Here is a 114,293-nt window from a genome sequence, read left to right as displayed (position 1 = left end):
TTCCGTGCGTTGGCGGTCTCGGTCACCTTGTGACGGTACGGCCACTCGGCGGCAGGCGGGGTCCCTGGCACGCCGTTGTCACGTGAACGTGACGGCCGGCTCGGATTTGCGGCGAACGATCCAGTGCGGCTTCTGAGGGGTGTCACCTGGGCAGAATAGATGACCATTGGTGGTGCCGTAAGCGGACGAAAAGCTGATACTGTCACGCTCATGGGACAACCTACGGTGTGTCACGTGCCTGAGACGATTGGTGCTCACATGCGTCACGCCCCCGGTGCGAGGGGGGTGTGGTGACCGAACTCGCGACGCGTGCCCAGGCCTTCGGTCTGATCGCCGAGGGCGTCGCCGCCGGCCTGAGCGCCCCCTGGCGCCTCTACCTCGCCCGGGGCTGCCGTTACCTGTCGCTGAGCGTCGGTGACCGGGCCGAGTGGAACGCCTGGCGTACCCATCTCGGCTGCCCGGAGCTGAGCGTACGGGTCTACGACGCCGGCGGGGAGATCCGCCGGTCGTCGGTGGCGGAGGTGGTCCTGGACGGCTGCCGGGTCAGCGTCGAGCTGGTCGAGGAGGTCAGCACCGGCGACCTGGACCAGCTGCTGGTCGCCGATCCCACCTCGGTCGATCCGGAGGAGCGATGACGCGGCCCCGGCGGCACCCGGGAGCCGCCCGATGAGTCCCTTCCTCGCGATCTTCCTCGTGCTGGTGCTCGGCGCTGCCAGCTACGCCGCCGGCCGGCTGCACGGGCAGCTGAGCTACCGCATCGGCTACCGGTTCGGCTATCGGCAGGGCTACTTCGACGGCGACCGCGGCGCCTGGAACCGGCGCCGCCGGGACGCGCAGGCCGCCATCGCGTCGGCGCTGTCCACGCCCCCGCCGCCCAGCACCATCCGGGTGAGCGGGACGGTGGCCCGTCCCGGCACCACCTACACCGGCTCGTCGTTCTCGGCGCCGGCTGCCCCGGTCACCGGGCGGCACCCGACCGGCACCCTGGTCAGACGAACTGGTTGAGACGGTCGACCGGGCGCCCCGCCCGGTCGACCGGTCGAAGGCGCGGTGCGTCGTCCGCGGCGGACACGCACCGTCGGGGCCACGTCAGACCGGTGACGGTGGTCCCACCGGCCGGGATGCGCGCAGGGGGCATGCATCCCGGCCGGCTCCGCCGCCCTCGGCTCGGCAGCCGGCGTGCCCGATCGCGCCGGCTGCCGCGGGGTCGGCCGCGCCGCCGGCGTACGTGCTGGGTACCCCGATCGGGGACCTGCGCGTGGCTGTGCCGGTGACGGCCCGTTCAGGTACCGGTCGGCGGAGAGCAACCTTCAACCTCTAGCCGGGATGCCCGTACCGGGCTAGCGTCTAGGCATGGCACGGGGTTCCCCCGGCCAACCGGCAAGCCCGGACCTGCGACCCTCGCGCATGGGGCCCGCATCCGACCCCGTGTCCCCGGGCACCGGCGGAGGCGGAACGCGGGTGGCCGGGTGCCCATCCGCCGGAGCAGGCCTGTGACGACTCGCCGTACCACTGCCGGTGCCGATCAGACCCCGGCCGCGACTGCCGTGACCCGCCGAGCCACCCGGAGCCGCCGCACGGCGGCCACCGCGCCGGCCGACGCCAAGGAGCCCCCACCAGCCGGCCAGTCCTTCGTTTTGGACACCTCGGTGCTGCTCTCCGACCCGGCAGCGTTCCACCGATTCTCCGAGCACGAGGTGGTCCTGCCACTCGTGGTGATCTCCGAATTGGAGGGCAAACGGCATCATCCGGAGCTGGGCTGGTTCGCCCGGCAGTCGCTGCGCATGCTCGACGAGCTGCGCGTACAGCACGGGCGGCTGGACCGTCCGGTGCCCGCTAACGACGCCGGCGGCACGTTGCGCGTGGAGCTCAACCACACCGACGACGGAGTGCTGCCGCCCGGGTTCCGGAATGAGAGCAACGACGCCCGCATCCTCTCCGTGGCGTTGAACCTCGCCGCCGAAGGGCGGGCGGTCACGCTGGTCAGCAAGGACATGCCGCTGCGGGTCAAGGCCGCTTCGGTGGGTCTGCGTGCCGACGAGTACCGGCATGGTCAGGCCAGCGACCCGACCTGGACGGGCATGGCCGAGCTGGAGCTCAGTGAGGAGCAGATCGGTCAGCTGTACGCCGGTGAGACGCTCGACCTGGACGAGGCGGCGGGGATGCCCTGCCACACCGGTCTGGTGCTGCACTCCGGGCGCGGGTCCGCCCTCGGCCGGGTGCTGCCGGACAAGACGGTACGGCTGGTCCGCGGTGACCGGGAGGCGTTCGGCGTGCACGGTCGCTCGGCGGAGCAGCGGATCGCCCTGGACCTCCTGCTGGACGAGTCGGTCGGCATCGTGTCGCTGGGCGGCCGGGCGGGTACCGGTAAGTCCGCCCTCGCCCTGTGCGCGGGGTTGGAGGCGGTGATGGAGCGCCGCCGGCACAAGAAGGTTGTCGTCTTCCGTCCGCTCTACGCCGTCGGCGGCCAGGAGTTGGGTTACCTGCCCGGCACCGAGTCGGAGAAGATGTCGCCTTGGGCGCAGGCGGTCTTCGACACCCTCGGGGCCGTGGTGCACGAGAACGTGCTGGAGGAGGTCACCTCCCGGGGCCTGCTCGAGGTGCTGCCGTTGACCCACATCCGTGGCCGCAGCCTGCACGACGCGTTCGTGATCGTGGACGAGGCGCAGTCCCTGGAGCGTGGCGTCCTGCTCACCGTGCTGTCCAGGATCGGGCAGGGTTCCCGGGTGGTGCTGACCCACGACGTGGCGCAGCGGGACAATCTCCGGGTCGGCCGGCACGACGGGGTGACCGCGGTGATCGAGGCGTTGAAGGGCCACTCGCTCTTCGCCCATGTGACGCTCAGCCGTTCGGAACGCTCGCCCATCGCGGCGATGGTGACCGACCTGCTGGAGGACATCCCGACCTGATGACGTTTTGATAGCGATTCGTCCGCATTCCAAGTGTGGTCCAAGTCACAAATCCGTCGCTTGGTTTCCCATCAGCCTCACCGTGCGCAATCGTGTCCCACGAGCGCCCACACACCGAAGAGATCGTCAGGGGTCATTCGTCACACCCGCCACGACACCGGTGCGTCGGCTGCGGCCGGCGACGGTCGGGGCGCTCACGGCGTGGGCCCGGCCCTCGACGGCCCGGGACCCCGCCGTGTCCTTGCCCCCGACGAAGGGACCACTTCGTGAGTCGGCTGTGGAGCCGGTTGGGCGCCCGCACGGCCGCCGTCGCGCTGCTCTCCGTGGGTGTTGCCGGCGGCGTCTATCTGGGCGATGACCGGGAAGCCCAGCAGGATGGCCTGGCGGCGCAGGTCAGCGCGGAGGTCGACCAGGCGGAGCACGAGTACCTGCGCGAGCGCCAGGCGGCCCACCAGATGCAGTACGCGCAACAGCGCGCCGCCGAGTACCAGGCGAAGCTGAGGGCCGCCGAAGCCGCCAAGGCCGCCGCCGAGCGGGCCAAGCGGGCCGAGGAGGCGGCGGCGTCCCGCAAGCGCGAGCGCGAGAAGGCCGAAGAGGCCGAGAACGCGGCCGCGAAGCCGTACGCCGGGCCGATCCCCGCCTCGTGCGAGGAGTACAGCGGCAACCGGAAGATCGGTTGCGCAGAGATGATCAAGGCAGGCTTCCCGATCAAGGAGTTCCCCTGCCTCGACAAGCTCTGGACCAAGGAGAGCGGGTGGAACCACAAGGCCAGCAACTCCTCGTCCGGGGCGTACGGCATTCCCCAAGCGCTGCCGGGCAGCAAGATGGGCTCGGTCGCGGACGACTGGAAGACCAACCCGGCCACGCAGGTCGAGTGGGGGCTGGGCTACATCGAGGGGCGGTACGACACCCCCTGCGGCGCCTGGGCGCACTCCCAGAGCACCGGCTGGTACTGAGCCGGAAACGCGCGAAAACGGGGCGGGTGGCGTACACCCGCCCCGTTTCCCGTGTGTCGGCGCGGGACGCGAGTGGCGGTCGGGCGAGATTACTGATAGCAGTGGTGGGGTGACCCTGCTCCCCGGAAGCAACGACCCCCACCGGTTCGGCACCGAGGCGTTCTACGCCGCACTCGGCCGGGCCTTCGTCGCGATGTGCGCGGTGGTGCCGTTCCTCTTCCTCATCGAGGTCGTCGATCAGGGTCTCGCGTTCGGCCTGGACGCCTCCGCCGGCATCATCCCCAAGCGGATCGACGGCCTGGACGGCGTCTTCTTCTCACCGTTCCTGCACCACGGCTTCGACCACCTCTACAGCAACAGCATCCCGCTGATCCTGCTCGGCACGTTCGTGCTCGCGGCCGGCGCCCGCCGCTTCCTCTGGTCCACCCTGTTGATCATCTTGGTGAGCGGGCTCGGAGTGTGGTTCACCGGCTCACCCAACTCGGTGGTGGTCGGCGCGAGCGGGGTGATCTTCGGCTACCTGGGGATCCTGTTCACCCGCGGCATCTTCGAACGCAGCTGGTGGAACTTCGCGGTCTTCCTGCTGGTCGGGCTCCTCTACGGCTGGCAGCTGGTGGGCGTCCTGCCCACCGACGAGCGGATCTCCTGGCAGGGGCACCTGTTCGGACTGCTCGGCGGGGTGGTCGCCGCCATCCTGTTCCGGCGCCGCCGGCACGACCCGAGCCGCTCGGAGTCCACGTTCTCGATGCCGTGAGCGGGCCGGCCCGGCCTGTGGGCCTCGTTCTCCCGCACCGCCCCACCCGGCCCGCGTACTCGTCATGACCTGCCCGTGCGCCGCCGACGCGACACGCTTGCCCCGAGCCGCGCCAGGGCCATACGGTCGACATCAGCACGCGTTGATCCGCGAGCGGGAAGCGACGGTACGCCATGCGCGAGGTCGATGTCGCCGTGATCGGAGCCGGTCCGACCGGTTTGTTCGCCGCGTACTACGCCGGTTTCCGAGGGCTCTCGGTGGCGGTGATCGACGCACTGCCGGAGCCCGGCGGCCAGGTCGCCGCGATGTACCCGGAGAAACTCATCCTCGACGTGGCCGGTTTCCCGTCCATCAAGGGGCGGGATCTGGTGGCGAACCTGGTCGCCCAGGCTGCGCCCTTCAGCCCGCGATACCTGCTGGGCACCCGTGCGGAGAAGCTGACGTACGCCGACGAACGCCCGGTGCTCGGCCTCGCCGGGGGCGAGCGGCTCCACTGCGGCGCGGTGGTCGTCACCGGCGGTCTGGGCAGTTTCACCCCGCGCCCGTTGCCGGTCGCCGAACACTTCGTCGGCGCCGGGATCGTCTACTTCGTGCCGCAGCCGGCCGAGCTGGCCGGTCGGGACGTGTTGATCGTCGGCGGTGGCGACTCCGCCTTCGACTGGGCGCTCACGCTGCACCCGCTGGCCCGCTCCGTGACGCTGGTGCACCGGCGGGAGAAGTTCCGGGCGCACGCCGCCACCGTCTCCCGGGTGCTGGGGCTGCCGATCCGGATACTGGTCAACGCCGAGGTCACCCGGCTGCACGGCGATGACACGGTCACCGGTGCGGAGATCACCGTACGGGGTGGCACCGCGGAGATCCTGCCGGTCGACACCGTGGTGGCGGCGCTCGGTTTCACCGCCGACCTCGGCCCGCTCGCCGAGTGGGGCCTCCGGCTGGACCGCCGGCACATCGTCGTGGACAGCACGATGGCCACGAACCTGCCCCGCGTCTTCGCGGCCGGGGACATCACCGAGTACCCGGGCAAGGTTCGGCTGATCGCCACCGGGTTCGGCGAGGCCGCCACGGCGGTGAACAACGCGGCGGTGGCCATCGACCCGGGTGCTCACCTCTTCCCGGGCCACTCCTCGGACGGCACCTGACCGCACACCGGTACCCGATGCTGTTCAAGGCGTGGCCGGATCGAGACGCACCGCTGCCAGCCTGGGCGCATGGCCGAACCGCGTCCGCAGCCACGGGACAGCGCTCCCGCCGTGCTGGCCTGGCTGGGGCACCCGGTCTCGGTGGCTGCCCTCGTCCTGCTCCTGGTCAACGACCGGCTGCTCAAGGTGGAGTTCCCGGGACCGGTGACCGGCAAGCTCAGCGATGTGGCGGGTCTGGTGGTCGCGCCACCGTTGACCGCCGTCCTGCTCACACTGCTGGCGCCACGACTGCCGGCCCGTACGGCGGTCGGGCTCGGGCTCACTCTGGTCGGCGCCGTCTTCACGGTGGTCAAGTCCGACACCGGAGCCGCTGCCGCGGCCTCGGCGATCTGGAGCATCGTGAGCGGGCCGTCGGTGATCCGGGCGGACCTCACCGATCTGCTGGCCCTGCCCGCGCTGGCCGTGGCCGCCTTGAGCTGGATCGGCGCCCGGCGTGAGCGGGTACGGCTACGTACGGCACGGATGGTCCGGCTACTGGTACTGCTGCCGGCGGCGACGTTCGCGGCTGCGGCCACCAGCGCGATCCACTACCCGGACGCGGTGCGGGTCGCGGTCGTCGACGATCGTCTCGTGGCCGCCATCGGCAGCGGTTACGGCGACTACGCGACCGAAGCCGACTCATGGCGGATCAGCGAGGACGACGGAGCGACCTGGCGGGACGCCACCGAGACGGAACAGGAGGCGCTGGGAAGCCGGATCGGCGCGGCGGGCGAGCCGGCCCGGCATGCCTGTTCGCCGACGAACCCCGCGCGGTGCTACCGGCTGGTGACCGGACGGCTCCGGGTCGACGAGAGCGACGACGCGGGCCGGACGTGGCGGACAGCCTGGGAGGTGACCGAGAAGCAGCGGTCGGTGCTGATCCGGCAGTACGAGGAGTCCGGCCTCAGGGGTCCGCGGGTGAGCGGGCAGGAACTGGTCGTCCGGGACACGACGGACGGCCGGCACCTGGTGCTGGTCGCCAACGGCCGCGACGGCTTCGCACTCCGGAGCGCCGACGGTGGCTGGGCGCGGATCGGCTTCGCCGGCGCGACAGTGGGCAACCATCCGTACGACGGGCGGGCACCGACGCTGGGCGAGAGCAGCCCCGACTCCCGGGGTCAGGATCCGCTACGGGTGGTGCTGCTGCTGTCCGGGTTGGCGGTGCTCGTCCTGGCCGTGTCCGGTGCCCGGGCCGGGAAGCGAACCGGTGCGGCTCACTGGCTGCCCGTCACTCTGGGGCTTCTCGGGGCGCTGGTGGTGGGGATGCTGCTGGTGCTCTGGCTCGATTCCGCCGTGCTCGGCGCAGTGGCGCCCGTCGGGCTCGTACCGCTGCTGATCGGGGTGGCCGCGCTGGCACTGACCCCGGTCCGAGCCCCGAACGTCGCGCGCCGGTGGGCGCTGGAGGTCTCGCTGGCCGCCGCGCTGACCGGGGCGATGGCCGCCCTGCCATTGGTCGGGTGGCTCTACGGCCGGCCCGCGTACCTGTGGACGGCGCTGGTGCTGGCGCTCCTGGCCGGCGTGCCGGGGCTGCTCCTGGGATGGCGCGCGGTCCGTCTCGTCGCGCCACCCACCCGCTGGGTCGACCCGGCGTACCCGTGGGCGCCGATCAGGCCACCGGCCTGACGGGCGGGCCCGCCGCTCAGGCCGTCACTGCCGCGCCGACCGTTGCGGGGCCACTGCGGCGATGAGCACGGCGACCAGCGTGAGAGCGGCCCCGCCCAGGGTGGTGAGGGTGGGGTGCGACGCGGCCGTCGGCACGACCAGGTCCACCAGGACGGCACCGACGACCTGGCCGGCGATGGTGGCCAGGCCGAGCAGCAGCACGCCGGTGAAGCGGACGATCGCCGCGGCGACCGCGATGAAGACGATGCCGATCGGACCGCCCAGGTAGAGCCAGGGCTCGGCGGGCAGGCTCCCGGTGGGCCAGCCCCGTACCGCCACGTCGATGGCGAACGCCACGAGCAGGGCCACTGTGCCGACGGTGAAGTTCACCAGGGTGGCGGTCAACGCGCTGCCCGAGGCACCCCGCACCCGCCCGTTGACCGCCTGTTGCCAGGCGATGCCGACGCCGGCGAGCAGCGGCAGCACGGCGAGCACCAGCGTGTCCGGCTGGTCGAACCGGTCGCTGACGGACAGGAGCACCGCGACCACCGCGAGGGCGGCGCCGGCCAGCCGTTGGCCGGTGATCGGATGTGCGCCGGCAGGGCCGATGCCGGCCCGGTCGACCGCCAGGCTGCTGCCGGACTGACCGGCCACCACGGCCACGGTGAAGACCGCCACGCCGAGCGTGCCGATGGTGAGTCCCTGGGTGGCCACCAGGAAGGCACCGAACACGCCGCCCAGACACTGCCAGGGCCGCAACGCGCCACTACCCAGTGCCGTGCGCAGGGTGACCAGGCCACGCCGCCCGGCCGGAGAGGTGGGAACCAGCACCAGCAGCACCAGCAGACCGATGCCGAAGGAGATCACCGCGGCGCCGAAACCGTCGCCGAGGCGTACGCCCAACTCGCCGTTGATCCTCGACTGCACGGCGACGGCGACGCCGGAGACGGTCGCCAGACCCACCCCGGCGATCCGCTGGGTCGCCGGCAGGACGGGCCGGTCGGTGGTGGCGGCGCTCACTCCTGCTCGGCCAGGGGGCGGCCGTCGAAGTCGACGGCCGAGTAGAGCGCGAGCTTCTCCAGGCGGTGGTACGAGTCGATCACGCGGATCGTGCCGCTCTTCGAGCGCATCACGATCGACTGGGTGTACGCCCCGCCCGCGCGGTAGCGCACTCCCCGCAGCAGGTCCCCGGAGGTGACGCCGGTGGCCACGAAGAAGCAGTTGTCGCCGGTCACCAGGTCGTCGGTGAAGAGCACCCGGTCCAGGTCGTGGCCGGCGGCCACGGCCTTGTCCCGCTCCTCGTCGTCCTTCGGCCAGAGCTTCGCCTGCATCATCCCGCCCATGCACTTGAGCGCGCAGGCGGAGGTGATCCCCTCAGGGGTGCCGCCGATGCCCATCAGCACGTCGACGTCCGACTCACCCCGGGCGGCCGCGATGGCGCCGGCGATGTCTCCGTCGGAGATGAACCGGATGCCCGCGCCGGCCCGCCGGATCTGCTCGACCAGGTCCTTGTGCCGGGGGCGGTCCAGCACGCAGACCGTCACCTCGGAGACGTCGGTGCCCTTGACCCGTGCGATGCGGCGCAGGTTGTCGGCCACGCCCGCGTTGATGTCCACCACGTCGGCGTAGGCCGGGCCGACGGCGAGCTTCTCCATGTAGAAGACGGCGCTGGGGTCGAACATCGCACCCCGCTCGGCGACCGCCAGCACCGCGAGGGCGTTCGGCATCCCCTTGCTCATCAGCGTGGTGCCGTCGATCGGATCGACCGCGACGTCCACCGCCGGGCCGGTCCCGTCGCCGACCTCCTCACCGTTGAAGAGCATCGGGGCGTTGTCCTTCTCGCCCTCGCCGATCACCACCACGCCGCGCATCGGGATCGAGTTGATCAGCTTGCGCATGGCGTCGACGGCGGCCCCGTCCCCGCCTTCCTTGTCGCCACGGCCGACCCACCGGCCGGCGGCCATCGCCGCGGCCTCGGTGACCCGGACCAGGTCGAGGGCGAGGTTGCGGTCCAGATTCTGCGGGACCCGGGTCCTGGTGTTCGTCATGACGGCTCCTCCTCGCGACGGTGCGGGGTGGTTCGGCGTCGCGGGTGTCCTCCGCTGCCGGCTATGTCGCTGATCCTCACACGATCGCGGATGCGGCGCTGGGGCGGGGCGGTGATGGCCTGGATACCGCCCGTCGGGGCGGTGCGAGAATGGCAGGGTGGAACCCGCACAGCCTGCCGACCGCGTACCCGCCGACCGGACCCCGACCGACGGCCTGACCCCGGCGACCGCAGCGGCGGCCGAGGCCGACGGGCAACCGGCCGGCGAACCGGCTCTGGTCGCTCCGGTAGGCGCCGCACGGCAGGACCGGCCCGAGTTGTCCGCCGCGCCGCTGGCACCGTCCGCGCCGCCGGCCCCGGCAGAGGTACGCCGCTCCGACCGGTCACCGAAGGACATGGCGATCTCACTGCTGGTGCTGCTGATTCCGATCGCGCTGCTGCTGGCGTTCTACCGGGGGTTCCTCGGCGGCGACCAGCCGACCCCGGTCGACCCGTCGCCCGCCATCGAGCAGGCTCAGGGCGCGAGGGCCTTCCCGGTGAGCCAACCGGCTGGTCTGGGCGAGGACTGGCGCCCGATCAACGCTCGCTACCAGACGGCGGAGAGCGGCTCGACGCTGCGGATCGGGTACGTGACGCCGGATGGGAAGGGCGCCCAGCTGCTGCAGAGCAACGTGCCCGCCGAGCAGTTCATCCCGACGGAGCTGACCGACCGGGCCCAGCCGCAGGGGCAGATCGAACTGAACGGGCGGAACTGGCAGCGGTACACCGCCCGCGAGAACGAGCAGGCGCTGGTGCTGTTGGAGCCGGACCGCACGGTGATCGTGGTGGGCGACGCCCGGGAGAACGAGCTGCGCGAGCTCGGCGGCGCGCTGCGCTGAATCGTCCCCCAAGCGAGCATTGGATCGGCTAGTCTGCGTCGGCTCCCGCCCGGCGACGCGATGTCGACCGGGCGACACACTCCTGCGAAGAGAGACGACGTGAACATTCGACGGTGGGGTCTCGGCCTTCTCGCCGCCACGCTGTTCGTCCCGGGCCTGACCGCCTGCAACTCGGACGCCGGCAAGTCCGCCGACTCCGGTGCTTCGGCCGACGCATCCGCTGCGGCCATCCCGTCGGACCCGAAGGAGGCGCTGGTCGCCTCCACCAAGGAGCTCGAGAACGGCAACTTCACCTTCACCCTCGGCGCTGACGGCGTGACCGGCAAGGGCCTGGTGCACAAGCCGAGCAACAGCGCCCAGCTCACCATGACGATCGACGACGGCTCCGGCACGACGATGGGCCTGGACATGATCTACGTCGAGTCGGAGAGCTGGGTGAAGCTCGACCTCGGTGAGCTCGGCGACATGATCCCCGGCGCGGCCGCGCTGAAGGACAAGTACCAGCACCTGGACAAGTCCAAGATCGAGGACAGCTCGCTCTCGCTCGACCTGACGAAGCCCGACCCGGGCAACAGCGCCACGATCATCAAGGCGATCACCGAGGTGCAGAAGACCGGTGAGGGCGCGTACAGCGGCAAGCTCGACGCCTCCGGCGTGACCGACTCCGACGCCCTGGACCAGGACCTGATCAAGGCGCTCGGCGATCAGGCCAAGTCCCTGCCCTTCACCGCGAAGCTGGACGCGCAGGGTCGGCTCACCGAGCTGGTGCTCTCGATCCCGGCCGTGAGTGAGACCAAGGCGCACGAGATCAAGGTCAGCTACGCCGACTACGGCACTGCCGCCGCCGCGCAGAAGCCGGCCGCGGACAAGGTCGTGGAGGCCTCCGAGCAGACCTACGAGATGCTCAAGTAATCGCCGTACGTTGCGGGACGGGGGCGGCGGACGCCCCCGTTCTCGTGTCCTGAGGGCATCGCCGTTCGGTCCTGCCGGGAAACCGGACAGTCGGGCGATTGCCCGGCCCGGCGGCAGGGAACAGAGGAGGGGCGGGCCGGTCGGGTCGGCCTTCCGGCCGGAGCGGCTCGCGCGGCGCGGCAGTGGATCGCCGCGTCGTCCGGTTCCGGCGCACCAGCCCGCGTCGGGTGACCCTCTCGGGAGACACGGATGACTGTTCGACGACGACTCGGCGCCGGTCTGGTGGCCGCCGCGCTGTTCACCCCGGGCCTCGCCGCGTGCAACGCCACCGCCCCGGGCGGCACCGCCGCGCCGACCGCTTCCGGCACGGCGGCCGCGACCGGGACGGCGTCGCCGGCGACCGGTGACGCGAAGCAGGCGTTGCTCGCCTCCACGGCGGCGATCCGCGACGGGAACTTCCGGTTCACCATGACCGGCGGCGGGAGCAGCGCCGAGGGGCAGGTGCACGAGCCGAGCCAGAGCGCGCGGATGAAGGTGTCGATCGGTGACTCGTCGTCCGACCTGTCGATGACGCTCGACGTGATCCACTACCGGCCGGACAGCTGGGTGAAGGTGGACCTCGGTGGCCGAGCGGCGGGCAGCGTACCGGGGTCGGAGAAGCTGAACCTCGGCAAGTACCAGCACCTCGACCAGACCCGGATCAAGGGGAACCGCAACCTCGGCTTCGACTTCGATCGGCTCGACCCGGCCGGCAGCGAGGTGCTCACCCAGGGCGTCACGGAGGTCCGGCGGACCGGCGACGGCGCGTACGCCGGCACCCTCGACGTGTCGAAGGCGGCCGAGGCCGGCTCGCTCGACGCCAACATGATCACCGCGCTCGGGACGCAGGCGAAGACGGTGCCGTTCACCGCCCGGGTGGACGCCCAGGGCCGGCTCAGCGAGCTGGTGGTCCAGGTCCCGGCGGCCGGCCAACAGCAGGCCCAGGACGTACGGATCACCTACTCGGACTACGGCAACGCCACGGCCGCCCAGAAGCCCCCGGCCGACCAGGTCGTCGAGGCCCCGGCCGAGCTGTACAACCTGTTCAACTGACCCAACCCGTCCCGCGCCGCCGATCTCGTGGTTGTCGGCAGCCTGTTCCGGATGCCTCGACCGCCTGGTCGGCGGGGCGCGGGTGGGATGCGAGTCAGGAGGTCTGGGACTCCCGGGCGGCTTCGATGCGTGCCCGGGCGCCGTCCAGCCAGCGCTGGCAGATCACCGCCAGCGCCTCGCCGCGCTCCCAGAGCGCCAGCGACTCCTCCAGCGACGTGCCGCCGGCCTCCAGGCGTTCCACCACCGACGCCAGTTCCGCGCGGGCCTGCTCGTAGCTGAGCCGTTCGTCCGGCCCAGCCTTCGTCTCCTCAGTCATCGGCTCCATCCCAGCACACGGCCGCCCCGCGGCGCGGGGGGCTCAACTCTCGTTCGCACGCGGCGCAGCTCAGCCGGGCACCGGTCCACTCACCCGTCCACCGTCGCCGCCAGCTCGCCGTCGGCGAGGCGTACCCGCAGCGGGTCGCCCTTGCCCACCTCGGCCGCGGCCCGGACCACGTGCCCGTCGGCGCGCTGGACGATCGCGTACCCGCGCTCCAGCGTGGCCGCCGGGGACAGCGCGCGGAGCCGGGCCAGGGTGTGCCGCAGCTCGTCGTCGGCGGCGGCGAGCCGGTGGTGCAGGCAACGCCCGGCCCGCTGGCGGAGCAGGGTCAACTCGGTGCTCCGCTGGTCGATCATGACCTGGGGGCGGGCCAGTACCGGCCGGGAGCGCAGCGCGTCCAGCCGGTGCTGCTCCCGGTCGACCAGGTTGCGGACCGCCCGCTCCAGTCGTGATCGGGCCTGCCCGATGAGGCGTACCTCCTCGGTCAGGTCCGGTACGACCCGCTTGGCCGCGTCGGTGGGCGTCGAGGCGCGCAGGTCGGCGACGTAGTCGAGCAGCGGCGCGTCCGTCTCATGACCGATCGCGCTCACGACTGGCGTGCGGCAGGCGAAGACCGCCCGGCAGAGTGCCTCGTCGGAGAAGGGGAGCAGGTCCTCGAGGCTGCCGCCGCCCCGGGCGATGATGATCACGTCGATGGTCGGGTCGGTGTCGAGCACCTTGAGCGCGTCGACGATCTGCGGCACGGCGCTCGGCCCCTGTACCGCCACGTTGACCGTGCGGAACTCCACCGCCGGCCAGCGCCGGCGGGCGTTGGTGAGCACGTCCCGCTCGGCCGCTGAGGCGCGGCCGGTGATCAGGCCGATCCGGTTGGGCAGGAAGGGCGGGCGGCGTTTGCGGGCCCGGTCGAAGAGCCCTTCGGCGGCGAGCAGCTTCTTGAGCTTCTCCAGCCGGGCCAGCAGCTCGCCGAGGCCCACCTGGCGGATCTCGTCGGCGCGCAGGCTCAGCGTGCCCCGGGCCGCGTAGAACTCGGGCTTGGCGTGCAGCACCACGCGGGCGCCCTCGCGCAGCTCGGGCGTGCCGATGTCGAGGACGTCGCGGTTGGTGGTGACGGTCAGGCTCAGGTCGGCCGACGGGTCCCGCAGGGTGAGGAAGACGGTGCTGGCGCCCGGCCGGCGGCTGATCTGCGCCACCTGCCCGTCGACCCAGACCCAGCCGAGCCGTCCGATCCAGGCGCCGATCTTCTGGCTGACCACCCGGACCGGCCAGGGCTCCTCGGACGTGCTCCGATCCACCTCACCCGTACTCACCCGCCCACCCTACGGCCCACCCCCGCTCAGGCTGGTTGATCATGAAGTTGTTGCCCTCCCAACGGCGTGTCGGGAGCAATAACTTCATGATCAACGGCGCGTCGGGGGCGGGGGCAGGGGGCGGGGTGGGGGCCGGGGCGACGGTTGCAGCGGATGTCTGGTCCGGGGCGGGCACGTACGATGGGCGGGTGACTCAGGATGAAGCGACTCCCCGGACCGGTAAGCGCGTGCTCCTGGCCAAGCCCCGCGGCTACTGCGCGGGAGTCGACCGCGCGGTGCAGACCGTGCAGGAGGCGCTGAAGCTCTACGGCGCCCCGATCTACGTCCGCAAGCAGATCGTGCACAACAAGCACGTGGTGCAGACGCTCGAAGCGCAGGGCGCGATCTTCGTGGAGGAGAACGAGGAGGTCCCGGCGGGTGCCACCGTCATCTTCTCCGCGCACGGTGTCGCCCCCGAGGTGTACGAGCAGGCGAAGGCGCGTTCGTTGAAGGCGATCGACGCGACCTGCCCGCTGGTCACCAAGGTCCACCACGAGGCGAAGCGGTTCGCCGCCGAGGACTACGACATCCTGCTGATCGGCCACGAGGGGCACGAGGAGGTCATCGGGACCTCCGGCGAGGCGCCCGAGCACATCCAGCTCGTCGACGGCCCGGACGCCGCCGACCGGATCACCGTTCGGGATCCGAACAAGGTCGTGTGGCTGTCCCAGACCACCCTCTCGGTGGACGAGACGCTGGAGACGGTCGCCCGGCTGAAGAAGCGGCTGCCGATGCTCCAGTCGCCGCCCAGTGACGACATCTGCTACGCCACCTCGAACCGGCAGCACGTGGTCAAGCAGATCGCGCCGGACTGCGACGTCGTGATCGTCGTCGGCTCACGCAACTCGTCGAACTCGGTGCGGCTGGTCGAGGTCGCGCTGGACGCGGGCGCCCGCGCCGGTCACCTGATCGACTTCGCGCACGAGATCGAAGACGCCTGGCTCGCCGACGCCCGTACGGTCGGCGTGACCTCCGGGGCGAGCGTTCCGGAGGACCTGGTGCAGGAGGTTCTCGCGCACCTCGCCGCCCGTGGCTTCGGCGACGTCGAGGAGATCACCACCGCCGACGAGCGGCTCACCTTCTCGCTGCCGCAGGAGCTCAAGCGGGACATGCGGGCCGCCGCCGCGGCTCGTGGCTGACCGGCACGGAACGCCTGGCCGTCCCGACACGTCCGATACCGGTATGAGGAACCTTCGGCTCGCCGCCGTTGCCCTGGCCGCCGTCGCCGCGTTGAGCGCCTGCGGTGGTCAGGACGGCACCGGCACTCCGACCACCCTGCCCACCTCCACGGGAGCGTCTCCGGTGACCGACCAGCCTCCGACCCCGTCGACGTCGCCGACCGATCCGGCTACGCCGACCCCGCCGAGCGTCTCCACCCCGCCCCGCGGGACGACGAAGCCGGGCGGGCCGACCCTTCCGCCGCCGGTCGCCGGCACCGAGCTGACCGGCACGATCGTCGCCGGCGTCGAGGCGAACTGCCTGCTTCTCGACGGCTATCTCCTGATCGGTGGCCCGCGTGACGTCCTCGCCGTGGGTGCCCGGGTGACCGTCACCGGTCGTGTGCAGCGCGGCATGATGACCACCTGCCAGCAGGGCACGCCGTTCGTCGTGGAGGCGGCGCGGCGGTCCTGAGCCGCGCGGCCGGTCCGGCGCGACCGAGTGCGCCGGGTCAGCGGGACGGGACGTCGTTGTCGGCCGCCTCGAGCAGCTCCGGCGCCTGCGGCTGCCGGGGCGCCAGCTCGACCTGCGCCGGGGCTTCCAGGTCCCGGTCCGAGACGCCCAGCTCGGCGAGCTTGCGCGCGCTGACCAGCACCCGGGCCTCCAAGGACCCGACCGCCCGGTTGTACGCGGTCACCGCGCTGCCCAGCGCCGTGCCGAGCTTGCCGACGTGGTCGCCGAGCGTGGCGAGCCGGCCGTGCAGCTCGCGGGCCAGCGAGTGCACGGCCGCCGCGTTGCGGGCCAACGCCTCCTGCCGCCAGGAGTAGGCGACGGTACGCAGCAGCGCGACCAGGGTGGCCGGGGTGGCCAGCACCACGTTCCGGGCGAAGGCGTGCTCCAGCAGCGTCGGGTCGCGCTGGAGTGCCACGTCGAGGAAGGGATCCGCCGGGACGAAGAGCACCACGAACTCCGGGGTGCTGTCGAACGCGGCCCAGTAGGTCTTCGCGGCCAACGCGTCGACGTGCGCCCGCAGGTGCCGGGCGTGTGCGTCGAGGTGGGTGTCCCGGCTGCGTTCGTCGCGTGCCTCCATCGCGGTGAGGTACGCGTCGAACGGCGCCTTGGCGTCGACCACCACCGAACGACCACCGTGCAGCCGTACGACCAGGTCGGGACGGACGCCCTGCTGGTCGGTGGCGGCCGTGACCTGCTCGGCGAAGTCGCAGTGCTCCAGCATGCCGGCCGCCTCGACGATCCGGCGCAGCTGGTGCTCGCCCCAGCGCCCGCGGACCTGGGGGGCGCGCAGCGCCGCCACGAGCTGCTTCGTCTCGGTGCGGAGTTCACCCGAGACCACGCTCATCGAGCGGACCTGTTCGCGTAGCTCCGCGTACGCGTCGACCCGGTCGCGCTCCAGGTCGGCCACGCGCTGTTCGTAGCGGCGCAGGGTCTCGTGCAGCGGTGCGACGGCCCGGGACACCGCCTCCTGGGACTGTGCGGTCGCCTCGTAGCTCAGTGCCCGCAGGGACTGCTCCAGCCGGCCCTCGCCCTCCCGCGTCGCCCGCAGCGTGGCGTCCAACCGGGCGATCTCGGCAGCGGAGCGGGACCGGGCGGCGAGCCATCCCACCGCGCCACCGGCACCGAGACACACCACCACCACGGCCAGCGTCGGGAAGTCCATCACCGCAGCTTGCCAAACGCGTACGACTTTGCCGGCCTGGGTACCGTCGTGCCATGAGAATTCTGCTCGTGGTCGTCGTCGTGGCGCTGGTCGTGGGCGTGTTGGTCTGGTGGCGGCGTGAAGCCGCGGCCCGGGCGGCCCGCGAGCTGGCCGACGTGCGGGCGGACGCCCAGCGCTGGTACGAACGTCTCGGCGGACAGGTGATGAACCTGCACGGCGACGATCCGGCGGTGCGGCAGGCGCTGGTGGACGCGGCCGAGCGGTACAACGCCGCGGGCAGCCAGCTCGAACAGGCCGGTACGGTGCACCAGTACCGGCTGGCCCGGGAGACGGCGCTGGAGGGGCTGGCGTACGTGCGGGCGGCCCGCGTCGCGCTCGGCATCGATCCCGGCCCTGATCTGCCGCCGCTGGCCGCCGCCGCCGGCACCGGCGAGTTGACCCGGGCACGCGAGGTCGAGGTGCAGGGGCAGACGTTCAAGGCGGGTCCCCAGCCGGGGCGGGAGACGCCGTACTACTACCCGGGCGGCCGGTTCCAGGGCCGCCCGGTACCGGCCGGCTGGTACTCGACGCCCTGGTGGAAGACCGCGCTCGGGGCCGGAGCGGGTGTGCTCGGCGGCATGCTCATCGCCGACGCTCTCTTCTCGCCCGCCTTCGCCGATCCCGGCTACGGCTACGAGGCCGGTTACCAGGAGGGCTTCGCCGACGGCAACGACTTCGGCGACCAGGGCGGCGACCAGGGCGGCGACTTCGGGGGCGGCGACTTCGGCGGGGGTGACTTCGGCGGCGGGGGTTTCGGCGGGGGCGACTTCGGGGGCGGCGACTTCGGGGGCGGCGGCGACTGATCCCGATCCGCGGACCGGCGCCGGCCCCGACCAACCCGAAAGAGCCTGATACCTCCGAGGCATATTTATGACTCAGAGGTATCAGGCTCTCGTTGGTCGGTGCGGCGTATCCGGGGCTTCTCCGTCGGTGGGGCCACCGGTGTTCGGCCCGAGCGACACCGCCGCCGGCACGCCCACGACACGTTGCCGCCCGGCGTTCTCAGCCCGTGTTGCGCATCCCGGCCGCGATGCCGTTGACCGTGGTGAGCAGGGCCCGTTCCAGAGCCGTACCGTCGCTGGGAGCGCGGCGGCCGCCCGGCGCGGTGGCCACCGCCCGGCCGGCGGCGCCCGAGTCCCGGTACTGACGCAGCAGCGCCACCTGGAGGTGGTGCAGCGGCTCCAGGTAGGTGTCCCGCACCGCGAGGGTCCGCTGGAGCACCGGGGAGCTGTCGAGCAGAGCGGGAGACCCGGTCACGGCCAGCACCTCCCGCCTGGTCAGCTCGTACTCCTGCTCGATCTTGTTGAAGATCGGGTGCAACTGCTCGGGTACGAGCGTCTCGACGTACCGCCGGGCGATGTCGAGGTCGGTCTTGCTCAGCATCATCTCCACGTTGGACAGGAACGTCCCGAAGAAGTGCCAGTTGCGACGCATCTCGGCCAGTACGTCGGCCAGTCCGGCCTCGCGGGCCGCCGCGAGCCCCGAGCCGACGCCGAACCAGCCCGGGACGATCTGCCGGGTCTGCGTCCAGCCGAACACCCACGGGATGGCCCGCAGACCGGCAAGGCCGGCTCCCGTGTTCGGTCGCTTCGCCGGGCGGGAGCCGATGTTGAGCGCCCCCAGCAGCTCCGTCGGCGTGGACGCCCAGAAGTACGCCGGCAGCTCCGGGTCCTCCACCAGCGACCGGTACGACCGGTACGCCGACTCCGAGACCACGTCCATCGCGGCGTCCCACCGCTCCAGCATCTCGGCGGGCTGCCGGGGTGCGGTGTGCAGGAGGGTGGCCTGGAGCACCGCGGCCAGCGTCAGCTCCAGGTTCTCCCGGGCCAGCGACGGCAGGCTGTACTTGTCGGAGATGACCTCGCCCTGCTCGGTCACCTTGATCGCGCCGTCGAGGGTGCCGTACGGCTGGGCCAGGATCGCCTCGTGCGTCGGCCCGCCGCCGCGCCCCACCGTGCCGCCGCGACCGTGGAAGAGTCGCAGGTGCACGCCGTGCCGGGCGGCAACGTCACGCAGTGCCCGCTGCGCCCGGTGGATCGACCACTGGCTGGTGGTGATACCCGCCTCCTTGTTGGAGTCGGAGTAGCCGAGCATGACCTCCTGCACGTCGCCCCGCGCCGCGACCAGCGCCCGGTACGCCGGTAGGGACAGCAGTTCGTCGAGGAGTTCGCCACCGGCGTTGAGTTCCGCCGGGGTCTCCAGCAGCGGCACGAAACCGATCCGGGCCCGCCCGCTGTGCACGTCCACCAGGCCGGCCTCGCGGGCGAGCACCACTGCGGCGAGAACGTCGTCCACGCCGAGGGTCATCGAGATGATGTACGACTCGATGACCTCGTTGCCGAACCGGTCCTGTGCCTCGCGAACCGTGCTGAAGACGTCGAACGTCTTGCGGGCCGTCTCGGTGAGCGGGGTGTCCAGGGTGGACAACGGTCGGCGCCCGCTCAGCTCGTCGGCGAGCAGCTTCGTCCGCTCCAGGCGGCTGAGGCCCGGGTAGTCCGACACCTCGCCGACCGCGGCGTACAGCTGTGCCAGCACGGCGTGGTGCGCCTCGGCGTGCTCGCGGACGTCCAACGTGGCCAGGTGCAGCCCGAACGCGGAAACGGTACGGATGGTCGAGGCGAGCCGCCCGACGGCGGTGAGCTGGCCCGAGTTGCGGGCCAGCGAGGCGCGCAACAGCTCCAGGTCGGAGATCAGCTCGGCCGAGCCCCGGTAGTCCCGGCCCGGCACGTGCGGAGTGCCCTGCCGTAGCCGTTCGCGGGTGTTGGCCAGCTTGGCCTTCACGCAGCGCGCCTTGAGCCGGTACGGCTCCTCGGCGTTGACCCGCCGGAACCGGGGCGCCACCTCGGGCAGCGCGTCCAGATCCGCGGCGAGGCTGGCGGAGAGGTCAAGCGACACCCCGCGCAGCCGCCGGGAGACGGAGACCTCGTTGATCAGGTCCTCCATCGCCGCCTCGGTGGCCTGGATGCCGTGCTCGTGCTGGATCCGCAGGACCTCGCGGGTCACCGCCGGGGTGACGAACGGGTTGCCGTCCCGGTCGCCCCCGATCCAGGTGCCGAAGCTCAACGGCCGGGCGGTCGGCGACGTCTCCACGCCCAGGGCGCGCAGCGTCTCGGCGAGGTCGTCGAGGACCTGCGGGGCGGCCTCGGCGTACAGGTCGCGCAGGTAGTAGATGGCGTTGCGGGCCTCGTCGGTCGGGTCCGGCCGGTCCAGCCGAAGCTCGTCGGTCTGCCACATGAGGTCCAGCAGTTCGGCCAGCCGCCGGTTCGCCGGCCCCTCGTCGCTCGCTCCGTAGAGGATCGCGTTGGCCGTCTCGGCGTCCAACTCGTCGGCGATCGCGCGCAGCTTCGACAGGATCGACCGGCGGGCCGCCTCGGTCGGGTGCGCGGTGAAGACCGGCCGGACGGCGAGCCGGCGGGCCACCGCGGCGACCTCCTCGGCAGGTACCCCACGCTCGGCGATCATCTTGGCCGCCTGGTCCAGCCACCCGCCGTGCGTCGCCCGACGGCGGCGCAGGTCACGGGCCCGGTGCACCTGCTCGGTGATGTTGGCGAGGTGGAAGTAGGTGGAGAAGGCCCGCGCCAGTTTGGTGCCGGTGGTCACGTCGAGCGTGGCGAGCCGCTGTGCGGCGGTTGGGGCGTCGGAGCGAACCAGCGCGCGGATCTCCTCGACGAGGTCGAGCAGCGGGCGACCTTCCTGGCGGGCGAGGGTCTGGCCGAGGAGGGTGCCGAGGCGGCGGATGTCGGCTCGCAGGGCGGCGTCGGGGCCGTCGTGGACGTGCTGGTCGGTCACGGGGCGCTCCTTACGTGGCGTACGAAGGACAGCGCTGTCCGACTTACTGGATCGTATCCGCGTGGACGTGGATGTAAGGAGGGGACCCTTGTTATCGCTTGGAAAACGGATTGTCGTGCCCATTAGCGTTTGATCATGCCGCCCTTGCGATACCCACCGAAGCCGAAGCCGGGCGACCGCGTCGCCGTCGTCTCGCCGTCCGCCGGGCTTCCGGCGATCTTCCCGCACGTGTACGAGTTGGGGCTGCGGCGCCTGCGCGAGGAGTTCGGTCTGGAGCCCGTCGAGTACCCGACGACCCGGGTGATGGGTGCCGACCCCCGGGACCGGGCCCGCGACCTCACCGCCGCCTTCGCCGATCCGTCGATCACCGCGGTGCTGGCGACCGTCGGCGGGGACGACCTGATCACCGTCACCCCGCACTTCGACGACGAGGTGCTGCGGGCCAACCCGAAGCCGTACTTCGGGTACTCGGACAACACCAACATCCTCAACCACCTCTACCGGCTCGGGGTGGTCGCTTACCACGGCGGGTCGGTGCTGGTGCACCTCGGCCGCTCCGGCGCGCCGCACCGGCTGACCTTCGACTCGCTGCGTGCCGCTCTCTTCACCTCCGGCTGGTACGAGCTGACCCCGGCGACGGAGTGGGGTGACGAGCCGCGTGACTGGCGCGACCCGGCGACGCTGACCGAGGAGCCGGTGATGTTCGCCGGCGAGGGGTGGCGCTGGCAGGGCCCGGAACGTGTGGTGCAGGGGCCGACCTGGGGTGGCAACCTGGAGATCCTGCATTGGCTGCTGGCGACCGATCGCGTCCCGTCGGCGGCGGAGCTGGCCGGGTCGGTGCTGATCATGGAGACGTCCGAGGAGTTGCCGCCCGACACCGAGGTCTTCCGGATCGTGCGCAACATGGGCGAGCGCGGGCTGCTCGGCGCGTTCCCCGCGATCGTGGTCGGCCGGCCGAAGGCGTGGGAGTTCGACAAGCCGCACACGCTGGAGCAGCGGATCGCCTGGGGCGCGGCGCAGCGGGCGGCGATCACGAAGGCGCTGGCCGCGTACAACCCCGACGCCCTGGTGGTCTTCGACGTCGACCTTGGCCACACCGACCCGCAGCTGATCATCCCGTACGGCGGCGAGATGCGGATCGACGCCGTGCAACGCCGGATCAGCGTGCGCTACTGACGCCCCTTCTGCGCGGCCCGGCCCGGCCCGCGTGCCCCGCGGCCAAGATCCTCGCAGCCACCCCGGAGGTCGCAGCTTCCGTCTCGCCTGAGGCTGCGACCTCCGGGAGGTGCCGTGTCGTGCTCAGGCGTCGATCACTGCGAACGCGCGGACCGGGAAGGTGCCCATGCCGGCCACCCGCGGCGGTGCGGCGGTGAACCGGAAGCCCGCCGCCGGCAGCGAGTCCAGGCCGCTCAGGTGCTCCACGATCGGGATGCCGGCGGCCAGCAGGGTGGTGTGCGCGGGGCGTTCGCCGTTCGCCGCCGGGCTCATGTCGTCGATGTTGATCGAGTCGATGCCGACCAGCGCGGCGCCCGACTCGGCGAGTGCCCGTGCGGCGTCCGCGGTCAGGTGAGGCGCCTCGGGAGCGCCGTACCGTGGCGTGCCGAAGTGCGCGTCCCATCCGGTGTGCAGCAGCACCGCCTTGCCGGTCACGTCGTACGGGGTGAGCATCAGCCGGTCCAGCGCCCGGGCGCCGGTCGGCATCCGGATCACGACTCCGGGAACGTCGGCGAGGCGGTCCAGTGGCACCCCGGTCAGGTCGGCCCCCTCGGCGAAGCGGTGTGCCGGGGTGTCCAGGTACGTGCCGGTGTTGACGATCATGTCTATCCGGCCGACCTGGAACTCGGTGCCCGGCGCGTAGTTCGCCCGGGACGCCTCCCGGGTCAGCCATTCGCTCACCCGCGGCGCCGGCCAGCCCGGCAGGGTGACCATCCCGTCGTGGATCACGTGACTCAGCTCCACGAGCCGGTGACTGCCAGACGCGCCGTTCATCCCGAAACCCGATCATGCCTCCGGCGGCGCGGTCAAGGCCGCGCAACACCCTGGATCCAGTGGCCTGACGGTGTGTCGGAGGCCACTACCTCCAGGATCGAGCACGATCTCGGTGCGGGGACGTCCACCGTTGCGTCGGCTGGGGGCGCGGGATCGGGGTGGGCGTCGGTAGGCGGAGATAGGCTGGTGTTCGTGCACCCCCCGTCCAGCTGGACGCGGGGTCTCTGTCGTGTGCTCCGAGCGCACCACTCGCGTCGACTCCTCTGGAAGTGATCGCAGATGCTCACCGGACTGTTCACCGCCGCCCTGGCCGACCCCGGGCTGGCCCGGGCGCGTGACCTGGCGCGCTCCGGTGCCGCGCAGGTCGACGGGCTCGACATCACCGCCCCGCCGGCACTGCGCCCCTTCGCGGTGGCCGCCGTCGCGGCCGACCCGGGCCAGGGCGGTGCCGGCGACGAGCGGGCCGGCGGGGCCGGCCGGGCGGTGCTCGCGATCACCGCGACCACTCGGGAGGCCGACGACCTGGCCGCCGCGCTGGGCAGCCTGCTCCCGCCGGAGCAGGTGGCGGTCTACCCGTCCTGGGAGACGCTGCCCCACGAGCGGCTCTCGCCCCGCTCCGACACCGTCGGCCGGCGGCTCGCCGTGCTCCGTCGGCTGGCCCACCCGGAGGCGACCGACGCACACGGTCGCACCGGCCCGCTGCGGGTCGTGGTCGCCCCCGTGCGCTCGCTGCTGCAACCCCAGCTCAAGGGGCTCGGCGACCTGGAACCGGTGCAGCTGGCCCCGGGCGCCGAGGCGGACCTGGAGGAGGTCGCGCGCCGGCTCACCGACATGGCGTACGCCCGGGTCGACCTGGTCACCAAGCGCGGCGAGTACGCGGTGCGCGGCGGCATCCTCGACGTCTTCCCCCCGACCGACGAGCACCCGTCCCGCGTCGAGTTCTGGGGCGACGAGGTGGAGGAGATCCGCACCTTCGCCGTCGCCGACCAGCGGACCATCGAGCAGGTCACCCAGCTCTGGGCGCCGCCGTGCCGGGAGCTGCTGCTCACCCCGCAGGTGCGCGAACGGGCCGCGGCGCTGGCCGGGCAGCACCCGGAGCTCGCCGAGATCCTCGACAAGCTCGCCGAGGGCATCCCCGTCGAGGGGATGGAGTCCCTCGTCCCCGCGCTGCTCGGCGACGAGAGCCTGGAGCTGCTGCTGGACGTGATGCCGGCCGGCACCCACGTACTGCTCTGCGACCCGGAGCGGATCCGCACCCGGGCGCACGACCTGGTGCGTACCTCCGAGGAGTTCCTCCAGGCCAGCTGGGCCGCGGCCGCCGTCGGCGGTCAGGCGCCGGTCGACCTCGGCGCGGCCGCCTTCCGCAGCCTGGCCGAGGTCCGCGCGGCCGCCGGGAAGCTCGGCCAGCCGTGGTGGACGCTCTCCCCGTTCGGCTTGATCGAGGGGGAGGCGGCCCCGGCGCGGCAGCCCTGGGAGGACGCGCCGGAGGAGGTCAGCGTCACCCCCGATGACGCCATCGCGGTGACCCTGGCCGCCCAGCCGGCGCCGCTCTACCACGGCGAGACCGCCCGGGTGGTCGACGACCTGAAGCGCTGGGCCGGCGAAGGCTGGTCGATCGCGCTGGTCTTCGAAGGGCACGGTCCCGCCACGCGGGCCGTCGAGGTGCTTCGCGACGCCGGGTTGGGCGCGCGGCTGACCGAGCAGGTGCCGGACGCGCCGGCCGCCGGTGAACTGCTGGTCACCTGCGGATCGCTCAGCGCCGGCTTCGTCGACGAGGCGTCCCGCTTCGTGCTGCTCACCGGCAACGACGTCACCGGCGGTCGGGGTACGTCGACACGCGACATGCGCAAGATGCCGAGCCGGCGGCGTAACACGATCGATCCACTGGAGTTGAAGGCCGGCGACTACGTGGTGCACGAGCAGCACGGCATCGGCCGGTACGTCGAGCTGGTGCAGCGCACCGTCAACGGGGCGAGCCGGGAGTACCTGGTCATCGAGTACGCCGCGAGCAAGCGTGGCCAGCCCGGCGACCGGCTCTTCGTCCCGACCGACCAGCTCGACCAGCTCAGCCGGTACGTGGGCGGGGAGCAGCCGACGCTGCACAAGATGGGCGGCTCGGACTGGCAGAAGTCCAAGGCCCGGGCCCGTAAGGCGGTCCGGGAGATCGCCGCGCAGCTGATCCAGCTCTACGCCGCCCGGAAGGCGTCCAAGGGGCACTCGTTCGGCCCGGACACGCCGTGGCAGCGGGAGCTGGAGGACGCGTTCCCGTGGCAGGAGACGCCGGACCAGCTCGCCGCGATCGAGGAGGTCAAGCGGGACATGGAGCAGACGGTCCCGATGGACCGGCTGATCTGCGGCGACGTCGGCTACGGCAAGACCGAGATCGCCGTACGGGCGGCGTTCAAGGCGGTGCAGGACGGCAAGCAGGTGGCTGTGCTGGTGCCGACCACGCTGCTGGTGCAGCAGCACTACAACACGTTCGCCGAGCGGATGAGCCAGTTCCCGGTGACCATCCGGCAGCTGTCCCGGTTCCAGACGCCGAAGGAGGCCGAGCAGACCCTCGCCATGGCCGCCGACGGCACCGCCGACATCGTCATCGGCACCCACCGGCTGCTCCAGGCGGCGACCCGGTTCAAGTCCCTCGGTCTGGTGATCGTCGACGAGGAGCAGCGCTTCGGCGTCGAGCACAAGGAGCACCTGAAGACCATGCGTGCCTCGGTCGACGTACTGAGCATGTCGGCCACCCCGATCCCGCGCACGCTGGAGATGGCCATCACCGGCATCCGGGAGATGTCCACCATCGCCACTCCGCCCGAGGAGCGCCATCCGGTGCTCACGGCTGTCGGGGCGTACGACGACCGGCAGGTGGCCGCCGCCATCCACCGCGAGCTGCTCCGCGACGGGCAGGTCTTCTACCTGCACAACCGGGTCGAGTCGATCGAGCGTGCGGCGCGGCGCCTCCGGGAACTCGTACCCGAGGCACGGGTCGCGGTGGCGCACGGGCAGATGAGCGAGGAGGCGCTCGAGAAGGTCATGGTCGGCTTCTGGGAGAAGGAGTTCGACGTACTGGTCTGCACCACGATCGTGGAGTCCGGCATCGACATCCCGAACGCCAACACCCTGATCGTCGAGCGCGCCGACCTGCTCGGCCTGGCCCAGCTGCACCAGATCCGGGGGCGCGTCGGCCGCGGCCGGGAGCGGGCGTACGCCTACTTCCTCTACCCGCCGGACAAGCCGCTCACCGAGCACGCGCACGAGCGGTTGGCCACCATCGCCCAGCACACCGAGCTGGGCGCCGGCATGTACGTGGCCATGAAGGACCTCGAGATCCGCGGTGCCGGCAACCTGCTCGGTGGCGAGCAGTCCGGGCACATCGAGGGGGTGGGCTTCGATCTGTACGTGCGGATGGTCGGCGAGGCGGTGCAGGCGTTCAAGGGTGAGGGTCCCGAGGAGGAGACCGACGTCAAGATCGACCTGCCGATCGACGCGCACCTGCCGCACGACTACGTCGGGGTGGAGCGGCTGCGGCTGGAGATGTACCGCAAGCTCGCCGAGGCGCGCGACGAGGAGCGGCTGCGCGAGGTGGTCGCCGAGATGACCGACCGGTACGGCGAGCCGCCCGTCCAGGTGCAGAACCTGGTCGCGGTGGCCCGGTTCCGGCTGCTGGCCCGCCGGTACGGCCTCACCGACGTCTCCATGCAGGGCAAGCACATCCGGTTCGGCCCGCTGCCGTTGCCGGACTCCAAGCAGATGCGGCTCAAGCGCTACCACCCGGACGCGGTCTACAAGGCGGCCGCCGATCAGGTCAGCGTGCCTCGGCCGAGCACCCGCCGGGTCGGCGGCGAGCCGTTGCGCGACCAGGCCCTGCTGGAGTGGTGCGCCCAGCTCCTGAAGGACGTCCTCGGCGAACCCGCCCTGACAACGCCAACCAGCTAACCCCCACCCCCACCCGCGCCTCCTCCCTCCCGCCCTCCCCGCCCCTCCGCGTTGATCATGAAGTTGTTGTCGCGACACGCCGACACGGCGCGCAACAACTTCATGATCACGGGGGTGAGGCCGAGAGTGGGGGCGGGGTGGGGTGGGGTGGGGGCGGGGTGGGGGGCGTCACAGGTGGAGGGTCGGCATGAGAGAGTGATCGTCATGCGTGCTCGCCGTTTGATCGCCGCCAGCGTCGCGGCCCTCGGTCTCTTCGTCCTCACCGCCTGTGGCAACACCGCCCCCGGCGCCGCCGTACTCGTCGGTGACACCACCTACCAGCTGGATCGCGTCGACGCGATCCACGACGAGGGCCAGGCGAGGTACGCCGAGTTCGTCCGGTCGGCGATCCAGCAGCAGAACGGCCCGTCCGCCTCGCCGCAGCCCGAAGAGCTGCGCTGGAGCGTGGATGAGCAGGACGTGCTCAACCTGCTGGTGGGGTTGGATCTGGCCAAGCGGATCGTGGCGGAGAAGCAGATCCGCGTGCAGCCCGAGTTCACTGCCGACCGGCTCGGCCAGGACCTCCATGTGCCCGGCACCGAGTACGCGAAGCTCGCCGCGGACTGGTACAACCACTTCATCGCGCTGCAGGTCTCGACGCCGCCCGCCGAGTTGAGCGACGAGGCGCGGACCGAGATCTACAACAACCTGGTGGAGGCCAAGGTGGCCCCGCCCGGATGGTCGGTGGAGGATCAGCGGATGCAGTTCGCCCAGCCGGAGATCGCCCAGCAGGTGGGCGCGGTGGTGGCGCTGAGCAAGGCGTTCCAGGAGGCGGTGGAGCGCGAGGACGTACGCGTCAACCCGCGCTACTCCTCGCTGGCCATTCCGGCGCTGCTGGTGCTGCCGGGCTCCGGTAGCCACCCGTTCGACCTGCCCTACCTCCACCAGGAGAACAGCACGGTGACCGACATCTCCACCCCGGAGCCGCTCCCGTCGAGCGAGTCGGCCGAGCCGACCGACCCGTCCGCGGTGACCGATCCGGTCAACAACTGAGCATGCCGGCGCGGATCGTCCTGCTGGTCACCTCGCCCCGGCTGCCGGCCGGGCTGCTGACCGCGGCCGCTTGGGACGTCGTACGCACCGCGCCGGTGCTGACCGGCGCGGAGAGCGAGCTGACCACGGCGATCCGCGTCGCCGGTGGTCAGGTCACAGTGGTCGACGGTCCGGCGACGCAGGCCTTGCTCGACGCGGTCCGCGAGCACGGCACCGCCGTCTGGCTGGCCGGGCCGAGCGGTGACGAGCCGCTCGCGCGTGAACTGGGGTTGCGGCTGGCGCGGGAGCCCGGCCTGGCGGAACTGGAGCTGATGTACGGCTCGTGGGACCCGCCGGGGGCCCGGCTGCTCGACGCGGTGGCCGTGATGGACCGGTTGGCCTCCCCGGGTGGTGATCCGTGGAAGCGGGCGCAGACGCACGAGAGCCTGGCCCGGTTCCTGCTGGAGGAGTCCTACGAGGCGTACGACGCGATCGGCGCAGGGGACACCGACGCGCTGCGCGAAGAGTTGGGGGACGTGCTGCTCCAGGTGGTGCTGCACGCCCGGCTCGCCGAGGAACTGCCCGAGGGCGAGCGGTGGAACGTGGATGACGTGGCGGGCGGCCTCGTCGACAAGATGATCCGGCGCAACCCGCACGTCTTCGCCGGGGTCGAGGCGGAGACCCTGGAGGAGATCACCGCCAACTGGGACCGGATCAAGCGGGCCGAGAAGCCGAGTGGTTCGGTTTTGGACGGGGTCGCGCTCAGCCAGCCGGCGCTCGCCCTGGCCGCGAAGGTCCTGGAGCGTGCCGACCGGTTCGGGCTGGCCGCGCCGCCGCCGCTCGCCGAGGGGCAGGTGGACGCGGAGGCCCGGCTGGGGGCCAGCCTGCTGGCCACGGTCGCTGCCGCCCGCGAGGCGGGACTCGACGCGGAGGCCGCCCTGCGCCGCGCCGCCCTGTCCTACGCCGACGCCATCCGCGCCGCTGAACCCCGCGCCCCCGAACCCGACCCTCCCGCCGAGCCTCGTTGATCGTGAGGTTGGCGGGCGGCGAAGGGACCATCCGCCCGGTCGACCTCATCATCAACGGTGGCGGTTGGGGCGGTGGGCGACGGGGGAGTGTCGGGAGAGTCGGTAGGGTCGGCGGGTGGAATCGTTTGCCCCGCTCGCCGAGCGCATCGTCGAGGCGCTGCTGGAGAGTCGACCCGAACTGGCCTCGTCCGCTGGTGACCACCGTTTCGACGACCGGCTGCCCGACTTCTCGCCCGATGGGCGCACGGCCGACCGGGCCATGCTCACCGACGCCGCCAACGCGCTGTCCGAGATCGACCCGGACGCGCTGGAGATCGAGGAACGGGTCGACCACGCTCTGCTCAGTGCCCGGGTCGACCGGGAGCTGTTCGAGCTGACCGAGATCCGGTCGTACGAGTGGGACCCGCTCCGGCACAACCCGGGTCCGCTGCTGCACGCGATCGTCGCTCGTCCGTACGCTCCGGCCGACGTGCGGCTGACGCAGCTCGCCGGGCGGCTCTCCGCCGTACCGGACATGCTGGCCATCGCCCGCGGGACGCTGCGCGACATGCCGCGGATCCACGCGGAGACGGCGGTCGGGCAGTTCACCGGCACGGCGGCGCTGATCCGTGATGAGGTGCCCGCGCTGCTCGCCCAGGCCCCGGAGCTGTACGGCCGGGTCGAGCCGGCTGCGACCGCGGCGATCGCGGCCCTGGAGGAGTTCGTCGCCTGGCTGCGGACCGGACTGGCCGCCGACGCCGGCCCCGGGCGTGACCCGCGGCTGGGTCGGCGTCGCTGGGAGGCGCGGCTCTGGCACACGCTCGACACCGAGCTGGGCGCCCCGCAGATCCTTGAGCGGGCGTGGGCCAACCTGGAGCGGGTCACCGAGCAGATCCGGGAGGCGGCGGTCGAGCTGGTCGGCGGCCCGGCAAACGACGAGACCGTACGCCGCGCGCTGGATCTGCTCGCCGCCGAGCACCCGGACGACGCGACCATCGTGGATCTCGCCTCGATCACCCTCGACGAGGCGACGGACTTCGTCCGCGCCCACGATCTGGTCACGCTCGTCGACGACCCGTGCGTGATCCAGGAGATGCCGGAGTTCGCGCGGGGCGTGGCGGTCGCCTACTGCGACGCGCCCGGGCCGCTGGAGACCGCCGACGTGCCCACCTTCTACTGCATCGCGCCGACCCCGGCGAGCTGGCCCGCCCAGCGGGTGGAGTCGTTCTACCGCGAGTACAACGACCACATGATCCGCAACCTCACGGTGCACGAGGCGATGCCGGGGCACTTCCTCCAGCTCGCGCACGCCCGCCGGTACGCCGGTGGGACCCGGGTGCGGGCGCTGGCCGAGTCCGGTCCCTTCATCGAGGGCTGGGCGGTCTACGCCGAGGAGGTGATGACCGGGCTCGGCTTCGGTGGCCTGCCGGTGCGGTTGCAGCAGCTCAAGATGCAGCTGCGGATGACCATCAATGCGCTGCTGGATCAGCTGGTGCACTGCGAGGAACTGCCCGAGGCCGAGGCGATGGCGCTGATGACCGGGCGAGGGTTCCAGGAGGAGGGCGAGGCGGCCGGCAAGTGGCGGCGGGCGCTGCTCACCTCCACCCAGCTGTCCACGTACTTCGTGGGCTACACCGAGGTCGCCGACATCGCCGCCGCCCGGCCGGACGGCGTGTCGCTGCGGGACTGGCACGACGCGATGCTCGCCCACGACTGCCCCCCACCGCGCCACCTGCGCGCCCTGCTCGGTCTGTAGGACGGCCGTCGCGGCGGTGCGGTGCCTAGCGCCGCACCGCTGACCGGGCCGAGTCGATCAGCCAGCGGGAGAGCGAGTACTCGGGTGGCAGCTCGGCCGGCAACGCGTCCAGTGGGAACCAGCGGGCCGCCACGAGTTCCCGGCCGTCCACCACCGGCTCGGCGGTGGGATCGGCCGAGGTGGCGGTGAAGCCGGTGAGCAGCACGCCCGGGCCGGACATCGCCCACGGCTGGCTACCGAAGTAGGCCGGCTCGGTCAGCGCCAGCCCGACCTCCTCGCCGACCTCGCGGTGCACCGCCGCCTCCAGCGTCTCGCCCGCCTCGACGAAGCCGGCGACCAGGGCCCACAGCTCGGTCGGGCCGTACGAGTGCCGCACCAGCAGTAGCTCGTCGGGGCGGCCAGCCGGGCCGGGGCGGGTGACGGCGACCAGCACGGCGGGGGAGAGCTGCATCGGGACGTACCGGCCGCAGTCGGGGCAGCGGCGGGCGGGCTCGCCCGGCACGTCGGCCAGTTCGGCGCGGCAGGCGCCGCACCAGCGGTGGCTGAGCCGCCAATCAATCACCTGGAGCGCCCGCCCGGCCAGCGCGGCGAGTGGGGCGGAGACCTCGGCGGCGAGGGCCGGCCAGCCCGTCCAGCGACCTGGCTCGTGGTTTCGGAGCCCGGCGGCCGGCGGTTCTTCGTCGGCCATCTGGGCGATGCCCCAGGCCGGTACGCCGTCCAGCGTGCCGAGGGGCACCCAGCCAGAGTGGGCGGGCAGGTCGCCGATCCGGGGAAATTCGCCGTCGGCGCCGAGTAGCAGCCGTCGGTCGGCCACCACCAGCGCGAGATGAGGCGGCTCGGGCGGCCCGGGCACACCCGCACCGGGCAGGTAGACCGGCGCGGTGGCAGTCGCGGGGATCGACCCGCTGGCCGGGGTGGAGATCAGCTGGCCGTCAGGAACGGGCACCGGTTCGTCGGTCAAGATTTCGTCGTTCGGCGGTCGATGACGCCGGCGCCGGGCGGCAGTTCGAACGCCGAGTCGTCGATCGTCTCCGAGTACCGGCTCAACGTCACCTCCACCGGTTTGCCGTCGACCTGACCGGTGAAGCTGCCGAGTACGCCGTCCGTGGTCACGCAGGCGGTGAAGTCGTCGCCGGCCCGGTCGACGTCCACGCAGGTGGCGTGGTACCCGGCCACCGTGGTGTCGTCCTGCTCGATGATCGCCTCGGGGTCGAGCGCGGCCTCGGTCAACATCCCCACCACGACCGGTGGGGTGAGCAGGCCGCGCCGTTTCGCCTCGGCGAAGACGGCCACCGAGGGCTTGCCCCCTGCGGCCGGGGGCGCGGCCAGCGTGCACATCGCACGGCCACCGGTCATCTCGCACTGGGTGGTCGCCTCGTCGGTGACGGTGAGCTTGCCGCCCGGATAGCTGTACGCGGAGCGGGCCGGGTCCTGCGCCTGGGCGATCGAGGCGCTCTGCCCACCGGGTAGCTGGTAGTCGGCCGAGTACGTCAGTTCGAGCGCCCGGTCCAGCCGGGCGGCGAGGTCGTTGACCAGATCGGCTCGCCCGACCACCCGTCCGGCATCGTCCAGGGTCTGGCAGCCGGTTACCGTGAGCGACGCGATGACCGACACGGCGAGCATCCGGAGTTTGGTCGAGGCGGCGGGCATGTGACCCAGCCTTATAGATCGGGTCCACCCTATGCAAACCCGTTGCCGGTTGAGGCCGGAGAATCCGGGAATGTCCGGTCGCGATGCTGCGATGGTCAGGTTTCGGAGCGGTATGCGTACGCCCGGACGGCCCGCGTACAACGGTCGCCCGCTACGCTGCGTTCAACACCTGCCTCAGCCGCACCGTCGCGGCCGCACCCGAACCACACATACGAGGAGCGACTCAGTGGCAACCATCGAGGGAATCGTCGCCCGGGAGATTCTCGACTCGCGGGGTAACCCGACCGTCGAGGTCGAGGTCGGTCTGGACGACGGCACGGTGGCCCGCGCCGCGGTGCCCTCCGGCGCTTCCACCGGCGCCTTCGAGGCGCTCGAGCTGCGCGACGGTGACGCCGACCGGTACCTGGGCAAGGGCGTCGAGAAGGCCGTCTCGAACATCGAGGACCGCATCGTCGACCAGATCATCGGCTACGAGGCCAGCGAGCAGCGCCTCATCGACCAGAAGATGCTCGACATCGACGGCACCGACACCAAGTCGGAGCTGGGCGCCAACGCGATCCTCGGGGTCTCCCTGGCCGTGGCGAAGGCGGCCGCCGGCAGCGCCGAGCTGAGCCTGTTCCGCTACCTCGGTGGCCCGAACGCGCACCTCCTGCCGGTGCCGATGATGAACATCCTCAACGGTGGCGCGCACGCCGACTCCAACGTCGACATCCAGGAGTTCATGATCGCGCCGATCGGCGCGCCCACCTTCCGTGAGGCGCTCCGCTCGGGAGCGGAGGTCTACCAGGCGCTGAAGTCGGTGCTGAAGAAGAAGGGCCTGTCGACCGGTCTCGGCGACGAGGGTGGCTTCGCACCGAACCTGCCGACCAACGCGGCGGCGCTGGACCTGATCGCCGAGGCGGTCGAGAAGGCCGGATACCGGCTCGGCACCGACATCGTGTTCGCGCTCGACGTGGCCGCCACCGAGTTCTTCGACAACGGCACCTACACCTTCGAGGGTGCCGCGAAGTCCGCCGAGGACATGAGCACCTACTACACGAAGCTGGCCGACGAGTACCCGATCGTGTCGATCGAGGACCCGCTGGCGGAGGACGACTGGAGCGGCTGGCAGACGCTGACCGCCTCGATCGGCGACCGGGTGCAGATCGTCGGCGACGACCTGTTCGTCACCAACCCGCAGCGGATCGCGCGCGGTATCGCGGAGAAGGCGGCGAACGCGGTGCTGGTCAAGGTGAACCAGATCGGTTCGCTCACCGAGACCCTCGACGCCGTCGACCTGGCGCACCGGGCCGGCTTCAAGTGCATGATGAGCCACCGCTCCGGCGAGACCGAGGACACCACCATCGCCGACCTCGCCGTGGCCACCGGCTGCGGCCAGATCAAGACCGGCGCGCCGGCCCGTTCGGACCGCGTCGCCAAGTACAACCAGCTGCTCCGGATCGAGGAGGAGCTGGGCGACGCGGCGCGGTACGCCGGCGCGGGCGCGTTCCCGCGCTACCGTTCCGCCTGAGACGCGCGAGGCCTCGGGGGAGGGGTGTGACGATGCAGCAGCGCCGCACACCGGGTGGTCAGCGTCCCGCCCGCCGGCCCGGCCAGTCCGGCCGGCCGGGCGGGGCCCGCGCCCGGGGGTCGCTCCGGGAGGTCGGCGTCCGCGCCGAGCCGAGGGGCGCCGCCGGTCGCGCTCCGGGCGTCGCCCGCGGCGCCGAGGGCGTACGTTCCGCGAACCGGCCCGCCGCCGCCCGGCGGACCGGTGCCGGCGGTCCGGTCAAACGCCTCTCCGCACCCCGTCCCCGACGCCTCACCGGGCGGGCCACCGTGCTGTTCGCGGTGCTCATCGCGCTCGCCCTGGCGTACACCTACCCGGTTCGGGTCTACCTGGACCAGCAGGCCGACATCCAGCGGATGGAGGCCGCCCAGGCGGCGCAGGAGAAGCTGATCGCCGACCTCTCCGAGGAGGCCGCCAAGTGGCAGGACAAGGCCTTCATCGAGGCCGAGGCGCGGGACCGGTTCTTCATGGGCCGGCCTGGCGAGAAGCTGGTGATCGTGCTCAACGACCCGGAGGGCGCGGCCCGGGACGCGGGTAAGGCCGGGCCGGGGGCCCCGGCCACGCCCGACCCCTGGTACGACACGCTCTGGTCGAGCGTGCGGGCGGCGAACGGCGAGCAGCCCGCCAAGTGAGCACCAGCCGCACCGAACGAAAGATGGGGATCGTGACTGTCGTACCACCGCAGCAGCCGGCGGCGGATTCCGTACCCCCGCCGAAGCGGGAACGAGCCACCGAGGCCGACCTGGCGGCGGTGGGCGCCCAGCTCGGACGCCCGCCCCGCGGCACGCGGGCGGTGGCTCACCGCTGCCCGTGCGGCCTGCCCGACGTGGTGGAGACGACACCCCGGCTGGCCGACGGCACCCCGTTTCCGACGCTGTTCTACCTCACCTGCCCCCGGGCGACCGCGGCGTGCAGCCGGCTGGAGTCGGCCGGGCTGATGAAGGAGATGGCCGATCGGCTGGCGGCCGACCCGGAGCTGGCGGCCCGGTACCGGGCCGCGCACGAGGACTATCTGGCCCGGCGTGAGGCGATCGGCCACGTGCCGGAGATCGACGGCATCTCCGCCGGCGGGATGCCGGGGCGGGTGAAGTGCCTGCACGTGCACCTGGGTCATGCGCTCGGCGCGGGGCCCGGGGTGAACCCGTTCGGCGACGAGACGCTGGCGTTGATCGAGCCCTGGTGGACGGCCGGACCCTGCGTGGACGTGCCGGCGGCGGAGTGAGCGCGGTGACCGACGAGATCGTGGTGCGGCGGGCCCGCACCGGGGACGTCCGGGGGATCCGCCGGCTGGTGGACACCTACACCGACGACCGTCGGCTGCTCAGCAAGGCCACTGTCACCCTTTACGAGGACGTGCAGGAGTTCCGCGTCGCCGTACGGGCCGACGACGGCACGGTGGTCGGCTGCGGCGCGCTGCACGTGATGTGGGAGGACCTCGCCGAGATCCGTACCGTGGCGGTCGACCCGTCGTACCGGGGGTTGAAGCTCGGGCATCGGATCGTCGGCGAGCTGATCGACTCGGCCCGCGAGCTGGGCGTCGCCCGGATCTTCGTGCTCACCTTCGAGACCCGTTTCTTCGGCTCGTTCGGCTTCACCGAGATCGACGGTGCTCCGGTGCCGCAGCCGGTCTACGAGCAGCTGCTGCGCTCGTACGACGAGGGTGTCGCGGAGTTCCTCGACCTGGAGCGGGTCAAGCCGAACACCCTCGGCAACACTCGTATGCTGCTGCGGCTCTGACCGCTGAGTGCGCGCCTCGCGCTCAGGACCGGCGCGGGCGCGCCGAGAAGAACTTCCAGATGAGTTCGGTGGCTTTCACCCCGGCGTCGGCGTCGGCGAGTTGCCCGCTGGTCGCTCCGGGCCACGAGTGGCCCATCCCGGGCAGCGTGTAGACGGTGACGTCGCTGCCGTCCGCGCAGCTGGCGTCCGTACGGGTGACTCCCGGCGCTCCGGTCGGGCCGGCCGGCGTCGGCCGGCAATCGAGCCGCCGCTGCCAGGTCTGCACGCCGCTGCGGAAGGCGTCGGCGTACCGGTCCTGACCGCCGATGAAAGTGATCACCGAGACGGGCTGCTTCGGCACGTAGTCGTCCTGCTCCGTCGGGGCACCGATGTAGCCGCCGCTGACCACGCCGATCGCGGCGAAGACACCTGCCGCCTCCACCGCGGCGCGGAAGCTCATGTCGCCGCCGTTCGAGATGCCGGTCAGGTAGACACGGTCGGGGTCGGCGCCCCAGTTGCTCACCAGATGCTCGGTCAGGGCGGTGAGGAAGCCGACGTCGTCGGCGGTGCCGCAGCAGATCAGCGCGTTGAAGCCCCCGGAGAGCCCGTCAGGGTACGCGACCAGGATGTTCTCCCGGGCGGCGATGGCGTCGAGGCCCACCATCTCCCGCATCGCGGCTCCGGTGCCCGGGTAGTGGTGCAGCGCGACGACGAGGGGGCTGGGCTTCGTCCGGTCGTACCCCGGCGGAGCGTGCAGGAGGTAGCTGCGCTCCTTTCCGCCGTGCGCGAGGGTCAGTCGATGTTCCCCGGGCGCCGGCTCCGCTGCCGCGCCGGCAGGCGAGGACTCCGGTGCGGCGGTGCCCCCGTTACACCCGGCCCCGGCCAACACCAGTCCCGCCGCTGCCACCACCGCCAGCAACCGTCGCATACCTGTCCCTTCGTCCCCCGTGTCGCAAACCCTCGGCTACCGACCGTTGGGCGGTCAACCCTTTCGGGCCTGCCCGAAGGCGGGCAGGCTGCTCGCATGCTTCGCCTCCGGCTCCGACCGGCGGACCTGCGCCGGATCCGTTTCGTCGACCGTCTGCATCCGGTCGGTACGGCATTGCTGGCCAGCCAGGCGTTGCGCGGTCCGGCGGTCGTCGGGAACGCCCCCGCGCCGGTGGACCGGGCCGTCGGTGCCGCCGGAGACGAGTTCCGGGCCGCCACTGCCGCGCTGCGGCACCTGCTGCCCGCTCGTGGCCGGCTGCCGGACTTCCTGACTCCGCTCGACGGCCTCGAATCGCTGGAGGCCGGCCTCGACGCGATCCGGTCGGCGCCGATCCAGCGGGTACGGGCGGACGTGAGGGCCGCGTACGCGGACCTGCCGGCCACCCCGCTGCGGCGGCGCTTCGCGGCGGCCGATCCGGAGGTGTTCGACCTGCTCGCCAACGCGACCCGCGCCTGGTTCGACGCGGTGCTCGCGCCGCACTGGGCGCAACTGACGCTCGCCCACCGGCACCAGGTCGACGCGGCCGCGCAGCGGTTCGCAGCCACCGGGCTGGACGGCCTGCTCGGCGGGCTTCATCCACTGATCCGGTGGCGGGCGCCGGTGCTCGACATCGAAACCTGGTGGAGTGGCGATCTGCCCGGTACCGGGAACGGTCTCATCCTGATGCCGTCGTCGCTGGCCGGCGCGCGGCCACGGGTGCTGGTCGAGCCGGACCGCCCGGTCCTGCTGGTCTATCCCGTCCCCACCGGCGCACCGCTGACCGGCGCACCGCTGACCGTCGCGTCGCAGGTTGATCCCCTCGCTCGGCTGCTCGGCCGCACCCGGGCCGCGGTCCTGCGGCGACTGGCCGAGCCGGGCGAACACACGACCACGGCGCTCGCTCAGGCGACCGGGATCAGTCTCGCGTCGGCTTCGGAGCACGCCACCGCCCTGCGGGCCGCGGGCCTGCTCAGCACGGTCCGGGTGGGTGGAACGGTGCGGCACCGGCTGACATCGCTGGGCATGCACCTGCTGGCCGCGTCGCCGGTCGGGTAAGGGCCCGTGACCACGGCCTCGGCGTGGAGGCTGCCGTAGGGTTGCGGGCGTGACGACGCGCGTGGCCGCCATCGACTGCGGAACCAACTCGATCCGGCTCCTGGTGGCCGACCTGCCCGACCCGGCCGCCGGGCCGGAGAGCCCGCTCACCGACCTCAGCCGGCGGATGGAGATCGTACGGCTCGGCCAGGACGTGGACCGCACCGGACGCCTGGCGCCCAAGGCGATCGAGCGGACCCGGGTCGCGTTGGTCGAGTACGCGGCCGAGATCGAGAAGCTCGGGGCCGATCGGGTGCGGATGTGCGCCACCTCGGCGAGCCGGGACGCCGAGAACGCCGACGAGTTCCGCGCCATGGTCGAGCGGACCCTCGGTGTCCTCCCCGAGGTGGTGAGCGGCGACGAGGAGGCACGCCTCTCCTTCACCGGCGCGGTGCGCGGGCTGCCCACCGACGCGAAGGCGCCGTTCCTGGTGGTGGACATCGGCGGCGGCTCCACGGAGTTCGTGGTCGGCACCCGCGAGGGCGGGGTGCAGGCGGCCGTGTCGATGGACATCGGCTGCGTCCGGATGACCGAGCGGCACCTGCACGGCGATCCGCCGAGCGGGGACGAGATCGCCGCCGCGCAGGCCGACATCGCGGTCGCCGTCGATCGGGCGCTGGAGGTCGTGCCCGGCCGCGAGGCGGCCACCCTGGTCGGGCTCGCCGGTTCGGTCACCACCGTGGTCGCGATCGCGCAGGGCCTTCAGGCGTACGACCCGGCCCGTATCCACCATGCCCGGGTGTCGTACGAGCAGGTCGCCGAGGTGACCGCCGACCTGCTCGGCAAGACGCGGGAGCAGCGGCTGGCGATCCCGGTGATGCACCCGGGCCGGGCCGACGTGATCGGTGCCGGCGCACTGGTGCTCAAGGTGATCATGGAGCGGGCCGGGATGCCGTCGGTGGTCGCGTCCGAGCACGACATCCTCGACGGCATCGCCTGGAGCCTCGCGCCGAGCGCCGGCTGACCGGTCGCCGGCGTCAGGTGGGGAAGCCGGTCGAGCGGCTGATCTCGGCCCACTCCTCGGCTTCCGCGTTGCGCTCGGCGCCACTGCGCAGCGCGGCCTCGACGGCGTCCGCGCCGAGCAGCAACCGCCGTGGCGGTGCATCGTGGCCGACGATGTCGACGATCACCGCCGCCGCCCGGGCGGGATCGCCGGGTTGCGCCCCGTCGGTCTCCCGCCGCAGTCGGTGCATCCTGCCGACGGAGTCCTGATAGTCCGCGCCGACGTCGTGCAGCCGCATGGAGGCGCCCTGCCAGTCGGTGCGGAACGCCCCCGGCTCCACGATGATCACCTTGACCCCGAAGGGCGCGGTCTCGTTCGCCAGTACTTCCGAGAAGCCCTCGACGGCGAACTTCGCGGCCTGGTAGGCCCCCAGACCGGGGCTGCCGCCGACCCGGCCGCCAACCGACGAGACCTGCACGAAGGTGCCGCTGCGTTGTTGACGTAGCACCGGCAGCGCCGCCCGCGTCACGTTGACCACGCCGAACAGGTTCGTCTCGATCTGCGCCCGGAAGTCCTCCTCCGGCATCTCCTCGATCGGCGCGCTGTTGGCGTAACCGGCGTTGTTGACCACCACGTCGAGCCGGCCGAACTGTTCGATCGCGAAGTCGACCGCCCGCCGGGCGGCCTCCAGGTTGGTGACGTCCAGCGCGAACGGCCGGACCTGGTCACCGTAGGTCTCGACCAGGCCGTCCAGCTGGGCCGGGGTGCGCGCGGTGGCCACCAGGTGGTCGCCGCTCTCCAACACGGCCCGGGCCAGGTGCAGACCGAGGCCTCGGGCGGCTCCCGTCACCAACCAGGTCCGGCGGGTGTCGCGTGCGTCCATCGTCGTCTCCTCGTCGACCGGGTTGCCCTCGCATCATGCGGAGGGATGCCTCCGATTATATGGAGGCATCCCTCCGGTTGTCCGGGCGGGCGGTGCGGATCACGGGTCGGGAGCGGTTTTCCCAGTTCTCCCGGTTTCGTGCCTACGTACCGGGGTCACGGCTCGCCACTAGTCTTTCGTTGACGGTACTACGTACAGCGAAGTAGTGTCCGAGGCGTGGACACCACGCAGTTGTTGAAGGGCGTGCTGGATCTCGCCGTGCTCGCCGTGCTCCGCCATGAGGACGGCTACGGCTACGACATCCTCCGCCGGCTCCGGGAGGCCGGCCTGGAGGAGGTGGGCGACGCGTCGGTCTACGGCACTCTGCGCCGGCTCTTCGCGGCCGGCCTGCTGACCACGTACGTCGTGCCGAGTGAATCCGGCCCGCACCGCAAGTACTACTCGCTGAACGCTGCCGGGCGCGACCAACTGGCCCGCTCCGGCAAGCTGTGGCGATCGTTCGCCACCACCATGGACGCACTGCTCGACGAACGGGGGGCGGCGGCATGACCGTCACGGAGCAGGAGATCGCGGAGTACGTCGGCCGGGTCCGGGCCGCACTGGCCGATCTGCCACCCACTGTGCGGGAGGAGTTGACCGAGGATCTGCCCGAGCACCTGACCGAGGTGGCCGCGGAGGCCGACGGTTCACTCTTCGACCGGCTCGGCGCGCCCGAGGCGTACGCGGCCGAGCTGCGGGCCGCCGCCGGTGCTCCCGTCCGAAAGGGACGGAACCTGGACCAGCGGGTGGCCGCCGTCGTGCGCCGCATCGGCGGTGGGCTGCACACCGTCGACGCCCGGCTGGGCCCACCGCTGGGATACCCGAGCGCGACTGAGTTCCTGCGACTGCTCCGGCCCGCCTGGTGGGTCCTGCGGGCCTACCTGGCCGCCATGCTGGTGACCGTCGTGACCACCGGCGGCTCGCTCGGACTCCTGCCGCGGTTCGGTGGCGAACTGCTCGCCGGCCTCGTGATGCTCATCGGATTCCTGCTCGCGTCGATCTGGCTGGGCCGCCGCTCCGCGCGGTTGCGTAGTTGGCGCCGCTGGGCCCTGCACGCCAGCAGCCTCGTCCTCGTCGTCTTCGGGCTGGCCGGGCTGGCCGACGCCGAGGAGCGGGCGGGCTACTACTCCTACGACCCGATCGCGGTCAACAACCCGTACGAACAGATCCGGGACGTCTTCGTCTACGACAGCGAGGGGCACCTGGTGCAGAACGCCCGGCTCTTCGACCAGAACGGCAACCCGATCCGGCTCGGCTACCCGGACTGTCTCGACGAGCAGGACCCGTACCACGCCAACCCGCTGCTGCGCCCGTACCCGTACTGCCCGGCGCAGGCGCCCTTCGCGCCACGGGCACCGGTCGGACCCTCGGCGGCACCGGTCCTTCCGCCGCTGTCCGGCCCGTCCGCGACGGCCACCCCGGAGCCGACCGCCACCCCTTCGGCGACGGCCACCCCGGGGCCGACCGCCAGTACCGATCCGGGTGCGACGGCGACCGTGACGCCCACTCCTGGCGCCACCGGTTGAGCCCCGCCGGAACCCCTGGTCACCGCCGACCCGGTGACCAGGAGTTCCGGCGTTTGCCACGAGGCTGTGAATTCGCTGTGAAAGCTGAGAAATAACTGAACGGATGAGGTTCGAGGGGCGACGGACGACGTTCTTGATCGCTAGCGTGTCGTCTGCTCATTCACCCCCCGGAAGGAACCCCCGTGTCAGAGCAGGTCGCACCGCCCCCCTCGGCCAACCCTGAGCAGCCTCACCCGGCGCAGCAGGCCCAGCCGGCCGAGCAGGCGCCACCCCCGGCAGGGCAGGTGCCGCCCTCGGCCGCACCGGAGGCGAAGAAGTCCGGCGGCAAGAAGGCGCTCGGCATCATCGGCGCGATCGTCGTGTTCGTGGTCATCGCAGGGCTCAAGTTCGGCGTCGCCACCGCGATCAGGAACGTCTTCGACAAGGACGCCACGGCCGAGGCGAAGGTCGGCGACTGCATCGCCGAGCTGCCCGAGGTCCTCGGCACGGAGGAGGAGGAGGTCGACGACGCCAAGATCGTCGACTGCACCTCGACCGAGGCCGCGTACAACGTGGTCGGTCGGGTGGACGGGCAGACCGAGGCACAGGCGCAGGCCGGCACCGCCTGCGAGCCGTTCTTCAAGGAGGGTCAGGACGGCTACCTCTTCTACAGCATCGAGCCGGGGAAGAAGGGCTACCTGCTCTGCCTGACCGAGAAGGCCTGATCGCCTCGGGCCTGCCGGGGTCACCCGACGCAGGCCCCCGACGGCGGCGCGAGTGTTCGCGCCGCCGTCGGCGTCTCTCGAGCCGGCGACAGGCGAACAGGAGGTGAATACCACTGTTCCGCCGTCTTCCCGGCGCGGTCGCGGCATGGCAGGCTACCGGCACTGGGCGACCAGCCAACGATGACTGACCGCTAGGAGGACGTCCGATGGGCGAAATGGTGAGGTACCGCAGCCAGGGCGCGGGCGAGGGCTACCTCGCGATACCCTCCGGCGGTGCGGCCAGCCCCGCGGTCATCGTCATCCAGGACTGGTGGGGCCTCGTGCCCCACGTGCGGGCGGTCGTGGACCGGTTCGCCGAGGCCGGATTCGTCGCCCTCGCGCCGGATTTCCGGCACGGGGAGCCGGCCAGCAAGCCCAGTGAGCCGAGGCAGATGTTGAACAGCGTGCAGATGGACGAGGCGGCGGCGGACATCGCGACCGCGGCCGACTACCTCGCCGGTCGTATCGAGGTCACCGGCAAGGTCGGTTGCGCCGGTTTCTGCGCCGGAGCCAGCCTGGCCCTGTGGGCGGCCACCCGATCGGAGCGGATCGTCGCCACGGCGGCCTTCTACCCGCGGCTTCCCTGGGAGGGGATGCGCACCGAGTGGGCCGACTACGCCGGTAAGGCGGCGATCATCCACTGCTCCGAAGCGGACGGCACCTCCGCCGACGAGGGCGTGCGGACCGCGCGCCGGGCCATCGAGACCGCCGGTGGCACCTGCCAGACGTACGACTACCCGGGCACCGCGCACGCGTTCTTCAACGAGGACCGGCCGGAGAACTACGACCAGCGCGCCGCCGCGACCGCCTGGGCCCGCACCCTCGAACTCTTCCGGGGCAAGCTTGGTTGAGCCCCGTACCCGCGAGGAGGTGGTCGGCCGCGCCGCCCGGGCGACCGACCTCGGTGATCTCGACGCGGCCGTGAGTGACTGCTTCGCCTGTCCACGCCTGGTCGACTGGCGCGAGGAGGTGGCCCGCACCCGTCGCGCGGCGTTCCGCGACCAACGGTACTGGGGCCGCCCGGTACCCGGCTTCGGCGCACCCGACGCCCGGATCGCCATTCTCGGCCTCGCCCCCGCCGCGCACGGCGGCAATCGGACCGGTCGGATCTTCACCGGTGACCGCTCCGGAGACGTCCTCTTCGCGGCACTGCACCGTGCGGGACTGGCGAACCAGCCGACCAGCGTCGCCATCGACGACGGGCTCACCCTGCGCGACACGCGGATCTTCTCGGCGGTGCGCTGCGCACCACCGGACAACAAGCCGACCCCGCAGGAGCGGGACAACTGCGCGCCCTGGCTGCATCGCGAGGTGACACTGATCCGCCCCACGCTGCGTGTCGTGGTCGCGCTGGGTGCGTTCGCCTGGGCAGCGTGGTGGCCGACGCTGCGCCAGGTGTACGGCCTCCGTCCGCCCAGCCCGCGACCGGCCTTCACGCATGGGGCACACTGGTCCGGCACGGCCGTACCGGATCTGCTCGGCTGCTACCACGTCAGCCAGCAGAACACCTTCACGGGACGGCTGACACCAGGAATGCTGGACGATGTGTTCGCCCGGGCGAAGCAGCTGGCCGGAGTGGACTGAAACCTGCGTGGGGCGGTGGCGATGACGGACGGCGGGCGTCAGCCCACGTCGTACGCTCCGGGCGACGAGACTCCGGCGCGTACCGGTCTCGACCTGGTGCGTCGTTGGTGGCCGGTGGTCGCGGTGGCCCTGCTGCTGGGCGTGGCCGCGATGGCGGCCGGGCACTCGTCGATCGGAGCGAGCCGGATCCCGCCGGCCGTCGAGGAGATCCCGTTCCTCCCCGAGTACCCGTCGGCACAGCCGTCCATCCCGGTCGAGCCCCGCGACACCGGCCAGGCCGACGGGCGGGAGATCCCGAAGTGGGTCGTCACCGTGGCGATCGTCCTGGGCGGTCTGGCCGTGGCGGCCGCGCTCGGCTACCTGTTCTGGGTGCTGCTCCGCGGGGCACTGCGCCGGCGTACCCGCGCGTTGCCGCAGCAGCGGAACCGACGCACCGCCCAGGGCGCCACCCAGGACGTGGTGGCCGCAGTCGACGCCGGCCTCGTCGAACTCGACGACCAGGCCGTCGACCCGAGGGTCGCGGTGATCGCCTGCTGGGTGCGGCTGGAGGAAGCCGCAGCCGCGGCCGGCGTACCCCGGCTGGCCGGCGACACCTCGACGGATCTGGTGCTGCGCCTGCTGCGCGGTGACCCGTCGGCCGGTGTGCCGGCGATCGCCAGCGCCGACGTGCTGGCCGAGTTCGCCCACGTCTACCGGGAGGCGCGGTACGCGACCCGCCCGGTCGACGAAAGCACCCGCGACCAGGCCCGCGCGGCGCTGCGACGGCTGCGCGGCGAACTCACCACGACCGCGCAGAGCGGTGCCGCCACATGAGCGGTAGCGCGAGCATCGACGACCTGCTCACCTTCGAGGAGGAGCGACCCCGGCAGGACGAGCGGAGCGGGCGTAGCCGTCTGGGTGGGGTGCTGCGCCTGTTGACCGGTGTCGCCTCGGTGGTCGTCGTGGTGATCGTCGGTCTACGCGCGGTCGGCATGCAGGTCTCGCTGCTGATCCTGATCGCGGGCGTGCTCGCCCTCTTCCTCGTACGCCGGATCGTGGCCGCGCTCGCTCCCGGTCCGCTTCCACCCCCGCCCCGGCGCCCGGTGACCCGGGCGGACGACGGCACCTGGAACTGGACCGCCCAGGACGCGCTGCGCAGAGCGATCAACGGCTGGGAGTGGCCGCTGGAGTGGACGAACACCCGGCCCGAGCGGTTCACCGGGGTGATCCTGCCCCGCCTCGGCGAGTTGGCCGACGAGCGGCTACGCCTGCGGCACGGCGTCACCCGCGAGTCGGATCCGGCCCGAGCCCGTGACCTACTGGGTGAGCGGCTCTGGCTGTTCCTGGAGACCTCCCCCCGCCGCACACCGTCGCCGCGCGACGTCGCGGCGATCGTCGCCGAACTGGAGAAGATCTGATGAACGACGTGGACCGGAGCATGCCTGCCGCCGAGGTCGGCCGCCTGGCCAGGGCGGTGCTGGACGCGGTCGGCTCGGTCGTGGTCGGCAAGCGGGACGCGCTGGAGCTGGTCCTCGCGGGGATCCTGGCCGGCGGGCACGTCCTGTTGGAGGACCTGCCCGGGCTCGGCAAGACGCTCACGGCGCGTTCGTTCGCACAGGCGCTCGGGCTGGATTTCCGCCGGCTCCAGTTCACACCGGACCTGCTTCCCGCCGACGTCACCGGGTCGTTCCTCTACGACCAACGCAGCGGTGACTTCTCCTTCCGGGCCGGACCGGTCTTCACCAACCTGCTGCTCGCCGACGAGATCAACCGGACGCCGCCGAAGACCCAGTCGGCGCTGCTCGAGGCGATGCAGGAGAAGCAGGTCTCGGTGGAAGGTGTCACCTACCGGCTGGACGAGCCGTTCCACGTCCTGGCCACCGCCAACCCGGTCGAGTACGAGGGCACCTACCCGCTGCCCGAGGCGCAGCTCGACCGCTTCCTGCTGCGTGTCTCGTTCGGCTATCCCGACCACGAGGAGGAGTGGGAGGTGCTGCGCCGGCGGATGGCCCGCCGCCGGGAGGAGGCCGAGATCAAGCCGGTGGTGGACGCGGCGACGCTGCGGGCCATGCAGTCCGCGCTGGAGGATGTCGTGGTCGAGGACTCGATCGGGCGGTACATCGTGGCGCTCACCGCGGCCACCCGTGAGCACCCGTCGGTCCTGGTCGGCGCGTCACCGCGGGGGTCGCTGGCGCTGTTGCTGCTCTCCCGGGTGCGGGCCGTGTTCGCCGGGCGCGACTACGTGGTACCGGAGGATGTCAAGGAGGTGGCCGCTCCGGCGCTGGCGCACCGGATCACGCTCCGACCGGAGATGTGGCTGCGTCGGGTCGATCCGTCCTTCGTGGTCGGTGAGGTGCTGGAGGGTACCCCCGCACCGGCCAGCGGCGCCCTGCCCAGCTACGCGGCCGGCGGGCCCACGCGCTGATGGCCCGGGCGAGCGTGCCGGACCAGCAGCCGGCGGCGACCGGCTGGGCGCCCACCCGGGCGCTCGGCCGCGCGGTGCTGCTCACCGGCCTGCTGTTGGTGGCCGGGGTGGTGCTCGGCCGGATCGACCTGATCGTGCTGGCCGCTCCCTTCGCTCTCGGCACCGCGTACGCGCTGCGCCGCCGGCCCGCCGCGCTGCCCCAGGTGTGGGTGGAGACCGACGACGGCCACGTGGTCGAGGGCAGCGAACTGGTCGCGGCGGTCACCGTCGGCAACCCCGACCCGGTCGACTACGAGATCGCGGTGATCCGGAGCCGGGTCTCACCCTGGCTGCGGATCGATCGGGCTGGGTTCGCCAGCGGTGCCCGGGCCGAGGGGCGTGCCGTGCTGGACCGTCCGTTCGTCACGGCGGTGCCGACCTTGGCGGCGGTCGACCTGGAGCTGGCCGGCACCGCGCTGCGCTGGGGTCGGCACCCGATCGGTCCGGCGGGGGCGCGCGTCGCCGCGGCCGGCGGGCTGCTCATCTCCCGGGCGGTGGTCACCGAACCGGTGCAGGTGAAGGTCTACCCGAAGACCGAGCCGTTCGAGGCGGTGGAGGCGATGCCCCGGGCCGCGGGTCTGGTCGGCGCGCACCATTCCCGGCGTCCCGGTGAGGGCGGTGAGCTTGCCGGGGTACGGATCTTCGCGCCGGGGGACCGGCTGCGCCGGATCGACTGGCGGGTGTCGCTACGGGCGCGACAGCTGCACGTGGCGGCCACCCTCTCCGACCGGGACGCCGAGGTGGTGGTGCTGCTCGACGTGCTCGCCGAGGCGGGCCGCTCGGGTGGCGTCGACGGCGCGGCGTCCGTACTGGACACCACGGTGCGGGCGTCGGCCGCCATCGCCGAGCACTACCTGCACCGCGGTGACCGGGTGTCCCTGCTGGAGTACGGCCCGGCCGCGCGGCGGCTACGCCCCGCCACCGGTCGCCGCCAGTACCTGACCGTGCTGGAATGGTTGCTCGACGTGCACGTCGACATCGGCGGCGCAGCCGAACCGTACGACCAGGTCTTCGGCCCGCAGTTGCTCTCCGCGGACGCGCTCGTCGTGGTGTTGACTCCGCTGCTGGACGAGCGGTCGGCGCAGATGTTGGCCCGGTTGACCCGTTCCGGCCGGTTCGTGGTGGCGGTGGACACCCTGCCCGCCGACCTGGCGCCGCCGAAGGACCGGGGCTGGGCGGAGGTGGCGTACCGGCTGTGGCGGCTGGACCGGGACACGATGATCGCCCAGCTGCGCGAGCACGGCGTGCCGGTGGTGCGGTGGGCCGGGGCGGGCAGCCTGGATCAGGTGCTGCGCGACGTGGCCCGGCTCGCCACCGCACCTCGGGTGGGCGGCCGGTGAGCGCGGGGCACCGGTCGGTGGACGGAGGTGGGCCGCGATGATCGACGCCCTGACCGAGCGGGTGCGTACGCTCCGGTCGGCAGCCACCCGGGTCAGTCTGGCGCCGCTGATCGTCCGGGCCGGCATCTTCCTCACCGTGCTGGCCGGGTTCGTGCTGGCCTATCCGGCCGAGATGCTCTCCAGCCGGACGCTCGGCCTGCTGGCGATCGCGGCGTTGCTGCCCGCGGTCGGCCCGCGCCGGGTCTGGCCGACCTTCGCCGCGCTCGTCGCGGTGGGCGGGTGGCTGGTCGCCGCCGACGGGTACGACCGGCCCATCGAGCTGTGGCGGCTGCTCGCCCTCGCCGCTCTGCTCTACCTGGCGCACACGCTCTGCGCGCTGGCCGCGTTGCTGCCGTACGACGCCGTGGTGGATCCGGACGTGATCACGCGCTGGCTGCTGCGCGCGGGCGTTGTGGTGCTGGGGGCCTCGGTGCTCGGGGTGCTGATCATGGTGGTCGGCGGTCTGGGCGGAACCGCCGGCCATCAACTGGTCACGGTGAGTGGGCTGCTGGTCGCGGTGGGTGTGGCTGGGTTGCTCGGCTGGCTGCTGAGGCGGCGGTGACACCAGGGGTCTGAAGGAGTTGCGCAGGTCACAGCGGTTGTGCTCCGTCACAGAACGGGGGCGCGATCGGGATTAGCCGAGCGGGCCGGGGAAAGATAGTCGGCGTGAATCCGAAGCGGATCCTTGTGGTGGGTGCTGGTCACGTCGGCCTCTACGCGGCCCTGCGCCTGTCGAAGAAGCTCAGCTCCCTCGAGGCTGAGGTCATCGTGGTGGACCCCCAGCCCCACATGACCTACCAGCCCTTCCTGCCGGAGGCCTCGGCGGGCAACATCTCTCCCCGGCACTCCGTGGTGCCGCTGCGTCGGGAGTTGCGCCGCTGCACGGTCGTGGCTGGTGCGGTCACCCGGCTTGAACACGACCGCAAGGTCGCGACGGTTCAACCGATCGCCGGGCCGACGCGAGAGATCGCGTACGACCACGTGATCGTGGCCCCCGGCTCGGTCTCCCGCACCCTGCCGATCCCGGGCCTGCACGAGAACGGCATCGGGTTCAAGACCATCGGCGAGGCCATCTACCTCCGCAACCACGTGCTGGCTCGGCTCGACCTGGCGGCTGCGACCTCCGACCCGGACGTCCGTCGGCGCGAGCTGACCTTCGTCTTCGTGGGCGGTGGCTACGCCGGCATCGAGGCGCTGGCCGAGATGGAGGACATGGCCCGCGACGCGCTGCGCTACTACCCGGAGCTGAAGCCGGAGGACATGCGCTGGGTGCTCGTCGAGGCCACCCAGCGGGTGCTGCCCGAGGTGGACCGGGACATGGGCGCCTACACGGTGCAGCAGCTGCTCAAGCGGAACATGGACATCCGGCTGGACACCCGGCTCGAGTCCTGCGTCGACGGGGTCGTCAAGCTCTCCGACGGCGACAGCTTCCCCGCCGGCACGATCGTGTGGACCGCCGGTGTGAAGCCGTCCCCGCTGCTCGACAAGACGGACCTTCCGCGGGGCGAGCGGGGGCACATCACCTGCATCCCGACGCTCCAGGTGGTCGACGGTGACAAGGTCGTCGAGGGTGCCTGGAGCGCGGGCGACTGCGCCGCGGTGCCGGACCTGACCAAGCCGGCGGGCGCGTACTGCTCGCCGAGCGCGCAGCACGCGGTGCGTCAGGCGGCCCGGATGGCCGACAACATCGCGAACGTGATCCGCGGGCGCGAACCGGTCGAGTACAAGCACAAGCACGCCGGCAGCGTGGCCAGCCTCGGCCTGCACAAGGGCGTCGGCCAGGTGTACGGCATCAAGGTGAAGGGCCTGCCCGCCTGGGTCATGCACCGGACGTACCACATGAGCCGGATCCCGTCGTTCAACCGGAAGGTCCGGGTTGTGGTCGACTGGACGCTGGCGTTCTTCCTCCGGCGTGAGGCTGTCGCCCTGGGGCAGCTGCACGAGCCGCGCGTCGAGTTCCTCGAGGCGTCGGCGCCGGTGCCCTCCCGCCAGGGCTGACGGACCTGTCGCGAAGCCCCTCCGGCCAACCACCGGAGGGGTTTCGTCGTACCGGGCAGGTGTGGGTCAGACCCGCCAGGTCCAGGCGTCGGCGATGCGGGTGGCCGGGCCGTACAGCTGCTCGAGGGTGATCCGCAGGCTCTCCGCGTGCGGAGTCCCGTCGGCCAGCGCCACGCAGGAGGCGTTCCAGAACTCCATGTCCCGCGCGGCCTGCCGGCGCTCCTCGTTCCCGATCACCGGCCGTTCGCCCCGTCGTGCGACCTCGGCGAGCAGCCGCGACGTCGGCCGCGGGTAGCTGCCGAAGGCGGCGGTGCCGCGGCGGCCGTACGGGCCGATGAAGAACCCTTCCGGCAGTCGGAACGCGGCGTCCGCGGCGGCCGCCCAGCGCATGGGCCAGGGATCCTTCGGGCTGGGCAGCGGCACGGGCACCAGCACGCCTCCCGGCTCGACACACGCCCGCCAGTGGCCGCCGGTGACGAACTCCGGCAGCGGGGGACGTTCGACGGTCGGCAGCGGGGTGGGCACCAGCGGCAGCAGCGCCATGCCGACCGCCGCCGGGACCAGCCGGTGGGCCAGACCGGTGCCACGCAGCGCCCGGTCCACGGCCAGCACCAGCAGCGCCCCGACCAGCGGCAGCACGGCGAGAGCGAACCGCATCGGCAGCGCGCCGTCCACCACCGGCAGCCCGGCCAGCAGGACGTAAGGGCCGGGCAGCCCGGTAGGCGTACCGCCCAGCACCACGGTCGGGCCGAGGGCCAGCGCCGCCATCACCAGCGCGGCGACCGTACAGGCGCGGGCCGCCAGCCGGCGGCGGCCGAGCCAGCCGGCGCAGCCCGCCGTGACGAGCAGGAGGGGCCAGCCGAGGAAGGTGTTGTACTCGGCCGGTCCGGTGGTCAGCGTGGCCGAGCTCTCGTTCCCGGCCACCGAGAGCGGGGAGATCGCCCACCAGCTGAGCAGGTCGGCCGAGAAGTGGCGCGGGTTGAACACCCCGTCGGCGACCCCCTGCGGGCCGGCGAACTGGAACCAGAGCGGGTACGCGAGCACCAGCACGGCGAGCCCGGTGGCGAGCGCCAGGCCACCGGCGAAACCCGGCAGGGCGCGGCGGGCCAGGTCCCGGTCGGCCGCTGCGCAGGTCACGGCCATGACCAGCAGGGTGAGCGCGGCGAGGAAGAGCACCTCCTCGCCGATGAAGACCTGCGCGCTGACCGTCACGGCGAGGCCGACCGCGGAACTCACGATCCGCCGGCGGTCCGCGCCGGTCCGCAGGCCCCGTCCCGGCGGGCCGGCGGCCCGCAGTCGTCGTGGGTCCGCGGCGCGTAGCAGCCGTACCACCAGCCAGACGATCACCGGAACCAGCCACTGTGCCGTCATGTGCAGGTGGCTGTTGGTCTGCGACACCATGCCCGGACCGAAGCCGCACAGGCCGGCCCCGAGCCCGGCGGCGAGCCGGCGGGCCCGCAGGACCCGGATGAAGAACAGGTACCAGGCGACCGCCGTGCCGGCCACATTGGCTGCGGCCAGCAGTGCGAAGGTGACCGGCGCGCCGAGCAGCAGGGTGACCGGGGCGAGCACGACGCCGAGCGCGATGACCGTGGTGTTGGCCATCAGGTTCACCCCCTCCGGCGCGTTGAGCCGGTCGGTGAGCAGGCCGAAGTCACCGAGCAGAGCCCGGGCGTCGACGGTGAGGAACCACTCGTAGAGGGTCTGGTCCGCAGGGTTCAGCGCCAGTGTCCGAGCACCGGGGTCCGGCCACAGCCCGTGGGTGAGCCAGCCGGCGAACGCGGCGAAGAACAGCGCCACCGCGAGGTCGGTGCGGTGCCGGCCGAGGGCGGCCCGGATCCGGACTGGGCGGAGGCGGCGGGCGGTCCGGTCGGCGGGGCCGGGAATCCGCTCGGGTACGGCGTCGGTAGCCGTGGGGGCTGCGGTGCTCACAAACCGGCAACGGCGACGGGGTGCGCCGAGTCGCGGCCGACCGGTTAACGTGGCATTGCACCGCCGCGTGTCGACGCGCCGGTGCCGCCCTGCCCGGGTGGTGGAACGGCAGACACGGCCGCCTTAAAAGCGGCTGCCGCAAGGCGTGCGGGTTCGACCCCCGCCCCGGGCACCGACACTTTCGACTCCCGTATCCGATCGATGATCTCCACGGATGGGTCTGGCGGTTTACTCTTGTGTGTGCGCGTTCACGTGCATGACGACCCCCTGAGGGAGGCCAGACAGTGAAGACCTCGAACCCGGTGCTCGCCCGGCTCGGCCAGGCGGCCGAGCGTGAGCGCTCCGCCGGGTACGCCCCGACCGGGCCGTACGGTGCGCCCGGCGTTCCGCAGCAGTACCCGAGCCAGCCCGGATACCCGGCGGGTTACCCGGCGGCGCCGCCCACCGTGGCGCCCATGTCCATCGACGACGTGGTGGTCAAGACCGTCACCCTCCTCGGCATCCTCGGCGTCGCCGCCGCGGCCGCCTGGGTGCTCGTGCCCGACGCGGTGGTCGGGGTGGCCTGGATCGGCGCCGCGGTCGTAGGCCTGGTCCTCGGCCTGATCATCTCGTTCTCCCGGATGGCGAACCCGGCTCTGGTCGTGGCCTACGCCGTCGTCGAGGGCGTCTTCGTCGGCATGGTCAGCAAGGCCTTCGAGCGGGCGTACGACGGCGTCGTGCTCCAGGCCGTGGTCGCCAGCTTCGGCGTCTTCTTCGTGATGGCCATGCTCTACAAGGCGCGGGTCATCCGGGCCACCCCGGCGTTCGTCAAGGGCATGGTCGCCGTGATGGCCGGCCTCTTCGCCGTGATGCTGATCAACCTGGTGCTGGCGCTCTTCGGTGTCAACACCCACCTGCGTGACGGCAGCAAGCTGGCCATCGGGTTCAGCCTCGTCTGCATCGTGGTGGCCGCGCTGAGCTTCGTGCTCAGCTTCAAGGAGGTCGAGGACGGCGTCCGGATGGGCCTGCCGCAGCGCTACTCCTGGGTCGCCGCCTTCGGCATCCTGGTCAGCCTGGTCTGGCTCTACCTGGAGCTGCTGCGCCTGCTGAGCTACTTCCAGGGCGACGACTGACCGTCCGCGTACCACCGGCGCCCGTCCCGCACTGCGGGGCGGGCGCCGTCGCGTGCGGGCCCGGTGCCGCTGGGCCGTTTTGCCGCCGCCGCCCGGCGCGCCGGGGCAGAGTGACTGCGAGGGAAGCGGCGGCAAAGGCGGTGGCGTGGTGCGCAGCAGCAACCCGGTGCTGAACCGGCTCGACGAGACCACCTGGCGGCGCGACCGGGTGCTCGACGTCGCGGACGAGATGACCGTCGAAGACGTCGTCGTCCGTACGGTCGGGCTGCTCCTGCTCACCGGCATCACGGCGCTGCTCTCCTGGCTGTTCATACCGGCGGCGGTCTGGGTGCCGGGCGCCCTCGGCGGCAGCGCCCTCGCCGCACTCGTGCTGGCACTGGTCATCTCGCTGCGCGGGATCACCAACCCGCTGCCCATGGCCGGGTACGCGGTGATCGAGGGGCTGCTGCTCGGGGTGGCGAGCCGGGCGTTCGAGCTGGTCTACCCGGGCATCGTCGCGCTGGCGGTGGCCGGGACGTTCGGTGTCTTCCTCGGTATGGCGTTGCTCTACCGGGCCCGTCTGATCCGCGCCACGCCCCGGTTGGCCCGCCTGGTCATCGGAACCCTGCTCGGCATCGTCGCGATCAGTCTGGTGAACCTGGTGGTCTACCTGGTCACCGGCCGGCAGGGGCTGGTGGTCTACAGCCTCACCGGCGAGGTCGGCGCATTGCCGTACGTGATCGCCGTCATCGCGATCATCGCGGGTGCGTTCAGCTTCGTCCTCGACTTCGATCTCATCGAGCGCTCCGTCCGCGCCGGCCGACCCCGCCGGTACGCCTGGCTCTGCGCGTTCGGGCTGCTCACCGGCCTGGTCTTCCTCTACTGGCAGTTGCTGCGGTTGCTCAGCTACCTGCGCCGGTGAACGCGATGTCGCCGCCGAACCGGTCTGTTGCAGCGCCCGCGGTCGTGGCCCGGCTCGCTGGCGTTCGGGGCCGGTCACGGGCAGCCGCCGCGTCGCGCGCCGATCCGTAGACTCGGGGGGTGAGCGCAGCAGAACTGGAACGGGCGGTGCAGCTGCTGGTCCGCCAGGTCGGGCACTGGGAGCAGCCTCGGTGGGCGGCGACCGCCGCGACCGGCAACGTGTCCCGGGCGGACGTGGTGCACCGGTTGGTGCAGGAGGTCGCCAATCTCGCGGCCGACGCCGAGGGTGAGCCGCGGCGTACGGTGCCCAGGTTGGCCAACGACCTCGCCCTGACCGATCAGCTCCGGGTGGTCGCGGCGGACCTCGTCGCGGCCGGCGCGGCGCCCGAGGTGCTGGCCGGGGCCGCCACCGAGGTGGCGGCGACCCGCGGCGCCCTCTGACTCCGCCCGGCCCCGACGACCACGCCTGCCCGGCTCAGCTGAGCCGTTCGATCACCATGGCCATACCCTGCCCGCCACCGACACACATCGTCTCGAGGCCGATGGTCTTGTCGTGCCACTCGAGGGCATTGAGGAGGGTGCCGGTGATCCGCGCACCGGTCATGCCGAACGGGTGGCCGACCGCGATCGCGCCGCCCATCACGTTCAGCTTCTCGAGCGGGATGCCCAGCTGCCGGTAAGAGGGGATCACCTGGGCGGCGAACGCTTCGTTGATCTCGACGAGGTCGACGTCGTCGATGGTCATCCCCGCCCGCTTGAGCGCCTGCCGGGACGCCTCCACCGGGCCGAGGCCCATGATCTCCGGGGAGAGTGCGGTGACACCGGTGGAGACGATCCGGGCCAACGGTGTGATGCCCAGGTCCCGAGCGCGCTGAGCGCTCATCACCACGACGGCGGCGGCACCGTCGTTGAGCGGACAGCAGTTGCCGGCCGTGATCCGGCCATCCGGCCGGAACACCGGCTTCAGCCCGGCCACACCCTCCAGGGTCACCCCGGGACGCGGGCCGTCGTCAGTGCTGACCACCGTGCCGTCCGGAGTGGTCATCGGGGTGATCTCGCGGGCCCAGAAGCCGTCCGTGATGGCCTTCTCGGCGAGGTTCTGGCTGCGTACGCCGAACTCGTCCATGTCGGCGCGGGTCACGTCGTACACCTGGGCCAGGTTCTCCGCGGTCTGCCCCATCGCCAGGTAGATGTCGGGCAGTTCACCGGACTCGCGCGGGTCGGTCCACACCTCGGCGTCGCCCTGGGCCCGGGCCTTCGACCGCGCCCGGGCGGCGGCGAAGCGCGGATTCTCCCAGCCGCCGCCGACCAGCGCCTGCGCCTCCGGTGGGAGGCCGTCGGAACTGCCTCGGGCGTACCGGGAGACGGTCTCCACACCGGCGGAGATGAAGACGTCACCCTCACCGGCCCGGATCGCGTGCATCGCCATCCGGGTGGTCTGCAACGACGAGGCGCAGTAGCGGGTCAGGGTCGCGCCGGGCAGGCCGTCCAGGCCCATCAGGGTGGCGACCACGCGGGCCATGTTGAAGCCCTGCTCGCCGCCGGGCAGGCCGCAGCCGAGGTAGAGGTCGTCGATCTCGGCTGTGTCGAGTTGGGGGACCTTGTCGAGAGCGGCTTGGACGATGGTGGCGGCCAGATCGTCCGGGCGTACCTCGCGCAGCGAACCCTTGTGGGCCCGGCCGATGGGGGAGCGGGCGGTGGCGACGATGACGGCGTCGCGGGACGACTCAGTCGACATGGGGCCACGTTAACCGGTCGGTAACTTGGTGTGGAAGTCGCCCACGTAACGAGAAATGTCACTACCGGGCTGCCGGGGACGGACGTCGCACGACGAGCCGCGACCGGCCCCGGCGCGGCGCCCCGGCACGCCGCCGCCGGCGCAGATCAGTGCCGGGAAGCGATGGTGGCCGCCGCGGCGACCGCCGGGAGCAGCGCGTGCGCCCACACCCGGTAACCGTCCGCCGAGGGGTGGTAGCCGTCGAAGCAGAGGGTGCCGGCGTCGGCCCGGAAGACCGGCCCGGTCTCGGTGGCCAGGTCGACCACCGTCCCACCGGCGTTCAGCACGGCTACGGTCTGGGCGCGGGCGACCCGCCGTCCCGACCAGCCGACCACCTGCCGTAGCGGTGGCGCGATCGCACGGACCGCGCCGAGATCCGGGCAGGTGCCGACCACGACCTCCACACCCGCCTCGCGCAGTCGGTGCACGGCCGCAGCAAGGTACGCCGCCGCGTCGCCTGAGCGGCGCAGACCGGTGGCGTCGTTCGCCCCGATGAGGATCAGCGCCACGTCGGGCCGCCTGCCGAGCAGTGCCCGAGCCACCTGGGTGGCGAGGTCGGTCGAGCGGGAGCCGCTGACGCCGACGCTGGAGAGGTGCACCAACCGGCCGGTGGGCCCCTCGGCGAGCAGGTTCGCGAGTTGGCCCCCGATCGTGTCGTCGAGTCGGTCGACGCCGACGCCGAGGGCGGACGAGTCGCCCAGCAGGACCAGCCGCAGCGGCGGCGCGCCGGCCCGGCCGACCGTCGCGCGCAGGGCCAGTCCGAGTTCGGGCTCGGCGTAGCGGCGGTGCCGGGCGACGAACGCCTCACCGGCCAGGACGGCGGCCCCGCCGACCGTGCCGGCGATCAGGGTGAGCAGGGCCGCCCGGCCGAGCCGGCCGGCGAACCTCGTGGCGAGGACACGCTCGCTCATGCCAGTCCCTCCACGGCGGGTGAGTCGGCGGCGGGACCGGATTGTGACACCGCGCCGACCCCGAAGAACGACCGCCGGCGCAACTGCGCCCATCGACCCGTCGGCCCTCGGTCGCGGCCACGAACCTGGGCGCCGCTGACCTCGGTGCCGGCGTGCCGGGCCGCCTCCTGCGCGGCCTCGGGCAGTGACCGTACGCCCCGATCGAGGATCGGCGCTGCCCGGCGTTCCGGCCCGATGCCGAGCGCGGAGAGCACGGTAGGCAACATCGCGGCCGCGGCCACGGCGTAGCCCTCGGCGGAGGGGTGGAACCGGTCCCAGGCGAACATCCGGGCCGGCTCGGCGGCGAACCGGGGGCCGAGCAGGTCGCCGAGGGAGACCGTCCAGCCGCCCGCCTCGACCACGGCCACCGTCTGGGCCGCGGCGAGCTGTCGGCTCCACCGCCGGGCCAACCAACGCAGCGGCGGCTGTATGGGCTGGATCGCCCCGAGATCCGGGCAGGTGCCGACGACCACCTCGCAGCCGGCGGCGCGCAGCATGCGGACCGCCTCGACCAGGTAGCGCACGGCCAGGGCCGGCGGGGTGCGGTTGGTGACGTCGTTGCCACCGATGAAGATCACCGCGATGTCGGGTTGGCACTCCAGGGCGGCGTCCACCTGGTGCTTCAGGCCGGCTGAGATCGCCCCGACCACGGCGAACCGGTGCAACCGCACCTGACGTTGCGCACGGCGGGACAGGCCGGTGGCGAGCAGCGCGCCGGGCGTCTCCCGGCGGCGGTGCACGCCGTAGCCGGCTGCCGAGGAGTCGCCGAGCACCACCATGGTGAGCGGAGGCCCGGGAAACTTGGCACCGTAGACGCCGTCAACGCGTGGTGGCGGCGCCTCGGCCATCGGGATGGTGCGGCGGGCCTGGCGGGCCTGACCGAGCAGCACTCCGACGGTGGCGACCACGGCCGCCGCTGTGGCACCCGTGCCGATCGCCGTGAAGCGGGCGATCTGCCGGGCGCGCTGCCAGCGCGGACCAACCGGTGCGACGGAACCAGCCACCCCCATACCGCGACAGTATCGCGCCACCCCGACAGACCGCTGTCGTCATACCGGGCAGACGGTTACGGGACACACACGACCGTTCCGGGTACTACCTCCTCCGATCGGCTGCGGTCCGGCGCGATTCGTGGTTCCCGGCGCCCGTCCACCACGGCCGATGCGACTCCCGTCCGGCTCCGGCCGGCGGGGCCTGCCCGGCCCGCTTGCGCCGGGACGGCATGCTGCTCGCGGGAAGGAGCACGAGGATGGCGAAGACATTGAGGCGGAGCGCGGCCTTCACGGCGCTGGCCCGGGCGCTGGCCACCGGTGCGCGCGGCGGTCCGTCGCTGGGCGCCCGGCTGGCCGCGCTGCCCCGGATGATCCGGGCGACCGCCCGCCGGGAGTACGACGGCGGGCTCCGACTGGCCCTGATGGCGGCCGCCACGGCGTACATCGCCTCGCCGATCGACCTGATACCGGAGATCCCGTTGATGGTTCTCGGGCTGGCCGACGACGCGGTCCTGGTCGCCTGGCTGGCCGGCAGCGTCCTGGCCGAGACGGAGCGGTTCCTGGAGTGGGAGACGCGTCGTGGCCAGGTCATCCCTGGTCATGCGGTGCCCTGACGGCACGTACCCTGGGCGCTGGGAATCCGCCCAGCTGCCCGGCCGCCCGGCGCCGGCGCCGAGGAGAAGGACACATCGAGTTGCAGTACTACGACAACGTCGTCGACATGATCGGCAACACCCCGCTGGTGCGCCTGCGCAACGTCACCGAGGGCATCCAGGCCACCGTGCTGGCGAAGGTGGAGTACCTCAATCCGGGCGGCTCCGTGAAGGACCGCATCGCGCTGCGGATGGTGGAGGACGCCGAGGCGGCCGGGCTGCTCAAGCCGGGCGGCACGATCGTCGAGCCGACCAGCGGCAACACCGGCGTCGGGCTGGCTCTCGTGGCCCAGCTCAAGGGTTACCGCTGCGTCTTCGTCTGCCCGGACAAGGTGAGCCAGGACAAGCAGGACGTGCTGCGGGCGTACGGCGCCGAGGTCGTGGTCTGCCCCACCGCGGTGGCCCCGGAGGATCCGCGTTCCTACTACAACGTCTCCAACCGGCTGGCCCGCGAGATCCCCGGCGCGTGGAAGCCCGACCAGTACAGCAACCCGGCCAACCCGCGGTCGCACTACGAGACCACCGGCCCGGAGGTGTGGCAGCAGACCGAGGGCGGGATCACCCACTTCGTCGCGGGAGTGGGCACCGGCGGCACCATCTCTGGCATCGGCCGGTACCTGAAGGAGGCCTCCGAGGGGCGGGTGCGGGTGATCGGCGCGGACCCGGAGGGCTCGGTCTACTCCGGCGGCACCGGCCGGCCGTACCTCGTCGAGGGGGTCGGTGAGGACTTCTGGCCGGAGACGTACGACCGGGGCATCGCTGACGAGATCGTCGAGGTCTCCGACAAGGACTCGTTCGAGATGACCCGGCGGCTGGCCCGCGAAGAGGGGCTGCTCGTCGGTGGCTCCTGCGGAATGGCCGTGGTGGCCGCGCTGGAGGTCGCCCGCAAGGCCGGACCGGACGACGTGGTCGTGGTGCTGCTGCCGGACGGCGGCCGCGGCTACCTCTCCAAGATCTTCAACGACTCCTGGATGGCCCGGTACGGCTTCCTGGACAACTCGGGCACCGAGCCGACCGTCGCCGACGCGCTGGCCAGTAAGCCGGGCGGCCTGCCGGAGCTGGTGCACGTGCACCCGACCGAGACGGTCCGGGACGCGATCGACTACATGCGCGAGTACGGCGTCTCCCAGCTGCCGGTACTCAAGGCCGAGCCGCCGGTCGTCACCGGTGAGGTGGCCGGCTCGATCGCGGAGCGGGACCTGCTGGACGCGCTCTTCACCGGCCAGGCACACCTGCACGACACGATCGAGCGGCACATGGCCGCGCCGCTGCCGATGATCGGCGGCGGGCAGCCGGTCAGCGAGGCGGTCGGTCTGCTGGAGAAGTCCGACGCCGCCCTGGTGCTGGTCGACGGCAAGCCCAAGGGTGTGCTCACCCGGCAGGACCTGCTGGCACACCTCGGCGCCCGCTGAACTGACGACCGAACGATCGGGCCACCCCCTGCGTCGGGGTGGCCCGGTCGCCAGCCCGGCCACGCCGCCCGGACCGCACGGCCGGGCGGCGCCTACAACGGGCGGACGTACCGGAGCTGGCCGGTCACCGCAGCACCGATCAGCTCCTCCCGTTCGACTCCGGTCGGCGACCAGCCGCCCCGCTCGTAGAAGCGGCGGGCGGAGGCGTTCTTCGTCAGGACCCACAGCGCCGCTCGCCGCCAGCTCCGCTTCCGCATGCTGGCCAGCGCGTCGATCATCAGCTCCCGGCCCGTCCCGCGGCCCCGCTCGGCCGGGTCGAGGTGGATGGCGTTCAGCAGGCCGGTAGCCGGATCACCCTCGTCGTCCGGGCCCAGGTAGGTGAACCCGACGACTTCGCCGTCCCGCTCGGCGACGGTCATCAGGTGGTCGTCGCGTTCCCAGCCCCACCGCTCGACCCAGTAGCGACCCATCGCATCCGCCGTCGGCTCGACCAACGCCTCCGGGGGCAGGAACGAGGAGTACGCGGCGACCCGGGAACGCTGGTGCAGCGCGCCGATCGCCATCAGGTCGTCGGTGGCGGCCCGGCGGAGCGTGACGGTCACCCGGTCGAGGCTACCCGGCGTGGCGGCACCTGAACGGTGCTGAGGTCCTCGGCGATGATCAGGTCGCCGTCGAAGTGCGCCCGGGCCTCGTCGTGGAAACGGCGTGGATCGGCGTACCGCTGCGAGAAATGGGTGAGCATCAGCCGGCGTACGCCCGACTCGGCCGCCACCCGCGCGGCCTGGCCGGCGGTGAGGTGCCCGACCTCGGCGGCGAGCGCGGCCTCCGACTCCAGGAAGGTCGACTCGATGACGAGCAGGTCGGCGTGCTCGGCCAGGGCGTAGACACCGTCGCACAGGCCGGTGTCCATCACGAAGGCGAACCGCTGTCCCGGCCGGGGCACGCTCACCTCGTCCCGGGTGACGCGCCGTCCGTCCACGTCCAGGTGGCCGACGCGGATCAGCTCACCGACGGCCGGACCGCTGATGCCGTACGCGGCCAGTTCCTCCGGCAGCATCCGCCAGCCGTCCGGCTCGACCAGCCGGTAGCCGTACGTCTCGATGGGGTGGCGTAGCCGGCGGGCCTCCAGCATGCCGCAGTGCAGCTCGATCCGTTCTCCGTCGGCCTCGATCGGTTCGACGCGCAGCTCGGCGGTCTCGTGGAAGCTCGTCGCGTACCGCAGACGCGCGAAGTACTCCGCCCCGCCGGCCGGGAAGTGGACCGCCACCGGATGCGGTACCCGGTCCAGGGAGAGCCGCTGGATGGTGCCGGGCAGGCCGAGGCAGTGATCGCCGTGGAAGTGGGTGACGCAGATACGGGTCAGGTCGGTCGCGGTGACCGTGGTGTGCAGCAGCTGCCGCTGGCTGCCCTCACCCGGGTCGAAGAGGATCACCTCGTCGTCCCAGCGCAGCACGTACCCGTTGTGGTTACGCGCCCGTGTCGGTGCCTGACTGGCCGTCCCGAGCACCACCAGTTCACGCATGGACACGGGGGGCTCCTTCGCCGGATATGAAGCGACCCCCGGGGTGTCCGCGCTCTCGCGCGGGCCGGCTGGACTTTGGCCGGCACCCCGGGGGTCGGGTGGCTGTCGTGGTTTCGCCGCACCGCTGCCACACGGTCTCGACGATCGTGCCTGTGCCCACCTCGCGGCGGACGTGAATCACTGTCGAGGACAGCGGCTAGCGGACAGCCACCTCACGAGTCCGATTGCTATACAAGTCTGGACCACCTCCTTTCCCGTGTACGGCCACGCTATCCAGTCGCCGAGGGGCGCGGCAACGGATTTCGATCACACGCCGAGCGGGAATGCGAGCCGCCCGCGGCGCAGGGCCACGGGCGGCGGGAAGGAAGCGGGCGGTGGGACGGGTCAGCCGGCGGTACGTGCGATGCCCACCGGGCAGCTCAACCCGTTCGGGCCGTGGTTGCAGTAGCCGTTCGGGTTCTTCGTCGGCGCCAGGTACTGCTGGTGGTAGTCCTCGGCCAGGTAGTACGCGCCGAGCCGGTCGATCTCCGTGGTGATCTCACCCTTGCCGGCGCGGGCCACGATCGGCGCGAACGCGTCGCGGGAGGCGATCGCGGTGGCCAGCTGCTCGTCCGTGGTCGCGTAGATCGCCGACCGGTACTGGGTGCCGACGTCGTTGCCCTGGCGCATGCCCTGGGTCGGGTCGTGGTTCTCCCAGAAGACCTTCAGCAGGTCCTCGTAGGTGATCTTCGAGGGGTCGTAGACCACCTCGACGGCCTCCGCGTGCCCGGTCCTGCCCGAACAGACCTCCTCGTACGTCGGGTTCGGCGTGTAGCCGCCCGCGTAGCCGGCGGAGGTGGTGATGACACCGGGCAGAGTCCAGAACAGCCGCTCGGCTCCCCAGAAACACCCCATGCCGAAGACGGCGACCTGGCTGCCCTCGGGGAAGGGGCCCTTCAGCGGAGTGCCGAGGACCTCATGCCGGTCGGCCACCGGCATCGCGATCAGGCGGCCCGGCAGGGCCTGGTCGGCAGAGATCATCTCGGCCTTCATGCGGCGAAGGAACACAGTGGGACTCCTCTCCTGGCTTTCCCAGCCCGTGCAACACCGCCGGGTGCCTCATCCTTACCCGCTGCGCTCCGGCTCACCCGGTGGCCAGCGCGGCGGCGACCCGCCCGGCGTGCTCCTGCGCCTCGGCGTCGTCGGAGTAGCGGGTACGGGGCCAGAAGAAGCCGCGCAGTCCGTCGCCCTTGGTCCGCGGGACGACATGCGTGTGCAGGTGTGGGACGGACTGGGACACCTTGTTGTTGATGGCCACGAAGGTCCCACCCGCGCCCAGACCGGCCTCGACCGCCACCGCGAGTCGTCGCACGAGGGCGAAGTAGCCGGGCAAGGACTCCGGAGACAGGTCGGCGAGCGTCACCAGGTGGGCACGGGGCACCACCAGCACGTGGCCCTTGAACACCGGCCGGGTGTCCAGGAAAGCCACCCCGTCCGGCTCGTCGGTCACCCGGAACGCGGGCACGTCACCCGCCACGATCCCGCAGAACACGCATCCGGCCACCCGGCCAGGCTATGTCGGGTCCACCGGTGGGATCAGGCCGGGTCGAGGTAGGCGTCCCACTCGTCGTCCGGCACACCCACCGGCCCGGTCTCACCGCTCGCGAGGCGCCCCTGAATGTCCGCCTCCCAGGCGACAGCCCAACTCCTCAGCTCGCTTATGTCCGAGTCGCTGAGGCCGTACGACATGAAGGTCTCGTCGTCCAGCTCAATGATCCCGCCGAGCCGATCGGCCAGTTCCAGGAGCGAGAAGTCGACGGTGTGCCGCGCACCCAGGGACTCCAACTCTCGCCAATTCAACCGCCGATGAGCGGCATGAATGTCGATGTAGTCGCGGTGCGCCGCCCGGTCATGCAGTGCTCACACCTTCAGGCCTATCGCATCCTCGAACGCGAGCACCGGACCGACAGCGAGCGATGCAGGCGGGCCGATCGCTTCCTTGAGTAGGTCGACCTCGCACGCCAGCGGTCCGGCCAGCACCATCAGGCGAGCCACACGGGGCGTGGCCTCGATGACGCGTGCGACGAACCCGGCGGATGCGTACGCCTCGGTGAGACGGGCGGCCACGACCGGCAGCGGCAGGACCGTCGCGGTCGCGAAGTCGATGTCCCGCGAGGGGCGGTCGACGAGTTCGTGCGCCGACAGCGCGTAACCACCGGCAAGGACCAGCCCGAGGTCGTCGCCCGCAGCGAAGCCGATCTGCAGCAGCCGCAGATGCAGGTCCTCCATCGTCAGGCGGCGAGCCCGGGCAGCTTGCGCTCCCAGAGAGCCACTGTGCGCCGTGCGGTCAGGCGCTTGATCCGAGGCCAGTCGGAACAGACCAGCGTCGCGTTGACATAACGGACAATGTCCTCGCGCTGGCCGCAGTCCATCAGAGTCCGGTAGAGCGTCAGCCGTTGCCGCGAGTCGCTGACGTCGAAGTTGGTCAGGCCGGACCAGGCCAGTCGTACCGGAAGCTCGACCCGGCCGTGCTCGGGACCGGACAGCTCCGCGAGCGAGGCCGGAATGCGGTCGACCACACCGAGCAGACGGGAGGGGAGAGCGGCCGAGGTCACCGAGCGATTATCGCCGACCGGTGGGATAGCCTGCCGACGCGACGCGCTGGGTTGCGCCCGGCCGGCGGGGATGGCGGACTAACGTCACGGGAATGAGTCACGGCTTCGAGACGCTCGCCATCCACGCCGGTCAGGACCCCGAGGCCCGCACCGGCGCGGTGATCCCTCCCATCTACCAGACCAGCACGTACGCGCAGGACGCCGTCGGCGCGCCGCGCCTCGGTTACGAGTACAGCCGCTCCGGCAACCCGACGCGCGACGCGCTCCAGGAATGCCTGGCGGCGCTGGAGGGCGGCTCGGTCGGGCTCGCCTTCGCCAGCGGCCTGGCGGCCGAGGACACGGTCCTGCGTACCCTCTGCAAGCCCGGTGACCACGTGGTGATCCCCGACGACGCGTACGGCGGCACCTACCGCCTCTTCGCCCGCGTACTGGAGCGCTGGGGCCTGGACTTCACGCCGGCCAAGGTCTCCGACCCGGACGCGGTCCGGGCCGCGATCCGTCCCGGCAGCACGAAGATCGTCTGGGTGGAGACGCCCACCAACCCGCTGCTCGGCATCGCCGACATCGCCACCCTGGCTGCCGTCACGCACGAGGCCGGTGCGCTGCTGGTGGTCGACAACACCTTCGCCTCGCCGTACCTGCAGCAGCCGATCGCGTTCGGCGCCGACGTGGTGGTGCACTCGACGACGAAGTACGTCGGCGGCCACTCCGATGTGGTCGGCGGCGCGCTGATCACGGCCGACGCCGGGCTGGGCGAGGAATTGCGTTACCACCAGAACGCGATGGGCGCTATCAACGGTCCCTTCGACGCGTGGCTCACCCTGCGGGGCATCAAGACCCTGGGGGTACGGATGGACCGGCACTGCGACAACGCCGAGCGGCTGGCCGCCTACCTCGACGGGCACGCGCAGGTCGCGCAGGTGATCTACCCCGGTCTGCCCTCGCACCCCGGTCACGAGATCGCGGCGAAGCAGATGCGCCGGTTCGGCGGCATGATCTCCTTCCGCGCGGCGGGTGGCGAGGAACACGCCGTCGAGATCTGCAACCGGACCAAGCTTTTCGTCCTCGCCGAGTCGCTCGGTGGGGTGGAATCGCTGATCGAGCACCCGGGCCGGATGACACACGCAAGTGCTGCGGGCTCACCGCTTGAAGTTCCCAGCGATCTCGTGCGACTGTCTGTCGGCATCGAGACGGTCGACGACCTGCTCGCCGATCTGGAGCAGGCGCTGGGCTGACCGCTGGCTGGGGAGGGTGGCCGTGCAGGACATCATGCCGACCTGGGTCGGGGCGACCGCCAAGCAGATCGCCCGGGGCGTACGGCGGGGTGACGTCTCCGCCACCCAGGTCGTCGCGGACCACCTCGACCACATCGCCCGGGCCGACGCCGACCTCGCCGCGTTCCGCGCGCTGCGCGGCGGGGAGGCGATCACCGAGGCGGAGAAGGTCGACGAGCAGGAGGACCTGGCCAACCTTCCGCTGGCCGGTGTGCCGGTGGCGGTGAAGGAGAACACCCCGGTCGCCGGGCTGCCCACCTGGAACGGGTCGGCCGCGGTGCGTACCCCGGTGGCCGAGGCCGACCACGAGGTGGTCCGCCGGTTGCGCGGCGCCGGCGCGGTGATCCTCGGCGTGACGCGGATGCCGGAGCTCGGCCTCTGGGCGTTGACCGACGACGAGACCGGGGTGACCCGCAACCCGTGGGACACCCGGCGCACCCCGGGTGGCTCCTCCGGCGGCGCCGCTGCCGCGGTCGCCGCCGGGCTGGTGCCGATGGCGCACGGCAACGACGGTCTCGGCTCCATCCGTATCCCGGCCGCCTGCTGCGGGCTGATCGGGCTCAAGCCGGGCCGGGGCGTGATCCCCTGCGAGCTCGGCGCGGACGACTGGTTCGGCCTCACCGAGCACGGCGTGCTGACCACCACCGTCGCCGACGCGGCAGTGGGTTTCTCGGTGCTCGCCGGGCGGCGCCCGGAGAAGCTGGTGCCGCCACAGCGGCTGCGGGTCGGCGTGTCGCTGCGCTCGCCGGTGCGCGGCGTGTCGCCGGACGAGCCGAACCGGGACGCCGTGGCCGCCGCGGGGCGGTTGCTCGCCGCCGCCGGCCACGACACCGTACCGGCCGACCCGGTCTACCCGACCCGCCTCGGCCTCCAGGGGCTCGCCACCTGGTTCGCGGCGGCCGCCGCGGACGTGCGGGCCACCGGTGTCGACCGGCGCCGCCTGCAGCGGCGCAGCCGCCGGCACATCGCGCTCGGCGAGTGGGCGCAGCGACGTGGGTACGTCCGGGAGGCCGACCGCGCCGCCTGGCGGGTCCGCTCCGTCGGTTTCTTCAGCGACCACTCGGTCGACCTGCTGCTCACCCCGGCGCTGGCGTCCGTGCCGCCGGAGGCGATCAGCTGGTCGTCCCGCTCCTGGCGGGCCAACATGGCGGCCAACATCCGGTACGCCCCGTTCGCCGCGCCGTGGAACATCGCCGGCCTGCCGTCGATCGTGGTGCCCGTGGGGCGGCGTCCGGACGGCCTGCCGGTCGCCGTGCAACTGGTCGGGCCGCCCGGCTCGGAACTGCTGCTGCTCGGGGTCGCCGGCCAGTTCGAGATGGAGTCGCCGTGGCCCCGGCATGCCCCCGGCTACCCCCGGGTCGGTACGGGGTCACCCGCCGTCGCATGATCGTCTGACCCGCGGGGTGGGCGACACTCCGCGGGCGTCGCCGCCGGAGGTCAGACCGGCGGATGGCACGATCGGGGCATGACGGAACTGGTCGGTCTCGCCGACGTACAGGCCGCGCGAGAGCTGCTCGCCGGCGTCACCCGCACCACCCCGCTGGAGCCCTCCCGGCCGCTGAGCGCAGCCCTCGGCGGACCGGCCTGGCTCAAGTGCGAGAACGTGCAGCGGGCCGGGTCGTACAAGGTGCGCGGTGCGTACGTCCGGATCTCCCGGTTGTCGGAGGAGGAGCGCGCCGGAGGTGTGGTGGCGGCGAGCGCCGGCAACCACGCCCAGGGGGTGGCGCTCGCCGCCGGCCTGGTCGGTACGCACGCCACGGTCTTCATGCCGGTGAACGCGCCGCTGCCGAAGGTCGCCGCCACCAAGGGGTACGGCGCACAGGTCGAGCTGATCGGCAACACGGTCGACGAGTCGATGGTGGCGGCGCAGACGTTCGCCGAGCGGACCGGCGCGGTGTTCATCCACCCGTTCGACCATCGGGACGTCATCGCCGGCCAGGGCACGGTGGCGCTGGAGATCCTCGAGCAGTGCCCGGACGTCAAGACGATCATCACCGGGGTCGGCGGAGGTGGTCTGGTCTCCGGGATCGCGGTGGCCGCGAAGGCACTGCGTCCGGAGATCCGGGTGATCGGCGTGCAGGCGACCGGCGCGGCCGCGTACCCGCCCTCCCTGCTCGCGGGGGAGCCGGTGCGGCTGCCGGCGTTCGCCACTATCGCCGACGGGATCGCGGTGGGTCGTCCCGGCGATCTCACCTTCACCCACGTGCGCAAGCTGGTGGACGAGGTGGTCACCGTCTCCGAGGAGGACATCTCCCGGGCGCTGCTGATGCTCCTGGAGCGCGGCAAGCAGGTGGTCGAGCCGGCCGGGGCGGTCGGAGTGGCGGCATTGCTGGCCGGTGTGGTGCAGGTGGAGGCGCCGGTGGTCGCGGTGCTCTCCGGCGGCAACATCGATCCGCTGCTGATGCTGCGGGTGATCGAACACGGGCTGGCCGCCGCCGGCCGCTACCTGCGCTTCACCGTGCGCTGCTCGGACCGCCCCGGTCAGCTCGCCTCGCTGCTGAGTGAGATCGCCGAGCACCGGGCGAACGTGGTGGACGTGGAGCACCAGCGGGTCCACCCGCACCTGCATCTCGGTGAGGTGGAGGTGGCGCTCTCGGTGGAGACGCGCGGCGTGGAGCATTCGGACACTCTGATCAGCGCGCTGCGGGCCAGCGGCTACCAGGTGGTCTTCGCCGGCGAGGGGTGAGCGCTAGGCGGTTCATGCCAGCGAGGCGTGGCACCGGTCGGTGTCACGCCTCGCTGCACGGTGTGCGGGCCGCCCGGCCCGGGGGTCAGCCGCCGAACGGCTCGAACTTGACCACGCTCACCTTGATGTCCGCCCCGCTGGGCGCCGTGTAGGTGCAGGTCTGCCCGGCGCGGCCGCCGAGGATGGCCTTGCCGAGCGCCGACTCGGGACTGTAGACGGTCAGGTCGGTGGTGGACGCGATCTCGCGGGAACCGAGCAGGAACGTCTCGGTGTCGTCCTTGTCGTCGTCGAAGTAGATCGTCACCACCATGCCGGGCGCCACCGCGTCGGCGGACGGTGCCTCGCCGACCTGCGCGGTGCGCAGCAGCTCCTGGAGGTAGCGGATGCGCCCCTCGGCCTTGCCCTGCTCCTCGCGGGCGGCGTGGTATCCGCCGTTCTCGCGCAGGTCGCCCTCCTCGCGCCGGGCATTGATCTCGGCGGCGATGACCGGCCGATTGGCGATCAACTCGTCGAGTTCGGCCTGGAGCCGGTCGTAAGCGTCCTGCGACAGCCAGGTGGCGGGCGCCTCGTTGCCAGTGGACACAGGCGATCTCCTCAGTTGTGCGTGGCTGGCTGACAGGTGAATCTCCAAGTTACCAGTGCGATACGACACGAGGTGGCGACGAACACCACCGGCGGATCGCTCCGCGCCTGTCCGTCGGCACGCCCGTCCGTCCACCTGCGCGCCTACCTGGCGGCCGGGTACGGGCTGGTCAGGTGCGGTCGGATGCCCTGCGGCGTCCCTTGGAGGCGAAGGGCCCGGTGACTTCCGGGGAGCAGCCGGATGCTCCGGCCGCCGGGTCGATGTCGGCGCCGGTCAGTGGCCGCGCGGGGTCGGCGGTGCGGCCCGGGGACGATCGCGGTCGTTCCGACGGCTCGGGCCGGTCACGGAGGTCAGGCTGCCGGGCGGCAGCGCAGCACCTCGCCGATGAAGGCGCGCCCGGTGGTCGACAACCGGTGCTGGACGGTGAGGTGCTTCTCGCCCGGCGGCGCGGTCACGGTGACTTCCTCGCGAGCCACCTCGGTGCCGGCCCGGTCGCGGGCACGCAGCAGGCAGACCGCCGATCCACCGCTCGGCACGGTCACCTGGAAGTCGAGTCGTACCTGAGTATCGGTTATGTCCGTGTAGGTGATGACCTGTGCGTCATAGTTCGGATCGCCGTACTGGCGGTAGAGCCGCACGGAGATCACACTCAGCGCGGCCAGCAGGACGACCAGCGCCAGGACGGCCGGCGCCTTCGAGCGGCGGCGGCCCGGTTCCCGGCGGCGGCCGTACCGCCCGGGCGGAAACACCGGGACTTCCGGTGCAACTGTGGTGTGCGTCTCGCTCACCGGCGGGTATCTCCTGGCGTCGTTGTCAGCGGGATCAGTAAGAATGACTCAGTCCATCCTCCCAGCAAGGCTCCGCGTCAAGCATGGCGGGTCGGTTGTCGGAGGTGACCGCCCGGTGGGCACCGGGCGGAGGATCATGGCAGGTCAACGGCCCAGTCCCGGGCCGGCCGGCCGACCCAGACGAGGAGTGCCGAAGTTGGCAGAACAGCTGCGCCTCATGGCCGTCCACGCGCACCCGGACGACGAGTCCAGCAAGGGTGCCGCCACCATGGCCAAGTACGTCGCCGAGGGCGTCGAGGTCCTCGTCGCGACGTGCACCGGGGGCGAACGCGGTAGCGTGCTCAACCCGAAGCTCGACCGGCCCGACGTGTGGGCGAACATCGCGGAGATCCGCCGCGGTGAGATGGACGCGGCGCGCGCGATCCTCGGCGTCGAGCAGGCCTGGCTCGGCTTCGTCGACTCGGGGCTGCCCGAGGGCGAGCCGCTGCCACCGCTGCCCCAGGGATGCTTCGCGCTCCAGGACGTCGAGCTGGCCGCCGGTCCCCTGGTGCGGCTGATGCGCGAGTTCCGCCCGCACGTGGTCACCACGTACGACGAGCAGGGCGGCTACCCCCACCCCGACCACATCATGTGTCACAAGATCAGCGTCGCGGCCTTCGACGCAGCCGGTGACGCCGAGCGTTATCCCGAGCTCGGTGAGCCCTGGCAGCCGTTGAAGCTCTACTACGACATCGGCTTCTCCAAGCCGAAGATCATGGCGCTGCACGAGGCGGTGCTCGCGGCCGGACTGGAGTCGCCCTACCAGGACTGGCTCAAGCGCTGGGAGGAGAACCCGAACGATCAGCGCCCGCAGATCACCACGCAGGTGCCCTGCGCGCAGTACTTCCCGGTCCGCGACGACGCGCTGCGTGCCCACGCCACCCAGGTCGACCCGGACGGCTTCTTCTTCCGGGTGCCCATGGAGATCCAGCAGAGTGCCTGGCCGACCGAGGACTTCCACCTGGCGCGCTCGCTGGTGGAGAGCTCGATGCCCGAGTCGGATCTCTTCGCCGGTGTACGTGGGACGGCGCATGCCCGCTGATCTGGTGCGGCGTTACGCTGGTGGACAACCGCACATCGGAGGAACGCCATGCTGACCGCTGCCCAGGTGCTCGCGGAGAACAACTTCGGGGACACCCGCACGGGTGGCCTGGCCGGCCCGATGGGTCTTCTCCTCATCCTGGTGCTGGGCACCGCCACCGTCCTGCTGATCCGGAACATGAACTCCCGGCTGCGCCGACTGCCCGATCGGTTCCCACAACAGGGTCCGGCGGGCAACCCGGGCAGAGCGGACGCGGCGGTCGTGGATCCGACGGACGGAAGTGAAGGACAGGATTCATCCTCGAACGCTCCCACCGGGCGCCAGCAGCACCGAAACGGGTAGTCCGAGCGTGAATCACGCCGAACCCGGCGGTCGACCCCTGTTGCGGCCACCGGGTTTGGCTTAGCCTCTCGCCGGGGGGACCACGCGTCCCCGAACCGTGCGCGGGAGGGGGCGCCGATGACCGTCACAGCAGCGGCCGCCCGTCGTACGGCGTGCGCACCGGTCCACGGAGCGGGTCGGTGACCTCCGATCGGGCCGCCGAGCAGGCCGACCGGCTCGGGCTGCGTGGCATCCCGCCCCAGGTCCGGATGCTCACGGCTGCGCTCCTCGTGGCCTCCCTCGCCGCCGCGGTGGTAGGTCTGGTCCTGCCGCACCGCCTGCCCGTCGACGATTCGCTTCCCGCGCCCGCGCGCTACGGCATCGCGGTCGCCGTCTTCGCCTTCGCCCAACTGGCCCGACTGCGGTTCCGTGCGCCCGCCGGCATGGTGAGCATCACCTGGGGCGAGGCAGCTCTGATCATCTGCCTCTACCTGGTGCCCGCCGGCTGGATCCCCTCCGCCACCCTGGTCGGCACCGGGCTCGCCTGGTCGGCGCTCTCGATGTTCGGCGAGCGGCGACCGGTGCTGGAGACCGTCCGGATCGCGGCGTCGCTGTCGGCCGCTTCCGCGCTCGCCGTGGCGGTCACCACCGCTCTCGCGCACCCACTGCTCGCCGCCCCGGCACCGGGGCTCGCCGCCGCCATGGTCGCCGGCGCGGTGACGTACCTGCTCGTCACCGCCTGGCTCAGCGGGGTCACGCTCGGCCTGCGGCACGGTGTCCCGATCGGGCCCCCGCTGCTCGCCGCGCTCCGCGGCAAGCTGCTGATGTTCGTCGGCAACGTGGCGGTCGGCCTGGTCGTGGTGGTGCTCCTCCACCTCGATGCGCGCTGGCTGTTGCTGCTCCCGCCACCGCTCTGGCTTCTTCAGCAGACCTACCGGCACCGGCTCCGGGCCGATCAGGAGCGGCGCACCTGGCGGACGTTCGCCGAGTCCACGGCCGCCCTCAACCAGCTCGACGAGCGGGGTGTGGCGGGCGCGGCGGTCGCCGGTGCGCTCGCCCTGTTCCACGCCGAGCTGGTCGAGGTCGACGTGGTCCGTGCCGACGGGTGCTGGTGGCGGTACCGCGGCGACGCCGCGGGTGGTCTGGTCGACCGCGAGATCACCGAATCCGGCCCAGGGGAGCCCGAGGACCACGAGCTGGTCCGTTCGCTCACCGTCGGCGACCTGCCCGTCGGGCGCCTGCGGGTCCGCTTCCCCCGGTCGGCACCGCCCAGCGGGCGCGAACGGGATGCGGTGGCGGCCTTCGGCGACGCGCTCGCCGCCGCGCTGCACGACGCCGCGACCCACCACGAGCTGCGGCAGGTCACCGCCCGGTCGTCGTACGAGGCGGTGCACGATCCGCTCACCGGCCTGGTCAACCGGGCAGCCATGCTCGGTAGCGGCGACCAGCTGCTGCGGCAGCTCGCACACGATCACCCGGTGGCGCTGCTGCTGCTCGACATCGACCAGTTCAAGGAGGTCAACGACACCCTCGGGCATGTGGCCGGCGACCAGCTGCTGCGGCTGACCGCCAGTCGGCTGGGCGCGCTCGCCCGCTCGGGAGACCTCCTCGGCCGGCTCGGCGGCGACGAGTTCGCGCTGTTGCTGACGTCGGTCCCGGTGCTCGGCGACCGGAACGCCCCGATGGCGTACGCGCTGCGTCAGGCCCGCGAGATCGCCGAGCGGCTGGCCGCACCCACCGAGATCGCCGGGGTGCGGATGTCCGTCGAGGTCTCCGTCGGGGTGGTGGTGGCCGACGCGGGCACCGCCGACCTGACCGAGCTGCTGCGCCGGGCCGACATCGCCATGTACCAGGCCAAGGAGGGTGGCGGCAACGTCGCGGCGTACGACAGCACCCGCGACGCGGCGAGCACGGATCAACTCGCCCTGCTGGCCGAACTGCGCGAGGCGCTGGAGGTGGACGACCAGCTCGTGCTGGCGTTGCAGCCGGCGGTCGATCTGGCCACCGGGGCGCCGACGGGGGTGGAGGCGTTGATCCGCTGGCGGCACCCGCGCCGCGGCTGGCTCAGCCCGGTCGAGTTCATCCGGCCGGTGGAGAACAGCGAGCAGCTCGGCACGTTCACCCGGTACGTGCTGGACAAGGCGCTCGCGGTCGCCGCCGGCTGGGCCCGCGAAGGACTGGACATCCCGATCTCGGTGAACCTCTCCGCGCGGAGTCTGCTGGACCCGCGGCTGCCCGGCGAGATCGCCGACGCGCTGCGTCGCCACCAGGTGCCGGCGCACCGGCTGGTGCTGGAGATCACCGAAACGGTGGTGATGAGTGAGCTGGAGATCATCGACGAGGTGCTGGCGACGCTCCGGTCGATGGGTGTGCAGCTCGCGGTGGACGATTTCGGCACCGGCTTCTCGTCTCTGACGTTCCTCACCCGGATCGCGGTCGACGAACTGAAGGTGGACCGTTCCTTCGTGATCCGGATGGCCGAGTCGCCGGAGGCGGCGGCCATCGTGCGGACCACCGTCGGCCTCGCACACGAGCTCGGGTTGCGGGTGGTGGCCGAGGGGGTGGAGACCGCGGAGCAGCGGCTGGCCCTGGCCGAGCTGGGGTGTACCGCGGCCCAGGGTTACCACTTCTTCAAGCCGATGCCGGCGGACAAGATCGGCGCTGTCCTCGGCACCCTGCTGGACGGGGCCCGCCGCAACGTCTTCCCCCTTCGAGCCGACGGCGCGTCCTGACTCCGCCTCCCGCCTCCCGCCTCCAGGTGGGTCGATCATGAAGTTGTTGCCTCGACACGCCGGTGCCGACGGCGATAACTTCATGATCAACGGAGTCGGTGTGGGCGCGGTGGTTAAGGTCGTCGGGTGAATCGACTTGCCGACGCCACGAGCCCGTACCTGCTCCAGCACGCCGACAACCCGGTCGACTGGTGGCCGTGGTCCGAGGAGGCGTTCGCCGAGGCGCGCCGGCGCGACGTACCCGTGATCATTTCGGTCGGCTACGCCGCCTGCCACTGGTGTCATGTGATGGCGCACGAGTCGTTCGAGGACGAGTCCGTCGCCGCCCTCATGAACGCCGATTTCGTCTCGATCAAGGTGGACCGGGAGGAGCGTCCGGACGTCGACGCGGTCTACATGACGGCCACGCAGGCCATGACCGGTCATGGCGGCTGGCCGATGACCGTGTTCGCCACCCCCGATGGCACCCCGTTCTTCTGCGGCACCTACTTCCCGAAGCCCAACTTCATCCGGCTGCTCCAGTCGGTCACCACCGCCTGGCGTGACCAGCGGGACGACGTGGTGCGCCAGGGCGCCGCGGTGGTCGAGGCGATCGGTGGCGCCCAGGCCGTCGGTGGCCCCACCGCGCCGCTGGAGGCCGACCTGCTCGACGCCGCCGCCGCGCAGCTCGCCGAGGAGTACGACGAGACGCACGGCGGGTTCGGCGGCGCGCCGAAGTTCCCGCCGCACATGAACCTGCTGTTCCTGCTCCGCCACTACCAGCGCACCGGCTCGGCCCGGAGTCTGGAGATCGTCCGGCACACCTGCGAGGCGATGGCCCGCGGCGGCATCTACGACCAGCTGGCCGGTGGTTTCGCCCGGTACTCGGTGGACGCGCACTGGACCGTGCCGCACTTCGAGAAGATGCTCTACGACAACGCGCTCCTGCTCCGGGTGTACACCCAGCTCTGGCGGCTGACCGGAGACCGGCTGGCCCGGCGGGTGGCTCGGGACATCGCCCGGTTCCTCGCCGACGAACTGCACCGGCCCGGCGAGGGGTTCGCCTCCGCGCTGGACGCGGACACCCAGGGCGTCGAGGGCCTCACCTACGTCTGGACGCCGGAGCAGCTCGTCGAGGCGCTCGGCGAGGAGGACGGCCGCTGGGCCGCCGACCTTTTCGGGGTCACCGCCGACGGCACCTTCGAGCACGGCACCAGCGTGCTCAAACTGGCCCGCGACGTGGACGACGCCGACCCTGAGGTCCGCGCCCGCTGGCAGGGTGTCATCGGCCGGCTGCTGGCCGCCCGGGACACCCGGCCGCAGCCGGCCCGGGACGACAAGGTGGTGGCGTCCTGGAACGGGCTGGCGATCACCGCGATCGCCGAGTTCCAGCAGGTGGCCAGGCTCTACGCGAACCCGGACGACGAGGACGCGAACCTGATGGAGGGCGTCGTCATCGTCGCCGACGGCGCGATGCGGGACACCGCCGAGCACCTGGCGACCGCGCACATCGTGGACGGGCGGCTGCGGCGTGTCTCCCGTGGCGGTGTCGTCGGTGCCCCCGCCGGCGTACTCGAGGACTACGGCAGCGTCGCCGAGGCGTTCTGCGCGATGCACCAGCTGACCGGCGAGGGGCGCTGGCTGGAACTGGCCGGTCAGCTGCTCGACGCGGCGCTGGAGCGGTTCGCGGCACCGGGCGGCGGTTTCTACGACACCGCCGACGACGCCGAGCGGCTGGTCACGAGGCCGGCCGACCCGACCGACAACGCCACCCCCTCCGGGCGCTCGGCGATCGTCGCGGCACTCGTGACGTACGCGGCGCTGACCGGCGCCCCTCGGTACCGGGAGGCGGCCGAGGCCGCGCTGGCCACGGTCGCGCCGATCGTCGCGCGGCACGCCCGCTTCACCGGGTACGCGGCGACCGTCGGCGAGGCGCTCGTCTCCGGGCCGTACGAGATCGCCGTGGTGACCGATCAGCCGGCCGACGAGCCGCTGCTCTCGGCCGCGTACCGGCACGCCCCGCCCGGAGCCGTGATCGTGGCGGGTCGCAGCGACCAGCCCGGGGTACCGCTGCTCGCCGACCGGCCGATGGTCGGCGACCGTCCCACCGCGTACGCCTGCCGGGGTTTCGTCTGCGAGCGTCCGGTCAACGAGGTCGACGACCTGGTCGCGCAGCTCGGCCGGCGCTGAGGGGCGGCGGCCCGACCGGCGTGGCCCGTGCTACCAGGCCACGCCAGGCAGTGCGCCGTCACGGCGGCCGAACGTGCGATTCGCCATCCGGGGCCGGCCCTGAAAGGCGGCCCGGATAGGCTTGCGCCGCTATGGATTCCCGTACCGGTCTGCCTGTTGTCGGCATGGTGGGTGGTGGCCAACTGGCCCGGATGACCCACCAGGCCGCGATCGCCCTCGGTCAGTCGCTACACGTCCTCGCGTTGGCCCCGGACGACGGTGCCGCGCTGGTCGCCGCCGACGTGCAGTACGGCGATCACACCGACCTCGCGGCGCTGCGCACCTTCGCCAAGGGCTGTGACGTGGTCACCTTCGACCATGAGCACGTGCCGAACGAGCACATCCGCACCCTCGCGGCCGAAGGGGCGAAGCTCTACCCGCCGGCCGACGCGCTGCGGTACGCCCAGGACAAGCGGGCGATGCGGGAGCGGCTCACCGAGTTGGGCGCTCCGGTACCGGTCTGGCGGCCGGTCGGCGAGCCGGACGACCTGGTGGCCTTCGGCACCGAGGTGGGCTGGCCGGTGGTGCTGAAGGCGGCCCGCGGTGGCTACGACGGCCGGGGCGTCTGGATGGTGACGGACGCGGCGCAGGCGGCCGAGCTGGCCACCACGCTGCTCGCCGGGGGCACCGAGTTGATCGTCGAGGAGCGGGTGCCGCTGCGCCGGGAGCTGGCCGTGCAGGTGGCTCGCTCGCCGTTCGGGCAGGTCGCCGCGTACCCGGTGGTGGAGACCGTTCAGGTCGACGGCATCTGTGTCGAGGTGCTGGCCCCGGCGCCGGACCTGCCGGAGGAGCTGGCTCTCGCCGCCCAGCAGCTCGCCATCGACCTGGCCACCTCGCTCGGCGTGGTGGGCCTGCTCGCGGTCGAGCTGTTCGAGGTGGCCGAGGCTTCGGGGAAGCCCGGCATCGTCGTCAACGAGCTGGCCATGCGGCCGCACAACTCCGGGCACTGGACCATCGAGGGCTCGCGTACGTCGCAGTTCGAGCAGCACCTGCGTGCGGTGCTCGACTATCCGATGGGGGACACCTCGCTCGCCGCGCCGGTGGTGGTCATGGCGAACGTGCTCGGCGGTGAGCCGGGCGGTATCTCCATCGACGAGCGGCTGCACCATCTCTTCGCCGCCGAGCCGGGCGCGAAGGTGCACCTCTACGGCAAGCAGGTCCGCCCGGGTCGCAAGATCGGGCACGTCACGGTGCTCGGCGACGATCTGGCCGATGTGCGGGCGCGGGCCGTGCGAGCAGCGCGCTGGCTGCGCGAGGGGCATGAGTGAACGCGAGGAGCGAGCTCGCGTCCCCGCTGAAATGAACGAGAGGCAGAACAGCGTGACCACCGTCGGGTTGATCATGGGCAGCGACTCGGACTGGCCGACCATGAAGGCCGCCGCCGAGGTCCTCGACGAGTTCGGGGTGTCCTACGAGGTGGGGGTGGTCTCCGCCCATCGCACCCCGGTGAAGATGATCGAGTACGGCCGTGCCGCCGCTGAGCGTGGCCTGAAGGTGATCATTGCGGGGGCCGGTGGTGCCGCCGCGCTGCCCGGCATGGTCGCCTCGGTGACGCCGCTGCCGGTGATCGGCGTTCCGGTGCCCCTCAAGCACCTGGACGGCATGGATTCGCTGCTCTCCATCGTCCAGATGCCGGCCGGCATCCCGGTCGCCACGGTCTCGATCGGCAACGCCCGCAACGCGGGCCTGCTCGCTGTTCGCATCCTCGGCGCCAGCGACCCGGAGCTGCGTACCCGGATGGTCTCCTTCCAGGAGAACCTGGAGCAGATGATCAACGAGAAGGACGCGAAGCTCCAGGCGAGCGTCAACACCCTGGCCTGACCGGCCGCGCCGTCGCGCCCGGTGTGAACCACCGCCCGGCGTGACCCATCGCGCCCAGCGTGGAGCACCGCCCGGTGTGACCCATCGCGCCCAGCGTGAACCATCGTGACCGTCGGTGATTCTCGCGCCCTATCCGGCAACCCCCACCAGCATCCTTCGCTCTGCACTCACATACGCGCCAGACACGGTGCGTGACCATCGCTTTTGCCGGTCGGGCGGTTGGGGGCTTGTGAATGCCCTGCTCAGGTGGGTGGTGCGTATCGGGGTGCAGAGCAAAGGCGTCGAAGTGGATGGCAGCCCGACGGAGCTGCCCGTCACGATTGGTGACCAGCCAGTGGCATCACTGACAGTCATTGCGGGAAGCTTTACACCCGGCTCTGAGTGAAGCTTCCGCCCGGCGCGCCCTCGGCCTCACCGCATGCCGCGCAGGGCGGTCTGCAGGCGCTCCTGGGCGCGGCGGCGGCGCTCGTTGCTCGCTCCCAGGACCAGCAGCAGGATGCCGACGGGGATCAGCGCCAGCCACGGCCCGAAGGCGAAGAGCGCATGGATCGCGGTGATCGCGGTGACGGCGGCCCCGACGATCACGGGTGCCTGCTGCCGGCTCGACGAGCCGAAGATGAGCACCGCGACCGCCCCGAGCAGCAGCAGCACCTGCCGTAGCGTCGTCGAGCCGGTGGCCAGCACGATCGCGAGGCTCGGCACGAACGCGGCGACCAGCGCCGGGCCGTACGCCACCCAGCTGCTCATGTCCGGGCGTTGGCGCAGCTCCAGCACTCCAACGAGAAGGGCCAGCGCGGCGAACGGCAGGGTGTACGCCTCGGGCAGCGCCACGTCGGCGACCCGCATGAGGATCCACCAGGCGGTGATTTCACACACCACCACGGCCCAGAACAGGACTCGGCGCTCGACTGGCCGGCGGTTGGGCCGGCCGGCCGCCACACCGAGCACCGCACCCCAGGCCGCCAGCAGGGCGGCGATGTGCCGAGGTGAGTCGAACGCCAGCGCCAGCGCGATGAGCGCGGCCGCGTGACCGCTCCACTCCACGGTGGCCGCCTCGCGCTGCGCCTCTGGACGACGCAACCGGGGCAGCAAAGCGGCGAAGACCTGCAGTGCGGCGCCGACCGCGAGCACGCCGAACGCCGACCAGACTGCGGCCAGTCCGGCGACGAGGCCGGCGGTCAGCACGAACAGTTGCGCCATCAACGAGGCGAAGAGCCAGCCCAGGATCCGGGCACGCTGCGTGGTGCCGAAGACCGCCGCCACCGTGCCCACGCCGACCGCTCCACCGAGGGTGAAGAGAGTCAGCTCCCGGGTGGCCAGGCTGCCGGCGAGCCCCGCGCCGCCCGCCGCCAGGCCGATGGCGAAGACCAGCACCCGGGCCAGGCGCAGCGAGCGGGCCGGCTCGACCAGCGGCGGAGGCGGAGTCAGGGCGAGCCCCAGCATCGAGATGGTGAAGACCGACAACGCGGCGACGACATTCGCCGGCCAGCCGCCGCCCAGCGCCGTCGGGGCGATGAGCAGCGTGACGGCCGCGCCCGGCAGCACCACCGGCACCGCCCGGGTAGGCCGACCGCCGCTGAACCCGGTGGCCGCGAGAGTCGCGGTCGCGGTGAGCAGGAGCGCGGTGAGCACGTGCGTGGGATCCACCGCGCCGGGCGGCGGGGTGAGCAGCTCCGGCGGTGGCCCCTGCCAGATCCGGGCCAGCGTCCGGTGCGGCTCGACCAGCGCCACCTCCAGAGCCTGCGCGATCGAGGCGAGCGCGAGGGCGGTGGGTAGCGCGGCGGCGGCCAGTGCCCCGGCGGCCGGGCTGACCCGCCAGCGGCGCCGCTCCAGGTCGTCGGGCGATCGGCGTAGCGCGCCGTCCAGCAGCACCGACCACCGTCGTACCGGCTGCGCCGCACCGGCGGGCGGGATGGTGGCCGCGCGAACCAACTCGGCCAGTACACCGAGCAGGGCCGCCGCGGCCGCGTACACGCCGACCGCGAGGCTGGTGGGGAAGGCGGCCAGGGCGCTGATCGTCGCGCCGCCGGCCACGGCCACGCTGGCCCACGGAAGGTACTGCGGGATGCGGCGGCGTGCCACGGCCACCGCTGCGAGCCCGAGGCTGGACGCGGCAAGCGCGGCGGTCAGCACCACCTGCGCCGAGTGGTCGAACTCGGCGGACAGAGCGGCGAGCGCGCCCGGTAGGGCGAGCAACGCCGCGCCTGCGCCCGCGCCCCCGATCTGGGCGAGGTGCGGCGGCATGCCCTCGGTCTCGACGTCCTCGGTCAGCGTGCCGGCGAAATTGCGGGCCAGCACGGCCACCACCACACCGATCAACGCGATGCTGCTTAGCGCCATCGCGGTCGTCCACGGGCGGACCAGTCCCGCCCCGGCGGCGTGCAGGGCCACCACCCCGGCGACCGTCGCGCGGGAGAGGGCGGCCCGCGGATCGAACGACGCGGTGGCGGCCATCCCGAAGACGGCGGCGACCATGCCGCCGACCAGCACCGGTGACCACCACGGCAGGTCGAACGCGGCCGGTGCCCCGATGGTGGCCAGCACCACGGCGACACCGGCGACGTCGTACCTCCAGGGCGGCGGCAGCAGGACGGCGGCCGCGAGGGCGAGCAGCACCAGGGCGACCGGCGCCTGCCAGGTGGACCCCCCGGTGGGCGCGGCCGGCCAGCCGGAGAGATCCCCGTTCCAGATCGGACCAGGGGTGGCCAGCACGCCGACCCCACCGCGCAACGCGATCCAGCCGGCGACCAGGCCGATCAGCAGGCCACCCACGGAGACGCCGAGGATCGGGCCGCGCCGCCACTCCTCGGGCATCGCCCGAGCTGCCACGGCCACGACCAGCACCAGCGCGGCGGCGACCGCGAGCTGACCCCCGGGAGCGAGGACGGCCGTGATCCGGACCAGCGTGGCGATCAGCGCCGCCGTCACCGCGGCGGCCGCGAGGTCCGATCCGTCCAGCGTGAGGTCGGAGCGACGGCCCGCGTCGATCGACGGAGCCAGGAAGAGCAGCACCGCGGCCACCAGCAGCAGCGCGCCGACCCAGGCGTCGGCCACGGTGGCCCCGGGAGCGCCGAACGCGGCGGCGGTCACCAGCAGCGCGCCGAGCCCGGTGCCGACCGCCAGCGGCGCTGGGATGTGCCGCTGCGAGACCTGGACGATCGCCGTGTACCCGAGGGTCACGCACACCGCCAGGAAGGCCGCCGCGAGCACCGGGACGGTCTCCTCGCGCAGGCTCGCCGGGGTCGGCGTCGGGTCCGCCGGTGTGGTGGCGGCGACGAATGCGGCCACCGCGCCCGGCAGGGCGAACGCCGCCCCGCCGGCGGCCCACGCGGAGACGACGTCGGCCGGTGCCGGGGCGATCCGGATCCGGGGTGCCGCCGCGACGAGTACGCCCGCCAGGAAGAGCACCACCAGCACGGCCGCTGTCAGCGTGGGTCGCGCGAGGCCGGCTCCCGCCCCGAACAGGCCCACTGCCGCCGCGCCTACCGCGTGGGCCAGCCCGGCCCGCCTGGTGCGGGCGGATAGGCCGACCACGCCGATGCCGACTGCCGTGAGCACCATCGGCCACGGGGCTGCCGCCCAGCTCAGCCCGAACGACGCCGGTACCGCCAAGGCGGTCAGTGCCGCTCCGGCCACCGCGAACTCGCGCCGGATCTCCGGCGGCAGGGCCAGCACCGCGGCGATCGTGAGCAGGAAGGCGCTCGCGGCCAACTGCCAGTCGGCCGAGCCGACCGCGGCGGCGAGTTCGGCGGGATACCGGTCGAGGTCGGCGGCCCAGGCGGGCAGCGCGGCGCGGAGCGGGGCGACGCCGGCGCGCAGCGCGCTCCCGGCCACCACCAGACCGCTCACCGTGAGCGCCACCGCCGAGGCGAGCTGCGGCCCGCGGCGGGCTGCCTCCGGTACGGCCCGGACGGCCAGGCCGGTGACCGCGATGACACCCGCTATCAGCAGCAGCGCCCGGCCCGGCAGAGCCACCGAGGCGACTCGGCTCAACGCGCCGATGACCGCGAGGGTGAGGACGCCCGCGCCGAGGTCCGGCAAGGGTGGGCGGCGCAGCGCCAGGGTGCCGGCCATCCCCACGATGGCGGCGAGCAGCAGCACCAGCCCGGCGCCGGTGGCGGCCGGCACGGTGGTCGCCCGGAGCAGGGCGGTCACCGCGTACGCCAGCGCGATGGCGACGGCGACTCCGTGCAGCAGCCAGGTCAGCTCGCGCAGGCCGGGCACCGGACGGGGTGGCGCGTCGGTGGCCGTCGGTTCCGGTGGGGCGATGACCTCTCCGGCCTCCTCCGGCGCACCCTCCGGACGGGTGTCGGCGGACCGTTGCCGGGGCGCGGTCGGCTGTGCCGGCGACGCGGGCGGCGATTCTGGCAGGTCGCGCCGGACCGGGCGCTCCACGGCCACTCCGGAACGGGCCAACCAGAGATCCAGCAGAGCGACCGCGGTCAGCGCCAGCGCCCAACCGGCCGGCCCGCTGATCCGGTCGTACGCCAGCAACGGCACCACCGGCTGGGCGGCGAGCACGGTGGTGAACCGGGGTGCGCGCAGCCCCGTCCAGGCGGCGTAGCCGATCGAGACGGCGGTGGTCGCCAGGAAGATCAACCCGGCGAAGATCGCGCCGGATGCGCCGCCGTTGCCGATCCGGTCCACCGCCCAGAGCGCGTACCCGGCGAGGGGCACCAGCAGCAGGCCGACGGTGGCGATCGTCTCGGCGGTGGAGGTGAGCCCACGCCGAGCCAGCACAGGCGGGGCGAGCAGCAGCAGCACGGTCGCGACGAGCAGGATGCCGAGCCGTACGAGCGCGTCCATCGAGCTCGTCGCCACCGCGGCGAAGACCACTGCGGCGACGCCGAGCAGCAGCGCGCCCAGCCCGAGCGGGATGTTCTGAACCTCCCGCGAGGACGCCTCCGGGGGGTGTTCGGGATCGTCGACGTCCAACCAGGTCACCGGCGGTGGTGGCGGTGGCGGCTCGGCGGATCCGGGCGGGGTGCCCTGCCGGGGGACCCGAGGTGGCGCGCCGGTGGTGGCGGTCGGCGGACGTCGGCCGGGGCGGCGGCGGAGCACCCGGCGCGGTCGGGTCGCCTGCTTGGTGCGCTCCTCGCCGGCGTGCGCGAGGATGTCCCGCTGGAAGAGCGCGGCCTGCATCTTCGCGGCGATCTGCCGCTGCTCACGAGCGATGGCGGCTTCGCGCGCCTTCATCTCCGCTATGGAGCGTTCGATCTCCGCCAGGTGTTCGACCCACTGTGGCTGTTCGGCGCCGCAGTGCGGGCACCGGTCGGCCGGTTTGATCTCCCGACCGCACGACGAGCACTGAAAGGTCGCCACGACACCCCTCCACCCGCACTGTGGACCTCCACTGTCGCAGCATGCCCAAGTCCGGCGCGATTTTCGACAGTTGTCGGCGGGTTCAGGACAAACGAGCCTTCCGGCAAAAGGCAACGGCCGGTCGCGGAGGAGCTCCGCGGCCGGCCGTCGTGGCCATCCCGGTCAGGGGCGGCCCATGCCTCGGTACTCCCAGCCGGCCTGCGTCCACATTGCCGCGTCGAGGCAGTTGCGCCCGTCGACGACCTTCCGGCCGGCGACCAGTTCGCCGAGGGCGACCGGGTCGGCGTTGCGGAAGTCGGCCCACTCGGTGAGCACGCAGACCAGGTCCGCGCCGGTCACGGCGTCGGTCATGCTGGCCTCGTAGACCAGCTCGGGCATCGCCCGGCGGGCGTTCTCCGTGCCCTGGGGGTCGAAGACGTGCACGTCCGCGCCGGCCTTGCGCAGCAGCCCGGCCACGGCGAGCGCCGGGGCGTCGCGTACGTCGTCGGTGTTGGGCTTGAAGGTGGCGCCGAGCACGGCGATCCGGGTACCGGAGAGGTCCGGTCCGGCGGGACCGGTCCGGCGGCCGAGAAGGTCCGCGGCGAGCTGGAGAACGCGGGTACGGCGACGAAGGTTGATCAGGTCGACCTCGTGCAGGAAGCGCAACGCCTCACCCGCGCCCAGCTCCTGGGCCCGGGCCTGGAAGGCGCGGATGTCCTTTGGTAGGCACGCGCCACCGAAGCCGAGACCGGCCTGGAGGAACCGGTTGCCGATCCGCGGGTCGAAGCCGATCGCCCGGGCGAGCTGGGTGACGTCACCGCCGGCGACCTCGCACACCTCGGCCATCGCGTTGATGAACGAGATCTTGGTGGCGAGGAAGGCGTTCGCGGCGACCTTGACGAGCTCGGCGGTGGCGAAGTCGGTCACCACCAGCGGCACCTCGCGGTCCTCGGTGGCGGCCAGGTCGAAGACGCCCTTGTGCGCGGCGTAGAGCATCCCGTTTGCCCACTCGCTCTTCACGCCGACCACGATCCGGTTGGGGCGCAGCACGTCGTCGACGGCGAAGCCCTCCTGGAGGAACTCCGGGCTCCACGCGACCTCGACTCCGAGGTCGGCCGGGGTGTGCTTGCCGACGAGCTGCTCCACCCACTCGGCGGTGCCGACCGGCACCGTCGACTTGCCGACGATCAGCGCCTTGCGGGTGAGGTGCTGCGCGAGACCGGTCACCGACGCCTCGACGTACGACAGGTCGGCGCCCATGCCGTCGGCGCGCTGCGGCGTGCCCACGCAGATGAAGTGCACGTCACCGAAGTCGGCGGTCTCGGCGATGTCGGTGCTGAACCGCAGCCGGCCGGCCGCGAGGTTGCGCCGGAGCAGTTCGTCGAGGCCCGGCTCGTGGATCGGCACCTGACCCGCGTTGAGCATCGCGATCTTGTCAGCGTCGACGTCGAAGCCGAGCACCTCGTAGCCCAGCTCGGCGTAGCAGATGGCGTAGGTCGCACCGAGGTAGCCGGTGCCGAGGAAAGTCACTCGGGGCCGGGCTGCACCCGACGGCGGCGCCACCGTGGGAATCGGGGACACCGGCTGGCTGTTTGGGTACGGAATCGTCACGCCTGTTTCTCCGCTCGCACTGGGCGGCGCTTCGTCGCGTCGCTACTGCTGCGGCGCCTGGCCGGGCACCGGAGGGGAACTGCTCGTCTTTATATGTTCGCCGGGCGGCGGCGGTACCCGTCGAGGACGAGCCTACGCCGCGGTAACTTGTAGCTGAACCTTGGTCGCTATCCTTCAGTCTGCGCGGTCCGCGGTCAGAGACGGTACAGACTGCGCATGATAGCGGTGAAGGGGAGGGGCCGACATGGCCGCAGAGGAGTCGTTCGACGTCTACCGATTGCCCGAGGAGCACGAGGCGATCCGTGAGGCGGTCCGGGAGGTCTGCGCGGCGAAGGTGGCACCGAACGCCGCTGAGGCGGACGAGACCGGCGAGTTCCCCAAGGCGTCGTACGACGCGTTGCGCGCCGCGGACTTCCACGCGCCACACATCCCCGTCGAGTACGGCGGGGCCGGCGCGGACGCGCTGGCCACCGCGATCGTGATCGAGGAGGTGGCCCGGGCCTGCGCCGCGTCCTCGTTGATCCCGGCGGTGAACAAGCTCGGCACGATGCCACTGCTGCTCGCCGGTTCCGAGGAGCTCAAGCGCCGCTACCTGACCCCGGTGGCGAGCGGTGACGCGATGTTCTCGTACTGCCTCTCGGAACCGGAGGCCGGTAGCGACGCGGCGTCCATGACCACCCGGGCGGTGCGTGACGGGGATCACTGGGTGCTCAACGGCGTGAAGCGGTGGATCACGAACGCGGGGGAGTCGGAGTACTACACCGTCTTCGCGGTCACCGACCCGTCCGCCCGGTCGAAGGGCATCTCCGCGTTCGTGGTGGAGAAGTCGGACCCGGGCGTGAGCTTCGGCGCGCCGGAGAAGAAGCTCGGCATCAAGGGCTCCCCGACGCGCGAGGTCTACCTCGACAACGTGCGGATCCCGGCCGACCGGATGATCGGCGCCGAGGGGACCGGTTTCGCCACCGCCATGCGCACTCTGGACCACACCCGGGTCACCATCGCCGCCCAGGCGCTCGGCATCGCGCAGGGCGCGCTCGACTACGCCAAGGGGTACATCCAGGAGCGCAAGCAGTTCGGCAAGGCGGTCGCCGAGTTCCAGGGTGTCCAGTTCATGCTCGCCGACATGGGCATGAAGCTGGAGGCGGCCCGGCAGTTGACGTACGCGGCGGCGGGCAAGTCCGAGCGCGGCGACTCGGACCTCACCTACTTCGGCGCGGCGGCCAAGTGCTTCGCCTCGGACGCCGCCATGGAGATCACCACGGATGCGGTGCAGCTGCTCGGCGGCTACGGCTACACCAAGGACTACCCGGTCGAGCGGATGATGCGGGACGCCAAGATCACCCAGATCTACGAGGGCACCAACCAGGTGCAGCGGATCGTGATGGCCCGCCAGCTGCTGCGCGGCTGAGGCGAGGTACGCGTCGGGTCGCCCCCGCCCCCGCGAGCACGGGGTCGGGGGCGGGCCGGGAATGCCGGCCCGCCCACGGTTCAGCGGATGTCGGTGCTGTCCTCCGGCTTGCGGGGCGGGGCCGACCACGGCGACTCCCCGCCCGTACGCCGGGGGAGCGGCTCGGTCGGGGTGGAGTCCGGGTAGGCCAGGGTGATCGGAGCGGCGGTGTCCCGCTCCGGCGAGGCGACCGGCGGCCAGTCGGTCAACGTGACGTCGTTGTCCGTGCTGTTCTTCTCCGTCTCGGCGGGCACCGGCGCGCCTACCGGTGCCGGCCAGCGCCGCCAACGCTGCAGGCTGAACGTGGCCATGATCAACATCATGCCGATCAGGAAGAGCGTGCCGTTCTCCACCGGCAGTCGCAGCGGAAGCGGATCACCCAGCACCTTCCAGCCGTCCGGGATGGTGTCGCGTACCTCGAACGGCGCCACGAACATCCCGATGTACGGGACGACCATCAGCAGCCCGGCCACCAACGGACCGACCGGCGAGATGCGCAGCGTGCCGAGCAGGCCCAGGAGGATGCCACCGACACCGAGGTAGACGGCCGGCTCGATCAGGTTGGCCGTGTTGAACTTTCCGATCTCCACCCAGCGGCCGATCGTGCCGCTCGACCCGTCCTGCCCGAGCGTGACCAGCACCCAGGTGACAGGCGCCACCACCAAACCGGCGAGGAAGCTCCAGAGATGTCGCATCCGCGCACCGTACCGTTTCCGTCATGACCGAGCACCCCTCCACCGCGCCGGCCGGCAAGCCGACGTCGTACTCCCGGGTCACCTTGAGCCGGATCATGACCGCCGTGGACGTCAACCTGTACGGCACCGTCCACGGCGGCGTGCTGATGAAGTTCGTGGACGACGTGGCCGGAGCAGCCGCCGCCCGGCACAGCGGTGGCACGGCGGTGACCGCCGCGATCGACGAGATCGTCTTCTCCGAGCCGGTTCGGGTCGGCGACCTGCTGCACGCGCACGCCCAGGTGAACTGGACCGGTCACAGCTCGATGGAGGTCGGTGTCCGGGTCGTGGCCGAACGGTGGGACTCGGCCGAGGACGAGCCGATCCGGGTCGCCACCGCGTACCTGGTGTTCGTCAGCGTCGACGTGGGCGGCGCGCCGCGACCGGTGCGGCCGGTGCTGCCGGAGACGACCGAGGACGAGCGACGCTTCCGGGAGGCGGAGATCCGACGGGCCCACCGTCTGGCCCGCCGCCGCGCGATCCAGGCCCACCGCGCCGGCTGACCTGCGAGGAGGCAGCCCCTGCTCGACCTTCCCGGCGGGCGGGGGCACTGTCGCAGCCGGTCCTCGACGAGCACCCCCGGTGGGGTCGCTGGACGTGACGAGGTGTCCCTTCCCCGCCCTGGCCCACACAGGGAAGCCTGTTGGCATGTGTGACCGCCACGCCCCTTCGGCGGCGGCGGGTGCGGAGAATGGCGCTTCGACGTAGGGCAAGATGGCGCCACGGCCCATCGCACAGAGTCGTGTCCGGGGCCAGGGGAGGGCAGAGCAGTGGGTGACGTGCTGTGGACGCCGCCGGCGGACGTACGTGAGCGGTCCCGGATCGGGGGCTACCTGCGCTGGCTGCGGGAGCACCGTGGCCTGGACTTCGCCGACTACGACGCGCTGTGGCGCTGGTCGGTCACGGATCTGGAAGCGTTCTGGCGCTCGATCTGGGACCACTTCGAGGTGGTGGCGCACACTCCGCCGACCGCCACGCTGACCGGCCGGAGCATGCCCGGAGCCCGCTGGTTCCCCGGCGCGACGTTGAACTACGCCGAGAACGTGCTGCGCATGCCCGGCCGGGCCGACACCGATCCCGTGGTCATCGCGCACGGCCAGACCCGTACGCCGGTCACCCTGACCGCCGCGGAGCTGCGCGAACAGGTCCGGCGGGTGGCCGCGGGACTGCGCCGGCTGGGGGTCACCGCGGGCGACCGGGTGGCGGCGTACGCGCCGAACATCCCGGAGACGTACGTGCTGCTGCTCGCCACGAGCAGTCTCGGCGCGATCTTCACGTCCTGCGCGCCCGAGTTCGGAACGCGTAGCGTCACCGACCGCTGGCAGCAGATCGAGCCGACGGTGCTGGTCGCGGTCGACGGCTACCGGTACGGCGAGAAGGCGGTGGACCGCCGTGCCGAGGTCGCCGCGATCCGTGCCGCGCTGCCGTCACTGCGGCACACCGTCGGCATCGGCTACCTCGACCCGGCGGCCGTGCCCGAGGGAGCGACGTCCTGGGCGGAGCTGGCGGCGCCGACCGACGAGCCGTCGACCTTCACCCCGGTCGCCTTCGACCACCCGCTCTACGTGCTCTACTCCTCCGGCACGACGGGGCTGCCCAAGCCGATCGTGCACGGGCACGGGGGGATCCTGCTGGAGCACCTGAAGATGCTCGCCCTGCACCACGACCTGGGCTCCGACGACCGGTTCTTCTGGTTCACCACCACCGGCTGGATGATGTGGAACTTCCTGGTCTCCGGACCGGCGGTGGGCGCGGCGATCGTGCTGTTCGACGGCAACCCGGGCCACCCCGACCTCGGGGCGCTGTGGCGGTTGGCGGCGGAGACCGGCACCACGTACTTCGGCACGTCCGCGCCGTTCCTGCTGGCCTGCCGCAAGGCCGGCCTGGTGCCGAAGGAGATCGCCGACCTCTCCGCGCTGCGCGGTCTCGGCTCCACCGGCGCGCCGCTACCGGCCGAGGGCTTCACCTGGGTGTACGAGACGGTCGGCGAACGCCTCCAGCTCCAGTCCCTCTCCGGCGGCACCGACGTCTGCACGGGATTCGTGGGCGGGGTGCCGCTGCTCCCCGTGCACACCGGTGAGATCACCTGCCGGGCCCTCGGCGCGAAGGTCGAGGCGCGCTCGGCCGACGGCACCGCGGTCATCGACGAGCTGGGCGAGCTGGTGATCACCGAGCCGATGCCGAGCATGCCGGTGGGCTTCTGGAACGACGTGGACGGCTCCCGCTACCGGGAGGCGTACTTCGACGTCTATCCGGGAGTCTGGCGGCACGGGGACTGGATCACGATCAACTCGCGGGGCGGCTGTGTGATCACCGGACGCTCCGACGCCACTCTCAACCGGGGCGGCGTACGGCTCGGCACCGCCGAGTTCTACTCCGTCGTGGAGGGGCTGGACGAGGTCGTCGACTCGGTGGTCGTGCACCTGGAGGACGACCAGGGCGGCACCGGCGAGCTGCTGCTCTTCGTGGTGCTCGCCGACGGGTTGGAGCTGGACGACGAACTGCGGAAGAAGATCAGCCGTGAGCTGCGTACCGCGCTGTCGCCGCGGCACGTCCCCGACGAGATCCATCAGGTGCGGGCGGTGCCGCGCACGCTGTCGGCGAAGAAGCTCGAGGTGCCGGTCAAGAAGATCCTCACCGGTACCCCGATCGACCGGGCGGCGGCCAAGGGGGCCCTGGCCAACCCCGAGTCGCTCACTGCCTTCGCGCAGCTCGCCCAACGTCGTGCTCCGCAGGACCACCCCACCCCCGCCTGACGACCGCGCTCCCCGCCCCTCGGCGTGCCGCATCTCCGCAGTCGTCGTACGACGGTGACGCGAGGGGCGGGAGGCGTCAGGTCACGGTTCGGGTGACTTTTTCCGCCGCCAGGCGGTCGGCGACGCGGGTCGGGTCCAGGTTGCCGCAGAGGACGACGCTGGCCCCGACCGTGAGTGGCGCGAGCAACCAGTCCACCGGCTCGGGATGCCGAGCCGCGTCGATCAGTAGCCGGTCGCCCTCGACCAGGCCGAACTCCGTCGCGCGGGCCCGCGCCCGCCCGAGCAGCTCCGCGTCGGCCGCGCCGCCCGAGCCGTGCGAGCTGAAGTGGTCGCCGTGGCCACGCACCTCGACCACGTAGTCGGCGAAACCGGCGGGCACCTCACGCAGCGGCAGGGCGAACGGGTCGAGCGCGAGCGCGTACCGCTCGTCCGCCGGCCAGGCGTCCGCCTCCGTCACCCGGTCCGGGGTGGCGAAGAGCACGTCGACCGCGCCCGGCTTCTCGGCCACGGTGAGCCCGGCGAACCAGCAGCCGAGCAGCACCGCGGCGGTCTGCCAATGCGGCGGTAGGAGCACCCCGGCGGTGTCGCCGGGCCCCACGGCCGCCCCGTCGACCAGCAGGTTGGCCGTCTTGGCCACCCAGTTGGCCAGCGTGGCGCCGGACAGTTCGGTGCGCTCGCCGGACCTGTCGTCGTACCAGGTGAGCAACGGTCGGGTCGGATCGGGTGCGATCGCGTCGGCGAAGACCCGGGCAATGTTCTCGGCCATCGGCGCGAACGATACGCCGCCACGGTACGTACCTGATGACGATGACAAGTACGCATACCGTCGGGTCGCAGTCAGCGTCGGCGGCGGGCTCCGGCGTAGGCTTGCGACCGGAGTGTTGTTCCCCACAGACCCGCCAGCAAGGAGTCGCCCCGTGACCGCCGGTCGCCCGCCCCGCGTGCTCATCGACGCCACGAGTGTCCCCGCCGACCGTGGCGGCGTCGGGAGATACGTCGACGGCCTGCTCGGGGCTCTCGGCAAGGTCTGTGGGTCGGGTGTGGATCTGGCCGTGGTCAGCCTCCGCACCGACCTCGAGCGCTACTCCCGGATGCTGCCGGGCGCCGAGATCGTGCCGGCGCCGGCGGCTGTGGCACACCGGCCGGCCCGGCTCGCCTGGGAGCAGACCGGATTGCCGCTGCTGGCCCAGCAGCTCGGTGTGCAGGTGCTGCACTCTCCCTTCTACACGTGTCCGCTACGTGCGGGCTGTCCCGTCACGGTGACCGTGCACGACGCGACCTTCTTCACCGAGCCTGAGCACTACGACAAGTCCCGCCGCACGTTCTTCCGCAGCGCCATCAAGACGTCGCTGCGGAGGGCAGATCGGGTGATCGTGCCGAGCAAGGCCACCCGGGACGAGTTGATCCGGCTGCTGGACGCCGACCCGACCCGGATCGACGTCGCCTACCACGGGGTCGACCACGCCGCGTTCCATGCGCCCAGCGACGAGGAGAAGGCCCGCGTGCGGGCCCGGCTCGGGCTGGGCAGCAGCAGCTACATCGCGTTCCTCGGTGCCAAGGAGCCGCGCAAGAACGTGCCCAACCTGATCCGGGGCTGGGCGCGGGCGGTCGCCGACCGTCCCAACCCGCCGGCGCTGGTGATCGCCGGCGGCCAGGGGCACGACGACGACATCGACCGGGCGGTCGCCGAGGTGCCGTCGCACCTGCGGTTGTTGCGTCCGGGCTACCTGCGCTACGCGGACCTGCCCGGCTTCCTCGGCGGGGCGTTGGTGGCCGCCTACCCGTCCTACGGGGAGGGTTTCGGGCTGCCGATCCTGGAGGCGATGGCCTGCGCGGCCCCGGTGCTCACCACGCCCCGGCTGTCGTTGCCCGAGGTGGGCGGTGACGCCGTGGCGTACACGAGTGAGAGCCCTGACCAGGTCGCGACCGATCTCGCGGCACTGCTGGACGACGAGCCGCGCCGGTTGTCCCTGGCCAAGGCGGGCTTCGACCGGGCCAAGGAGTTCACCTGGGAGTCCAGCGCCGAGGTGCACATCGCGGCCTGGAGCCGGGCCCGGTCCTGACGTCCATCGAAACCGCCGGTTCGTGTGTGCGCCGTTCGGGCATGATGTGCTGATGTTCTATGCCGTCATCCCGGCGGGAGGCAGTGGCACGAGGTTGTGGCCACTGTCCCGTGCCGGCCACCCCAAATTCCTGCATCCGCTCACCGGAACGTCCGCCTCGTTGCTACAGGCGACGGTGGAGCGGCTGGCCCCGCTGACCACACCTGAACGGACGATGGTGGTCACGGGGGCTGCGCACGTGACGTTGGTGGCACGGCAGTTGGCCGGTCTGCCGGAGGAGAACATCCTCGTCGAGCCGTCGCCACGGGACTCGTGCGCGGCCATCGCGCTGGCCGCGGCCGTCATCGCGCGGCGGGATCCGGACGCGGTGATGGGCTCCTTCGCGGCCGACCATCTGATCGGTGACCCGCTGCGCTGGGCGGAGACGGTGCGGGAGGCGATGCGCGGCGCCGAGCAGGGGCTGTTGATGACGGTCGGGATCACCCCGACCCGCGCGGAGACCGGCTACGGCTACCTGGAGTGCGGCGACCTGCTCGGCGAAGGCCCGCTGCGCATGGTCGCGGAGTTCAAGGAGAAGCCCGCCGCCGACGTGGCCGAGGCATACTTCCGCTCCGGCCGGCACCTCTGGAACGCCAGCATGTTCGTCTGGCGGGTGGACGTGTTCCTCGCCGAACTGGCCCGGCAGCAGCCGGCTCTACACGCCGGCGTGACCGCGATCTCGGCGGCGTGGGGCGCCCCGGAGCAGGACGAAGTGCTGGGTGCGGTCTGGCCGACGCTGCCGAAGATCTCCGTCGACTACGCGGTCATGGAGGGTGCGGCGATGGCCGGCCGGGTGGCGACCGTCCCGGGCGACTTCGGGTGGAACGACGTCGGCGACTTCCACACGCTCGGTGACGTGCTGCCGGCGGACCACACGGGCAATGTGGTGCTCGGTGCCGCCAAGCCGGGCGTACTGCTGCGGGACAGCACCGGTCTCGTGGTGGTGCCGCACTCGGGCCGGTTGGTGGCCGCGATCGGCGTGCACGACCTCGTCGTGGTGGACACCCCCGACGCGGTGCTGGTCTGTCCCCGCGAGCGGGCGCAGGACGTCAAGGCACTGGTGGACGAACTCAAGGAGCGGGGCGAAGAGGACTACGTCTGAGCGTGGCGAGGGCGGGCGCCACGAGCTGGACGGTCCCGTCGGCCAGCGGCTCGGGCAACTGCTCCGGCGAAAACCAGCCGAGCGCGGTGGACTCGTCGCTCACCTGTTCCACCGCGCCGGCCGGAGCGACGACCGCGAACCGGACGTCGTAGTGCAGCGAGCCGCCCTGGCAGGCGACCGGGTGGATGTCCACGTCGATCGGCACCGGGTCGATCCGCAGCCCGGGGATCCCGGACTCCTCGGTGGCCTCGCGCAGCGCGGCGCCGGCGAGCGTCCGGTCGCCGGGCTCGCAGTGCCCACCGAGCTGCACCCATCGGTGGAACTTGCCGTGCAGGCAGAGCAGTACCCGGCTGCCGGTGGCGTCCAGGACCAGCGCGCTCGCCGTGACGTGCCCCGGGCGGTGCGCCCGGCTCATGGCCACCGGTCCGGCCGCGAGCAGGGCCAGCGTGCGTTCCCGCGCGATGGCGGCGGTGGGGCTGGTGGGTGTCCACCCGGTCAGCAGCGCGGCAGCGTCGGCGTGCAACGCCGCGTACGGGCCGTCTCCGGCAGGTGACGCGGGCGTCGTCGGGTGGCTGATCGGGCTGTTCGGTGCGGGTGCGACGTCGGGCATCCCGACACTGTACGAGTCGACCCCGCATCGATCTCGCGAGCCGCTGAGCCTGAGGTGCCCGGCGGGACGGCCGGGCGGCACCCCTGCGGTGCAAGGGCCGCAGACCCTCGTGGCGCCGCCCGGTCGCCGGTCCTCCCCGGCCCCGGTGCCCCGGCGGCGTCACGCAACGGACGCGCCGACACCGGCGGGCACTGGAAGCATGCCCAACCCGCCAGGAGTACGTCGAGGTTTTTCAGCCCACGCTTAAAGATGGAGATAAGTGCCGGCCGGTAGAGTGCAAACGGTCGCCTGACACACCCCGGTCGGGCGAGCGGGAGCGCGCCATGTTGAAGATCTACTTTTCCGGCGAGGACGTCCTGCGGACCCGGGTCGCCCCGGCCGCCGATCCGGTCTGGGAGCTGGTCCTCAGTCTGCACCTCCTGCGTGGCCGCAGCCGGGACCCGATGATGGCCGCCTGGCGGCGTACGGTGGCCGGCGGGCTGCGCCGGGAGAACGCATCCGAGCAGCTACGTCTCCTGCTCGCGTTGAATCCGCCACGGGGATACTTCCCCGACTTCCTCACCCCGTACGCCAGCCTTGGTGGCTTCGAGGCGGGACTGGACGCGGTTCGCCGCACGCCGACCCAGATGCTGCGTCGTGACCTGGCCGTGCTCGCCGGCGAGAATCCGTTGCCGCCGTCGGCATCCGCACTGGCCAGGGGCGAGCCGGAGGCGCTGAGCGCGCTGACCGAGTCGATGGAGCGTTACCGGTCGGTGGCGATCAGCCCGTACTGGGGGCGGATCCAGGCCGCGGTGGAGGCCGACCGGGCGCGCCGGGCCCGGGCGGTGCTGGACGGCGGTGTGGAAGGGCTGCTCGCCAGCCTGCGGCCGACCATGCGCTGGGACTCGGGTGTGTTGGAGGTGCGTGACTACCCGGACAGCCGCGAGTTGCACCTGGACGGTCGGGGGTTGCTGCTCGTGCCGTCGTTCTTCTGCGCGCGTACCCCGGTGGCATTGCTGGACCCGGCGCTGCCGCCCGTCCTCGCGTATCCGGTGGACCGGCTGGGCGGGCTGCTGCCCTCCGGCGGCGAGGCCGGGCCCGTAGCCGGTCGGGAGGCGCTCGCCGCGCTGATCGGCCGGACGCGGGCCGCGGTGCTGGAGGCCAGCGACGACGGCTGCACCACCGGTGAGGTGGCCCGGCGGTTGCACATCTCGCCCGCGGCGGCCAGTCAGCACACGGCCGTGTTGCGCAACGCCGGACTGCTCGTCAGCCAGCGGGACCGCAACACGGTGCTGCACACCCTCACCCCGCTCGGTCGCGCTGTCCTCGACGCATGACCAGGACCGTCCGGCCGAACAGCTCGCCTGGCTGCACCGGGTGCTCGACAGGGAGCAGGACGCGGCGACCCGGCCGGTGAGCTGGCGGCGGAACCGGCCGGGACCGGTCAGACGGCCAGTGCGGCGCTCGCGGTGCTCGCCGCCGGGGGCGGCAGGAGCAGGGACGGGATGCCCTCGACGGCCAGCGCGATACGCAGCCGGTGCAGGTCGGCGCCGAAGCGGACCAGGTCCAGACTGTTCACCGGAGTCGGCGGCGAACCGAGGATCAGCCGGGTCGCCCGCGACGGCCAGCCGGCCACCGCGGCGGCCAGCCCGGAATGTACGTCGTCGTCCACGAGGGTGAACACCGTGCCGGGTGCGACCGTGTGTGCGATCCCGTCGATCGCCCGCCGGATGGCGTCCGGGTCGGCCGGCGTCTCACCCGGGCCGTCCGTGAGGGTGGCCCCGGCGGCGAGGCCGGCGGCCCTGGCCTCGGCCGTGCCGAGCGAGAAGAGGTCCTGCGCGGCGTCGCGGACCAGCACCGCGGCGCCGGCGCCGTCGTCGTCCCGGCTGGTGCCGAGGTAGCCGCGGATGACGGCGACCGGCACCTGGTCGATCTTGCCCTTGATCAGCTCACCGGCGCCGGCCAGCTCGTCCACCACCGCCATCTCGGTCAGATTGAGCTCGTTGCCGTACGGGTCGGTCTCGCCGCGGTGGTCGCGGATCGCGTCCATCCCGGCCACCCCGAGCGCCACGTCGGTGAGCCCGTTGCGCCACGGCCGGCCCATGGTGTCGCTGACGATCACCGCGACGTCCCGGTCGTAGCGCTCACGCAGCGCGGCGCGTAGCGCCCGGGCCGAGGCGTCCGGGTCCTTCGGCAGCAGCACGAGCCGGGTCTTGTCGACGTTCGAGGCGTCGATGCCGGCGGCGGCCATCACGAAACCGTGGTGGGTCTGCACGATCCGGGTCGCGCCCCGGCTGGCCACCACCCGGGCGGTCTCCGCGGCCAGCACCTCGTCGCGGGCGGCCTGCCGTTCGGGCCCGTCGGCCGGAACGTCCACCAGCCTGCCCTCCGCCTTGGAGACGATCTTGCTGGTGACCACCAGCACGTCGCCGTCGCGCAGCCAGGGTGCCGCGGTCGCGATCAGCGTCGCCAGGTCGTCGCCCTCGGACACGTGGCCGATGCCCAGCACCGGCAGGATCTCCAGCTTCACTGCATCTCCACCGCGGCGCGGACCATCGCCGCCGTCGCCGCCTCGTCGGTCATCCGCAGCGGTACCGCGCGGACCGTCACGTCCGGGACCATCGTGCCTTCGTCCTCCTCGGCGACCAGCCAGCCGTCCAGCAGGCCACCCGTCGACCGCCCGCCGTAGAGGCCGCCCACCCCGGCCGCGCTGCACTCGACCCCGAGCACCGCGAGGCAGCGGTCGGCCATCCCGCGCACAGGCGCGCCGCCGATGATCGGCGAGACACCCACCACCCGGGCCGGCCCGTCGATGACCGCCTCCCGCAGCCCGGGTACGGCCAGGATCGGCGCGATGCTCACCACCGGGTTGCTCGGCGCGACCAGCACGATGTCGGCCGACCCGACGGCTTCCAACACACCGGGCGCCGGCTTGGCCGTCTCCGCGCCGACGAAGACGAACCGGTGGGTCGGCACCTCGGCCCGGTGGCGTACCCACCACTCCTGGAAGTGGATCGCCCGCTGGGCACCGTCGAGGTCGACCACCGCGTGCGTCTCCAGCCGGTCGTCCGTCGCCGGCAGCAGCCGTACGCCCGGCTGCCAGCGAGTGGCCAGCGCCTCTGTGACGGCGGAGAGCGGGTAGCCGGCGGTGGTCATCGTGGTGCGCACCAGATGCGTGGCGATGTCCTTGTCGCCCAGGCCGAACCAGGTCGGCTCCGCCCCGTACGCGGCCAGCTCCGACTTGACCGTCCAGCTCTCGCCGACCCGCCCCCAGCCCCGCTCCGGGTCGGCGCCGCCACCGAGGGTGTACATGACGCTGTCCAGGTCGGGGCAGATCTTCAGCCCGTGCAGGTAGAGATCGTCGCCGACGTTGACCACCGCGGTCACCTCGGCACCGACCTGGCGGGCGTACGCCCGTACGCCGACCAGGAACCGGGCGCCTCCGATGCCACCCGCGAGAACCACGATGCGCATGCCGACCATCCTCCCGCACGCCACGCCTGCGGTCCTCCGGTGGCCCGGGAGACTAGGCTCACGTCCGGCAAACTGTCCGCCTCGCCCCTGGGAGAGCTAGTGACCAGCCCCGCCGAGCCCGCGTCCGCCGACGCGAACCGGGCCCGCCAGCTGACCAAGCCGCTACGCGAACTGGCTGCGTTCGCGCTGCTCGGCGCGAACGCCGTGTTCTTGTTCGTCGGCCTGATCCGGATGTTGACCGGCACCGACTACGGCAACTTCAGCGACCGTGCGGGCGGCTCGTTCTTCACCTTCGTCGGCTTCGAGGCGGCGGCGTTGCCGCTGTTGGCCGTGCTGCTCGCCACGCACATCGAGCCGATCCTGTCGAAGGCGAAGACGATCACCCAGGTGGCGCTGGTCGAATACGCTGTCGGCGCCCTGTTCGGCGCCCTGGCGTTCCTGATCGCGACGGTCGGACGGCTGGCCGAGGGAGAGGTGCTGGACTCCCTGCTCGCCCTGCTCACCAGGCTTGCCCAGTTGGCGCTCTTCGCGGTGGCCGTGTACGTCGTCTACACGATCTGGCGGGCCTTCTACTACGTGCCGAAGCCCAAGCCGCAGCCCGGCGTCTACGGTTCGCCGCAGCCCGGCTGGCCGCCGCAGCCCGGTGGCTGGCCCGGCGCGGGCCAGCCCGGCGGTTACCCGGTCCCCGGCCAGCCCGGCGCGTACCCGGCGCCCGGCCAGCCGACTGGCTACCCGTACGCCGGACAGCCCGGCCAGTACGGGCAGTACGGCCAGCCGACGCCGCCGTTCACGCCGGCGCCGCAGTCGGCTCCGCCGGCCAACGCCGCGCCGCAGTCCGCCCCGCCGGCGAACCCGGCCCCGCCGTCGGCGCCGCCGTTCGGGCAGCCGCCGTCGGCGGAGCCGACCCAGACGATTCCGCGTCAGCCGGCCGAGCCCACCCAGGCCATCCCGCGCCCCGGCGACGGTGAGAGCGACCGGACCCAGCCGATCAACCCGGGCGACGACTCACTGAACCCCGGCGACGCACGACCCTGACCGTACGCACGAATTCACTGAAAGAGTGGCCTTCCGACATCGGAAGGCCACTCTTTCGGTGAACGTGTCTCCCGCCGCGCAGGGGCGGGTGTGGCGCGTGTCGGGGTGTGGTTGCCCACGAGGGCGGTAGGGCGCTGCCGATCACCGCTTAGGCTGGGCGGATGGTTGATCGCACCGACTCCGCGCCGACCGAGGCGAGTGTGCGCCGGGCGTTGCGCCGCGCCGCCACCGGCCGGGCGCTGGACGTCGACGAGGCGACCGCGCTGCTCGGTGCGCGCGGCGACGCCCTCGACGAGCTGCTCGGCGTTGCCGCCGGGATTCGTGACGCCGGGCTCCGTGACGCCGGCCGGCCCGGGGTCGTCACATACTCCAAGAAGGTCTTCATCCCACTCACCCGGCTGTGCCGGGACCGCTGCCACTACTGCACCTTCGCCACCGTGCCGCACCGCCTCCCGGCGCCCTTCCTCGACCGGGACGAGGTGCTGGCGATCGCCCGGGAGGGCGCGGCGCAGGGCTGCAAGGAGGCGCTGTTCACTCTCGGTGACCGGCCGGAGGAGCGCTGGCCGGCGGCCCGTCGCTGGCTGGACGAGCGCGGCTACGACTCCACATTGGACTACCTGCGCGCCTGCGCGGTGGCGGTGCTGGAGGAGACCGGGCTGTTGCCGCACCTGAACCCGGGTGTGCTCTCCTGGTCCGAGCTGCAACGACTCAAGCCGGTCGCGCCCAGCATGGGCATGATGCTGGAGACGACGGCGACGCGGCTCTGGTCCGAGCCGGGCGGCCCGCACTTCGGGTCGCCGGACAAGGAACCGGCGGTACGGCTGCGGGTGCTCGACGACGCCGGCCGCGTCGGCGTCCCGTTCACGACCGGGATTCTCATCGGTATCGGGGAGACCCACGCCGAACGCGTCGACGCGCTCTTCGCGATCCGCCGCGCCCACCGGGAGTACGGCCACCTCCAGGAGGTGATCGTGCAGAACTTCCGCGCCAAGCCGGACACCGCGATGCGCGGTATGCCGGACGCGGAACTGCACGACCTGGCGGCCACTGTGGCGGTGGCCCGGCTGTTGCTCGGCCCGCGGATGCGCATCCAGGCGCCGCCGAACCTGATCGAGGGCGAGTACGACCTGCTGCTGCGCGCCGGCATCGACGACTGGGGTGGGGTCTCCCCGGTGACCCCGGACCACGTCAACCCGGAGCGTCCCTGGCCGCAGTTGGACGAGTTGGCCCGGCGTACGGCCGACGGCGGGTTCACCCTGCGGGAGCGGCTGACCATCTATCCGGAGTACGTCCGCGCCGGTGATCCGTGGCTGGACCCTCGCGTCCTGGCGCACGTCACCGCGCTGGCCGACGGGGAGACCGGGTTGGCCGTCGAGGACGCCCGCCCGGTCGGCCGGCCGTGGCAGGAGCCGGAGGAGGTCTTCGGCGGGCGCACCGACCTGCACGTCACGATCGACACGACCGGCCGCACCGGCGACCGTCGGGGCGACTTCGACAACGTCTACGGCGACTGGGCCGAGGTCGCCACGAAGGTGACCGCCGCGCCGGTGCCGGCCGGTGCGGGCGACCACGATCTGCGGGCCGGTCTGCGGCTGGCGGCCGACGATCCGGCGGCCCTGCTGGAGCCGCGACACACCGACGCCGCGCTGGCGCTGTTCGGCGCCGACGGCCCGGCCCTGGACGAACTGTGCCGGATCGCCGACGACGTGCGCCGCTCGGCGGTCGGCGACGACGTCACGTACGTGGTCAACCGCAACATAAACTTCTCCAACGTCTGCTACGTGGGCTGCCGGTTCTGCGCGTTCGCCCAGCGCGAGCGGGACGCGGACGCGTACCGCCTCTCGGTCGACCAGGTCGCCGACCGGGCCGAGGAGGCGTGGGCGGCCGGCGCGACCGAGGTCTGCCTGCAGGGTGGTATCGACCCGAAGATGCCCGTGACCGGATACGCCGACATCGTCCGGGCGATCAAGTCGCGGGTGCCGGAGATGCACGTGCACGCCTTCTCGCCCATGGAGATCGTCACCGCGGCCGCGAAGGCCGGCGTGCCGGTGCGGGAGTGGCTGACGCAACTGCGGGAGGCCGGGCTGGACACCATTCCGGGTACGGCCGCCGAGATCCTCGACGACGATGTCCGCTGGGTGCTGACCAAGGGCAAGTTGCCGGCGGCCGCCTGGGTCGAGGTGGTCTCCACCGCACACGAGCTGGGCATCCGGTCCAGTTCGACCATGATGTACGGACATGTCGACCACCCGGGGCAGTGGCTCGCCCACTTCCGGGTACTCGCCGGGGTGCAGGACCGTACCGGCGGGTTCACCGAGTTCGTGGCGCTGCCGTTCGTGCACACCAACGCCCCGATCTACCTGGCCGGGATCGCCCGGCCGGGGCCGACGTGGCGGGAGAACCGGGTGGTGCACGCCATGGCGCGGTTGCTGCTGCACGGCCGGATCGACAACATCCAGTGTTCCTGGGTGAAGCTCGGCGACGCCGGGACGGTCGCCATGCTCCAGGGCGGCTGCAACGACCTGGGCGGCACCCTCATGGAGGAGACCATCTCCCGGATGGCCGGTTCGGCGAACGGGTCGGCCCGGACGGAGGAGCAGCTGCGGGCGATCGCGGCGGCGGCCGGACGTCCGGCGCGTCGGCGGAGCACCGCGTACGGCACCGTGGGGTCCTGAGGCCGGAACCTTCCGCGCGTTGTCGGCCGTGTGCAACCGGGGCCGGCGGCGATGACCGTGAGATCCGTCGCCGGCGTCCCGGGTGGCGCCGGCGACGGCTCGCTAGCTCACCGCCGGGAACCGTCGGCCGGCGTGGCCCGTGCGAGCGCGGCTACTGCCCCTGCCGAATGGTCGCCGAGGTAAGTCGTGCGATTCCGTGGACCCCGTACAGCTCGCCGCGGCCGGTGCCCTTAGTTGATCGACAATTGGGTTCCGGTGCGAATTCGGCTGGGCGGGGTCGGGCAACCAGTTGTTCAAGATGCCGAGTGCGGTCGACGTTCGTCGCTGGTCGGGATCGTCTCGCCGGACCGGGCGGCCGCACCCCGCGCGGGCACGGTCGCGTCGGTGCGCGCCAGCACTGCGCCGTGCCTCACGTACGGTCGTGCGCCGGAGGCCCGTACCGTCTGTTGGGAACTTCTCGACGCGATCCGTCGTCGGAGCGCACTGGCGGGATGACCGCTTCGAGCTGCCTGCGTCCGGCTCGTACGCATCTTCGTCCACTCTCGTCCGTGGTGCCTCGTCCACGATGTGGGCGAGCCGCGATCGTCGGCGGTCGCTCGACGGGCGGTCTGCTGCGAGTCGCGTTAACCTGGTGCCCCACCAAGATCAGCAGGACTGTCCGGGTGCGCCCCTGTGGCGTTTCGCGACCGCTCCGGCGTGGCCGGCGCCGGTACGCCACGGGGAAAAACTCTGGCAACTCGCCGGAGAGGGCGTTACTCGGCCGGGGTCTGAATCGATAGGGCAGGTTGCGAGGCCGGGTGGTCGGATGGCCGTCCGGGTCATGTCGGGAGGACGACTCCATTATCAAGTTTGGCTTGACGGCGCACGTATTACACACGTGTAATTTGAATGGGGTTGTTCGCACGGAACGCAATCAAAACCGGACCGGACGGACACGCACGCCTTTCGCGTGGGGGGTTGCAGCGGCGATGACGCCGGTGCGCGACAAGGAGGCATTTGATGGACGGCCAGCTTGAGGTGGCCGACCTGCTCGGAAACGCGCCGGAGTGGCAGGAGCGGGCGCTCTGCTCGCAGACCGACCCGGAGGCGTTCTTTCCCGAGAAGGGCGGCTCGACCCGTGAGGCGAAGCGGATCTGCTCGCGTTGCGAGGTCAAGACGGAATGCCTCGAATACGCTCTCGGCCACGACGAGCGGTTCGGGATCTGGGGCGGTCTCTCCGAGCGGGAGCGGCGGAAGCTGAAGCGGCGGGCCGCCTGATCGACGCGGAGCCCGGGCGGTGGGGGCCGCCCGGGTCAGGCGTGTGACCAGAGGTCCCCGCGAGCGGGCTGGTCGTGACCGGGTCCCGGTGGGGGCCGGACCGGTCAGGCCAGCTCGTCCGGATCGACTCCGAGCAGATTCGCCACCTGTTCGATGATCACGTCGTGGACCAGGTCGGCGAGGTCCTCCCGGTCCATCGCCCGGAACTCGAGCGGCCGCCGGTAGAGCACGATCCGCGGCGGCACCTCCTGCCGGCCCGGCCGCCCGGGCAACAGGCGCGCGAGCGGCACCTCGCCGTCCTCGAGCACGTCGGAGTCGTAGACGTTCAGCTCGGGCGGGACGTCCTCCACCGCGAACTCGACACCCGCCAGCTCCTTCGCAAAACGCCGCTCCAGCGTCTCGACGGTGTCCAGGACCAGGTCGTCGAAGACCTCGGCCTTGGTCCGGGCCAACGGTACGGTGGCCGGCACCAGCCGTCCGCGCAGGCCGCGCCCGTGCCGGTCGCGGTGTGCGCGCCGGCCGGAGCCGGGGCGGCGGTGTTCCGGGCTCGTCATGAGGCAAAGGGTAGCCCCGGGCGACCTCGGCCTGTGGCAGCGCCTCGGTTCGGGCGTGCCGGGGCTGGGTCAGCCGCCGAAACCAGGAATTGTGATCACCGTGACGGGCGTGTCGCAACGCGAACCGGTGCGCCGGACCCGGTAATGGAGATACCCTGCCGCCGTGAGGTCACCACGGCGCTGCTCCCGAAACGGCTGCCCCCGGCAAGCGGTCGCCACATTGACCTATGTCTACAACGAGTCGACCGCGGTGGTCGGCCCCCTGGCGGCCTTCGCCGAGCCGCACACGTACGACCTCTGCGAGCCGCACGCCCGCAGCCTGACCGCCCCCCGGGGCTGGGACGTCGTTCGTCACGAGGGCGAGTTCGAGCCGCCCCCGCCCACCACCGACGACCTGGTCGCGCTGGCCGAGGCGGTCCGTGAGGCGGCACGTCCGGCGCCGCGTCCGCCCGAGGACGACCAGGACAAGCAGTCCCATTCGACCGGCCGGCGCGGCCACCTGCGGGTCATTCCGCCGAACCTCTGAGCCGGGCGTCGCGTCGCCGCCGCTCGCCGACCCCGGTCAGCCGAGCGGCACCTGCACCGCCACGTCGTGCCTCGGGTAGTAGCTCTCCACCTGGTCCGCGCCGTACTTCTCCCGAAACATCGACACCACATGGTCGACCCGATCCGGGTCCTGGATGAGGGTCGCCGTCGAGTTCACCGCCGTACCGTTCGCGGCCACCCGGATCACCGGCGTCTGCCGGACGTTCTTGTACCAGTCGCTGTCGGGGCCGGAGACCGGCACCAGGAACATGCTCTGCTCCTCCTGCACGAACCAGACAGGGTGGGAGATCTGCCGGCCCGTCTTCCGGCCGGTCACGGTGATCTCGACTTCGCGCTCGCGAGCGAACGCGTCCATGGCCTCCATGCTCATGCGAGCCTCCGTCAACGTCGCTGAGCCGCTCCTGCCTGTCAGGCTAGGTACTCGGGGGTCGGTCCGGTGCCGGTTCCGGCACACCGGCCGGTCGCCCATCGCCTCCCGGTCGCCGTCGGACGCAGACCGGTCATCCGGTCGCGGGAAGCGGAGCCCGAGCCGGAGCGCGCGACGGCTGGATCGTGCGAGCCAGCACCCGGTGCCGCCGGGGGTCGAGATTCCTTGCGGTCAATTGGCATAGTGCCCTGTGCGACGCCGGCCGCAGCGGAGGAGTGCTCAGTGGACATCCTGACTGAGATCGGTGCTGAGCACGTCGACGCGCTCGGTGAGGGTGACCTTCGGCCATTGCGTCGCTGGCTGTCCGAGCGGCTGTGCCGGCCCGGAGAGCTGGCCGCCGAGGAGTTCGACCTCCTGGCCTCGCTCTCCGCCTGGGACTCGGCGCGGGTGGAGCAGCGGGAGCTGCGCTCGGCGATGGAGCGGGCGCTGGCGGTCGCCGCGCCCCTGCCGGGAGCGGCACCGGCCCTGCTGCTCTACCTCGAGGCGCTCTTCGAGGAGTACTGGGAAGAGGCCTGGGACATCGAGCCGGCGCTGGAGCACATGCGGTTCGTGGGCGAGCGGTGGTCGCGGCTCACCGCACAGGGGCAGGCCGTCGACGCGGCGGTGGCCGGGCTGGTGCTCCAGACGATCGAACTGCTGGCCGTCAAGATGGTCTCCTACGACGCCGGCTATGCCGGCTCCCTCGTCGCCTGGTCTGAGTTGACCGGACGGGTGGCCGAGCGGGCCGAGCGGATGCTGGCAGACGCCGTCTCCTGCCCGCAGTCCCCGTTGCTGGCATTCCTGACCGGCCAGGCCGGCGGCGACGTCCGCTACTATCGCGCCCTCTCCCTGGCGGCGCGGGCGGTCCACGGCCACTTCACCACGGGTGAGAGCGGGGTGGACGGTGCGATCCGGGCCCTGCGCGGCGCGGAGAAGAGCCTGCCGGACGGCATCGTCCGGAGCGAGATGCGGGCCCACCGATACGCGCTGGAGGCGCTCGCCGGCTCGGTCGAGAAGCCCTGGCTCCGGGTCGAGCGCGGCCAGATCGTCTACCTGCACCCGTTCGGCCTCTTCGAGGACGTGGCCGGTGCGGGAACGTCGGTCGGGGTGCCACCGAGTGCGGTCAGCCTGCCCCAGGAGTTGACCGACGCGGCCCGCCGGGCCGCGCCCGACTGGACTCTCGCGGGCTGTTCCATCAGCGAGCATCCGCAGGCGTACGTCTCGGATGATCTCTCGTTGAGCGACATCTGGAAGGGCGACGACCCGCTCGACCGGCAGTTCCGCGGCATGACGATCACCCTGCCCGACCTGGAGCTCAGGGACGTCGACCGGCCGGACGCCGAGCCGCAGGCCTTCACGGTGGAGCTGCGCCTCTCCGAGCTGGGCAATCACTGCCTGCGCATCGTGGGGCAGCTCTCCGGTGCCACCCCGCCGCAGGTGTACGCGGCGATGGTCCGGGTCGCCCCCGAGACCGGGAACCTCGCCCGGCTCGGTACCCCGCTGCGGATGGTCGAATCAGGGCCGGCGGCCCCGCAGTGGCAACGGCTGTCGGACTTCGCGAACCAGGTGATCTCCGATCTGGCCGGGCAACTCGCCCGGACCACGGATCGGCAGATCCTGTGCAGCGGGCGCCCTGGCATGTACCACGTGCTGCTCTCCGTCGACCGGGCCAGTCTCGTCTCACCCTCGACCGGCGCGGTCGAGCCGGTGCGCACGGCTGCGGAGCTGCTCTCGGCGTTCGGGGCGCAACCGCTCTGCAACCCCGTACGAGACGGGATGAGCGCGGTGGCGGAGTGGCTGCGCTATCCGATCGACGCGGCGTGGTTGCCCGTCGTGGACGTGCCCGGCTTCGTCGGTGATCTGCTGATGCCCAGCTGCAACACGACGCTGATGATGATGCCAGGTAGACCCGACTACATGGTCCGGTCGCTCGCCGAGACGGTCGAGTTCGTGGCCTCCCTCGACGGCATGTTCGCCGGCTGGCAGTCCCAGCTGGGCTGTTACCACCAGGCCGTGCTGAAGCAGTTGGCGGAGATGACCACCCGGCTGGACCGGGGCCGGGCCGGGCTCGACACGGCGGCGATCTCCTCGGCCGAGCATCGGCGTGACGTGGACGAGCTGACCGAGTTGCAGGGGCGGCTGGAGGCCCAGCAGCTCCGCATGCACGGCTTCGTCATGTCGAGCCGTACCGTCCTGATGTTCCTCACCGCACCGTCGTTGGTCACCTCCCCGGCGATCCGGGTGACGATCGACCGGCTGCTGTTGGCCGCGCGCTTCGGGGAGCTTCGCGCCGAGTTCGAGGACATGGTCGACAAGGTCGCCGAGCGGGCCGGCGCGCTGGTCGAGGCGTCGATGCGTCGCCAGCAGGAATGGGCGATCGTGGCCGCGCGGGCCGCCCGGGAGCGCGAGGAGCGGGAGCTGCGGCTGCGGTTGTCCCGCGAGGAGGCCGCCGCGCGGCGGCACGCCGAGCGTGAGCGGGTGAACCGCCGCCGGATCGACATCCTGCTGGGCGTGGTCGCGGCAATCGGTCTGTCCGGGGTGATGCAGCTGATCCAGGCGGGGTACGACCTGCGTACCGTCTGGGCGCTGTTGCTGGCCGTCGCGGTGCTGGTCGCGGCGGTGCTGGTCGGCTACGTGCTGCACTGGCTGCACCGGGACCGGCAGGGGCCGGAGGCGGGCTCAGCGCCGGGTCCGGTGGACGACGTCGGTGACGTGCCCGGACGAGGATCGTCCGGGTGACTGACGACGCGACCACCGGCCCGCGCCACCGACGGGTGTCGCCGCGGAGCCACCTCGTCGTGGCGGAGAGCGCCCGCCGACCACGGGTCAATCCTGGTGGTCCGGCCGATCGGCCCCGGCGAGCCGGGAGCGGATCAGGAAGCGGACACCTTCCGGGGCCTCCAGGGAGAAGCCGCTGCCCCGGCCGGGCACCACGTCCACGGTGAGCCTCGTGTGTTTCCACAGGTCCCACTGCGCGCGGGACATCCAGAACTCCACCGGCTCCGGCACACAGTCGATGTGCAGCGAGGCGAGCAGCACGTCCGAGCCGCCGGTGCGGAACTCGCCCGCCGGGTAGCACATCGGGGCACTGCCGTCGCAGCAGCCGCCGGACTGGTGGAACATCAGCGGCCCGTGCTGCTCCCGTAGCGACCGGAGCAGCTCCGCCGCGGCCGGCGTCACGGAGACCGGTTCCGCCGGGCGGGGTAGCGAGATCGGCGACGCTGCCCGAGGAAGTGGAACGGGGCCGGGCGGCGCCGCGGCGCCCGGCGGACCGGGAACCGCGGCGCCCGACGGGTCGGTGCCCATCAGAAGAAGCCGAGCTTCTTCGGCGAGTAGCTGACCAGCAGGTTCTTGGTCTGCTGGTAGTGCTCCAGCATCATCTTGTGGTTCTCGCGGCCGATGCCGGACTGCTTGTACCCGCCGAACGCCGCGTGCGCCGGGTACGCGTGGTAGCAGTTGGTCCACACCCGCCCGGCCTGGATCGACCGCCCGGCCCGGTAGGCGGTGTTGATGTCCCGGGTCCAGACGCCGGCACCCAGCCCGTACAGGGTGTCGTTGGCGATCTTCACGGCTTCGTCGAGGTCGGCGAAGGAGGTCACGGAGACCACCGGACCGAAGATCTCCTCCTGGAAGATCCGCATCGAGTTGTCGCCCTCGAAGATGGTCGGCTCCACGTAGTACCCGCCGGACAGCTCACCGCCCAGGTCGGCCCGCGCCCCGCCGGTCAGTACCTTCGCGCCCTCCTGCCGGCCGATGTCCAGGTAGGACAGGATCTTCTCCAGCTGGTCGTTCGACGCCTGCGCTCCGATCATCGTCTCGGTGTCCAGCGGGTGGCCCTGCTTCACCGCCCTGGTCCGCTCCACCGCCGCCGCGAGGAACTCCGAGTAGTGACCCTGCTGGATCAGTGCCCGCGACGGGCAGGTGCACACCTCACCCTGGTTGAGCGCGAACATGGTGAAGCCCTCCAGCGCCTTGTCCAGGAAGTCGTCGGACGCGGCGCTGACATCGTCGAAGAAGATGTTCGGGCTCTTGCCGCCCAGCTCCAGCGTGACCGGCTTGATGTTCTCGCTGGCGTACTGCATGATCAGCCGCCCGGTGGTGGTCTCGCCGGTGAACGCCACCTTCGCGACCCGCGCCGACGAGGCGAGTGGCTTGCCCGCCTCGACACCGAAGCCGTTGACCACGTTGACGACGCCGGGCGGCAGCAGGTCGGCCACCAGGGAGAGCCAGTGGTGGATCGACGCGGGGGTCTGCTCGGCCGGCTTGAGCACCACGGCGTTGCCGGCGGCGAGGGCCGGGGCGAGCTTCCAGGTGGCCATCAGCAGCGGGAAGTTCCACGGGATGATCTGCCCGACGACCCCGAGCGGTTCGTGGAAGTGGTAGGCGACCGTGTCGTCGTCCAGCTCGCCGACGCTTCCCTCCTGCGCCCGGATCGCCCCGGCGAAGTAGCGGAAGTGGTCGATGGCGAGCGGGATGTCCGCGGCGAGCGTCTCGCGTACCGGCTTGCCGTTCTCCCAGGTCTCGGCGATCGCCAGGGATTCGAGGTTCTCCTCCATCCGGTCGGCGATCCGGTTGAGCACGCGGGCCCGCTCGGCCACGGACGTACGGCCCCACGCGTCGGCGGCGCCGTGCGCGGCGTCGAGGGCCTTCTCGACGTCCTCGGCGGTGCCCCGGGCCACCTCGCAGAAGGTCTCGCCGGTCACCGGGGTGGGGTTCTCGAAGTACCGTCCGCCGTGCGGCTTGACGTACTCGCCGCCGATGAAGTGGTCGTAGCGGGACTGCCAGTGGGTGGGCGCGTCGTAGCGCGTCATGGTTACCTCCGCCGTCGAGGTGCGGTGACGGCGGCGACGCTAGTTGCCGGAACGTTGCAACCACGTTGCGCGCGGCAGGCCGTACTCGCGGGCGAGCTGGTGGATGCGGGCGACCGCGAGCGGTCGGCGCGGCGCGCCCGGCGGCAGCGCCCGCGCCAACGCCTGCCAGGCGGCCAGGTCGTCGGCGCCGGCGGGCGTCGCGGTCCAGGCCGCGAGCAGCGCCGGATCCGCGGTGGCGAGCACGGCCGCCCGGAGCTGACCGTCGATGAGCCGACGCAGGCGAGCCACTCCCGGCGCGTCGGAGGCGGGCAGCAGCGGCCCTGTGTACGCGTCGAGCGCGCCGGCCGGGTCGCCCCGGTCGAGCAGGGCGGTGACGGAGCGGAAATCCGCGCGTACGGTCCCGCGCAGCCGGTACGGGCGGGAGCCGAGCAGTTCCGGGCCGAGTACCCGGCGCAGCCGGGACAGCTCGGCGCGTACGGTGACCGGATGCAGCCGGTCGTCGCCGTACAGGTCGAGGCCGAGTTGCTCCCCGGACCGCCCCTCGGGGTGCTCGAGCAGCAGCACGAGCAGTTCGCTGTGCCGGCGTCCGAGCCGGACCCGCCGCCCGTCCACCCGTAGCTCCGCCTCGTCGCGGCCGAGCGCCAGGACAGTGGCCACGCCCGGTTCGGACGGCCGCTCCGCGGCGAGTTCCGCCTCGGCGGCGCGGGCGGTGGCTCGTACCAGCGCCAGGCTCTGCGGGTTGGCCAGGTGGTCGCCGCCGGTGATGTCGACCGCGCCGAGCAGCCGCCCGGTGCGCGGATCGTGGATCGGCGCGGCGGCGCAGGTCCAGCGCTGCACCCGACGGCTGAAGTGCTCGGTGGCGAAGATCTGCACGCTGTGGTCGACGGCCAGCGCCGTGCCAGGGGCGTTCGTGCCCGCGTGCGCCTCGTCCCACCGGGCGCCGGGGACGAAGTTCATCGCCTCGGCGCGCCGGCGCACCCCCGGATGGCCCTCGACCCAGAGCAGTCGTCCGTGTGCGTCGCAGACCGCCATGAGGTGCGCGCCGTCGAAGGCGATGCCGCCGAGGAGGTCCCGGAAGAGCGGCAGCACGCGGGCCAGCGGGTGGGCGGCGCGGTAGTCGACCAGCGCGTCGTCGGTCAGGTCGACCGGCGGGGTGGCCTCCGGGTCGAGCAGGGCGGATCGTTCCCATGACCGCCGGACCACGTCGCGGACCCGGCCGGGGGCCGTGCCGACGGCGAGGAACGCTTCGTGCGCGGCGGCGACCTGCGCGATCCGCTCCGCGGGATCGGCGCCGAGTTCCAGGGCGAGCCACGGGTCAGCCACCGGCGACCTCCTTGCGCCCATGGTGACCCAGGTCACCCCCGCCCGCCAAGGGTGCGAATGAGGAAGTCGGAGTGGGCGCGCGGCGTGATCCGGTTCACTCCGCGGTGTCGCCGAGCGGCCAGGGCTGGGACGGACCGCCCCATACGGTACGCGCGGGACAGCGTCCGTTCGCCCTCGCTTGTCCCTGCTCCCGGGTCGTGGACGATTGCTCAGGCGGGTGTTTACAAAACGCTTATCTCCCGCTTGAGAGCGTATGCCGGACAACGAAGGATCACGGGAGCGGCAAGCGTGCGGGTGCTGGTGGCGGATGACGAGCGGTTGTTGGCGGACATGATCGCCGAGGGGCTGCGTCGTGTCTCCATGGCGGTCGACGTCTGCTACGACGGCGACGGGGCGTTGGAGCGGATCGCCGTGAACCGGTACGACGTGGCCGTGCTCGACCGGGACATGCCCGGGCGGACCGGCGACGAGGTGTGCCGCAGCCTCACCGGATCGGATGCCGGCACCCGGGTGCTGATGCTCACCGCGGCCGCCGGCATCCGGGACCGGGTGGAGGGCCTCGGCCTGGGCGCCGACGACTACCTCACCAAGCCGTTCGCGTTCGCCGAGCTCGTCGCCCGGGTGCAGGCGCTCGGCCGCCGGTCCGCGCCGGCCGTGCCGCCGGTGCTCGAGCAGTACGACATGGCGCTGGACGTCGCCCGGCACACGGTCACCCGCGACGGACGTCCGGTCAACCTCAGCCCGAAGGAGTTCGCCGTCCTGCACGTGCTGATGCGTGCGAACGGTCGGGTCGTGAGCGCGGAGGAACTGCTGGAGCAGGCGTGGGACGAGTTCGCCGACCCGTTCACCAACGCGGTGCGGGTGACGGTGATGACCCTGCGCAAGAAGCTCGGGCAGCCGGCCATCATCCACACGGTGCCCCGGGCCGGTTACCGCATCGGCGGGCCGGAGTGAGTCCGCGCCGCCGCGTCGTGCTCGTGGGCGTGCTCGCGCTGCTCGCCGGGCTGTTCCTGCCCGGCCTCGGCAAATGGGTGCTGGGCATGCTGTGGCTGCCCGCGGAGGAGATCTGCGGTCTGCCGGTCCCCGGACTGCGGTTGGCGTGCGATCCGGCCCGCCAGCTCGACTACGCGATCCCCCAACTGGTCGAACTCGTCCTCGCGGTGGTCGCGGTGGTCGGGGTCTGGGGTGCCGCGGTCTGGTGCCTGCGGCCGGTACGCGACCTCGCCGAGCCGATCGCGCACGTCGGGCCGCAGAACCTCGGGTATCGGATCCGGCGACGCGGCCGTGACGAACTCGCGCAGCTCACCCGGGCCATCGACCAGATGATGGAACGTATCGCCGCCGGGTACGACGGGCAGCGACGGTTCGCCGCGAACGCCTCGCACGAGCTGCGTACACCGCTGGCGGTCCAGCGGACGCTGATCGAGGTCGGCATGGCTCAGGCGCTCACCGGAGAGCAGCTCGAGTTGTTGACCGCCCAGCTGTTGCAGACCAACGAGCGCAACGAGCGACTCATCGAGGGGCTGCTCGCGCTCAGCGAGAGCGATCAGGGACTCCGCTCCTCCACCCCGCAGCCGCTGCACGAGATCACCCGCGTGGTGCTGGCCGCGTACCAGGATCGGGCGACCGCGGCCGGGGTGACCGTGGAGAGCCAGCTCGCACCGCGGATCGTGATGGGGGAGCGGGTCTTGCTGGAGCGACTGGTGACCAATCTCGTGGAGAACGCGATCAAGTACAACCGGCCCGGCGGTCGGCTCGCTGTCACGGTCGGGCGGGCTCCGGCGCTGACCGTGGCCAACACCGGGCAGATCGTGCCGGCGGAGGCCGTCGCCGGCCTTTTCGAGCCTTTCCGGCGGCTGGCTCGCGACCGGACGAACCAGAGCGGTGGCGCCGGACTGGGCCTCGCCATCGCCCGCTCGATCACCCAGGCACACGACGGCATCATCGCCGCCCGGCCCCTCGACGGCGGCGGCCTGCGCGTCGACGTCCAGCTACCCGTACCGCACTAGATCGGCAGCGCCGCCGACCAGAGACCGAACCGATCGGCCGCGGGATCCGTGTATACGCGGATCCCCGACTCCGGCCTGCCCGGAAACGCAGGCGGTCCGCGCCCGCGGCCCGCCGGCACCGCCCCGGAGCCGGAGAGGAAAGGACGTTGTGACCAACGCAACCGAGACGTCGACCGCGCCCGCGGTGCCAACGAAGGCGGGGCGCGAGGCGTGGGCCGACGTGGCCAAAGGCGCCTGCATCATCCTCGTGGTGCTCTGGCACGTGGTGGTGAAGGACTACCTCCAGATCGACTGGCGGGTCGGCATTCCGGTGCCAGGGGCCTGGGGCCTGCTCACCGAGCAGTTGCTGCCGCTGCGGATGCCGCTCTTCTTCACCATCTCCGGGATCTTCGCGGCCAACGCGGTCAAACGATCGTGGCGGACCGCCGCCCGCCCCCGGGTCGCCGGCAACCTGTACCTGTACGCGATCTGGCTGCTGGTCCACACCGCCCTGCTGGCCCTCTCCCCGGGCTTCCCGACCGACCGGGCCACCAGTTTCGGCGGGCTGCTGGCCCAGCTCACCATCACGCCGTCCAACCTCTGGTACCTGTACGCGCTGGCGCTCTACTTCGTGGTGGCCAAGGCGCTGCGCCGGGTCCACCCGGCGGTGCTGCTCGGCGTCTCGGGTGTGCTGTCGGCCGTCGCCGCCGCGGGGCTGCTGGACACACCCGGCAATCGGGGCGGCGTGTACCAGAACCTCGTGTTCTTCCTCGCCGGCGTGCACCTGCGGCCTTACCTGACCCGCTGGGCGGCGACCGCGAACCGTCGACGCCTGGTCTGGACCACCGCGGTCTACGTGGCCGCGCTGGCCGCCATGGGGCTGGCCGCCGCCGAGCAGTGGTTCGGCGTGTGGCCGGTCGTCTCGGTAACCGCGGTGGCGTTCGGCATCACGGCGGCGGCTATTGTCGCCCAGCGGGCGCGGGCAGTCGGCACGATGCTCGCCACGCTGGGGCGCCAGACGTTGCCGGTCTACGTGATTCACATGCCGGTGCTCGCTCTGCTACACCGGCTCCTTGCCGGCCCGGTCGCGGAGCTGAACGGGCCGGGACGGGAACTGCTGGTGGCCGGATATCCGGTCCTGGTAACCGCGGCGGTGCTGGCGCTGAGTCTGGCCATCCACCGCGGACTGCTGGCGGTCGGCGCGTGGTGGATGTTCCAGCTGCCACCGCGTACCGGCCGGAAGCGCAACCGTGAAGGAGAGATCATGTCGCGCACAGAACGGCCGACCGAGGTCCCACCTGCAGCTTCGGCGCCGGAAACGGTCCCGATCCGGGCCGTACCGGACCGGGCCCGGGTACAGGAGGCCGCCTGGTGGCTCTCCGGCCGCGTGGTGCGTACGCCGGTGCTCAACTCTCCGGCCATCGACCGGCTGGCCGGGGTCCGGATCCTGATGAAGGCGGAGAACCTCCAAACCGGCGGCTCGTACAAGATGCGTGGCGCGATGCTGGCCGTGGGCCGGCTCGCCGCGGCCGGATACACCGGAGTGGTGGCCCAGAGCACCGGCAACCACGGGGTGGCCGTGGCGCTCGCGGCCGGTCGGCACGGTCTGGCGGCCACGGTCGTGCTCCCGGTCGACGCGACGGCGACCAAGGTGGCCCGGGCGCGGGCGGCGGGAGCGAACATCGTCTTCGCTGGCAGCACGCTCGAGGAGCGGATCGCGACCGCCCGTCAGATCAGCGAAGCCCAGGGACACCCGTTGATCGACGCGTACGACCACCCGGACGTCATCGCCGGGCAGGGCAGCGCGAGCCTGGAACTGATCGAGGAGGCGGAGCGCGCCGGCACGCCGCTGGACGCGCTGGTGGTGCCGGTCGGCGGTGGCGGCGGCGTGGCGGGCGCCTGCCTGGCCGCCTCGGGCACCCCGATCGAGGTGTACGGGGTGGAGCCGGTGGGCTGCGACTCCCTGGCCCACAGCCTCGCGGCCGGCCGACCGACGGCGGTGTCGCCGGCGCCGACGATCGCGGACGGCCTTCGCCCCACTTGCGTTGGTGAGCTACCCTTCGCCGTCACGCGGGACGCCATCCGAGGCGTCGTACGGGTCAACGACGACCAGATCGCCGAGGCGTTCCAGATGCTCCTGCTGGAGCTGAAGGTGCTCACCGAGCCGTCCGGCGCGGCCGGGCTCGCTGGTGCGCTGCGGCTGGCGGCGGACCTCGGCGAGGCGGTCAACCGGCCCGACGCCGTTCAGAGCGGCCAGGGACGGGAGCGGTACCGCACGGTCGGCGTGGTGCTGACCGGCGGAAATGTCGAAGCCGAGCTGGTCGCCCGGTTGGCGACCCGGCAGTTCGCCGACCTGGCGACTATGGAAGGGGTGGCGGCATGAGCACGCCTGTCCGGATCGGAATCCTGTTCGGTGGCCCGTCCGCCGAGCACGAGGTGTCCTGCGCCTCCGCGCTCGGCGTCGCCCGGGCCCTGGCCGACGCCGGCCACCAGGTGTTCGCCATCGGCGTGACCCGCACAGGCGGTTTCCGGCTCGTGCCGGACGCCACGCTGGCGGAGCTGCGTGCGGCTGTCGGAACCGGGCTGGCCATCGAAGACCGGCTCACGGTGACCGGGCCGGTGGTCGAGCTGCGGGCCGGCGCCCGCGCGGGCACCCTCGCGGTGACCGAGGCCGACGCCCCCGGCACCGTCGCGGCCGAGCTGGACGTGGTGTTCCCGGTCCTGCACGGTCCGTACGGCGAGGACGGCGTGGTGCAGGGGCTGCTGGAGTCCCTCGGCGTGCCGTACGTCGGGTGCGGCATCCTCGCCTCCGCGATCGGTATGGACAAGGTCGCCATGAAGCGTGCGCTGCGTGCCGAGGGTGTGCCGGTCACCCCGCAGGTGTCGTTCGACGCGCAGACCTACCGGACCGTGGACGACCCGGAGAAGCTGGTGCTGGGGCTGCGCCGTCCGCTGTTCGTGAAGCCGGCCCGGATGGGTTCCTCCATCGGCATCTCCCGGGTCGCCGAGGGCGACGACCTGGCGCCCGCCATCGAGGAGGCGCTGAAGCACGACAACGTCATCGTGGTCGAGCAGGGCGTGACCGGCCGGGAGCTGGAGGCCGGCGTGCTCGGCGGCTGGCGTCCGGAGGCCTCGGCGGTCGGCGAGGTCCAGGTGAAGGGTGGCTGGTTCGACTACCAGCAGAAGTACTTCGGTGACAGCGACCCGATGATCGTTCCGGCGTCGCTGCCGGAGGAGGTCACCGAGCGGATCCGGGAACTCTCCGTACGGGCGTTCGCGGCGATCGGCGGCTGGGGTCTGGCCCGGGTCGACTTCCTCTACGACGAGGCGAACGGCGACCTGTACGTCAACGAGCTGAACACGCTGCCGGGCTTCACCGCGCACTCGATGTACCCGAAGGTGTGGGCGGCATCCGGCGTCAGCTACCAGGACCTCGTGAACCGCCTGGTCGAGCTCGCCTTCGTCCGGCACGCCGAGCGGCCGGCGAGCGCGCCCGTGGAAGACCCCCGATGATCCTGCTCTCCGATCCGCGAGTGGCCGCGGTGCGGAGCGAGGACGACGGCGACGAGCTGGTCGACCTGCGTGAGGTGCCGGAATTGCGGCTCGACGTCCGCGCCGCCGATGCCGCCGGGTCGTACGCCCGGGTGCGGCGTGGCGTCGCGGACCGGCTGCTCGCCGCGCAGCGTGCCCTCCCGGCGGGCCTGCGTCTGCTGGTCATCGAGGGTTACCGGCCGTACCAGGCACAGCTGGAAATCTTCACCGGCTACCGGGACGAGCTGCGCCGGCGGTACCCCGAGTGGTCGCCGGAGCGGCTGCACGTGGAGACCACCAAGTTCGTCTCGCCGGTCGAGGTGGCTCCGCACAGCACCGGCGGGGCCGTCGACCTGACCCTCTGCGACGCGGACGGTGTCGAGCTGGACATGGGCACGGTCGTCGACGCCACCCCGGAGGCGAGCGCGAACGCCTGCTTCACCGCGGCCGACAACATCCCGGCCGCGGCACGGCGGAACCGGGAGATTCTGGTGGCCGCGCTCAGCGGGGCGGGAATGGTGAACTACCCGACGGAGTGGTGGCACTGGTCGTACGGGGACCGCTACTGGGCCTTGATGACCGACGCCCCACACACCCGCTACGGCCCGTTGTGAATCCGGCGTGCCGCTGAACGTCTCGCCGCCGGTGCACTGAACTGACCGGGCCGGCGGGAACGTCGTGGCGGGCCCCTCGCGGGGTGGCCGTCACGGCGTTCCCGCCCACCCGCGTTCCGCCGCCGGCCGGGGCGGTCTAGGGCCTGTCCTGTCGATCATGGAAGCCAGATGATGGCGGCGATCAGGACCAGGCTGGCTCGGTAGAGAGATGCGCGTTTGGCGTAGCGGGTG

The 114,293-nt window shown here is 72.2% G+C and carries 102 protein-coding genes and 1 tRNA gene (1 of these 103 running past the window's edge); 66 read left to right on the top strand and 37 right to left on the bottom strand.

From position 1 onward, the window contains the following. Positions 1 to 26: the 5' portion of an XRE family transcriptional regulator gene (locus tag AB0F98_RS21230; protein ID WP_357737802.1), read on the bottom strand. Its footprint begins 415 nt before the window's first position; only the first 26 of its 441 coding nucleotides appear in the window; its start codon is at positions 24 to 26; its stop codon lies off the left edge, out of view. Positions 27 to 290: 264 nt separating this feature from the next. Here AB0F98_RS21230 and AB0F98_RS21225 point away from each other — a divergent pair, with 264 nt between their 5' ends. The 7 genes from AB0F98_RS21225 to AB0F98_RS21195 all read left to right on the top strand — a co-directional run bounded on the left by AB0F98_RS21225 (position 291) and on the right by AB0F98_RS21195 (position 7,423). Then, positions 291 to 635 carry a hypothetical protein gene (locus tag AB0F98_RS21225; protein WP_357737800.1) on the top strand — a complete coding sequence of 115 codons (345 nt, stop codon included), beginning with the start codon at positions 291 to 293 and terminating at the stop codon, positions 633 to 635. Between the two features lie 31 nt (positions 636 to 666). Next, complete coding sequence (locus tag AB0F98_RS21220) at positions 667 to 1,005, top strand: hypothetical protein (RefSeq protein ID WP_355143731.1); 339 nt, start codon at positions 667 to 669, stop codon at positions 1,003 to 1,005. A gap of 488 nt (positions 1,006 to 1,493) precedes the next feature. Beyond that, complete coding sequence (locus AB0F98_RS21215) at positions 1,494 to 2,909, top strand: PhoH family protein (RefSeq protein WP_357737798.1); 1,416 nt, start codon at positions 1,494 to 1,496, stop codon at positions 2,907 to 2,909. A 266-nt stretch (positions 2,910 to 3,175) separates the two neighbouring features. Then, positions 3,176 to 3,865 (top strand): lytic transglycosylase domain-containing protein, encoded by a 690-nt coding sequence (locus tag AB0F98_RS21210; RefSeq protein ID WP_357737796.1) that lies wholly within the window; start codon positions 3,176 to 3,178, stop codon positions 3,863 to 3,865. 109 nt (positions 3,866 to 3,974) lie between these two features. After that, positions 3,975 to 4,619, top strand: coding sequence for a rhomboid family intramembrane serine protease (locus AB0F98_RS21205; RefSeq protein WP_357737794.1), 645 nt, complete (start codon positions 3,975 to 3,977; stop codon positions 4,617 to 4,619). A gap of 173 nt (positions 4,620 to 4,792) precedes the next feature. Further along, a complete protein-coding gene (locus AB0F98_RS21200; RefSeq protein ID WP_357737792.1) occupies positions 4,793 to 5,761 on the top strand; it encodes an NAD(P)/FAD-dependent oxidoreductase in 969 nt (322 codons plus the stop codon). A 69-nt stretch (positions 5,762 to 5,830) separates the two neighbouring features. Continuing rightward, positions 5,831 to 7,423, top strand: a complete 1,593-nt coding sequence (locus AB0F98_RS21195) for a hypothetical protein (RefSeq protein WP_357737790.1) — start codon at positions 5,831 to 5,833, stop codon at positions 7,421 to 7,423. Positions 7,424 to 7,447: 24 nt separating this feature from the next. On the opposite strand, the gene AB0F98_RS21190 is transcribed toward AB0F98_RS21195, so the two are convergent. Continuing rightward, positions 7,448 to 8,392: a DMT family transporter gene (locus tag AB0F98_RS21190; RefSeq protein ID WP_357737992.1), complete on the bottom strand. Its 945-nt coding sequence runs from the start codon at positions 8,390 to 8,392 to the stop codon at positions 7,448 to 7,450. Positions 8,393 to 8,418: 26 nt separating this feature from the next. Beyond that, positions 8,419 to 9,450 (bottom strand): class II fructose-bisphosphatase, encoded by a 1,032-nt coding sequence (gene glpX / locus AB0F98_RS21185; protein WP_357737788.1) that lies wholly within the window; start codon positions 9,448 to 9,450, stop codon positions 8,419 to 8,421. Positions 9,451 to 9,607: 157 nt separating this feature from the next. Here glpX and AB0F98_RS21180 point away from each other — a divergent pair, with 157 nt between their 5' ends. From AB0F98_RS21180 to AB0F98_RS21170, 3 genes are all read left to right on the top strand, one after another. Further along, on the top strand, positions 9,608 to 10,327 hold the full coding sequence (locus AB0F98_RS21180; RefSeq protein ID WP_357737786.1) for a DUF4245 domain-containing protein: 720 nt from the start codon (positions 9,608 to 9,610) through the stop codon (positions 10,325 to 10,327). A 99-nt stretch (positions 10,328 to 10,426) separates the two neighbouring features. Continuing rightward, positions 10,427 to 11,239 carry a hypothetical protein gene (locus AB0F98_RS21175; RefSeq protein WP_357737784.1) on the top strand — a complete coding sequence of 271 codons (813 nt, stop codon included), beginning with the start codon at positions 10,427 to 10,429 and terminating at the stop codon, positions 11,237 to 11,239. Positions 11,240 to 11,488: 249 nt separating this feature from the next. After that, a complete protein-coding gene (locus tag AB0F98_RS21170) occupies positions 11,489 to 12,331 on the top strand; it encodes a hypothetical protein (protein WP_357737782.1) in 843 nt (280 codons plus the stop codon). A gap of 94 nt (positions 12,332 to 12,425) precedes the next feature. Here AB0F98_RS21170 and AB0F98_RS21165 read toward each other — a convergent pair whose 3' ends face one another. Together AB0F98_RS21165 and xseA are read right to left on the bottom strand one after the other, a co-directional pair. Beyond that, complete coding sequence (locus tag AB0F98_RS21165) at positions 12,426 to 12,647, bottom strand: exodeoxyribonuclease VII small subunit (protein ID WP_357737780.1); 222 nt, start codon at positions 12,645 to 12,647, stop codon at positions 12,426 to 12,428. 89 nt (positions 12,648 to 12,736) lie between these two features. After that, on the bottom strand, positions 12,737 to 13,957 hold the full coding sequence (gene xseA / locus AB0F98_RS21160; protein ID WP_357737778.1) for an exodeoxyribonuclease VII large subunit: 1,221 nt from the start codon (positions 13,955 to 13,957) through the stop codon (positions 12,737 to 12,739). Between the two features lie 188 nt (positions 13,958 to 14,145). Between xseA and AB0F98_RS21155 the strand changes: the two genes are divergently transcribed. Both AB0F98_RS21155 and AB0F98_RS21150 read left to right on the top strand, forming a co-directional pair. Next, complete coding sequence (locus AB0F98_RS21155; RefSeq protein WP_357737776.1) at positions 14,146 to 15,135, top strand: 4-hydroxy-3-methylbut-2-enyl diphosphate reductase; 990 nt, start codon at positions 14,146 to 14,148, stop codon at positions 15,133 to 15,135. Between the two features lie 43 nt (positions 15,136 to 15,178). Beyond that, positions 15,179 to 15,628, top strand: a complete 450-nt coding sequence (locus tag AB0F98_RS21150; RefSeq protein ID WP_357737774.1) for a hypothetical protein — start codon at positions 15,179 to 15,181, stop codon at positions 15,626 to 15,628. Between the two features lie 37 nt (positions 15,629 to 15,665). Here AB0F98_RS21150 and AB0F98_RS21145 read toward each other — a convergent pair whose 3' ends face one another. After that, positions 15,666 to 16,829, bottom strand: coding sequence for a DNA recombination protein RmuC (locus AB0F98_RS21145; RefSeq protein ID WP_357737771.1), 1,164 nt, complete (start codon positions 16,827 to 16,829; stop codon positions 15,666 to 15,668). Positions 16,830 to 16,882: 53 nt separating this feature from the next. Between AB0F98_RS21145 and AB0F98_RS21140 the strand changes: the two genes are divergently transcribed. After that, positions 16,883 to 17,671, top strand: coding sequence for a hypothetical protein (locus tag AB0F98_RS21140; RefSeq protein ID WP_357737769.1), 789 nt, complete (start codon positions 16,883 to 16,885; stop codon positions 17,669 to 17,671). Between the two features lie 199 nt (positions 17,672 to 17,870). Here the strand turns inward: AB0F98_RS21140 and ppc are convergent, their stop codons facing one another. Beyond that, on the bottom strand, positions 17,871 to 20,657 hold the full coding sequence (gene ppc / locus AB0F98_RS21135; protein ID WP_357737767.1) for a phosphoenolpyruvate carboxylase: 2,787 nt from the start codon (positions 20,655 to 20,657) through the stop codon (positions 17,871 to 17,873). 135 nt (positions 20,658 to 20,792) lie between these two features. On the opposite strand from ppc, the gene AB0F98_RS21130 reads away from it, so the two are divergent. Continuing rightward, on the top strand, positions 20,793 to 21,833 hold the full coding sequence (locus AB0F98_RS21130; RefSeq protein WP_357737765.1) for a S66 peptidase family protein: 1,041 nt from the start codon (positions 20,793 to 20,795) through the stop codon (positions 21,831 to 21,833). A 123-nt stretch (positions 21,834 to 21,956) separates the two neighbouring features. Here the strand turns inward: AB0F98_RS21130 and AB0F98_RS21125 are convergent, their stop codons facing one another. Then, positions 21,957 to 22,646 (bottom strand): cyclase family protein, encoded by a 690-nt coding sequence (locus tag AB0F98_RS21125; RefSeq protein ID WP_357737763.1) that lies wholly within the window; start codon positions 22,644 to 22,646, stop codon positions 21,957 to 21,959. Positions 22,647 to 22,925: 279 nt separating this feature from the next. Between AB0F98_RS21125 and mfd the strand changes: the two genes are divergently transcribed. The 4 genes from mfd to AB0F98_RS21105 all read left to right on the top strand — a co-directional run bounded on the left by mfd (position 22,926) and on the right by AB0F98_RS21105 (position 30,356). Then, a complete protein-coding gene (gene mfd, locus AB0F98_RS21120) occupies positions 22,926 to 26,582 on the top strand; it encodes a transcription-repair coupling factor (protein WP_357737761.1) in 3,657 nt (1,218 codons plus the stop codon). 204 nt (positions 26,583 to 26,786) lie between these two features. Next, positions 26,787 to 27,614 carry a hypothetical protein gene (locus tag AB0F98_RS21115; protein WP_357737759.1) on the top strand — a complete coding sequence of 276 codons (828 nt, stop codon included), beginning with the start codon at positions 26,787 to 26,789 and terminating at the stop codon, positions 27,612 to 27,614. A gap of 2 nt (positions 27,615 to 27,616) precedes the next feature. Next, positions 27,617 to 28,621, top strand: a complete 1,005-nt coding sequence (locus tag AB0F98_RS21110; RefSeq protein WP_357737757.1) for a nucleoside triphosphate pyrophosphohydrolase — start codon at positions 27,617 to 27,619, stop codon at positions 28,619 to 28,621. 115 nt (positions 28,622 to 28,736) lie between these two features. Further along, positions 28,737 to 30,356: a DUF885 domain-containing protein gene (locus AB0F98_RS21105; protein ID WP_357737755.1), complete on the top strand. Its 1,620-nt coding sequence runs from the start codon at positions 28,737 to 28,739 to the stop codon at positions 30,354 to 30,356. Positions 30,357 to 30,381: 25 nt separating this feature from the next. Here AB0F98_RS21105 and AB0F98_RS21100 read toward each other — a convergent pair whose 3' ends face one another. After that, positions 30,382 to 31,317 carry an NUDIX domain-containing protein gene (locus AB0F98_RS21100; protein WP_357737753.1) on the bottom strand — a complete coding sequence of 312 codons (936 nt, stop codon included), beginning with the start codon at positions 31,315 to 31,317 and terminating at the stop codon, positions 30,382 to 30,384. Continuing rightward, a complete protein-coding gene (locus tag AB0F98_RS21095) occupies positions 31,314 to 32,006 on the bottom strand; it encodes a hypothetical protein (RefSeq protein ID WP_357737751.1) in 693 nt (230 codons plus the stop codon). Before AB0F98_RS21095 ends, AB0F98_RS21100 begins: the two co-directional genes overlap by 4 nt. Before the next feature lie 226 nt (positions 32,007 to 32,232). On the opposite strand from AB0F98_RS21095, the gene eno reads away from it, so the two are divergent. From eno to AB0F98_RS21075, 4 genes are read left to right on the top strand one after another with little or no spacing between them, the layout of a single operon-like run. Next, positions 32,233 to 33,516, top strand: coding sequence for a phosphopyruvate hydratase (gene eno / locus AB0F98_RS21090; protein ID WP_357737749.1), 1,284 nt, complete (start codon positions 32,233 to 32,235; stop codon positions 33,514 to 33,516). A 32-nt stretch (positions 33,517 to 33,548) separates the two neighbouring features. Beyond that, complete coding sequence (locus AB0F98_RS21085) at positions 33,549 to 34,184, top strand: septum formation initiator family protein (RefSeq protein ID WP_357737990.1); 636 nt, start codon at positions 33,549 to 33,551, stop codon at positions 34,182 to 34,184. A 32-nt stretch (positions 34,185 to 34,216) separates the two neighbouring features. After that, on the top strand, positions 34,217 to 34,774 hold the full coding sequence (locus tag AB0F98_RS21080; RefSeq protein ID WP_357737747.1) for a DUF501 domain-containing protein: 558 nt from the start codon (positions 34,217 to 34,219) through the stop codon (positions 34,772 to 34,774). Continuing rightward, complete coding sequence (locus AB0F98_RS21075) at positions 34,771 to 35,289, top strand: amino-acid N-acetyltransferase (RefSeq protein ID WP_357737988.1); 519 nt, start codon at positions 34,771 to 34,773, stop codon at positions 35,287 to 35,289. The genes AB0F98_RS21080 and AB0F98_RS21075 overlap by 4 nt, the downstream gene beginning before the upstream one ends. A gap of 22 nt (positions 35,290 to 35,311) precedes the next feature. Here the strand turns inward: AB0F98_RS21075 and AB0F98_RS21070 are convergent, their stop codons facing one another. Next, positions 35,312 to 36,196 (bottom strand): PHB depolymerase family esterase, encoded by an 885-nt coding sequence (locus tag AB0F98_RS21070; RefSeq protein WP_357737745.1) that lies wholly within the window; start codon positions 36,194 to 36,196, stop codon positions 35,312 to 35,314. A 96-nt stretch (positions 36,197 to 36,292) separates the two neighbouring features. Between AB0F98_RS21070 and AB0F98_RS21065 the strand changes: the two genes are divergently transcribed. Both AB0F98_RS21065 and AB0F98_RS21060 read left to right on the top strand, forming a co-directional pair. After that, a complete protein-coding gene (locus AB0F98_RS21065) occupies positions 36,293 to 37,291 on the top strand; it encodes a winged helix-turn-helix domain-containing protein (protein ID WP_357737743.1) in 999 nt (332 codons plus the stop codon). A gap of 61 nt (positions 37,292 to 37,352) precedes the next feature. Beyond that, complete coding sequence (locus AB0F98_RS21060) at positions 37,353 to 38,294, top strand: Ppx/GppA phosphatase family protein (RefSeq protein WP_357737986.1); 942 nt, start codon at positions 37,353 to 37,355, stop codon at positions 38,292 to 38,294. A gap of 13 nt (positions 38,295 to 38,307) precedes the next feature. Here the strand turns inward: AB0F98_RS21060 and AB0F98_RS21055 are convergent, their stop codons facing one another. Next, positions 38,308 to 39,156 (bottom strand): SDR family NAD(P)-dependent oxidoreductase, encoded by an 849-nt coding sequence (locus tag AB0F98_RS21055; RefSeq protein WP_357737741.1) that lies wholly within the window; start codon positions 39,154 to 39,156, stop codon positions 38,308 to 38,310. A gap of 216 nt (positions 39,157 to 39,372) precedes the next feature. On the opposite strand from AB0F98_RS21055, the gene AB0F98_RS21050 reads away from it, so the two are divergent. The 11 genes from AB0F98_RS21050 (at position 39,373) to AB0F98_RS21000 (ending at position 48,868) form a co-directional block, all read left to right on the top strand. Next, positions 39,373 to 39,705, top strand: a complete 333-nt coding sequence (locus tag AB0F98_RS21050) for a PadR family transcriptional regulator (RefSeq protein ID WP_357737739.1) — start codon at positions 39,373 to 39,375, stop codon at positions 39,703 to 39,705. Continuing rightward, positions 39,702 to 40,721: a hypothetical protein gene (locus AB0F98_RS21045; protein ID WP_357737737.1), complete on the top strand. Its 1,020-nt coding sequence runs from the start codon at positions 39,702 to 39,704 to the stop codon at positions 40,719 to 40,721. Before AB0F98_RS21050 ends, AB0F98_RS21045 begins: the two co-directional genes overlap by 4 nt. A 182-nt stretch (positions 40,722 to 40,903) precedes the next feature. Then, positions 40,904 to 41,425 carry a hypothetical protein gene (locus AB0F98_RS21040; RefSeq protein WP_357737736.1) on the top strand — a complete coding sequence of 174 codons (522 nt, stop codon included), beginning with the start codon at positions 40,904 to 40,906 and terminating at the stop codon, positions 41,423 to 41,425. Positions 41,426 to 41,631: 206 nt separating this feature from the next. Next, a complete protein-coding gene (locus AB0F98_RS21035; protein ID WP_357737734.1) occupies positions 41,632 to 42,315 on the top strand; it encodes a dienelactone hydrolase family protein in 684 nt (227 codons plus the stop codon). Between the two features lie 19 nt (positions 42,316 to 42,334). Further along, entirely contained in the window at positions 42,335 to 43,048 is a 714-nt protein-coding gene (locus AB0F98_RS21030) for a uracil-DNA glycosylase (RefSeq protein WP_357737984.1), read from the top strand. Between the two features lie 21 nt (positions 43,049 to 43,069). Next, positions 43,070 to 43,861: a DUF4129 domain-containing protein gene (locus AB0F98_RS21025; protein ID WP_357737732.1), complete on the top strand. Its 792-nt coding sequence runs from the start codon at positions 43,070 to 43,072 to the stop codon at positions 43,859 to 43,861. Next, on the top strand, positions 43,858 to 44,445 hold the full coding sequence (locus AB0F98_RS21020) for a hypothetical protein (RefSeq protein ID WP_357737730.1): 588 nt from the start codon (positions 43,858 to 43,860) through the stop codon (positions 44,443 to 44,445). Before AB0F98_RS21025 ends, AB0F98_RS21020 begins: the two co-directional genes overlap by 4 nt. Further along, on the top strand, positions 44,445 to 45,452 hold the full coding sequence (locus AB0F98_RS21015) for a MoxR family ATPase (RefSeq protein WP_357737728.1): 1,008 nt from the start codon (positions 44,445 to 44,447) through the stop codon (positions 45,450 to 45,452). The genes AB0F98_RS21020 and AB0F98_RS21015 overlap by 1 nt, the downstream gene beginning before the upstream one ends. Further along, complete coding sequence (locus AB0F98_RS21010; RefSeq protein ID WP_357737726.1) at positions 45,452 to 46,831, top strand: DUF58 domain-containing protein; 1,380 nt, start codon at positions 45,452 to 45,454, stop codon at positions 46,829 to 46,831. The genes AB0F98_RS21015 and AB0F98_RS21010 overlap by 1 nt, the downstream gene beginning before the upstream one ends. A 37-nt stretch (positions 46,832 to 46,868) precedes the next feature. Continuing rightward, positions 46,869 to 47,432, top strand: a complete 564-nt coding sequence (locus tag AB0F98_RS21005; protein WP_357737723.1) for a hypothetical protein — start codon at positions 46,869 to 46,871, stop codon at positions 47,430 to 47,432. Between the two features lie 104 nt (positions 47,433 to 47,536). Next, a complete protein-coding gene (locus tag AB0F98_RS21000; RefSeq protein ID WP_357737721.1) occupies positions 47,537 to 48,868 on the top strand; it encodes an NAD(P)/FAD-dependent oxidoreductase in 1,332 nt (443 codons plus the stop codon). Positions 48,869 to 48,934: 66 nt separating this feature from the next. Here the strand turns inward: AB0F98_RS21000 and AB0F98_RS20995 are convergent, their stop codons facing one another. Further along, positions 48,935 to 50,800 carry a hypothetical protein gene (locus AB0F98_RS20995; RefSeq protein WP_357737719.1) on the bottom strand — a complete coding sequence of 622 codons (1,866 nt, stop codon included), beginning with the start codon at positions 50,798 to 50,800 and terminating at the stop codon, positions 48,935 to 48,937. A 91-nt stretch (positions 50,801 to 50,891) separates the two neighbouring features. Between AB0F98_RS20995 and AB0F98_RS20990 the strand changes: the two genes are divergently transcribed. The 4 genes from AB0F98_RS20990 (at position 50,892) to AB0F98_RS20975 (ending at position 53,253) form a co-directional block, all read left to right on the top strand. Next, a tRNA-Leu gene (locus AB0F98_RS20990) sits at positions 50,892 to 50,972 on the top strand. 112 nt (positions 50,973 to 51,084) lie between these two features. Next, positions 51,085 to 51,912: a Bax inhibitor-1/YccA family protein gene (locus AB0F98_RS20985; RefSeq protein ID WP_357737717.1), complete on the top strand. Its 828-nt coding sequence runs from the start codon at positions 51,085 to 51,087 to the stop codon at positions 51,910 to 51,912. Between the two features lie 145 nt (positions 51,913 to 52,057). After that, positions 52,058 to 52,813 carry a Bax inhibitor-1/YccA family protein gene (locus AB0F98_RS20980; protein ID WP_357737715.1) on the top strand — a complete coding sequence of 252 codons (756 nt, stop codon included), beginning with the start codon at positions 52,058 to 52,060 and terminating at the stop codon, positions 52,811 to 52,813. 119 nt (positions 52,814 to 52,932) lie between these two features. Beyond that, the gene (locus AB0F98_RS20975) at positions 52,933 to 53,253 is read left to right on the top strand and encodes a hypothetical protein (RefSeq protein WP_357737713.1); all 321 of its coding nucleotides are present in this window, start codon (positions 52,933 to 52,935) and stop codon (positions 53,251 to 53,253) included. A gap of 34 nt (positions 53,254 to 53,287) precedes the next feature. On the opposite strand, the gene AB0F98_RS20970 is transcribed toward AB0F98_RS20975, so the two are convergent. The 3 genes from AB0F98_RS20970 to AB0F98_RS20960 form a co-directional block, all read right to left on the bottom strand. Next, positions 53,288 to 54,550, bottom strand: a complete 1,263-nt coding sequence (locus AB0F98_RS20970; RefSeq protein ID WP_357737711.1) for an acetyl-CoA C-acetyltransferase — start codon at positions 54,548 to 54,550, stop codon at positions 53,288 to 53,290. 146 nt (positions 54,551 to 54,696) lie between these two features. Then, positions 54,697 to 55,500 carry an SGNH/GDSL hydrolase family protein gene (locus tag AB0F98_RS20965; RefSeq protein WP_357737709.1) on the bottom strand — a complete coding sequence of 268 codons (804 nt, stop codon included), beginning with the start codon at positions 55,498 to 55,500 and terminating at the stop codon, positions 54,697 to 54,699. Then, positions 55,497 to 56,549 carry an SGNH/GDSL hydrolase family protein gene (locus AB0F98_RS20960; RefSeq protein ID WP_357737707.1) on the bottom strand — a complete coding sequence of 351 codons (1,053 nt, stop codon included), beginning with the start codon at positions 56,547 to 56,549 and terminating at the stop codon, positions 55,497 to 55,499. The genes AB0F98_RS20965 and AB0F98_RS20960 overlap by 4 nt, the downstream gene beginning before the upstream one ends. A gap of 239 nt (positions 56,550 to 56,788) precedes the next feature. On the opposite strand from AB0F98_RS20960, the gene AB0F98_RS20955 reads away from it, so the two are divergent. Both AB0F98_RS20955 and AB0F98_RS20950 read left to right on the top strand, forming a co-directional pair. Then, positions 56,789 to 57,145, top strand: a complete 357-nt coding sequence (locus AB0F98_RS20955) for a YkvA family protein (RefSeq protein WP_357737705.1) — start codon at positions 56,789 to 56,791, stop codon at positions 57,143 to 57,145. An 80-nt stretch (positions 57,146 to 57,225) separates the two neighbouring features. Beyond that, entirely contained in the window at positions 57,226 to 58,596 is a 1,371-nt protein-coding gene (locus AB0F98_RS20950) for a cystathionine beta-synthase (RefSeq protein WP_357737703.1), read from the top strand. 92 nt (positions 58,597 to 58,688) lie between these two features. Here the strand turns inward: AB0F98_RS20950 and AB0F98_RS20945 are convergent, their stop codons facing one another. The 7 genes from AB0F98_RS20945 to AB0F98_RS20915 all read right to left on the bottom strand — a co-directional run bounded on the left by AB0F98_RS20945 (position 58,689) and on the right by AB0F98_RS20915 (position 62,712). Continuing rightward, the gene (locus AB0F98_RS20945) at positions 58,689 to 59,198 is read right to left on the bottom strand and encodes a GNAT family N-acetyltransferase (RefSeq protein WP_357737701.1); all 510 of its coding nucleotides are present in this window, start codon (positions 59,196 to 59,198) and stop codon (positions 58,689 to 58,691) included. Continuing rightward, the gene (locus AB0F98_RS20940; protein ID WP_357737699.1) at positions 59,195 to 60,124 is read right to left on the bottom strand and encodes a ribonuclease Z; all 930 of its coding nucleotides are present in this window, start codon (positions 60,122 to 60,124) and stop codon (positions 59,195 to 59,197) included. The genes AB0F98_RS20945 and AB0F98_RS20940 overlap by 4 nt, the downstream gene beginning before the upstream one ends. 378 nt (positions 60,125 to 60,502) lie before the next feature. Continuing rightward, complete coding sequence (gene msrA / locus AB0F98_RS20935; RefSeq protein WP_357737697.1) at positions 60,503 to 61,165, bottom strand: peptide-methionine (S)-S-oxide reductase MsrA; 663 nt, start codon at positions 61,163 to 61,165, stop codon at positions 60,503 to 60,505. Between the two features lie 76 nt (positions 61,166 to 61,241). Then, positions 61,242 to 61,661 (bottom strand): HIT family protein, encoded by a 420-nt coding sequence (locus tag AB0F98_RS20930; protein ID WP_357737695.1) that lies wholly within the window; start codon positions 61,659 to 61,661, stop codon positions 61,242 to 61,244. A gap of 32 nt (positions 61,662 to 61,693) precedes the next feature. After that, positions 61,694 to 61,957, bottom strand: coding sequence for a hypothetical protein (locus AB0F98_RS20925; protein ID WP_357737693.1), 264 nt, complete (start codon positions 61,955 to 61,957; stop codon positions 61,694 to 61,696). 60 nt (positions 61,958 to 62,017) lie between these two features. Beyond that, complete coding sequence (locus AB0F98_RS20920; RefSeq protein WP_357737691.1) at positions 62,018 to 62,386, bottom strand: nucleotidyl transferase AbiEii/AbiGii toxin family protein; 369 nt, start codon at positions 62,384 to 62,386, stop codon at positions 62,018 to 62,020. A gap of 2 nt (positions 62,387 to 62,388) precedes the next feature. Continuing rightward, positions 62,389 to 62,712, bottom strand: coding sequence for a hypothetical protein (locus AB0F98_RS20915; RefSeq protein WP_357737689.1), 324 nt, complete (start codon positions 62,710 to 62,712; stop codon positions 62,389 to 62,391). Positions 62,713 to 62,804: 92 nt separating this feature from the next. Between AB0F98_RS20915 and AB0F98_RS20910 the strand changes: the two genes are divergently transcribed. The 3 genes from AB0F98_RS20910 (at position 62,805) to ilvA (ending at position 66,672) form a co-directional block, all read left to right on the top strand. Next, positions 62,805 to 63,947, top strand: a complete 1,143-nt coding sequence (locus AB0F98_RS20910) for a cystathionine gamma-synthase (protein ID WP_357737687.1) — start codon at positions 62,805 to 62,807, stop codon at positions 63,945 to 63,947. Between the two features lie 16 nt (positions 63,948 to 63,963). Next, positions 63,964 to 65,373: an amidase family protein gene (locus AB0F98_RS20905; RefSeq protein ID WP_357737685.1), complete on the top strand. Its 1,410-nt coding sequence runs from the start codon at positions 63,964 to 63,966 to the stop codon at positions 65,371 to 65,373. Between the two features lie 78 nt (positions 65,374 to 65,451). After that, positions 65,452 to 66,672 (top strand): threonine ammonia-lyase, encoded by a 1,221-nt coding sequence (gene ilvA / locus AB0F98_RS20900; protein ID WP_357737683.1) that lies wholly within the window; start codon positions 65,452 to 65,454, stop codon positions 66,670 to 66,672. Between the two features lie 85 nt (positions 66,673 to 66,757). Here the strand turns inward: ilvA and greA are convergent, their stop codons facing one another. Further along, positions 66,758 to 67,255: a transcription elongation factor GreA gene (gene greA, locus AB0F98_RS20895; protein WP_357737681.1), complete on the bottom strand. Its 498-nt coding sequence runs from the start codon at positions 67,253 to 67,255 to the stop codon at positions 66,758 to 66,760. 350 nt (positions 67,256 to 67,605) lie between these two features. Further along, positions 67,606 to 68,043, bottom strand: coding sequence for a DUF4307 domain-containing protein (locus AB0F98_RS20890; RefSeq protein ID WP_357737679.1), 438 nt, complete (start codon positions 68,041 to 68,043; stop codon positions 67,606 to 67,608). A 196-nt stretch (positions 68,044 to 68,239) separates the two neighbouring features. Between AB0F98_RS20890 and mca the strand changes: the two genes are divergently transcribed. The 6 genes from mca (at position 68,240) to purE (ending at position 76,206) form a co-directional block, all read left to right on the top strand. Next, a complete protein-coding gene (gene mca / locus AB0F98_RS20885; protein ID WP_357737677.1) occupies positions 68,240 to 69,124 on the top strand; it encodes a mycothiol conjugate amidase Mca in 885 nt (294 codons plus the stop codon). Positions 69,125 to 69,172: 48 nt separating this feature from the next. Beyond that, positions 69,173 to 69,466: a hypothetical protein gene (locus AB0F98_RS20880; protein ID WP_357737675.1), complete on the top strand. Its 294-nt coding sequence runs from the start codon at positions 69,173 to 69,175 to the stop codon at positions 69,464 to 69,466. Between the two features lie 248 nt (positions 69,467 to 69,714). Continuing rightward, on the top strand, positions 69,715 to 72,177 hold the full coding sequence (locus AB0F98_RS20875; RefSeq protein ID WP_357737982.1) for a bifunctional diguanylate cyclase/phosphodiesterase: 2,463 nt from the start codon (positions 69,715 to 69,717) through the stop codon (positions 72,175 to 72,177). Positions 72,178 to 72,303: 126 nt separating this feature from the next. Continuing rightward, entirely contained in the window at positions 72,304 to 74,346 is a 2,043-nt protein-coding gene (locus tag AB0F98_RS20870; protein ID WP_357737673.1) for a thioredoxin domain-containing protein, read from the top strand. 131 nt (positions 74,347 to 74,477) lie between these two features. Further along, entirely contained in the window at positions 74,478 to 75,653 is a 1,176-nt protein-coding gene (locus AB0F98_RS20865) for a 5-(carboxyamino)imidazole ribonucleotide synthase (RefSeq protein WP_357737671.1), read from the top strand. A gap of 52 nt (positions 75,654 to 75,705) precedes the next feature. After that, entirely contained in the window at positions 75,706 to 76,206 is a 501-nt protein-coding gene (gene purE, locus AB0F98_RS20860; protein WP_357737980.1) for a 5-(carboxyamino)imidazole ribonucleotide mutase, read from the top strand. 411 nt (positions 76,207 to 76,617) lie between these two features. Here purE and AB0F98_RS20855 read toward each other — a convergent pair whose 3' ends face one another. Next, positions 76,618 to 81,528 (bottom strand): permease, encoded by a 4,911-nt coding sequence (locus AB0F98_RS20855; RefSeq protein ID WP_357737669.1) that lies wholly within the window; start codon positions 81,526 to 81,528, stop codon positions 76,618 to 76,620. A 162-nt stretch (positions 81,529 to 81,690) separates the two neighbouring features. Next, a complete protein-coding gene (locus AB0F98_RS20850; RefSeq protein WP_357737667.1) occupies positions 81,691 to 83,118 on the bottom strand; it encodes a UDP-glucose/GDP-mannose dehydrogenase family protein in 1,428 nt (475 codons plus the stop codon). Between the two features lie 244 nt (positions 83,119 to 83,362). Between AB0F98_RS20850 and AB0F98_RS20845 the strand changes: the two genes are divergently transcribed. Next, positions 83,363 to 84,526, top strand: coding sequence for an acyl-CoA dehydrogenase family protein (locus tag AB0F98_RS20845; protein ID WP_357737666.1), 1,164 nt, complete (start codon positions 83,363 to 83,365; stop codon positions 84,524 to 84,526). 80 nt (positions 84,527 to 84,606) lie between these two features. Here the strand turns inward: AB0F98_RS20845 and AB0F98_RS20840 are convergent, their stop codons facing one another. Then, positions 84,607 to 85,260: a hypothetical protein gene (locus AB0F98_RS20840; RefSeq protein ID WP_357737660.1), complete on the bottom strand. Its 654-nt coding sequence runs from the start codon at positions 85,258 to 85,260 to the stop codon at positions 84,607 to 84,609. A gap of 23 nt (positions 85,261 to 85,283) precedes the next feature. Here AB0F98_RS20840 and AB0F98_RS20835 point away from each other — a divergent pair, with 23 nt between their 5' ends. Together AB0F98_RS20835 and AB0F98_RS20830 are read left to right on the top strand one after the other, a co-directional pair. Further along, positions 85,284 to 85,802: an acyl-CoA thioesterase gene (locus AB0F98_RS20835; RefSeq protein ID WP_076471207.1), complete on the top strand. Its 519-nt coding sequence runs from the start codon at positions 85,284 to 85,286 to the stop codon at positions 85,800 to 85,802. 267 nt (positions 85,803 to 86,069) lie between these two features. Then, entirely contained in the window at positions 86,070 to 88,055 is a 1,986-nt protein-coding gene (locus AB0F98_RS20830) for an acetoacetate--CoA ligase (RefSeq protein WP_357737658.1), read from the top strand. A gap of 76 nt (positions 88,056 to 88,131) precedes the next feature. On the opposite strand, the gene AB0F98_RS20825 is transcribed toward AB0F98_RS20830, so the two are convergent. Beyond that, positions 88,132 to 88,821, bottom strand: a complete 690-nt coding sequence (locus AB0F98_RS20825) for a TIGR03089 family protein (RefSeq protein WP_357737656.1) — start codon at positions 88,819 to 88,821, stop codon at positions 88,132 to 88,134. A gap of 151 nt (positions 88,822 to 88,972) precedes the next feature. Here AB0F98_RS20825 and AB0F98_RS20820 point away from each other — a divergent pair, with 151 nt between their 5' ends. Further along, a complete protein-coding gene (locus tag AB0F98_RS20820; protein WP_357737654.1) occupies positions 88,973 to 90,118 on the top strand; it encodes a glycosyltransferase family 1 protein in 1,146 nt (381 codons plus the stop codon). 52 nt (positions 90,119 to 90,170) lie between these two features. Then, positions 90,171 to 91,259, top strand: coding sequence for a sugar phosphate nucleotidyltransferase (locus tag AB0F98_RS20815; RefSeq protein WP_357737652.1), 1,089 nt, complete (start codon positions 90,171 to 90,173; stop codon positions 91,257 to 91,259). Here the strand turns inward: AB0F98_RS20815 and AB0F98_RS20810 are convergent. Next, positions 91,228 to 91,869 (bottom strand): NUDIX hydrolase, encoded by a 642-nt coding sequence (locus tag AB0F98_RS20810; RefSeq protein WP_357737650.1) that lies wholly within the window; start codon positions 91,867 to 91,869, stop codon positions 91,228 to 91,230. The two genes, AB0F98_RS20815 and AB0F98_RS20810, sit on opposite strands and share 32 nt — an antisense overlap. A gap of 323 nt (positions 91,870 to 92,192) precedes the next feature. On the opposite strand from AB0F98_RS20810, the gene AB0F98_RS20805 reads away from it, so the two are divergent. Then, positions 92,193 to 93,185 carry a winged helix-turn-helix domain-containing protein gene (locus AB0F98_RS20805; RefSeq protein WP_357737648.1) on the top strand — a complete coding sequence of 331 codons (993 nt, stop codon included), beginning with the start codon at positions 92,193 to 92,195 and terminating at the stop codon, positions 93,183 to 93,185. Positions 93,186 to 93,292: 107 nt separating this feature from the next. Here the strand turns inward: AB0F98_RS20805 and AB0F98_RS20800 are convergent, their stop codons facing one another. Further along, positions 93,293 to 94,378, bottom strand: a complete 1,086-nt coding sequence (locus AB0F98_RS20800) for a coenzyme F420-0:L-glutamate ligase (protein ID WP_357737646.1) — start codon at positions 94,376 to 94,378, stop codon at positions 93,293 to 93,295. Continuing rightward, entirely contained in the window at positions 94,375 to 95,322 is a 948-nt protein-coding gene (gene cofD / locus AB0F98_RS20795; protein WP_357737644.1) for a 2-phospho-L-lactate transferase, read from the bottom strand. Before cofD ends, AB0F98_RS20800 begins: the two co-directional genes overlap by 4 nt. A gap of 99 nt (positions 95,323 to 95,421) precedes the next feature. Here cofD and AB0F98_RS20790 point away from each other — a divergent pair, with 99 nt between their 5' ends. The 3 genes from AB0F98_RS20790 to AB0F98_RS20780 all read left to right on the top strand — a co-directional run bounded on the left by AB0F98_RS20790 (position 95,422) and on the right by AB0F98_RS20780 (position 100,289). Beyond that, complete coding sequence (locus AB0F98_RS20790; RefSeq protein ID WP_357737642.1) at positions 95,422 to 96,357, top strand: hypothetical protein; 936 nt, start codon at positions 95,422 to 95,424, stop codon at positions 96,355 to 96,357. A 161-nt stretch (positions 96,358 to 96,518) separates the two neighbouring features. Next, on the top strand, positions 96,519 to 99,032 hold the full coding sequence (locus AB0F98_RS20785) for a bifunctional FO biosynthesis protein CofGH (RefSeq protein ID WP_357737640.1): 2,514 nt from the start codon (positions 96,519 to 96,521) through the stop codon (positions 99,030 to 99,032). Positions 99,033 to 100,031: 999 nt separating this feature from the next. Beyond that, complete coding sequence (locus tag AB0F98_RS20780; protein ID WP_007455784.1) at positions 100,032 to 100,289, top strand: WhiB family transcriptional regulator; 258 nt, start codon at positions 100,032 to 100,034, stop codon at positions 100,287 to 100,289. 104 nt (positions 100,290 to 100,393) lie between these two features. On the opposite strand, the gene AB0F98_RS20775 is transcribed toward AB0F98_RS20780, so the two are convergent. Beyond that, a complete protein-coding gene (locus AB0F98_RS20775) occupies positions 100,394 to 100,843 on the bottom strand; it encodes a metallopeptidase family protein (RefSeq protein WP_076471216.1) in 450 nt (149 codons plus the stop codon). Between the two features lie 163 nt (positions 100,844 to 101,006). Between AB0F98_RS20775 and AB0F98_RS20770 the strand changes: the two genes are divergently transcribed. Further along, complete coding sequence (locus AB0F98_RS20770; protein ID WP_357737637.1) at positions 101,007 to 101,369, top strand: DUF3499 domain-containing protein; 363 nt, start codon at positions 101,007 to 101,009, stop codon at positions 101,367 to 101,369. A 36-nt stretch (positions 101,370 to 101,405) separates the two neighbouring features. Here the strand turns inward: AB0F98_RS20770 and AB0F98_RS20765 are convergent, their stop codons facing one another. After that, a complete protein-coding gene (locus AB0F98_RS20765) occupies positions 101,406 to 101,759 on the bottom strand; it encodes a nitroreductase/quinone reductase family protein (protein WP_357737635.1) in 354 nt (117 codons plus the stop codon). Between the two features lie 279 nt (positions 101,760 to 102,038). On the opposite strand from AB0F98_RS20765, the gene AB0F98_RS20760 reads away from it, so the two are divergent. Further along, complete coding sequence (locus AB0F98_RS20760) at positions 102,039 to 104,534, top strand: hypothetical protein (protein WP_357737633.1); 2,496 nt, start codon at positions 102,039 to 102,041, stop codon at positions 104,532 to 104,534. 87 nt (positions 104,535 to 104,621) lie between these two features. Here the strand turns inward: AB0F98_RS20760 and AB0F98_RS20755 are convergent, their stop codons facing one another. The 3 genes from AB0F98_RS20755 to AB0F98_RS20745 all read right to left on the bottom strand — a co-directional run bounded on the left by AB0F98_RS20755 (position 104,622) and on the right by AB0F98_RS20745 (position 107,929). Then, positions 104,622 to 105,008: a DUF779 domain-containing protein gene (locus AB0F98_RS20755; RefSeq protein ID WP_357737978.1), complete on the bottom strand. Its 387-nt coding sequence runs from the start codon at positions 105,006 to 105,008 to the stop codon at positions 104,622 to 104,624. Positions 105,009 to 105,100: 92 nt separating this feature from the next. After that, on the bottom strand, positions 105,101 to 106,606 hold the full coding sequence (gene adh, locus AB0F98_RS20750; protein ID WP_357737631.1) for an aldehyde dehydrogenase: 1,506 nt from the start codon (positions 106,604 to 106,606) through the stop codon (positions 105,101 to 105,103). Positions 106,607 to 106,645: 39 nt separating this feature from the next. Continuing rightward, positions 106,646 to 107,929: a GAF domain-containing protein gene (locus tag AB0F98_RS20745; protein ID WP_357737629.1), complete on the bottom strand. Its 1,284-nt coding sequence runs from the start codon at positions 107,927 to 107,929 to the stop codon at positions 106,646 to 106,648. Between the two features lie 288 nt (positions 107,930 to 108,217). Here AB0F98_RS20745 and AB0F98_RS20740 point away from each other — a divergent pair, with 288 nt between their 5' ends. The 5 genes from AB0F98_RS20740 (at position 108,218) to AB0F98_RS20720 (ending at position 114,062) form a co-directional block, all read left to right on the top strand. Beyond that, complete coding sequence (locus tag AB0F98_RS20740) at positions 108,218 to 108,883, top strand: response regulator transcription factor (RefSeq protein WP_357737627.1); 666 nt, start codon at positions 108,218 to 108,220, stop codon at positions 108,881 to 108,883. Continuing rightward, positions 108,880 to 109,938, top strand: a complete 1,059-nt coding sequence (locus AB0F98_RS20735) for a HAMP domain-containing sensor histidine kinase (protein ID WP_357737625.1) — start codon at positions 108,880 to 108,882, stop codon at positions 109,936 to 109,938. The genes AB0F98_RS20740 and AB0F98_RS20735 overlap by 4 nt, the downstream gene beginning before the upstream one ends. A gap of 148 nt (positions 109,939 to 110,086) precedes the next feature. Further along, positions 110,087 to 112,300, top strand: coding sequence for a pyridoxal-phosphate dependent enzyme (locus AB0F98_RS20730; RefSeq protein WP_357737623.1), 2,214 nt, complete (start codon positions 110,087 to 110,089; stop codon positions 112,298 to 112,300). Beyond that, positions 112,297 to 113,430 (top strand): D-alanine--D-alanine ligase family protein, encoded by a 1,134-nt coding sequence (locus AB0F98_RS20725; RefSeq protein WP_357737621.1) that lies wholly within the window; start codon positions 112,297 to 112,299, stop codon positions 113,428 to 113,430. Before AB0F98_RS20730 ends, AB0F98_RS20725 begins: the two co-directional genes overlap by 4 nt. Then, positions 113,427 to 114,062 carry a M15 family metallopeptidase gene (locus tag AB0F98_RS20720; protein WP_357737618.1) on the top strand — a complete coding sequence of 212 codons (636 nt, stop codon included), beginning with the start codon at positions 113,427 to 113,429 and terminating at the stop codon, positions 114,060 to 114,062. The genes AB0F98_RS20725 and AB0F98_RS20720 overlap by 4 nt, the downstream gene beginning before the upstream one ends. The last annotated feature ends 231 nt before the right edge of the window (positions 114,063 to 114,293 follow it).

The sequence above is a fragment of the Micromonospora sp. NPDC023737 genome (genome assembly GCF_040639715.1).
Taxonomy (GTDB): Bacteria; Actinomycetota; Actinomycetes; order Mycobacteriales; family Micromonosporaceae; genus Micromonospora.
The sequence above is the reverse complement of the archived record's forward strand: the minus strand, read 5'-3'. Positions and strand labels throughout refer to the sequence as shown.

Excerpts from the sequence above, each read along its gene's own strand:
- AB0F98_RS21115 (WP_357737759.1), top strand. The coding sequence starts at position 26,787 with ATGCGTGCTCGCCGTTTGATCGCCGCCAGCGTCGCGGCCCTCGGTCTC.
- AB0F98_RS20835 (WP_076471207.1), top strand. The coding sequence starts at position 85,284 with ATGACCGAGCACCCCTCCACCGCGCCGGCCGGCAAGCCGACGTCGTAC.
- AB0F98_RS20810 (WP_357737650.1), bottom strand. The coding sequence starts at position 91,869 with ATGCCCGACGTCGCACCCGCACCGAACAGCCCGATCAGCCACCCGACG.
- AB0F98_RS20845 (WP_357737666.1), top strand. The coding sequence starts at position 83,363 with ATGGCCGCAGAGGAGTCGTTCGACGTCTACCGATTGCCCGAGGAGCAC.
- AB0F98_RS20960 (WP_357737707.1), bottom strand. The coding sequence starts at position 56,549 with ATGGGGGTGGCTGGTTCCGTCGCACCGGTTGGTCCGCGCTGGCAGCGC.
- AB0F98_RS20825 (WP_357737656.1), bottom strand. The coding sequence starts at position 88,821 with ATGGCCGAGAACATTGCCCGGGTCTTCGCCGACGCGATCGCACCCGAT.
- AB0F98_RS21070 (WP_357737745.1), bottom strand. The coding sequence starts at position 36,196 with ATGCGACGGTTGCTGGCGGTGGTGGCAGCGGCGGGACTGGTGTTGGCC.
- AB0F98_RS21110 (WP_357737757.1), top strand. The coding sequence starts at position 27,617 with ATGCCGGCGCGGATCGTCCTGCTGGTCACCTCGCCCCGGCTGCCGGCC.
- AB0F98_RS20785 (WP_357737640.1), top strand. The coding sequence starts at position 96,519 with ATGGTTGATCGCACCGACTCCGCGCCGACCGAGGCGAGTGTGCGCCGG.
- AB0F98_RS21140 (WP_357737769.1), top strand. The coding sequence starts at position 16,883 with ATGAGAATTCTGCTCGTGGTCGTCGTCGTGGCGCTGGTCGTGGGCGTG.
- AB0F98_RS20970 (WP_357737711.1), bottom strand. The coding sequence starts at position 54,550 with ATGTCGACTGAGTCGTCCCGCGACGCCGTCATCGTCGCCACCGCCCGC.
- AB0F98_RS21195 (WP_357737790.1), top strand. The coding sequence starts at position 5,831 with ATGGCCGAACCGCGTCCGCAGCCACGGGACAGCGCTCCCGCCGTGCTG.
- AB0F98_RS20865 (WP_357737671.1), top strand. The coding sequence starts at position 74,478 with ATGGATTCCCGTACCGGTCTGCCTGTTGTCGGCATGGTGGGTGGTGGC.
- AB0F98_RS20815 (WP_357737652.1), top strand. The coding sequence starts at position 90,171 with ATGTTCTATGCCGTCATCCCGGCGGGAGGCAGTGGCACGAGGTTGTGG.
- ilvA (WP_357737683.1), top strand. The coding sequence starts at position 65,452 with ATGACGGAACTGGTCGGTCTCGCCGACGTACAGGCCGCGCGAGAGCTG.
- AB0F98_RS21005 (WP_357737723.1), top strand. The coding sequence starts at position 46,869 with ATGATCGACGCCCTGACCGAGCGGGTGCGTACGCTCCGGTCGGCAGCC.
- AB0F98_RS21015 (WP_357737728.1), top strand. The coding sequence starts at position 44,445 with ATGAACGACGTGGACCGGAGCATGCCTGCCGCCGAGGTCGGCCGCCTG.
- AB0F98_RS21010 (WP_357737726.1), top strand. The coding sequence starts at position 45,452 with ATGGCCCGGGCGAGCGTGCCGGACCAGCAGCCGGCGGCGACCGGCTGG.
- AB0F98_RS20920 (WP_357737691.1), bottom strand. The coding sequence starts at position 62,386 with ATGGAGGACCTGCATCTGCGGCTGCTGCAGATCGGCTTCGCTGCGGGC.
- AB0F98_RS21170 (WP_357737782.1), top strand. The coding sequence starts at position 11,489 with ATGACTGTTCGACGACGACTCGGCGCCGGTCTGGTGGCCGCCGCGCTG.
- AB0F98_RS20965 (WP_357737709.1), bottom strand. The coding sequence starts at position 55,500 with ATGAGCGAGCGTGTCCTCGCCACGAGGTTCGCCGGCCGGCTCGGCCGG.
- AB0F98_RS21220 (WP_355143731.1), top strand. The coding sequence starts at position 667 with ATGAGTCCCTTCCTCGCGATCTTCCTCGTGCTGGTGCTCGGCGCTGCC.
- AB0F98_RS20805 (WP_357737648.1), top strand. The coding sequence starts at position 92,193 with ATGTTGAAGATCTACTTTTCCGGCGAGGACGTCCTGCGGACCCGGGTC.
- glpX (WP_357737788.1), bottom strand. The coding sequence starts at position 9,450 with ATGACGAACACCAGGACCCGGGTCCCGCAGAATCTGGACCGCAACCTC.
- AB0F98_RS20765 (WP_357737635.1), bottom strand. The coding sequence starts at position 101,759 with ATGAGCATGGAGGCCATGGACGCGTTCGCTCGCGAGCGCGAAGTCGAG.
- AB0F98_RS20840 (WP_357737660.1), bottom strand. The coding sequence starts at position 85,260 with ATGCGACATCTCTGGAGCTTCCTCGCCGGTTTGGTGGTGGCGCCTGTC.
- AB0F98_RS21200 (WP_357737792.1), top strand. The coding sequence starts at position 4,793 with ATGCGCGAGGTCGATGTCGCCGTGATCGGAGCCGGTCCGACCGGTTTG.
- AB0F98_RS21095 (WP_357737751.1), bottom strand. The coding sequence starts at position 32,006 with ATGCCCGCCGCCTCGACCAAACTCCGGATGCTCGCCGTGTCGGTCATC.
- AB0F98_RS21125 (WP_357737763.1), bottom strand. The coding sequence starts at position 22,646 with ATGAACGGCGCGTCTGGCAGTCACCGGCTCGTGGAGCTGAGTCACGTG.
- AB0F98_RS21025 (WP_357737732.1), top strand. The coding sequence starts at position 43,070 with ATGACGGACGGCGGGCGTCAGCCCACGTCGTACGCTCCGGGCGACGAG.
- AB0F98_RS20875 (WP_357737982.1), top strand. The coding sequence starts at position 69,715 with ATGCTCACGGCTGCGCTCCTCGTGGCCTCCCTCGCCGCCGCGGTGGTA.
- AB0F98_RS21085 (WP_357737990.1), top strand. The coding sequence starts at position 33,549 with ATGCAGCAGCGCCGCACACCGGGTGGTCAGCGTCCCGCCCGCCGGCCC.
- AB0F98_RS20720 (WP_357737618.1), top strand. The coding sequence starts at position 113,427 with ATGATCCTGCTCTCCGATCCGCGAGTGGCCGCGGTGCGGAGCGAGGAC.
- adh (WP_357737631.1), bottom strand. The coding sequence starts at position 106,606 with ATGACGCGCTACGACGCGCCCACCCACTGGCAGTCCCGCTACGACCAC.
- AB0F98_RS21065 (WP_357737743.1), top strand. The coding sequence starts at position 36,293 with ATGCTTCGCCTCCGGCTCCGACCGGCGGACCTGCGCCGGATCCGTTTC.
- mfd (WP_357737761.1), top strand. The coding sequence starts at position 22,926 with ATGCTCACCGGACTGTTCACCGCCGCCCTGGCCGACCCCGGGCTGGCC.
- AB0F98_RS20910 (WP_357737687.1), top strand. The coding sequence starts at position 62,805 with ATGAGTCACGGCTTCGAGACGCTCGCCATCCACGCCGGTCAGGACCCC.
- AB0F98_RS21035 (WP_357737734.1), top strand. The coding sequence starts at position 41,632 with ATGGGCGAAATGGTGAGGTACCGCAGCCAGGGCGCGGGCGAGGGCTAC.
- AB0F98_RS20955 (WP_357737705.1), top strand. The coding sequence starts at position 56,789 with ATGGCGAAGACATTGAGGCGGAGCGCGGCCTTCACGGCGCTGGCCCGG.
- AB0F98_RS20880 (WP_357737675.1), top strand. The coding sequence starts at position 69,173 with ATGCTGACCGCTGCCCAGGTGCTCGCGGAGAACAACTTCGGGGACACC.
- AB0F98_RS21145 (WP_357737771.1), bottom strand. The coding sequence starts at position 16,829 with ATGGACTTCCCGACGCTGGCCGTGGTGGTGGTGTGTCTCGGTGCCGGT.
- AB0F98_RS20775 (WP_076471216.1), bottom strand. The coding sequence starts at position 100,843 with ATGACGAGCCCGGAACACCGCCGCCCCGGCTCCGGCCGGCGCGCACAC.
- AB0F98_RS21020 (WP_357737730.1), top strand. The coding sequence starts at position 43,858 with ATGAGCGGTAGCGCGAGCATCGACGACCTGCTCACCTTCGAGGAGGAG.
- AB0F98_RS21150 (WP_357737774.1), top strand. The coding sequence starts at position 15,179 with ATGAGGAACCTTCGGCTCGCCGCCGTTGCCCTGGCCGCCGTCGCCGCG.
- AB0F98_RS20725 (WP_357737621.1), top strand. The coding sequence starts at position 112,297 with ATGAGCACGCCTGTCCGGATCGGAATCCTGTTCGGTGGCCCGTCCGCC.
- AB0F98_RS20780 (WP_007455784.1), top strand. The coding sequence starts at position 100,032 with ATGGACGGCCAGCTTGAGGTGGCCGACCTGCTCGGAAACGCGCCGGAG.
- AB0F98_RS21130 (WP_357737765.1), top strand. The coding sequence starts at position 20,793 with ATGCCGCCCTTGCGATACCCACCGAAGCCGAAGCCGGGCGACCGCGTC.
- AB0F98_RS21165 (WP_357737780.1), bottom strand. The coding sequence starts at position 12,647 with ATGACTGAGGAGACGAAGGCTGGGCCGGACGAACGGCTCAGCTACGAG.
- cofD (WP_357737644.1), bottom strand. The coding sequence starts at position 95,322 with ATGCGCATCGTGGTTCTCGCGGGTGGCATCGGAGGCGCCCGGTTCCTG.
- AB0F98_RS21045 (WP_357737737.1), top strand. The coding sequence starts at position 39,702 with ATGACCGTCACGGAGCAGGAGATCGCGGAGTACGTCGGCCGGGTCCGG.
- AB0F98_RS21055 (WP_357737741.1), bottom strand. The coding sequence starts at position 39,156 with ATGGACGCACGCGACACCCGCCGGACCTGGTTGGTGACGGGAGCCGCC.